Below are 114,574 nucleotides of genomic sequence, written 5' to 3' on the forward strand. Positions count from 1 at the left end.
ATCCGGCCACCCCCTCGGGAGCGGCGAGCAGCCGGCCGATCGGCGTGCCCAGGATGTCGAGGTGCCCGGCGTCGGCGACGGCCAGGCCCAGGAGCAGGCCCAACAACGTGGTCTTGCCTGCGCCGTTCGGTCCGACCAGCCCGTGGATCCGCCCCTGCGCGACGTCCAGATCCACGCCGTCGAGGGCGACGACGTCACCGAAGCACTTGGTGATCCCACGAGCCCGGACAGCAAGGAGAGTGTCCATGAGTCCCTTCTTTCACAGCCCTCAGGGACCCTAGGGACAGCACAATGCGCCGTCATGGACTACGAGTTGAACGCTGGAAGAACGACAGGAGACCCGCTCGCGGTGCACGCGTGCCCCGCCCCGAGCCGCCGCACGCCGCCGCGCCGACGACCGCGACGGCGCCTTCCGCGACTACATCGCGGACTCGGCCAACAACGTGATCCGCCGGGTCGACGCGCGGACCGGGACCATCACGACCGTGGCGGGCGACCATACTGCCGACAAGGCGGACGACGGCCTCGGCGCGTTCTCCGGCGACGGCGGCGCGGCGACCTCCGATCGACCGGTCCTCGGACCTGCTGTACCTCGCCGACACACGCAACAGCGCGGTCGCCCAGGTGCTCGGTGTCGCCCGGTCCGGTGACGCGGCGGGGCCGACGGCTCCGCGCGGTCGCGGCGCCGCCCCGCCCGGTCCCGCCCCGCAGAAGTCCTGACCGGGTCCCACGAGACGGAGAGAAGACAGACGATGAGCAACACCGCTTCAGGCCGCTCGGGGATCTCCCGGCGCCGCTTCGTCGCCAGCGCCGCCGCGCTGGCGGGTGCCGCCGGGGTGGCGGGCGTGCTGCCCGAGAACCTCGCGCGGGCCGCGACCGCGGGGCCGGCCAAGGGGGACCTGTCCCAGATCAAGCACGTCGTGTACGTGATGATGGAGAACCGGTCGTTCGACCATTACTTCGGCACCTTTCCCGGTGCCCGCGGCTTCAACGACAAGACGGCGATCAAGCTGCCCAACGGCGACTCGGTCTTCCGGCAGCCCGATCCGGCCAACCCCGACGGGTATCTCGAACCGTTCCACATGTCCACGCTCAGCACCGGCGCCGCCGCGATCCCGTCGCTCTCCCACGACTGGCGCGACCAGCACGCCTCGTGGAACCAGGGCGCGATGGACGGCTGGCTGTCCGCGCACATCGCCTCGGACGGCGAGGTCAACGGCGCGTACACGATGGGCTACTTCACCCGCGAGGACATCCCGTTCCACTGGGCGCTCGCGGAGTCCTTCACGCTGCTGGACAACTACCACTGCTCCGTCCTGGGCCCGACCGACCCGAACCGGCTGGTGTGGATGTCCGGCACCAACGACCCGGAGGGCAAATTCGGCGGCCCCGTGCTGGAGACGGTCACGCCGAACCCGATGACCCACCCGTCGGCGGCGGAGATCCTCTACGACGCGGGGTACAGCGTCAAGACGTACTTCTCCGGCGCGACCAGCGGGTTCAACGTCTTCGCCTGGTTCGCCAGCTTCAAGAACAAGGCGACCCTGCCCGTCGCCCTCCACAACGCCGTCATGACCGGCGGCACGCTCTACGGCGACGGCACACCGGGACGGGTCGGCGATCCCACCCGCCCGTCCCCGGCGTCCGACCCGGCGCTCGGTTTCGAGGAGGACTGCGCCAACGGCGTCCTCGCGGACGTGTCCTGGCTCTACATGCCGAGCGAGGCCGACGAGCACCCGCCGAATCTCCCGGCGGCCGGCGCGCAGTACCTGGCGTCCAAGCTGGAGGCGCTGGCCTCCAACGAGGAGCTGTGGAACTCGACCGTCTTCGTCCTGAACTACGACGAGAACGACGGCTTCTTCGACCACGTCCCGCCGCCCGTCCCCAATCCCCGTACGTACCCGGAGGAGTTCGTCCACCTGACGTCGCCGAAGGGCACTCCGGGCGGGGGGCTGCCGGTCGGCGCGGGCTTCCGCGTGCCGTGCGTCATCGTCTCCCCCTGGACCGTGGGCGGCCGGATCTTCTCCGAGGTCTCCGACCACACCTCGGCGCTTCGGTTCATCGAGACCATCACCGCGGCGGGCGGCCTGTCCGGCCACGGTCCGGTGACCTTCACCCCGATCAGCAAGTGGCGTCGCCGCACCTTCGGCGACCTCACCGGCGCCCTCCGCCTCCAGGACCGCAAACCCGCTCCGACCAGCCCGGAATTCGCCCCCGCCACGACGGCCGCCCACCTCGCCGCCCAGACCGCGGCCTCCACCCAGCCCATGCCCGCGCGACCGGGCGCCACCCAGTCCTTCCCTCCCCCGCGCTGACCCGCCGGGTGCGGCGGGTCCATCTCGGGCTGTGAACGGGCCGCGTCGCCCGCGCAGGCCGTCAGCGCCCAGGCCGGCGGCAGGGCGCCCGCTATTGCCAGGAGGCCGGGGAGGGGGCCGGGCGGCGCGGTCGAACACACCGGGAGAACATCCGCGCGCCGGGAGGCGGGAAAGGCTCAATACCGGGGCACACGGAGTCGATAGGGCCCGGAGGCCGACCTCACGGGGGAGCACGAGCCGGGCCCCGACCAGGGCCTATTGGTCATACCTTAATCAGCTACTATGGGGTCGTCCGCGTCTAGGGAAGGAACCCTTATGGCCGCTCGCCGTCCGACAGCGAGGACCGAGGACGGTCAGTCCGGCCGGCTCCTCAGCCCCGTGAACGACCGACGGATCTCCGCGCTGATCGTCGACCAGGTGCGCTCGCTCATCCATGAGGGCAAGTTGACGCCGGGCGACCGGCTCCCTCCGGAACGCGAGATGTGCGAGCGGTTCGGGGTCAGCCGGGTGACGGTGCGCGAGGCGCTGCGGGTGCTCGAGGCGGGCGGACTGGTCGAGATCCGGGTGGGCGCGCACGGCGGGGCGTTCGTCACCACGCCGACCAGCGACCGGATCGGGGCGAGCATCACCGATCTGCTCACGCTCTCCTCGGTGTCGGCGGCCGATGTGACTCAGGTCCGGCTGGTCCTGGAGGTCGGCATCATGCCGCTGCTGTGCGCGACCGCGGACGACGAGGACATCGCCGCGCTCCAGGCGATCTGCGACCGGCAGGAGGAGGCGGTCGAGGGCGGCGACTACGACGTGTCGCTGTCCGCCGAATTCCATACGCGGCTGGCGGCGAGCACGCACAACACCGCGTTCGAGATGCTGATCCACTCCTTCCACGGGCCGCAGTTGATATCGCCGGCGACCGCGCAGCGGACGGCGCCCGAGAGGGGCAAGCGCGGCATGGAGGAGCACCGGGCGATCATCGCGGCCATCCGGGCGGACGACGTGGAGACCGGGCAGCGGATCATGCGCGAGCACCTGAGCAGGACCGCGGAGCGGCTCTGTCTGGACGAACCCAAGGCGGCGAGGCGGCGCAAGAAGCAGTAGGCGGCCGGCTTCCGGCACGCGTGGCCGAGCCCCCTTCGACGCGGATCTCCGCGCCGAAGGGGGCTCCGGCGTTCCCGGCCCCCCCGCCCGCCCAGGTCGGCGGCATCGGAGCGCGGGCGGCGGGCACAGCAGTACGTCGGCGGGCGGGACCGGCGGGCCGGCGGGTTGCCGGTTGGAAAGACGATCAGCGTCGAGGAAGCGACTCTCCCGGGATGCTGTCGGGCCGACCCCGCCCGACACCATGCTGCTGCACCTGTGCCGCTATTGCAACTCTGTCGCAATAAGGTCATAGGGTGGGTCGCGGCACGTATTCTCACTCTGTCGAAAGGGGCCGTGCCTGATGGGCACCTACGCGCTTCCTGACATGCCGTACGACTACTCCGCTCTGGAACCGGCCATCACCGGCGAAATCCTGGAGCTGCACCACGCCAAGCACCACGCCGCCTACGTCAAGGGCGCCAACGACACGCTGGAGCAGATCGCCGAGGCCCGCGAGAAGGATCAGCTCGCCCCGGCCCGGCTCGTGGGCCTGGAGAAGACCTTCGCCTTCAACCTCTCCGGCCACGTCCTGCACTCGATCTTCTGGGAGAATCTGTCCCCCGACGGCGGCGACCGCCCCGACGGCGCGCTGGCCACCGCCATCGAGGAGCACCTCGGCGGATTCGAGGCGTTCAAGAAGCACCTCACCGCCGCCACCGCGTCCGTCCAGGGCTCCGGCTGGGGCGTCCTGGCCTGGGAGCCGCTCGGCAAGCGGCTGATCGTGGAACAGGTCTACGACCACCACGGCAACGTCGGCCACGGCGCCACCCCGCTGCTGGTCTTCGACGCCTGGGAGCACGCCTACTACCTCCAGTACAAGAACGTCCGCCCCGACTACGTCACCAAGCTCTGGGACCTCGTCAACTGGACCGACGTCAGCGCCCGTTACGCCAAGGCCACCGGCGCCTGACCCTCGTAGCACGCCGCACGCCGCACACCGGACGCCGTACGCCGCAGGGGCACCGCCGACCACGGCGGTGCCCCCGGCCGCTTCCCTGTCACTCCCCCACCGTTCCCGCGCGGACAGGAACTGCCGCGCGCGGTCCCGTCGTCTCCCCTGACGCGTGGCGACGGACGCGGCCGAGGGGCGGCAACAGGGGGGTGGCACGGTGGAGTTCACCAGGAGCGGGCGGCTTCGCCAGAGCGGCAGACGCTGGGTGGGGTGGGGGGCGCTGGCGGCGGTCGGCGCCGCCGCATGGGCGGCGCTCGCGCGCGGCGATTCCCGGCAGACGGCGTAGCCCGAGCTCTTCGTCCACCCGGCGGCCGGCGTCACCCTTCCCGGGGCGCGGATCCGCTCCTTCCCCGAGGGCCGCCGGGGCTACCCGCTGATCGACGGCGGCGAGGTCGACCAGGGGCTGAGCGTGCTGATCGACACGCTGAAGCGGTACGCGGGGACCCGCTTCGAAGGCGCGCCGTATCAGTACCGCCCGACCGTGGCACCGGGTGCGGCGGCGCCGCTCGTACCCGGCTTCGGCCCGATCTCGGACGCGCCGGGAATCGGCGCCTTCGGTCCGGCAGACGAGGGACCGGAGAAGGAGGGGCGCACGTTCGCGCCCCGATGGACGGCGGCCGGTCCATTCGCGCTGGCGCTCGTCCTCACCGTCGTGGGCGCGTTGGCCACGTTCCGCATGGTCACCGGCGGACCCGTCGGGGGCGCCCAACAGGCCGTCGCCCTCGGGCCGTTGGTCGGGCTCAGCGGTCTGTACGGCAGCGGTTGGCTCTTCTTGCGGTGGCTGCGGCCGTTGCGCCTGCGGATCGGCCCCGAGGGCATCGCGATGCGGGACTTCGGCGCCACCGACCTCGTCTTTCGCTGGGACCAGATCGCCGCGGTCACCGTCGACCCGCGGCCGTACACCTCGGAAAGGCACCTGTGGCTGCTGGTCTGGCCGGTTCCCGGGGAGAGGTTCGCCCTGCCGCGCACCCACGTGGTCGACGGCCATGAGACGTACGCCCTGGTGGCGGTGCGTCGCCTGCGCGAGCCCGGCGAGGTCGAGCCGGTCGTCAGGCACTTCGCCTGCCGCCGCTACGCCGAACCGGCCTGACCGCGCCTGACCACGTCCGACCCGCTCGACCGGTGCGCCGGGACCCGCTCACAGGGTCCCGGCGCACCGGCGTGTCCGGGATCGCGCCCGTCCACGCAACTCTAATTGAAAACGATATCCATCTCCATATAGTGTGGTGGCTCGCCCGTCCGCCCACCTCACGAAGGACCGTCATGGCCGTTCCCAAACGCAAGATGTCTCGCGGCAACACCCGGCACCGCCGCGCCCAATGGAAGGCCGCCGCACCGCGGTTGGTCGCCGTCACCATCGACGGCGTCGCGTACGCGGTCCCCCGGCGGCTCGTCAGGGCCTACGAGCGCGGCCTGCTCGACCCCGCGCGCTGACCCGACACCGCGGCCGGAGAAACCGGACCCCGCAGCCGACGACTCACGACGAGGACACCTCCATGAAGCCCGACATCCATCCCCCGTACGGCCCGGTCGTCTTCCGCGACAAGGCCGCCGACTTCGCCTTCCTCACTCGCTCGACCGCCACCAGCGACACGACGGTGGTGTGGGAGGACGGCAGGACCTACCCCGTCATCGACGTGGAGATCTCCTCGCGGAGCCACCCCTTCTACACCGGCACCGCCCGCGTCCTGGACACCGCGGGCCGCGTCGAGCGCTTCGAGCGCCGGTACGCGCGGCGGGGTCCGCGATGACGCGGGGGTACGACCGGCTGCCGGTCGTCGTGGTGGCCGGTATGCACGGCGACGCGCGCCGCACGGTCGTCGGGCAGTTGCTGTCGATGGTCCCCGACAGCGTCGCCCTGCACCACGACCTGTCGCGGGCCGCGGAGCGCGGTGTCGTGCGCCGTACGGTGCGCGACGCGGACGGCCTCGTGTCCGAGGGCGAGACGCCGCTGGTCAACGACTGCGCGTGCTGCGCTCTGCGCGAGGACCTGGTGCCGGAGCTGGAGCGGCTGGCCGCGAGCGGTCTGACCCGGCTCGCGGTGGTGGAGCTGTGGGACTCCGTCGAGCCGCAGGGGATGGCCGAAATCATCGCCGAACTTGGCTCCGGCTTCCTGGAGTTGGCCGGTGTCATGACGGCGGTCGACCCCGCTCTCGTCCTGCCCTGCCTGGCCAACGGCGACGACCTCGGCGACGCGGGCCTCGCGGTGGCGCAGCAGGACCGGCGCACCGTCGGCGACACCTGGGCCCGCCAGTTGGAGTACCCGCCGGTGCTGGTGGTCGTCCAGGACGAGGAGCCGACCGACGAGGAGCGCGCCCTGCTGCGTCAACTCCACCCGACAGCGCGGCAGGTGGCGGCGGGCACCACCGAGCTGGCCAGGATGGCCTTCGCCGGTTTCGATGTCGCAGGCGCCGCCGCCGCGCAGCACCCCGCCTGCTCACGGCTGCCGCAGGAAGCGGAGGAGGCCGGGGTAGGCACCCTGGTCTGGCGCAGGCGCCGCCCTTTCCACCCCGGCCGGTTGTACGCGGCACTGGAGGATCTGGCCTGCGCCGCCGCCCGCAGCCGTGGCCGCTTCTGGCTCGCGGACCGGCCCGACACGCTCCTGGCGTGGGACGCGGCCGGTGGCGCCCTGTGCGTGGAGAGCGTCGGCCCGTGGCTGGCGTCGCTGCCGGACGCGGCCTGGGAGCTGGAGTCCCCGGTCCGTACGGCCGCCGCGTCCCTCGACTGGGACCCGGAGCACGGCGACCGCTGCCAGCATCTGGTCTTCACCTCCCCCGGCCTCGACCGGTCGGGACTCGAAGACCTTCTGGACTCCTGCCTGTTGACGGACGCCGAGTACGCGGCGGGCCGCGCCGGATGGCGGACCCTCCCGGCCGCCTTCGACGAACTGCTCTCCCCGCTGTCCTGATCCGCCCTTTCCCCCGGCCGGAGCGGCCGGGACCCGAACCGACCGGGGCAAGATCCGCAGCCGCCGCGTCACCCGGATCAGCGCGCGGCAGCAGCGCCAGATCACCAAGGCCGTCAAGAACGCCCGTGAGATGGCGCTGCTCCCCTACGCCTCGACTCCGCCGAAGGGGAGCGCTTCCCCGCGCCAGACCGCCACACGAGCCGCTCGCGCGACGGTCGTTCGGAGCGTGGGCGTGGTTCCAGAGCATGGCGCTGGTCCAGAGCGTGACGGCGGCTCAGAGCGTGAGGGCGGCTCAGAGCGTGGCGGACGCGTCGCCGATCGCCTGGTCGAGGACGGCCAGGCCCAGGGAGAGTTCGTCCTCGGTGGCGGTCAGGGGCGGGGCGATGCGGAAGACCCCGCCCATGCCGGGGAGTTGGACGATGTTCATGTGCAGGCCGAGTTCGAGGCAGCGGCGGGTGACGCGTGCGCCCAGCTCGTCGGAGCTCTGCTTCGTGTCGCGGTCGACGACGAGTTCGAGTCCGGTCAGCAGGCCGCGGCCCCTGATGTCGCCGACCACAGCGTGGTGTTCGGCGATCTCCGCCAGGCCCTCGCGGAGGAACGCGCCGAGCGCGCGGGCGCGTTCGTCGAGCCTGTCGGCGATCAGGACGTCGAGGACGGTGTTGCCGACGGCCGCCACGAGCGGGTCGGCGGCGTGCGTGGTGAAGAACAGGAACCCGCGGTCGTACGCCTCCTGTTCGATCGCGGCGCTGGTCACGACGGCCGCCAACGGCAGTCCCGCGCCGAGCGTCTTGGACAGGGTGAGGATGTCGGGGACGATGCCGTCGCGCTCGAACGCGTACCAGGTCCCGGTGCGGCACAGACCGGTCTGGGCCTCGTCCAGGATCAACAGCATCCCGCGCTCACGGCACTTGTCGCGCAGGGCCGCGAAGTAGCCGGGCGGCGGCTCGATGACACCGCCCGAGCTGAGGATCGGCTCGACCAGGCACGCGGCCAGGCTGCCGGTGGACTGCGCGTCGATCAGGTCGAAGGCGAAGTCGAGTTGGCGGCGCCAGTCGAGCGCGCCGTCGGGCGTGGTGAAGTCGGGCCGGTACGCGTTCGGTACGGGGATGGCGAAGTTGCCGGGCGCGGCCGGCCCGTACCCCTTGCGGCCCGCGCTGTACGTGGCGGACGCCGCCGCCTGCGTCATGCCGTGCCAGGAGCGGGCGAAGGAGACGATCTCGTGCTTGCCGGTGACGAGTTTCGCCATCCGGATCGCGGCCTCGTTGGACTCGGCGCCGGTCGTCAGCAGCAGCACCTTGTCCAGGGGCGCGGGCAGGGTGTCGGACAGCCGCCGGGCGAGGTCGACGACCGGTCGGCTGAGCATGCCGCTGTAGAGGTGGTCGAGGTCCGCGATCTGCCGCCGGACGGTGGCGACGATCGCCGGGTGCGAGTGCCCGAGGATCGCGCTCATCTGGCCGGAGGTGAAGTCCAGGATCTTCCGGCCGTCGGCGGTGTACACGAAGCTTCCGGCGGCGCGTTCGATGATCTCGGGGGTGAACTCGGGTCCGTAGCGCACGAGATGCCGTTCGGCGTCGGCCCAGAAGCTCTCGGCGGACGGCGGGGCGGACGGGACGGTCGCGGGGCCGGTGATCACGCCGGGGGTCGTGCCCGCGGTCGTACCGGTGGAAGCGCCCGTGGAGGTGCCGGTTGAGGTGCCGGTAGTGGACGTGGGGGTGCCAGTGCGGGAAGCAGCCATGTCCTCGACGGTAGGCGGCCCGCGAGCGACACGTCCATCGCACATTTCCGGCTGTCCTGTTCGGTAGATCCGCACAAGAATGGACCCGTGATGAATCCCTGGCGGCTGCGGCTGCTCACCCAGCTCGATACGCTCGGCACCATCCGGGCCGTGGCCCAGGCCGCCAGCCTGAGCCCGTCGAGCGTGTCGCAACAGCTCGCCGTGCTGGAGACCGAGACCCGTACGCAGCTTCTGGAACGCACCGGGCGCCGGGTGCGGCTGACCTCGGCCGGGCTGATCCTCGCCCGGCGGGCGCGCGCCGTCCTCGACCACATGGACAGCGTCGAGGCGGAGCTGCACGGCTTCGGCGAGGAGCCGGCCGGACTCGTACGCCTGGGCGCGTTCCAGAGCGCGATCCACACCATGGCCGTGCCGGTCGTGACCCGACTGGCCCGTGAACACCCGCGCCTCGACATCGAGTTGCTGCAACTGGAGCCGCACGAGAGCATGCCGGCGCTGCGCAGCGGCGACGCGGACGTCATCATCACGACCACCGACTTCGACGAGCTGCCCCTGGGCCCCGACCTCGACCTCGTCCCGCTGGCCAGGGACCCGATCCTGCTGGTCGTACCGCCGGAGCACCCCGCGGCGGGACGCGGCGCCGCGGACCTCGCGGCGTACGCGGACGAGCCGTGGTCCTTGGACATGCCGCAGTCGTACATGGCCGGGCTGGCCCTGCGGCTGTGCCGCCAGGCCCAGTTCGAACCGCGCGTGGTCTGCCGCTTCAGCAACTACATGATGACCCTCCAGCACGTCGAGGCCGGGCTCTCCATCACCCTCCTCCCCGGCCTGACCGTGGCCCACAGCCGCTACCGCGTCGCCACCCGCGAGCTCGCGACCCCCGTATCCCGTACCATCACCGCCGCGATCCGCCGCGGCTCCCCGCCCCGCGCGGCCGTCCACGTCGTCCTCGACGCCCTGCGCCAGATCACGGACCTCCCCCTGCCCCTCCCCGGCTCCGTGGCCGGGCCGCCGGGCGGGGCCCGCCCCGAGCCTCCCCGGCACCGCGACCGGTAGTTCCACCGGACACGCCCTAGCATCGTCCCGACCGCAGGGACCGTCGACCGCCGCCAACCCGAGGTGTCCTCCATGACGCAGCTCGTCCGTCACGTCGTACGCGACCAGGTCGCGACGATCACTCTCGACTCGCCGCACAACCGCAACGCGCTCTCCTCCCGACTGGTCGCGGAGCTGACCGAGGCCCTGGAGTCCTCGGGCGCCGACGCCGATGTGCGCGCGGTCGTCCTGACCCACACCGGGCGTACGTTCTGCGCGGGCGCCGACCTGTCGGAGGCGGGCGGCGGCTCGATGACGGCGGCGACGCAGGCGATCGTCTCGCTGCTCGGCCTGATCGTGGAGCTGCCCAAGCCGGTGATCGCGCGGGTCACCGGGCATGTACGGGCCGGTGGGATGGGCATCGTCGGCGCGTGCGACATCGCGGTGGCCGACGAGGGCGCGTCCTTCGCCTTCACCGAGGCGCGGATCGGCGTCACGCCCGCGATCATCTCGCTGTGCACGCTGGACGTCATGGAACCGCGCGCGGGCGCGCACTACTACCTGACCGGCGAGACCTTCGACGCGGCGCGCGCCGCGCAGATCGGCCTGATCACGTCGGCGGCCCCGGCCGACGGGATCGACGCCGTCGTCGCCCGCTTCACCGCCGCCGTCCGCGAGACCTCACCGCAGGGTTCCGCCGAGACGAAGAAGCTGCTGACGGCGGACCGGCGGCGGCGGATCGCCGCGGACGCGAGCGGCCTCACCGCCCTGTCGGCGCGGCTGTTCGCCAGCGAGGAGGCGCAGGAGGGCATCCGCGCGTTCATGGAGCGCCGTCCGCCCCGGTGGCGCGCCGCCGGGTGACTCCACGCGGTACGGCCACGGACCGCCTGGGCGTGGCCGGTGGCCCGGTGCCGACCTCCGCTTCCGCCGCCGACCACCGTGGACCGCCGCTACGCCGACGGGTCACCGATCGGCGCGGGCGGCGATCGAGCGGGCGCGCAGGTGGACGGGGCGGTCGACCATGTGGCCGTCCACGAGCTTCACTTCGTCCTCCGTGGTGAGTTCGAGGACCCGCAGGGCCCAGGCGAGTTCGTCCGGGTCGGGGGCGAGGGCCTCGTGGACGGCGGGCACTTGGGCGGGGTGAATGCACAACTTGCCGGTGAAGCCGCTGTCGAGGGACGCACGGGCTTGCGCCAACACCGTTTCCCGGTCGCGGACTTCGGTGCAGACGCCGTCCACGGGAGCGGGCAGTCCCGCGGCGGCCGAGGCGGCGACCAGGGCGAATCTGGCGGGGACGAGCCGCGCGGTGTCGTCGGGCCGCAGCCCCAACTGGGCACAGAGGTCCAGGTGTCCGAAGACCAGCCGGACGACGCCGGGCGCCGCCGCGATCAGCCGGGCGTCGAGGACGCCGACCGCCGTCTCGATCAGCGGGAGCACGGCTGAGCCGGGCGGCAGGGCGGCCAGGACCGCCGCGACCGTGGCCGCGTCCTCGGCTTTGGGGACGACGACCGCGACGGGCGCGCCCGCCGCGCCGAGCGCCGCCAGATCCGCCGAACCACGGTGCGTGCGGGGGTCGTTGACGCGGATCACCACGCCGGTCGCCCGGCCCAGCAGCGCCGTCGCGTTGGCCAGCGCGGCCTCCTTCGCGTCGGGCGGCACCGCGTCCTCCAGATCGACCACGACCGCGTCCGCACCGCCGGCGAGCGCCCGGTCGAACCGTTCGGGCCGGTCGCCCGGCACGAACAGGAAGGACCGGGCGCGGCCCAGCGCGTCCGCGACACCCGTACGGTCGCCTCCTCCGTACGGGCCCGCGCTGTCGTTGTCCTCGGAAGGTGCCATGGCTGATCCGCTCTCCTTCGATGGTGCCCGGCGGCGACGGCTCGGCTGGTTCAGTCGGCGGCGGGTGCGGCGTCCCGCGCGGTCATCCGTACGCAGCAACGCCCTTGTGACCATGCTTCGATGGACAGGGCGCCGTCCTCCCGCCCGGCCGAGCCGACGGTGACCTCCTGGCCGACGTAGGCGGTCGAGGTCAGCCGGTAGGTGAGGTGCGTCGGCGCGGCGCCGAGGCGGTACCGGGCGTGTTCGGCGCACCAGAGGGCGAGCAGCGGGCCGTGGACGACGAGGCCGGGGTGGTGCTCGACCTCGCGGACGTACGGGGCGTCGTAGTGGATGCGGTGCAGGTTGTAGGTGAGCGCGCTGTACGCGAACAGGTAGCGCTCGTCGGGGACATGGGTGGCCGACGGGGTGACCGGGGACACCGCGCCTCCGGTGGTGGCGGTGGGCGGTCCGATGTCGGCCGCGCGGCGGTAGACGATGTCGCGCCGCTCCCTGATCCGGTCCTCGCCCGCGACCGACCACACGTGGTCCTCGGTGACCAGCAGCAGCACGCCGGAGCGGCCCTCGCGCACCCGGACGTCGGCGACGCGGCTCATGCGGTCGACGCGGTCGCCGACCCGCAGCGGCGCGACGACCTCCACCGTGCCGCCGCCGAACATCCGCCGCCGGTCGGCCAGCGGGGGCAGCAGCGCCCCGCCCTTGGGGTGTCCGTCGGCGCCGATCCGCTCGATCCCGACGGCGTCGCGCAGCAGCACCTCGTGCCAGAGCGGCGGCAGTTCGGCGCCGTCCTCGGGGGCGGGTACGTCCAACAGCGCGGCGAGCTTGTCGGTGGTCCCCCGCTCCACCGCGCCGCTGGCCTGCGCGGGCTCCGGTCGCCAGGTGGCGGCGATCTTCTCGAATTCGGGGGCGGTCAACGGCCTCTCCTGCCCACGACCGGGCCGCGCACCCGCACGCTCGACGCCATGGCCACCGGCCTTTCATATACGATTTCTCCAAATCGTACATGATGTAGGGTAAACGCCGTCCCAGCAGGGGAAACCGGCGGAGAACCCGGCAGAGGATCAGCGGAGAGAGTGGGTGCGGCCGGTGACGGACGGGCGCCGGAGGTCCGACGACGTCGCCTCGTACGTACGCGATCTGATCGTCTCGGGCGGGGTCGCGCCGGGTGAGTTCCTGCGGCTCGAACCGCTCGCCCAGCGGCTGGGGCTGAGCGTCACGCCGGTACGCGAGGCGATGGGTCTGCTGCGTGGCGAGGGATTCGTGGAACTGGAGCCGAACCGCGGCTTCGTCGTGCTGCCGCTGTCCCGCTCGGACATCGAGGACATCTACCGGGTGCACGCGTTCGTCTCGGGTGAACTGGCCGCGCTCGCCAGCCGTCGCCTCACCGCGGAGGCGCTGGACGGGCTCATGGCGCTCCAGGAAGAGCTCGTCGCGGCACACCGGGCAGGTGACGCCGCGCGGGTGGAACGGCTCAACCACTTCTTCCACCGCGAGATCAACCGCGCCGCGGGCTCCCCGCGCCTGCTGTGGTTCCTGCGGACCGCGTCGCGTTACGCGCCCCGGATGTTCTTCTCCGGCGTCGACGGCTGGGCGGAGGCGTCCGCGCACGACCACGAGGCGATCCTGACCGCACTGGCGGACCACGATCCGGACGCGGCCCGTACGGCGATGGCCGACCACGTCCGGCACGCGGGCGAACTGCTGGCCCGACACCACGAGAGCCGCTGACGCGAGCCCGACTCCGGTACGGGGAGCCGGTGTTGACCTCCTCCCCGCCGACAGAGCAGGGACGTCGGGCCGTAACATTCGCGCACGTCGACCCGGTTGAGCGCGGCGGCCAGGTCGGGCGATCTCGATCAGGGCGACGGCGGCGCCGCGTCGGCGCGGGCCGTGGTCGTTCAGCAGCCGTCGAAGGATGCCGACCCGGCGGCGATCCGCTCCGCGCGGCCGGACCCCGAATTCAGCCGCGCACCCTCGCCCGCGATCTTCCCGGTGGACCATTCGCCGAGGTGCCCCGGACACCGTCGAAGGTGTGGTCCATGCCGACGACCACGGCGGCGAGGGGTTGACCGCCAGCCGTTCGAGGACCCGCCCGTCGAGTCCGTCGGGGCACGCCGCGCCGGACTCGACGCCCGGACACGGGCCATCAGACCGCTGACGATCGTGGCGGCCGTCGTCCGGGACACGCCCGCGTGGCGGGCCGACCCGGCGCGGTGCGGCGGCCCGCGGGCGAGCAGCAGGGCCGTGATCCGCTCCTGGTTCGTCTGCCGCAGGGCCCGCCGCGAGCCGCCGCTCTTCTGACGCGTGGCAGGGAGATCACCCGCACAGGCACTCTTCCTGCCGGAGGGCACGCCCCTCGCTTCGGCCGCTCAGCCGCACCCGAGACGGCGGCATCTGCGACCGCTGCGGCGCCAAGCACCTGATCGGCATCGGCGGAAGGCTCGCCCCGCGTCCGCGCCGCGTGGCGTCGTACGGGCCCGAACCCTCCGCTCTGGGCGTCGCCCGGCCGGTAATCTCCGGGCCATGGGAGAGCATCGCGAGCGCTCGGCGCGTCTGGTGCCGGGGATCCTGGCTGTCCTTCAGGCGCTCTGGTGGGCTGTGGCCGCGCTGGGGCGGGACGCGTCGCCCGGTCCGGCCCGTACGGCGCTGGCCGCGGCGGCCGTCGCGGTCGCCTTCGGTGCGATGGCGGTCCGGCGTGCCGCCCCGGCGGCGGCCCTGGCCGCCGCGGTCGCCGCCGTGGTGGGCGCGGATGTCTCGCGGGTCCTGGCCTGGGCGCCGGTGACCGTGGCGGCGGTGCTCGTCGCGCTGTACTCACTGGCCCTGCGCCGTACCGCGGGCGCGTCGGCGCTCGGGGCGCTCCTCGCCGCCCTGACCGTCGGCTGCCTCGTGCTGTGGCACGGCGCGCAGCCGCGGATCGTGGCGGCAGGCGCCCTGCTGGCCTGTGCGGGCGCGGCGGCCGTATGGGTACGGGGCCGGTCCCGCCGATGGCGCCGGGCTCTCGGTTCCGCGCGGGAGGAGTACGCCCGGCGGGCACCCGACCTGCTCCGGCACACCGCGCGCGGTGAACGCCAGGGTTTCTCGGCCGAGTTGCACGACGTGGTGGCGCACCGGCTGACGGGTGTCACGGTGTCGGCCGCCGCCGCGCTGCGGCTCGGACATGAGGACCTGATGGCTGAGGCCACCCGGCACGCGAGCCACGAGGGGCGGCTGGCGCTCCTCGAACTCGACGCGCTGGCCGACGCGCTCGCGGTGCCCCGCCGTCTGGAGGAGGTCGACGCCCTGGTGGCGGCCTTCCCCGGCGTCCGCTACACCCGCACGGTCGCCGCCCTGGAGCCCGCGGTGGAGCCCGCCACGGCCTCGCTGGCCTTCCGTGTCGTCCGTGAGGCGCTGACGAACACCGTCCGGTACGCGGCCGGAGCGACGGTGGAGGTGCGGCTGGCCGTCGAACGCGGCGACCTCGTCGTCCATGTGCGGGACAGCGGCGGCGCGCCCGCGGTCGACGACCTCGGCAGCGGCAGCGGCCTGACCGCGCTGGCCGAGGCGGTCGCGGCCGACGGCGGGCGGCTGACGGCGGGCCCGGTGGGCACGGGGTGGCGGGTCAGCGCGCGGCTGCCGCTGGCGACCGGGCCGACCGCCGTACGCGAAAGCGCCCGTTTCAGGTCCGGTCGGCGCGGCCCCGCGGCACTGGACGCGGCCCTCGCCCTGCTCGGCCTGGCGGTTCCGCTGGGCGCCGGTCTGCTGCCCGGCGGCGGCCCCGACGTCTTCCCCGGCGGCGCCGGGGCCACCGGCCACATCGTGCTCCTCGCCCTGCTCGTCCTGCACGCGCTGCCGCTCGCCCGGCGGCGTACGGCTCCGCGAAGCGGCCTGCTGGCGGCCTCGGCCGCGGTGCTGCTGTGGCTCGGTTGCGACCGGCTGGGCGTCACCGCGCCGCACACCACGGACTTGCTGCTGTGGTGCTGGTGGGGCGATCTGGTGCTGCTGTACTCGGTCGCGGCCCGCGCGCCGACCGCCCCGGGCGCGCGGCGGACCTGGCCCGCGGTGCTCGGCGTCGCCGCGGTGGCGGGGCTGGCCATGGTCAGCGAGGACGTGCGGCGGGTCGCGCTGGGCTGGGCGGTGTTCGGCGCGCTGGCAGCGGTGCCCGCGGCGGCCGTCTGGGCGTGCGGGGTCCGGTCCTGCGGGCGCCGCCGCACCGGAGCCGACAGCGAGAGCGCCCGGCGAGCGGCGCTGAACCGGGCGGCGGCCGAGGCGGCGCGGGCCGAACGGCTGCGGCTGTCCGCCGAACTGCGCGCCACGGCGCGCCGCCCGGTGGCGGCCATGGTGGCCGCGGCCGACGCCGCCGACCTGCCGCAGGTGCTGGCCGAGGCGCGCGGCGGCCTGCGGGCGCTGCGTGAGCTGCTGACCGAGGTCCGCGAACCGCTCGACGCCGACGACGACGTACCGCCGCCCACGGTGGCGGGCATCGCCGCCCTGGCCGCCAGGCACCGCGCGACGGCCCGGCTGACCGGGCGCGTGCGGTCGCTTCCGGCCGCGATGGAGGTCGCCGCCTACCGGTCGGCGGAGGCGCTGATGTCCGACGAGGCGCGGGTCACCGTGCACTACGCGGCCGACGGGGTCGAGATCGTCGTCCACCGCCGACCCCCGGCCGGACCGTCGCTGCGGCGGCTGCACGCGATGGCCGACGCCGTCGGCGGTACGCTCGCGACGACCGGCGACGGCACGGTCCGCGTATGGCTTCCCGAGGTGGTGCCGGCATGATCCGGGTGACGGTCGCGGACGACCAGGCCGTGGTGCGGGCCGGTATCGCCGCGGTGCTCGACGCCGAGGCCGATCTGAGCGTCGTGGGCCAGTGCGCCGACGGGGAGGCCGCCGTGGCCCTCGCCGCCGAACTGCGCCCCGACGTGGCGGTGGTGGACATCCGTATGCCGAGACTCGACGGCATCGCCGCCGCCGCGCGCATCACCGCCCACGTGCCGCAGACCCGCGTCCTGGTGCTGACGACCTTCGGCCTGGACGAGTACGTGTTCGCCGCGCTGCGGGCCGGGGCCGCGGGGTTCCTGCTCAAGGACGCCGAACCCGAACGCGTCATCGACGCGGTCCGGGTCGTCGCCGCGGGGGACGCCCTGCTGGACCCCGGCATCACCCGCCGTCTGATCGACCGTTTCACGTCCGCGCCGGGTCCCGACGACGCGGCGCCGCTGGCCGCGCTCACGCCCCGGGAGACCGAGGTGCTCGTCCAGGTGGCGCGCGGCGGGACGAACGCGGAGATCGCCGAGGCGCTCGGCATCAGCGCGGCCACCGTCAAGGACCATGTCGCCGTCGTCCTGGGCAAGTTGGGCGTACGCGACCGCGTCCACGCCACCATCGCCGCGTACGAGTCGGGGCTGATCCGACCGGGCGTACGCCGACCCCGCCGGACGGCGGGGTCGGTCCCCGCCGTCCGGCCGTCGCGCCCCCCTGTCCATCCGGCCCCTGAGCAGGAGGAACGCGGCCAGGGGCGCTCATAGCGTTTCCGACATGGCACAGACACTCCTACGCCGCACCGCTGGCGTCCTGCTCCTTCTGGTGGCCGCGGTTCTCGGGCTCGCCGCGGCCGTGGCCGGTTTCATCGGCGCGGGCGCGGCCACCGCTTCCGTCCCGCTCCTGGTGGCGGCGGCCCTCGCCGTCCTGTTCGGCGTCACCTTCCTCGTGGCGTGGCCCGGCTTCGTACTGTTCGGCGTCGCCCGTCGGCGCCGGGCCGCGGTGATCTCCGCCACCGTGCTCGCCGTGGTGGCCGCGGCGCTGTCGGGGGCGACCGTCCTGCGGCCGATGCCGCGGCCCGCGGACGGGAAGGTACCGCCGGACGTGCGTTTCTGGGCGCTGCCGACCGGCTCCCGGATCGCGTACCGCGAGGCGGCGGCCACGGGCACGGCCAGGCCCGCACCGGTGATCTTCCTGCACGGCGGTCCGGGCACCGCCAATGACGACATCTCGCAGGCGGGCCGCGCGCTGGCCGCCGACGGCTTCGACGTCTACGCGTACGACCAGGTCGGCTCGGGACGCTCCAGCAGGCTGCGCGACGTGACGCAGTACACCGTCGCCCGGCAGGTGGCGGATCTGGACGCCATCCGCCGGACGATAGGCGCGGAGAAGATCATCCTGGTCGGCCAGTCCTGGGGCGGCTCGCTCGCCGCCCACTACATGGCCGCGCATCCCGACCGGGTGGCCAAGGCCGTCCTCAGCTCGCCGGGCGTGCTCTGGTACGGGGCCTTCCCCGACGGCGAGACCGGTGAGCTGTGGGACCGGCTGACGCCGGAGGCCAGGAAGCGGGTCGACGAGCTGACCAACACTCCCCGGATGATCGCCATGGCCCTGCTCCAGTCGGTCAACCCCGACGCGGCGCACCACCTGGTCGGCGACCGGGAGGCCGACCAGCGCTTCCGGGAGATCCTCACCACGTCACTGCCCGCCGCCCAGTGCCCCGGCCGGCCCCCGGCGCGGCTCCCGGACAACCGCACGGGCTTCTACGTCAACCAGTTCACCATCGACGACGCCAAGCACCTGCCGGACCCGCGTCCCCGGCTGCGCACGGCGCGCATACCGACGCTCATCATGCGCGGCGAGTGCGACTACAAGAAGTGGGAGGTCACCTACGACTACAAGCGCACACTTCCCGACGCGACCCTGGTGTACGTGCCCGGCGCCGGGCACGCCATCGCGATCGACCGGCCCGCGGTCTACGAGTCGGCGCTCATGGCCTTCCTGCTGGACCGGCCGCTTCCGTTGCGGCCCTACACCGGGACGGCTCCGCCGTCGTGAGGCGCCCGTGAGATGCCGTGAGATGCCCGTGAGATGCCCGTGACATGCCGGCGTGAGATGCCCGTGCGGTGACAAACCCCCCGGGGGGCATTTCCCGCTCCCACGGAATTCACGCGCCCACGAGAAAAGGCCGCCCCGGCGAGTGCCGGGGCGGCCCCAAATTTCCCTGCCGCTCGCTGTGTCAGCGGTTACGGTGGCTGCCGTAGTACTCGCCCACCTGCTGGTGGTATCCGGCGTCGCCGACGTGCTTGTCCTTGTCGAACTCAGGGGAGTTCTTGATCTGCTCCTTCGTCAGCTCGACGAAGATCTTCTGGTCCGCCGCGTCGATCGACCTCACGGTGCCGGCCGGGAGCAGTACGTGCTTGCCGAAAATCCACACACCCGTGTCGACCACCAGATATGCGGAGTCGACGTCATCGGAGTGCTTGTCGACCTTTCCGATGTGGCCGTCGGTCGCCTCGACCTTGTATCCGATCAGGTCGGTTCCCGCCGTGTGGCCGGAGGTCTGCTCGTAGCCCCAGATATTGTCACTCATGTCGCGGCTCCTTTATCGCAATTTCCGTCCCGATTCGCGGTAGTGACGTTGTGTCATCCGATAGTCAGTGACGCTTGCTCACACCGTCGCGTGCCCGCCCGTCCCGCACGCACACCTCATATGCCGAAGATTATTGCCGTGCGGCAAATATTCGTCTGAGCAGCGGAAACGGCGCGGTGCTCCGGCCGGACGCCTGGCGTCGAGGTGTGATCGGGGTCACGACAAAAGCCCGCCGGGCCGGAGAATCGCTCTCCGCCAGCGGGCTTCGCGCGGCCCTCGGGCCCTCGGTCAGAGGCGCAGCAGGCGCTCGGTGAGTTCACGGTAGTCGCGCAGCAGGCCCACGGCGCCGTCCGGGACGGCGTCTGCGTCCTGCCAGCGGGCGCGCAGGACGCGCAGCCGCTCGGCCAGCACCTCGGCGAGGTGGCCGCTGGCCGCGTCGAGGGCCTGGTCGGCCTCGTCCAGCGCCTGGCGCGGACTCTCGCCGAAGGAGCCCGCGGCCCGCTGGAGGAGCGCGGCGGAGTCGTCGCGCTCCTTCTGCGGCAGCAGCGGCTCGGGCCGGGACTCGCGCTTGGCCCACCGTTCGGTGAACGCCGGATTCTCCGCCCCGGTCGCGGGCTGCCGTGCGCGTTCGGCGTCATACATCATGTGAAGTGCCACTTCTCTCTGCCGTGCGGGGTCGTGATCCGGGCCGTGGTGTCGTGCCGACGCCCACCCGAACACCATGAGATCGGTGGAAGCTGAAGGCTGTGGCGTGCCGAAGGCGCGCCGCGTACCGCCCTACGCCGTACTGGCCAGTGAACTCCGGGCGTCACCGCATGTCAACGCGTCATCGGCCGACCGGGGCGCGCCCGGGCGGTTCCGCCTCACAAGAGCTCCGCCGCGTGGCGCGGCTCCTGGGGGCGGGGTAGGAGATGACGGTGCCGGGTCCTTCGAGTGCCCGGGCCAGGAGCCGGTCGACGGGGACACCCCGGATCGAGGCGTCGAGCACCTGCACGGTGTGGGCGACGGGTAGCCGCTCGCCCATGCGGGCCAACGTGGTGGCGACCTGCATCCAGCAGCCGGGGTTCGCGGTGACCATGATGTCCGCGCCGGTCGCCAGGACCGCCTTGGCCTTGCGTTCGCCGAGTTCGCGTGCGGGTTCCGCGTGCAGCAGGTTGTACGTGCCCGCGCTGCCGCAGCAGATCTCGGCCTCCGCCAACTCCCTTGTCTCCAGGCCGGGAACGGCCCGCAGCAGTCGGCGTGGCTGGTCGCGTACGGCCTGCGCGTGCGCCAGGTGGCAGGCGTCCTGGTAGGCGACGGTCATGGGGAGCGGGTGCCTGGGGGCCACGGGGCCCAATTCGTCCAGGAGTTCGGTGATGTCCATGACCTTGGCGGCCAGCGCCTCCGCGCGCCGCGCCCAGTCGGGCTCGTCGCGCAACTGGTGGCCGTACTCCTTGAGGTTGGACCCGCAGCCCGCGGCGTTCACCACGACGGTCTCCACCCCGGCCGCCTCGAACGTCTCGATGACGGACTTCGCGAAGCGCTCCGCCTCGGGGGCCCGGCCCGCGTGCGCGGACAGCGCGCCGCAGCAGCTCTGACGTCGCGGTACGACCACGTCGCAGCCCTCGGCGGCCAGGACGCGTACGGTCGCGGCGTTCACATCGGGGAAGAAGGTCCCCTGGACGCAGCCGGTGAGCAGGCCGACGGTACGGCGGCGGGCGCCGGCGGCGGGGGTGTGTTCCGGCAGCTTGTCGACGTGGCCGAGCCTGGGGGCCAGCGACTCCATGGCCTGGAGGGGGCGCGGCAGCCGTCGCAGCACTCCGCCGCGGGCGAGCAGCCGCCCGAGACCGCTCGCCTGGTAGACGCGCAGCGGTCCGCGCAGGGCGCGCAGACGGCGGGGGTAGGGAAACAGGCCGTAGATCAGGGCGCGCAACAGCCGTTCGGCGCGCGGCCGTTGGACCCGGCGTTCGAGCTGGGCGCGGGTGCTCTCGATGAGCTTGTCGTACTGCACGCCGGACGGGCAGGCCGTCACGCACGCCATGCAGCCGAGGCACTGGTCGAGGTGACGCACGCTGCCCGCGTCGAAAGCGTCGCCTTCGAGTCCGGCCTTCATGATGTCGATGCGTCCGCGCGGGCTGTCCATCTCCTCGCCCCACAGCACATACGTCGGGCAGGTGGGCAGGCAGAAGCCGCAGTGCACGCAGTCCCCGACGAGCGCCGCGTCCGGCGGGTGGTGGGCGTCGAAGGCGCTGCCCGGCGGCGGCGCGCTGCCCGGCATGCCGAGGGCGACGGTGGCGGCGCCCGCGCTGGGCGCGACGGACACACCGAGTACGGGCGGCACCGGGACCGGGGGCTCCCCCGAACCCCGTGGCGGGAGCGACTCGTTGGAGGAGCCCGTTGAACCCCCGTCCGGGAGCGACCCGTTGGAGGAGCCCTTGGAGGCGTCCTTGGAGGCGTCCGCCGAATTCCCGTGCGGAAGGGGCCCGTTGGGGGTGTCCGCGGCCATCTAGAGTCCTCCGAGCAGTCGGCCGGGCGACAGGCGCCGCTCCGGGTCGAAGCGGTCCTTGACCCGCGTCATCAGGTCGAACGAGTCGGCGACCGGCCCCCAGTGGTCGAGCGCGTCGCGCGCGTCGTCGGCGGCGATCACCACCGCGGAGCCGTCGTACGGGGCGATCGACGCCCGCAGCGCCGCGAGGTCGGTGTCGGTGGGCACCGCCATGTACGCCACTCCCGTGCAGGCCGACGCGGTGCCCGAAGCGCCGTCCGGGAGGGCGTCGAGCACGCGGGGCAGCGCGAAGGGTTCGTGGGCAAGCCGCAGGACGAGGCCGCCGGTCGGCCGCGCTCCGAACCAGTCGGGGACCTCGTCCGCGTGCGCCCCCACCCCCAGCAACGCGATCGCGGCGCGCGACTGGGCGCGTACGGAAGCGGCGCTGCTCTCGAAGAGCACGGTCAACTCCCCCGCCCGCGAAGACCAGTTGAGTTCGACGGCGGTGGGGGTGAGCGTGGAGCGGGCGAGCAGCGCGGCGTACCTGCCCGCTTCGGCGCTGTCCTGTACGGGCACGGTGACCGCGCCGGTGACCGGGGGCAGCGGGTGGAGGCGCCAGGTCGTGGAGACCAGGACGCCGAGGCCGCCGTGCGCTCCGGTGTAGAGCTTGCCGAGGTCGTATCCGGCCACGTTCTTGACGACCTTGCCGCCCGATCGCGCGAGCGTGCCGTCGGCCAGGGCGACGGTGACGCCGATGAGCAGGTCGCGGGCGGTGCCGTAGCGCAGTCGGCGCGGCCCCGAGGCGTTGGCGCTGACGATCCCGCCGAGCGTGGCGCCCGCTTCCGGCGGGTCGAGGGCGAGCGTCTGGCCGTGTTCCGCGAGCTGTCGTTGCAGGTCGGCCAGTGGCACCCCGGCCTCGGCGACGACCACGAGGTCGCCGGGCGCGTACTCCACGACCCGGCCCAGTCCCGCGGTGCGCAGCAGCAGGTCGCAGGAGGTGGCAGAGGCGGCCCAGCCGGTCTTCGTACCGCCGCCGACCGGGACGACGGTGCCGGTGGTGCTCCGCAGGATCTCGGCGACCTCGGCGGCGGTCGCGGGTTCGACGACCTCGGCGGCGGCCACGGGTTCGACGGTCTCGGACCGTACGGCCCCCGCCTGCGCGGTGTCCGGACGCGCGCGGTGCGGTGCGGTCATGTCAGAACACCTCGCCCAGCGCCGGGTCGTGCGTGTCGGCGGCGGTGCGGACGCCGGGGCGCTCCCCGCACAGCCGCGGGGTCGGGAACTGCTTGCCGGGGTTGGCGATGTTGTCGGGGTCGAAGGCGCAGCGGACGAGTTGCATGGTGTCCAGGTCCTCGTCCGTGAACTGCCGGGCCATCCGCGACTTCTTCTCCAGGCCGACGCCGTGTTCCCCGGTGATGGAGCCGCCCGCGTCGACGCACAGGTCGAGGATGGCGAAGCCCAGCTCCTCCGCGGCGTGCGCGGCGCCGGGGACGGTGTCGTCGAAGAGGATGAGGGGGTGCAGATTGCCGTCGCCCGCGTGGAAGACGTTGGCGACGCGGATCCCGGCGCGCTCGGCGAGGCGGCCGACCTCGGTGAGGATCTCGGGCAGCCGGGTGCGCGGGATGACGCCGTCCTGGACGTAGTAGGCGGGACTGATCCGGCCGACGGCCGCGAAGGCGGACTTGCGGCCCTTCCACATCAGGGCGCGCTCGGCGGCGTCGCGGGCGATGCGGGTCTCGAACGCGTGGCGCGCGGCGGCCAGTTGCTCGACCTGGACGAATTGTTCGTCCACCTCGACGTGGGGGCCGTCGAGTTCGATGACGAGAACGGCGACCGCGCCCCGCGGGTAACCGCAGTTGACCGCGGCCTCGGCCGCCTCGATGGCGAGGGCGTCCATCATCTCGATGGCCGCGGGCAGGATGCCCGCCGCGATGATGTCGCTGACGGCTCCCGCCGCGTCCTCCACGGTGCGGAAGCCGACGAGCATGGTCTGCACGGATTCGGGCGCCTGGATGGTGCGGACGGTGACCTCGGTGGCGACGCCGAGCGTGCCCTCGCTGCCCACGAACGCGCCGAGCAGGTCGAGGCCCGGGTGTTCGGGCGCGGTGCCCCCGAGGTGCACCACCTCGCCGTCGGGCAGGACGACTTCCGCGCCCATGACGTGGTTGACGGTGAAGCCGTACTTGAGGCAGTGCGCGCCGCCCGCGTTCTCCGCGACATTGCCGCCGATGGAACAGACCTGCTGCGATGACGGGTCGGGCGCGTACGCCTGGCCGTAGGGGGTGGCCTCGCGGGTGACCGACAGGTTGATCACGCCGGGCTCGACGACGACGCGGGCGTTGTCGGGGTCGACGGAGACGATCCGGCGGAGCCTGGACAGCACGATGAGGACGCCGTCGGCGACGGGGACGGCGCCGCCGGACAGCCCGGTACCGGAGCCGCGGGCGACGAACGGGACTCCGGCCTCGGCGCACAGCCGCACCGCCGCCACGACGTCGTCGCGGTGCTCGGCGAGGACGACGACGGCGGGCCGTACCCGGAAGTTGGTCAGGCCGTCGCATTCGTAGGTGCGCAGTTGGGCGGGGTCGGTGAGGACCTTCTCCGCGCCGATGGAGGCGCGCAGCCGGGCCGCGAGCCCTGGCGCCTTGGGCGTGGGCCGGTCCGCGTCGGCCGGGACGGCGGTCATCGCGCACTCCTCCGCTTGATTCCACTCCTCGGTAACTGAATACCGAATGATGGAAGAATGCCGTCGCCTTCCGAGCACGTCAAGGGTGGCGGGTGGCATTCGTCACCCCCGCACGGACCGCCCCTCCCGCCCCAGGCGGCCACAGGCCGCGACCGTCGCCTTCCGTCCGGGCTTGGAACAATGGGGCTCGATTCAGCAGCTAGAGTGCTGAATCATGGAACTGCGCCAGCTCGAATACTTCGTGGCGGTCGCCGAGGAGCGGCACTTCACCCGGGCCGCCCAGCGCATGCTGGTCTCCCAGTCCGGGCTGTCCGCCTCGGTGCGCGCGCTGGAGCGCGAGCTGGGCTCGCCGTTGTTCGTCCGTACCACACGCAGCGTCGAACTCACCGGCGCCGGGCGGGCGTTGCTCGTGGAGGCGACCCGTACGCTGGCCGGCGCCCGCGCCGCGCGGGAGGCCGTGGCCGCGGTGCAGGGGCTGCTGCGCGGCACTCTCTCGGTCGGCATCGAGCAGTGCGTGACCATCGACATCGGCGACCTGCTGGCCCGCTTCCGCGCCCGGCACCCCAATGTCGAGGTCCGGCTGCGCCAGGCGGGCTCGACCGTGCTCGCTGGCGACGTGGCCGACGGCCATCTCGACGTCGCCTTCGTGACCCTGCCGGGAGCGCCGCCCGAGGGCGTACGCCTGCTGCCGCTGACCACCGAGCCGATGGTGCTGCTCTGCGACCCCGGCCACCGGCTGGCGGGCGAGCCGCAGGTGAAGTGGGCGGACCTCGACGGCGAGACCTTCGTGGACTTCCACGCCGACTGGGGCGCCCGGCAGCTCACCGACCGGGCCTTCGCCGCCTGCGGCGCCTCCCGCCAGGTCGCCCTCGAGGTGTACGACGTGCACACGGTGATCGACCTGGTCCGCTACGGGCTCGGCATCGCGGTCGTCCCGCGCCCCATCGCCCGCAAGGAGTCGGCCGCGTCGCTGTGCGCCGTGCCGATCACCGGCGCCGAGGACCCGGGCTGGCCGGTCTCCGTCGCCCTGCCCGACGACGACCGGCCAGGACCGGCCGCGCGGGAACTCCTGTCGTACCTGGACCGCTGACCGGATCACGCCCGTCCCCCGTCCGCGCGCCGTGCCCCCGCCATAGGGTGGCCCCAACGCGACGAGGGGGGCGGCGTGATCACCGAGCCCGAGCTGACGGACGGGTCGGGCGACGACCGGCCCGTCGATGTCATCGGCGACGACGACCGGCCGCGGGAGCCGCGCGGCGGACGGCTGTCCGGTGTGCACCGGCGGCGCGGGCCCTGGGTCTGGGCGCTCGCCGGGGCCGTCGTCGCGTCGGCGGCCTGGGCCGGTGCGCTGCGGGGTGCCGACTACGGCCGTACGGCCCCGCCCGACCTGCACGGATACCGCCTCGCGGATCCGTGCACCGTGGCGGCGCTCCAGCCCCTCGTGGACATGATCGGCCTGTCCTCGATGAGCGAGATCCCCGGACCGATGAACGTCGGCAGGACGCTCGACCACATCGCGTGCCGCCTGGTCGGCAACACGTCGGAGAACGACGGCTGGATCACCTCGTACACCATCTCGGTCAGCGTCGACCTGCACAAGAAGACCGACCCCCGGACGGAATTCGAGGACGGACTGAAGGCGCGGGACGCCGACCCGGCCGAGCCGGCCGCCGACAGCGGCGTGGTCATGGTCCACGACCCGCGGACGAGCAGGCCGGTCACCGGCCTCGGCGACCGCGCCTTTCTCACCGGTGACTCCACGAGCCAGACCCTGGACGTCCTGCACGGCGGCGCCGTGTTCTCGATCGAGGTCGGCGCCACCGAGGAGTGGATCGGCGCGGGCGAGCGCCCGACGGACGCGGACGGCTCACCCGAACCCCCGCCCCATGTCGACACGAAGCGGTTCGGCGCCCAACTGCCCCGCGCCGTACGTCACTTGATGAGCGTGCTGTCGGCGCGCTGACGAACCCCGCGGCTCAGCCCCAGAACGCCTGCGCCAGCGCCGTACCGGCGAAGGCCGCGCCGAGCCCGGCCGCCACGCTCGCCACCGCGTTGGCCGCGGCGAAGAAGCGGGCGCCGCTCTCGGCCAGCCGCAGCGTCTCGTAGGAGAAGGTCGAGTAGGTCGTGAGGGCGCCGCACAGGCCGGTGCCCAGCAGCACCTGGACCTGGGACGAGGCGGCGCCCTCGGTGACCGCGCCGGTCACGACGCCGAGGACGAGACAGCCGACGACGTTGACGGTGAAGGTGCCCCAGGGGAAGAGGCTGTCGTGCCGGCTCTGGACCGAGCGGTCGGCGAGGTAGCGCATCGGAGCGCCGACCATGGCCCCGACGATGACCAGCAGCCAGTTCATCGCGCCTCCGCCTCGTCGGCCCGCTCGGCCCGGTCCGCGAGCCGCCCGAGCACCACGTGCCGGGTCGCGGCCGCCGCCAGCCACACCGCGGCGAGAGCGGCGAGCAGCGTGAGCGCCAGATACGCGAGCGCGGTAAGGGCCTGCCCGCCGTCGATCAGGGCCCGGATGTCGGTGGCGTAGGTGGAGAAGGTGGTGAAGCCGCCGAGCACGCCGGTGCCGAAGAAGGGCCGCACCAGACGGTGCGTGTTCCAGACGTCGGTGATCAGCACCATGAAGACACCGATGACCGCGCAGCCGACGACGTTGACGGTCAGCGTCGTCCACGGGAAGGTGCCGGAGGCCGTCGGCCAGAGCAGCGCGGCCCCGTAGCGGGCGCACGCGCCGACCGCGCCGCCGACCGCGACCACGGCGACGACCGGGGCCTGGCCCTCGCGCGACGCTTCGCGCTGTGCCGGGTCGTGCAGATCGATGTCGGGGTCCACGGGTTCGTCGGGCGTCACGGGCCGGACTTCTGCCACTTTCGTCTCCTACTCACCGGGCACGCCCAAGCTTGGCGTGCGCGCGTCGCAAGTAGGGACCGTTGACGGCTGTGTCGCCGTGGTTCGGGTACGGCGGGCCCCACCGCCGCGCGGTGCTCCGGGGAGCGCCGCAGACCGCCATGCTACCCGGCGCGGTACGAGGGGCGCGTGGGAGTCTGTCTCCTGCCGGAGCCACGCGACCGCGAGGGAGAGTCCCTGTGCCGACCTACCAGACCTCGATCACCGTCAACGCTCCCGTCGCACGCGTCTGGGAGGTGCTCGTCGCCGTCGAGGACTGGCCCGCTCTCACGGCGTCCATGACCTCCGTCCGCCCGCTCGACGCGGACGGCGCGAGCCGGAGCGGGAGCGCGGACCACGTCGTCGCCGTCGGGCGCCGATTCGCGGTCGAGCAGCCCAAGTTGCGCAAGGCGGTGTGGACGGTCACGGCGCTGGACGAGGGTTCCCGGTTCTCATGGCGGTCCGCGGGTCCCGGAGTGACCACGAGCGGCGACCACCTGGTCGAGCCGGAGGGCGACGGCACCCGCCTCACCCTGGTGCTCACCCAGCGCGGCGCGCTGTCCGGCCTGGTCGGCCTGGTGGCGGGCGGCCTGACCCGCAGGTACCTGGAGATGGAGGCCCGCGGCCTCAAGGAACGCGCCGAGTCGCCCGCCGCGGAGTAGCGGCCACGGCGCGCCGCCACCTCATGTGGCGGCCGTCACAGCAGATTCTCTCCCGTGGATGTCGACCGGACGTCCGGCCCCAGGCGTATGCGTGATGAGGCCGAAGAGAACTGGGAGCTTTTGTTGACCGCTGAGGAGTTCGAAGAGTTCTACGCCCACGCGGTCAGACGGCTCACCGGTCAGCTCTATGTGATGCTCGGCGATCTGCCGGAGGCGCAGGACGTGGTGCAGGAAGCGTTCGTCAGGGGCTGGAGCCGACGGCGGCAGCTCGCGAGGGACGGCAACCCGGAGGGCTGGATCCGTACGGTCGCCTGGCGGCTCGCGGTCAGCCGCTGGCGCGGCCGTCGGCGCTCGGAGGAGGCGTGGCAGCGGTACGGCGGCCCGCCGTCCGTCGAGGAACCGGGCCCCGGCACGGTCGCCCTGGTCTCCGCGCTGCGCGAACTGCCGCCAGGACAGCGGCGGAGCGTCACCCTGCACTACGTGTGCGACCTGTCCGTCGACCAGATCGCCGCGGAGACCGGTGTGTCCAGCAGCACCGTCAAGACGCACCTGGTCAGGGGCCGGGCCACGCTCGCCCAGCATCTGCCGGAACCGCACGCAGAGGAGCCCCCTGGTGCCTGATACCCACGAGGAGCGCTTGAGGTCCGCGTTCAAGAACGCCGCGGCGGACGGTCACCGCGCGGCGACGCCCGCGCCCCCGACCGTCGTCCGCGCCCGCGGCGACCGCAAGCGGAGGCAGCGGCTCGCGACGGTCGCCGCGGTGGCCTGCGTCCTGATCGGCGGTACGACCGCGTCGCTGGTCACGCTGCTGCCCGGTGACGGCGGCGCCGTCCCGCCCGCCACGAGCCCGGGGCCCGCCACCACCGGCCCGAACGGCCTCCCGTCGTCGACCGCGACCTCCGACTACCCGGTCCGCACCTACCCGCCGACCGGCACGGTCCACATGACGACAGCCCGCTAAACACTCCCCCCCGTCGCACCCCGCCCCGGCCGCACCGGTCGGCCGGGCAGTCCGGCATGCCCGGAACCGTCACCCGTACGTCGTCGCCCGCGCCGTCGCCCGAGCGGTCCGTGGCAGCCCCCTCAGGAGCACGACCATGCCCAAGAGCGCCTTCTCCCCGCCCGCGACCGCGCCCCGCCCCGTACCGTCCGAGCCGCCGGACCGGACCGTCCCGCTCCGCCACCGGCTCCCCGGACATCTGCCGCTCCCCCGCCTCGGCCCCACCGACCGCGCCGTGCTCTGGCTGTACGCGCTCACGCGGGTCGGCGTCTGGACGACCGCGTACTGCACGGGGCGGCTGTTCACCGGCGACGGCAAGGCACAGCGGGCACCCTCGATGATGTCCCGCTGGGAGCAGTGGGACTGGGGCTACTACCTGCACATCGCGCGCGACGGCTACTTCCCGGCGCCGGTGCCGGGAGCCGTTCTCGGCAGCGGCGCGGCCACACCCGACAACCGCGAGGCGTTCTTCCCCGGCTTCCCGCTGCTGCTGCGCGCCGTGCACCTGCTGATACGCGACTGGACCGCCGCGGGGCTGCTGATCTCGTTCGTGGCGGGGGCCGTCGCCGTGCTGTCGCTGGCCCGGATCGCCGCGCTGGACGGCCGGTCCGCGCGTACGTCCGTAGCCGGGCGCGGCGCGGACCGGCTCCCGGACGACGGGAACGGCACCGGATCGCGCGCCGTGCTCTTCCTGCTGCTCTCCCCCTGCGCGGTCTTCCTCGCCGCCGGGTACACCGAGGCGCTGTTCCTCGCCTTCGCGCTGCCCTGCTGGCTGGCCGCCAAGCGCGGGAACTGGCCGCTCGCCGCCGCGCTGGCCGCCGCCGCGACCACCGTCCGGATCAGCGGCCTGTTCCTCGGCGCCGCGCTCGTCGTCCAGCTCCTGACCTCGGGGCCGCTGACCAAACGGCTGCGCCTGCTGCACTGGCCGGCGCTCTCCGCGCTGCCCGCGCTCGTCTACGCCTGGTATCTGCACGCGCGCACCGGCGACTGGATGGCCTGGAAGCACGCGGAGGAACGCGGCTGGTACCGGACGTTCCACTCGCCGTGGCAGGCGTGGCGGCACACCTGGGACGGCGCCTTCGACCACACGCAGGCCACGCCGTACGCGCTGCTGTTCCAGTTCGAACTCGTCGCCATGGCGGTCGGTCTGGCGCTGCTCTGCCTGCTGCTCAAGCGGCGCCGCTGGCCGGAGGCCGTCTACCTCGGGCTCAGCCTGTGGGCGCTGGGCACCTCGTACTGGTACATGTCCGTGCCGCGCGCCTCACTGCTGTGGTGGCCGCTGTGGACGGGGCTGGCCGCCTGGAGCGTACGGCGCCCCTGGCTGACCACGGCGTACGTGTGCGTCGCCGCGCCGCTGGCCACCGTCCTCACGGTCGCCTTCACCTCGGGACGGTGGGCGGGCTGACATCAGCGGGCGCGACGACACGCTGAGGCGCGACGGTGGCGCGGACGAAGGCGCGGCGGATCAGACCCGGTCGATGTGCACGTTCGTGGACTTCACGCGGGCGGTGGCCTGCATCCCGACCTCCAGGCCCAGTTCCTCGACGGCCTCGCGGGTCAGCAGGGACACCAGCCGGTGCGGCCCGGCCTGGATCTCCACCTGGGCAGCGACGTCGCCGAGCTTCACGGCGGTGACGATGCCGGGGAAGGCGTTGCGGACCGAGGTGTACGAGGCGTCCTCGTCCGCGCTGTCGGACTGCGCGATCTCGACGGAGAACGCGGCCAGGTCGCGGCCGTCGATGAGCCTGCGGCCGTTGTCGTCGCGGTGGGTGGCGACCCGGCCGCCGTCCGCCCAGCGGCGGACCGTGTCGGGGCTGACGCCCAGGAGCCGCGCGGCCTGGCCGATCGTGTAGGACTGCATGGGGAAGACAATAAGCGCAGCCCGCCACCCGGCTCCGCACACCACGGGCGGCGACACGGCGGCCCCTCAATGGACTCCGACGGACTCCGGCGGACGCCAGAGGCGGGCGGCACGGGGGCGGGCGCAGGCGGCGGCGACTCGGCGGACGCGCCGTGCCGGTTCGCGCCCCGGCGCGCGTACGGCGCCCGGTTAGAGTGCCAGAGCCGCACCCGGCAAATCCGACATTCCATACGGCGATCGAGGCGTATCCCCATGAGCCTGAGCATCCGCAACCAACTTCCCGGCACCGTCGCGTCCGTGACCCCCGGCGAGGTGATGGCGACCGTCAAGGTACGGCTGGACGGCGGCCAGGACATCACCGCCGCGATCACCCTGGAGGCGGCGGACGAACTCGGCCTCGCCGAGGGCACGGCGGTCCGCGCCCTGGTGAAGTCCACCGAGGTCTCCCTTGCCACGGGCCCGGTCTCGGGGCTCAGCATCCGCAATCAACTGCCGGGCACCGTCACGGACATCGCCACGGGCGGCGCGATGGCCGCGGTGAAGATCTCCGTCGAGGGCGGCGAGTTGACCTCCGCGATCACCAAGGACGCGGCCGTCGACCTCCGACTCGCCCAGGGCACCGCCGTCACCGCCCTGATCAAGTCGACGGAGATCTCGCTCGCGACTGTCTGACGACCCGTCCGCCGGTGGTCTTGGCGGCACTCCTGAGGCCAGTGGTGTGCTGGTGAACCCGGTGGAGTCACCAGCCGATTCGCTGCGAGAGAGCGCTCTCTTCGTGCTTGACACCCAGTCGCGCGGCCCGCGAGGGTACGTCTCCAAGAGAGCGCTCTCAATTCCCCCCTCGCCGTCAGAAGGTGGTCGTAGCTCATGTCTTCGTTCAGGGCCGCAGACAGTGCACTTCCCAACTCGCAGCAGCCGCAGGCGCCATCGCAGTCGCAGCACATATCCGGGGAGCGCGGCGGTCTGAGCCGCCGTTCGCTGATCGCCACGGCCGCTTTCGCCGGTGTGGTGCCGTTGGCGGGTGCCGCGACCCCCGCCGCGGCGCGGTCGGCCGGCACGCACTCCCCCGGCTCCCACTCCCCCGGCGGCCACTCGCCGTCCACGGAACCCGACTTCGGCCCGAACGTCACCGTCTTCGACCCGAGCATGCCCGCCGCCGACATCCAGGCCGCGCTGGACGCGGCCACCGCCGTACAGGTCGCCAACGAATTCGGCACGCAGCGCTACGCCTTCCTCTTCAAGCCGGGCACGTACGACGTCGACGCGCAACTCGGCTACTACACCTCGGTCGCGGGCCTCGGGCTGTCGCCCGACGACGTGACCATCAACGGCGCGGTGCGCGTCGAGGGGCAGGCGCAGCCGGGCGGCGGCGACAGCGCCCTCACCAACTTCTGGCGCTCGGCGGAGAATCTGGCGGTCAACCCGACCGACGGCATCAACTGGTGGGCGGTGTCGCAGGCCGCGCCGCTGCGCCGGGTGCACATCCGCGGCCAGCTCTTCCTCTTCCCCCGGCAGGGCGGTTACTCCAGCGGCGGCTTCATCGCCGACTCGGTGGTGGACGGGCAGGTGATCAACGCCTCGCAGCAGCAGTGGCTGACGCGGGACAGCTCGGTCGGCTCCTGGTCCAACGGCGTGTGGAACCAGGTCTTCGCGGGTGTCGTCGGCGCCCCCGAGCAGTCCTTCCCCGACCCGCCGTACACGACGCTGGCCACCAGCCCGCTCAGCCGCGAGAAGCCCTTCCTGTACGTCGACTCGGCGGGCCGTTACCGGGTGTTCCTGCCGTCGCTGCGGCACGACGCGGTCGGCGCGTCCTGGTCCGGCGGTACGACCGAGGGCACCTCGGTGCCCATCGACCGGTTCTTCATCGCCAAGCCCACGGACTCGGTGCGCGCCATCAACCGCGCGCTGGCGCAGGGCAAGCACCTGCTCCTGACGCCGGGCGTCTACCGGCTGGCGGAGTCCATCAAGGTCAAGTGGTCGGGCACGGTGGTGCTCGGCCTGGGCTTCCCCACCCTCACGCCGGTCGGCGGAGCGGTGCCGATGACGGTCGCGGACGTCAAGGGCGTCCGCGTCGCGGGGCTGCTCTTCGACGCGGGCAAGACCAACTCCCCCGCCCTGCTGGAGGTCGGCAGCAGGCGCGGCGGCCGTACGGACCCGCGCGACCCGACCTCGCTCCAGGACGTGTTCTTCCGGATCGGCGGCGCGGGCGCGGGCAAGGCCACCACGAGCCTGGTCGTCAACAGCGACAATGTGCTGCTCGACCACATCTGGGCCTGGCGCGCGGATCACGGTACGGGCGTCGGCTGGACGGTGAACACGGCGGAGACCGGCGTGGTCGTCAACGGTGACCACGTCCTGGCCACCGGCCTGTTCGTGGAGCACTACCAGAAGTACAACGTCATCTGGAACGGCGACCACGGCCGGACGGTCATGTTCCAGAACGAGTTGCCGTACGACCCGCCGAATCAGGCCGCCTACGGGCATCACGGCGTCGCGGGCTGGGCCGCGTACAAGGTGGCGGATTCGGTCCGGCACCACGAGGGCTGGGGTCTTGGCAGCTACTGCTTCTTCAACGTGGACCCGACGATCCACAACGCCCACAGCTTCGAGGTGCCCGACCGCCCGGGCGTACGGTTCCACGACCTGCTGACCGTCTCGCTCAACGGAGACGGCGTGATCGACCACGTCATCAACGACTACGGCGCGGCGGCGCAGGGCTCGGCGACGGTCCCGGTGGACGTGGTGAGCTACCCGCCGACGCACTGACGTCGCGCGCACGCCCGGGCGGCGGGCGGTGACGCGTAGTGACGGGACCCGGTGACGCGCCGCGTCACCGGGGCGGCGCGTGCGGCGGGTGCGGCGGGTGCGGCGGGTGCGGCGGGCGATCGGCGGCCGATACGGGCGGGACGTATGTGATGCCGTCCGGCGGGTAGCCGAGGGGTACGCAGCTCACCATCGGAGGTGACCGCAATGCTGATCCTGGGATTGCTGCTCCTGGCCGGTGCCGGTGCTTTCACCGGCCTCGCCATCGCCGACAACACGTCGGGAGGTCCCGAGTACAACGTGTCGGTGCTCGGGCACTCCATCGCGACCATGAACACCCTTCAGATCTTCTGCGCCGGTCTGGCGCTCGCCCTGATCTTCTGCCTCGGCGCCGCGATGGCGATGGGCGGCGGAGTGAGCCACCGGCGCAAGTCCCGCAAGCTCACCGAGGCCCGCAGGGCCGCGAAGGACAACGCCAGGGAACGTGACGCGCTGGCGGCCCGGTTGGAGACGGCGGACACCACGGCCGCACCGGCCGGGGACACCGGGACCGACTACGCGTACGGCGGTTCCACGGCGGCCGACAGCGCCGACGGTTCCGAGACGGCGGCCGCACCGCGGCACCGTCACGCGCGGCACCTGTTCGGCCACTGACCGACCGCGGTCCTCGGATGCTGTGAGGGCGACGCCCCCCGTGACACGGGGGCGCCGCCCTCCGTCGCGTCCTGGGAGCCGTACGAGGCGCACGAGCGGTACGAGCGGTACGAGCGGCCCGTGCCGTTCTGTTGCCGACCGGACTCGAACGCGGTGCGGACTGCCGCGAACAGCCTTCCTGCGGGCGAGGTGTCCGATTATGATGCGGATCACGCCGCCTCCCCTACGAGGTGGCACCCGGCAGTGCCCGGACATCCATGTCGACGACGAAGACGACACAGAAGTCGGGAAGGCCATGGCAGAGCAGGGTGCGCTCCAGCACCGCAGGACCGTACTGGAAAACGAATGGGCCCGCCGCGTACCGCAGTTGAGGTCGGCGGGGGGCTATCCGGCGGGCCCGGCTCCGCTGCGCCGTGAGGTCACCGACTCCTGGGTGCGCAGCGTCGGCACGGTGGATCCCGCGCGGGACAGCGCGCCGGTCTCCGAGGACGGCGCGGTCCATCCGCGGTGGAAGGGTTCGCCGCTGCGCGCACCGGTCGCCGACCTGTCGGGGGAACTGCACAGCATCGCCGAGGACGCGGGTTTCGTCGCGGCGGTGACCGACGAGTCCGGCACGATCCTGTGGACGTGCGGCGGCAGGCTGATGCGGCGCAGGGCGGAGCGGGTCAATTTCGCGCCGGGCGGGCGGTGGGACGAGCGCGCGATGGGCACCAACGCGCTGTCCCTGGCGCTGCGCACCGGCCGCCCGAGCACGGTCTTCTCCGCCGAGCACCTGGTCGCCGCCCTGCACGGCTGGGTCTGTTACTGCGCGCCCATCCACGCCCCCGACGGCCGGGTGCTGGGCGTCCTCGACCTCTCCACCACCTGGGACCGCTCGCACCCGCTGGCCCTGCCGACCGTACGCACCCTGGCCTCCGCCATCGAGGCCCGGCTGCTGGACGGCGCTCCGGAGCCGCAGCGCCCCGCCGGTCTCGAACTGCGCTGCCTCGGCACGGCGCAGGCCAGCAGCGACGGTGAGCCGCTGCATCTGCCGCCGCGCCAACTGGAGATCCTGACGCTGCTCGCCCTGGAGCCCGAGGGCTTCGCGCCCGACCGGCTGCGGGCGTCGCTGTACGGCGACCGCTGCGTGACCGCGTCCACGTTCAAGGCCGAGCTGTCGCATCTGCGGCGCGCGCTGAACGGCGGGGTGGCGACCAGGCGGTACGCGCTGACGGTGCCGGTGAGCTGTGACGCGGCCGAGGTGCTGCGGGCGCTGGAGTGCGGTGACATCGCGGCGGCCGTCGGCCACTACCGCGGGCCGTTGCTGCCGATGTCGGAGGCGCCGGGCATCGTGGCCTGGCGCGAGCATCTGGAAGTGGTGGTCCGCGAGGCGGTGCTCGCCGACACCCGCCCCGAGCACGCGCTGCGGTACGGGGAGCGGGCGCCGTACGACGCCGCCGTGCACGAGCACGCGCTGCGGCTGCTCGGTCCCGGCGACGCGCGGCGCGGGATCGCGGCGAGTCGGCTGAACGCGGCGCTGCGGAGCTGACGCGACGGTCTCCGGCCGTGCCGTGCGGGAAGCGGCGTCCGCGCGCCCCGGCGTCCGCACAGGCCCCGCCCCGCCAACCTTGCGCGCCCCGGCGTCAGCACAGGCCCCGCCCCGCCAACCTTGCGCGCCCCGGCGTCCGCACAGGCCCCGCGCCGCCAACCTTTTGCCAACCTCGGGCCACCACAGTGAGTGCTGACACCGTAACCCGCACACCGGTACACCGAGGAGCGCCGCCATGGTCTACGCGCAGCCAGGCACCGAGGGCAGCATTGTCAGCTTCGCCCAGCGGTACGACAACTTCATCGGGGGCGACTGGGTCGCACCGGCCGAGGGACAGTATTTCGACAACCCGTCCCCGGTGACCGGTGAGACCTTCTGCCAGGTCGCGCGGTCCACCGCGCCGGACATCGAGCTGGCCCTGGACGCCGCGCACGCGGCCGCCGGTCCGTGGGGCCGCACCTCGGCCACGGAGCGGGCGAACATCCTCAACAAGATCGCCGACCGGATCGAGGAGAACCTCGAACGGCTGGCGGTGGCCGAGACGTGGGAGAACGGCAAGCCGGTCCGCGAGACGCTGGCCGCCGACCTGCCGCTGGCGGTGGACCACTTCCGCTACTTCGCGGGAGCGCTGCGCGCCCAGGAGGGCAGCATCTCGGAGATCGACGCCGACACCGTCGCGTACCACTACCACGAGCCGTTGGGCGTGGTCGGCCAGATCATCCCGTGGAACTTCCCGATCCTGATGGCCACATGGAAGCTCGCGCCGGCGCTGGCCGCGGGCAACTGCGTGGTCATCAAGCCCGCCGAGCAGACTCCGGTCAGCCTGTTGGTCGTCATCGAGCTGATCGCCGACCTGCTGCCCGCCGGTGTGCTCAACGTCGTCAACGGATTCGGCGTGGAGGCGGGCAAGCCGCTCGCGTCGAGCCCGCGGGTGGCGAAGGTGGCCTTCACCGGTGAGACCACGACCGGGCGGCTGATCATGCAGTACGCCAGCGAGAACATCATCCCGGTGACGCTGGAGCTGGGCGGCAAGAGCCCGAACATCTTCCTGCCGGACGTGATGGCCGCGGACGACGACTACCTCGACAAGGCGATCGAGGGCTTCGTGATGTTCGCCCTCAACCAGGGCGAGGTCTGCACCTGCCCGTCCCGCGCGCTGATCCACTCCTCGATCTACGACGAGTTCATGGCCCGGTGTCTGGAGCGGACCCGCGCCATCGTCGGCGGCGACCCGCTGGACCCGGCGACCATGCTCGGCGCCCAGGCCAGCAACGACCAGTACGAGAAGATCCTGTCGTACTTCGACATCGGCAAGCAGGAGGGCGCCGAGGTCCTGACCGGCGGCACCAGCCGTACCGTCCCCGGCCTGGAGGGCGGCTTCTACATCGAACCGACGATCTTCCGCGGCACCAACAACATGCGGATCTTCCAGGAGGAGATCTTCGGCCCGGTCGTCTCGGTCACCACCTTCGACTCCACCGACGAGGCCCTCAAGCTCGCCAACGACACCCTGTACGGCCTCGGCGCGGGCGTCTGGACCCGCGACGGCAATACCGCCTACCGGCTCGGCCGCGAGATCAAGGCGGGCCGCGTCTGGACCAACTGCTACCACGCCTACCCGGCCCACGCGGCCTTCGGCGGCTACAAGAATTCCGGCATCGGCCGCGAGAACCACAAGATGATGCTCGAGCACTACCAGCAGACCAAGAACCTCTTGGTCTCGTACTCCCCGAAGAAGCTCGGCTTCTTCTAGACTCCTCAAATATGTCGCCTGACCTGGCCTTTCGCCAGGTCGGGCGCCGCCTCGGGGACCTCAGCGCCGTCGGTGTACGGCGCCCGGTGTTCTCCCGACATCTCCCCCTGGTCTCCCCCCTCTGACCAGCTGTCCCGGTCTATTTCCGGACCGGGCCGCCCAAGGCCCGCCGCCGACGGTCTCCGCCATCTGCCCCCAGAGCCGCACCGATTCCTCGATGCGACCGTCGGCGTAGTCCTGCGCTCCAGCGAGATACTTGGCGCAGCAGCTGAACATGACCTGAATGCCCGGCCCTTCGGGCCCACTCGGCAGGATCAACACCGGAGGCCAGCCAGAAAGAGATGCCCGCGTACCGAAGGTCATACGGCCGCTTCCCGAGTATCAAGACCTACGTTGTTCGCCCCCGAGCCAGCCATAGCGAACGGCGGCAGGGGTATATTGCGAGTTTCCATCCACGGCATTGACGGCGATCTGGACGTCATCACGGGTTCTTCCGGGTACGCCTCTACGATCCGGCATCTGGACGATTCCTGCAAAATGATCCGGTCGCCGACGTCTCGCCGAATCGCTACGGATATTCTGCCGATCCGCTGACGTATGATCTCAACGGTCAGTCCTGTCTGGGCAAAATGCGCAAAGCTTGGAGAATCCTCAAGTGCGCCAGCGCCATGGCCTTGTCTTAGCATCACGGTGGCTGCCCGCCGCCAAGATCCTGAAAATCAAGCGCGCGATTCGGGGACTGTGGGGTGTAAAAAATGCCGCTCGCCTCATCGTCGGAGCAACAAGCGTTCGATCGCGAAAATCGGAATCACATTCGGGGTCAGCATCCCGGATGTCGATTCAATTCTGAGCAACTGCAATTAGCGGCACTTGCGGGGCGGACACAGAAGAGACTGCACCCGCCCCACCATCGGAATTCACCAAACGAGGTGGGAATACCATTCGCAACAATAGAAATTGCGATCGGTTGCAGCCTCGACGTAGTGCGTGCGTGTGCGCGCAGCCCGACAGGCGGTAGGCGTCGCCCGCGCGCAGGGCGCGGGCGGGCCCGCCGAAGACGTCGAAATGGCGGCGCTGGGGCCAGGAGGTCCCGACGAGTCCGTCGCGAAGGTGTCCTGTGACCGGGTTCGTCTGGCCTTTGACGGTCCACAGGTGGGTGTCGCCGTGGCAGGGTTCCGATTCGGGCAGGTCCAGCTCAGGTACCCGCTGCCGGAAGCGGTCGAGGGACTCGACCAAGCGAAGGCAGTTGGCGCACATACGGGAAGCCGATGAGGGGCGCGCAGCAAGCGCCTTGCCGCAATAGCCCATCAGGTGGCCGGGAATCGGCCGGTGGGCGGCGCGCAAGGGTCAGCTGTCAGTCGCCACGGACGACCGTGAGGTGGCCTTCGGGGTCTGCTGCACGTTTGGCTGACAGGTCAGGTCAAGATGTCACCCAATCGTGCGGCAGACCCAACTGCCAGAGCTCGGCATCACCACCGCCAGAGCAAGCTTCCTGGCCCAATGAGCCCGGCACACCCACAACCGTGTCAGCTCCATCGCACCCGAAGGACCACGTCGTGCAGTTCCGTCTGTTCCGTATCGGGTTACCGCCCGGAGCAGGCTCCGACATTGGCCCCCCAACTACCGGCAGCGTCAAACCGGTCCGGGGATAGCCACCCCCACTAGCCGGCGGCGTCACGTCGGCCGGTAACCGATGGCCGCGCCGCCCACGCGGCGCGGCCATCCCCACCCAAACGACTACGGGAGGATCGCCTCGATGCCTGCACGCTGCCACGGCGCCACCAGCCGTCTCCTCACCACTGCCGCCGGTTCACCATGACGGGGACACTCACCACCGCTGCGGGTCTGCGCCCTGGGCATGAGCCATCGGTCGCCGCCGCCGTGATCCTTCATGACGGGTGCGTGCTCCTGGTGCGCCGCACGGTTCCAGAGGGCACGTTGCTGTGGCAGTTCCCCGCCGGACGCATCGAGCCCGGCGAAAACCCGCAGCATGCGGCGGTCCGCGAGACCGGCGAAGAAACGGGATTATGCGCGACCGCGATTCGGTCCCTGGGCTATTGAACCTGAACGGGTGTTGTCGGGGAGCGGTGTGCATCGCGTTGCCCACGCTGGCTCCCGGGTAGGCGTCGCGGCAGGATGAGTGCATGACCGAGAACAACGCGGATCTGCTGGTGTTGCTACGTGAGCTGGATGATCCTGAGTGGCTGGAGTGGCCGCGGGACTTCGACCGTCGCGAGATCGCCGTGCGCTTCGGTCAGCTGGTAGACCGACTCGAAGGTGACTTCGCAGCTCACTGCACGACCGTGGCCGGGCAGGAGAATCAGGACTCCAGCGAGTACGGACGTATTTACGTGCCCGGGGACGCGACTGTGTGCGGGACCCGGATCGTCGTCTGTGTGAGCCAGTTCGGCTCACTGGCGCTGGTGTGCGCGGACAATCCTGGTGCCTTCCTCGGGACGGACGACGCGCAGGCTGAGGGTGAGCTGGACGGTGCTGACCTCGCCAGGGTCAACCGGGCGCTGGAAGAGCTCGGCTACGTCGTGGTTCCCGAGGAACTGCTGGAGAGCGACTACGACGGGCCGAGCCGACTGCACCCGCACATCCAGCGGCCCACCTGGTGGAATCGCTTCTTCGGCTACTTCTGACGATTACCCCGACAAGTTCAGGCCGGTGCCCGTCAGGCAGCCATCGATGACCTCCGGTCGGTACTGCAGCATCTTGAGCTTGCGTTTCACCGCGCGGGTGATCTGGCTGAGGTCGGCGGCGTCGAGGTTGCCGATGTCGCGTGTGACCAGTGACCAGACGCCCTCCTGCGGGTTGAGGTCCGGAAGCGTATGTCGGTAGCTGGAACACGGAGAGCCAGGCGGTGTCGGCTTCGAAGAACGCCCGCAGGGGTGCGACCAGGTGCATGCGCAAGTTGTCCCAGACCAGGACGATCGGGCCGCCGAGCTGGGTGTGGGCGCGGATGACCAGGTCGCGGTAGTCCTTCCAGCCGAAGCCCTTCGGTTCGTCCTTGCGGCCCCGGTACTCGCGGATCGCGTAGATCAGCCTGGACTGCTCACCGGGCTTGTAGCAGGTCATCCTGGACAAGGTCGTCATCCCGGCCAAGGGCGAGTTCGAGTTCAGGCCCCACGAGCACTTCCTGCTGCTGGGCCACTCATCCCGGCACTGCGGCGAGAACGAACGTCTGCGGTTCGTCCTGTCCACCAACGAGCTCTTCGAGGTCGACGTTCCCGTCGGGGACACGTTCTTCCCCGAAGGTATGTTCGTGACGGACTGACAGGGTTGGGTCGTGGGTGGACCAACCGCAGACACCTTCTGGGAACCATCCCGCGTACCGGGCCTCGACCTTGATCCGCCGCCTACACCTTCACCGTGAAGGCGGCCGACACCGGCGGCACTGTCTCGGCCGCGTCCGTACCGTTGACGGTCGCCGCCAATTCCTCGGCCAGCACGGACTGCACGACCGCCTACACCGTCACCAGTGACTGGGGCGCGACCTGGGTCTTCGGCGGTCACCAGCGGATCGGCAACGCGTGGAACGGCGTACTGCCCCAATGTGGCCAGACCGTCACGGCACGGGACGCGGATACAACGCCACCCTGGCACCCGGCGGCGCCGTTGACATCGGATTCACCGCCACCTATCGCACAAGCAACGTCGTGCCGTACGGCTTCCGTGTCAACAGAACGGTGTGCGCGGCCGCCTGACCTTGTCAGCCGGTGCCGGCAGGGCCGGCCCCAGTCAGACTCAAAGGCGCGATCATTACCGCTTTCCCCCGCGTGGGGGCTCGTCCAATCAATCGCCCGTGCCGGGCGTACCGCGGCGGCCGCGCCCGGGAAGATTCCGGGCCGGCCACCGCCGTAGAGCGGATGGTGCGTCAGGATACGGTGCAGGCAGAGCCGTTGAGCGTAAACGCGGTGGGCGAGGTGGTGCCGGAGCCTGTTCCCTGGAAACCAAAGCTGGTGGAGCCGCCCGCGGGGACGGCGCCGTTGTAGCCCAGGTCGGTGGCGGTCACGGTGGCGCCGGACTGGGTGGTCGTGGCGTTCCATGCGCTGGTGATCTTCTGGTCGGCAGGGAAAGTCCACTTGAGCGACCAGCCGTTGACTGCGCTGCCGCCGGTGTTGCGCAGGGTCACGTCCGTGGTGAAGCCGCCCGTCCAGGCGCTGACGATCTTGTAGCTGACGGAGCAGGCCGCACCTGTCGGCGGCGGGGTCGTGGGCGGGGCCGTGGTCGGCGGGGTCGTCGGCGGGGCGGTAGTTGGCGGAACGGTGGTCGGCGGAACGGTAGTCGGCGGGGTCGTCGGCGGAACGGGGTCCGAGGTTCCGGCCGATGCCAGCGCGTATGCCACGTCCGGCAGGAAGGTACCTGCGGCGCCGGCGCAGCCATCCGCCTCGCCTGGCGGCTTCACCCAGAGGAACGCGTCGATCGCCGCGTCGCCGGTGTTGGTCGTGGGATAGGCGCCGATCGCCCGGCCAGACGGGTCGCACCATGCCCCGCCGCCCGCTGGACCGTTGCCGTTGCGGCTGGTGTCCACCACGGCGTGCAGATTGGCCGGGTTGCCGAGGGCGGCCAGCACGTTCTTGGCGAAGTTGACCTCATTGGCCGTGGTATTGAAGTTGGAGACGTTGGTGAAGAGGCCGTCGGCATTCGTCAGGATGCCGGCGCTGCGCAGCCGATTGGCCTGCTCCGAGGCACTGTTCCAGGCCGAGTGGCCGCCGTCCAGGTAGACCTTTGCGTTGGGTGCGGCGGCGTGGATGGCGGCTCCCGCCCGGGAGAGCGAGGCGAACCGGTCGGCCTGCTGCTGTGCGGTCAGACAGGTGGTCAGGGCGATGGAGTCGGGCTCCAGGATGATGATCGACCGGCCACTGCCCAGCCCGGCGGCGAAGTTGCGCACCCAGGCGTCGTACGAGGCCAGGTCCGGTGCGCCGCCTGCGGACGCGCCGCCGCAGTCACGGTTGGGGATCTCGTACACGGCCAGCACCGGCACCTGTCCGGCGGTGGCCGCGGCCGTGGTGACAGCCCGGACGTCGCCGGTGACGGTGGAGGGGCGGTAGTTGGAGAACCAGATCGCCTGCGGCTGGCTTGCGATCCGCCGGGCGATGACCGGCTGGCGGGAGTCACCGGGATTGGCGGCAACCCAGCGGACGACCTGGGAGTTGGGGTCCGCGTAGAGCTGGGTCCCGGTCGGGAGGCTGCCCTGCGCCGCGGCGCCCGCGGTGATCTCGGTGCTCAGGACGATGCCGGTGGCGGCGAGACCTGCGGCTACGCCGAGCGCCATGGCCTTGCGCAGCCGCGACCCGCGCGCGGGAGCCTTGACCGCCTCGGCCGGGCGTGGGGTACCGATGGGGGGTGTCACAGTTTTCCTCCGTGCTCTCGTGGGGGGAGAGGGCCCTCAGGGAGCGAGGGCCAGATGCGACGGGGTATGTGGGAGCGCTCCCACTGCTGGATTGAGCCTAGCGAGTACGACGAGGGCCCGTCATCCCCTGCGCGGGACGCACTTTCGGGTCGGCTCACTCTGCCGCGGTCCATCTGGCCTCATCGGCAGGTCGATTCCCTGGCCACCGGAGTGAAGCGGCTGACGATCCCTTCCTGGTCCTTGACCGACGACGCGACCGCCGGGCCAGGAGGCCGACCGCGGACTGTGCCCTCGCGTCGTCGTCCGGGTCGATCGTGGACAGCGAGGGGGCGCGGTATGCGCTCGTCTCGACGTTGTCGAGGCCGATCAGCTTGACCTCACCGGGCACCCGCACCCCTGAGTCGGCGAGGCCGCGCGGCACGCCCATCGCCACCGTGCCGGTCGCGCAGAAGACACCGTCGAAGTCGAGGCCGTCGTGCACCATGTCCCTGGCGGGCGGCTGGCATCGGAGCTCGGGGTAGGAGTGACCTCATCGCAGCGTATGGCCGCACGCCGGGCCGTCTTCCACTTCGACGCCCACCTCAAGCGCAAGTCGACGGTGGACCAGACCTCCGGCGACCTCGTGGTGCACACCAAGGGCGCACTCGAAACCCGTCGCCCGGCGCGTCGTACCCGGGGCTCTGGACAACAGGCAGGAAGCCGAAGCCGGGCTGCCCCTGGTCGGTCTGGTGGCGATGGCCAACACGCCCCGCGAAGGTGTCGCACAGGCGGTGCAGGCCGCGACCGGGCAGGCATGCGGATCCATGTCGTCACCGGTGACTACGGACTCACCGGCGCTGAAATCGCCCGCCAGGTCGGCATCGGCGGCAAGGGCAGCCCGGTCGTGGCCGGCACGGCGCTGGACGCGATGAGTGACGACGGCCTCGACGCCCTCATCTCGGGCGACGAGGAGATCGTGTTCGCCAGGACGTCGCCCGAGGCGAAACTGCGCATCTGCGAGGCCCTGTGTCAGAGGAACAAAGAAGACTCCCCGCTGGCGGTCAGTTGGGCTCCCTGCTGGTGGACATGAAATCTCCCCGGTGATGGACAGCTGATCTCCCCGCAGACCCATTCAGCCCATGACTCAGAGTGGGCGGGGTGAAGAGCGATGAGGAGATCATGGAGATTCTTGAGGCCCACGACCTCACGGGGAGTTACCGGAAGGCGGCCGAGCTGGCTGGCTGCGACCACCACACCGTGCGCCGTTATGTGCAGCTGCGCGGGCAGGGTGTCGATCCGACCGAGCAGGTGGTGCGATCGAAGCTGATCGACGACTTCCTGCCGAAGGTGGAGGAGCTCGTCGAGCGGTCCCGAGGCCGGGTCGGCGCCGACGCTGTTCACAAGAAGATCGCTGCGATGGGCTTCACCGGCACCGACCGCACGACCCGGCGGGCCGTCGCAGCGGCTAAGGAGTCCTATCGGGCCGGGAACCGCAGGGTCTTCCGGCCGTGGATACCCGAGCCGGCGATATGGCTGCAGTGGGACTGGGGCGAAGGCCCGCGGATCGACGGCGGACGCACGAGTCTGTGGTGCGCGTGGCTGGCCTGGTCCCGGTTCCGGGTGGTCATCCCGGTACTCGACAAGACTTTGCCCACGGTCACGGCCTGCCTGGACGCGACGTTCCGCACGCTGGGCGGGGTCCCGACCTACTGCCTGACCGACAACGAGAAGACCGTCACGGTCGAGCAGGTGGCCAGGATCGCGGTCCGCAATCCTGAGCTGGTGCCGATCGCCCGCTACTACGGTACGGTCGTCTGCTCGTGCATGTCGGCCGATCCGGCTTCGAAGGGTGGCACGGAGGCGACGGTGAGGATCGCGAAGCGGGACCTGATCCCCACAGCGGTCAATCTCCGCCCCGACTACAGCGATTTCACCGAACTCCAGCAGGCATGCGTTGACTTCATGACGGAGGTGAACGGCCGGATTCACCGCGATAGCTGCTGGCCGAGGAACGGCTGCGGCTGCACCCGGTGCCCGAGCAGCCGTTCACCACCGGGTTCGGCGAGACCCGCCGGGTCGGCAAGGACTCCACGATCTCGGTCGAGTCGGTCCGCTACTCGGTCCCGCACCAGTTCGTCGACGAGCGGGTCTGGGTACGCTTCCACTCCGACGAGCTGATCGTCACCGCGATGAGCAGAGGCAGCGCGGTCGAGGTCGCCCGCCACCTTCGCTCGGCGCCGGCAAGCCCACGGATCGCCGACGAGCACTACCCCAACGCCCCGCGGGGCGAGCGCACGCCGAAGCCGAAGAACCCGGCCGAGGCCCAGTTCCTGGCCATCGGGCCAGGGGCGGCGACCTGGCTGATGGAGGCCGCCGCCACTGGCATCCGCAGGATCAGGGCGAAGATGGCCGACGCGGTCGAGCTCGCCAAGTTCTACGGAGCGGCCGACGTCGACCGTGCGCTCGGCGCCGCGGCGACGGTCGGACGGTTCGCCGAGGGTGACCTGCTGTCGATCCTGGGCCACCAGGACGAGCACGACCGCGCAGAGCCGGTCCGCCGAAGCGAGACCCACAGCCTGCAGCCGGGCGCCTCCGCCTGGTCGGGCTTCGGCTCAGTCTGAGTGCTCGGGCTCGTCGATCAGCCCGAGTGCGACGGGGAATTTCTCCAAGAACTCCCGCCGGCTCGGGGTCTCCTCGGCCTCAGCCAGGTCCACCAGAACCTGCAGCATCCGGTCGCGCTGGTCCTGGGGCAGCCGCCCCAGGACCCAGGCGACGCTCTCCATCATCTTCACCGCGGAGTCGGGGTCGACCTCGTCGTCCTCGCAGCTGTCGAGGAACCAGACGATGTCGACCACGAGTCCGGCGAGGACGGGCACCAGCGGGTCCGTGTCAGTCATCCGGGCAACCTATCTGACCCCCATGACAGCAACTCCACTATCTTGGCCGACGGGCATCCGCGTCGGCCCCTGACCTGGAAAGAGCACCTGTTTCTTGAAGGACAGTCCCGCCCAACCGGCCGCGACGCGACCCCGCATGCAGGCACCGGCCTCGGCGGTCGCCGCGACGTCCGGCGCCGCGTTCGACGAGGCGATCGCGCTGACCCGCAGGTTGAAGCTGCCCCACATTCGCCGGGCGACGACCGAGATCGTCCCCACCGCGCTGGCCCAGCGCTGGGATCCCGCCGAGATCGTCCGGGCCCTTCTGGCCGAGGATGCGGCCGGCCGCGATGCGGCCAACCTCCGCACCCGCTGCACGCGCGCGGCCTTTCCGACCGGCAAGACCTTCCACATCTGGAACGAGGAGGCGTCTTCGATCCCCATCCCGACGCAGTCCGCGCTGCGGACCCTGGAATGGGTCGGCCGGCGCGAGAACCTCTGCGCCGTCGGCCCGTCAGGGACCGGGAAGTCGCACTTCAGCGAAGCGCTCGGCCGGTACGCGGTCGACGCCGGGATGACGGTCGCCTGGTTCACCATCGAGGACCTCGGGGCCCTGATCCGCCGTCACCGCGTCGACGACTCCGTCTCGAAGGCCATAAACCGGATCACCCGTACCGATCTGATTATTGTTGATGACATCGGGCTACTACCGGTCTCGCCGGAAGCCGCCGAAGGCTTCTACCGGCTGGTCGATGCCGCCTACGAACGGCGAAGTCTGGCCGTCAGCAGCAACCTGCATCCCTCAGGATTCGACGAGACCATGCCCAAGACCCTCGCAACCGCGACCGTCGACCGGCTCCTGCACCACGCTCACGTCGTCGTAACGCAGGGCGACAGCCATCGTCTCGCCGAGGCGACCACCGGCCGCGGCGTCGCCCCGCTCGGCTGACCAACCAGCGGCGAGATCAGCAATCCACCGGGGATTTCCAGCGTCCGTCAGTGGGGAGATCAATTGTCCGCGAGTGGGGAACTCCTGCTGTCCCTTGACACCCTGCGCGCCCGCGGCGAAGTGGTCGCGCTGTCCGGTGGCGCGGTGCCGCTGCCGCTGCCGCTGACGGTCCTGCAGATCCTCACCATCGACCTCCGAACGGAAACGCTGCCCGCGCCGGCGTTGGGACGCGAGCCCGCCGAACCCGGAGTGATGGACCGGCCGCCGCGACCCCGCACCGCCGGAGTCATCGACCGGGCGCTGCTCATCCGCGCCTGGGCGTTCCTGGGAAGCATCTCGGCGGTCCTGGTCATGGGCGGCTTCTTCTTCACCCTCTGACGGGCCGGCTGGCACCCCGGCGACCCCACCGGCGGCGGTACGGCCCTTCACCACGCCTATCTGTAGGCCACGACCATCACCTTCGCCGGCATCGTCGCCTGCCAGATCAGCACGGCGTTCGCCGCCCGGACCGACGACGCCTCGCTGTTCACCATCGGCCTGCGGTCCAGCCCGCGCCTGCTGTGGGGCATCGCCTTCGAACTGGCCTTCACGGCAGCCGTCGTCTATACGTCCCCGCTCCAGGACCTCTTCGGCACCGCGTCGCTCGGCCCGTCACAGCTGGCCGTGATCGCGCCGTTCCCCTTCATCGTCCGGGGAGCCGACGAACTGCTCCGGTGGCTCCGCCGCCGGAACACACCAGGCCAGAGGGCCGGGCCGCCGTAGTCATCGATTCAGGGTCAGTACACGCCTACACCCGGGCCGTGCCGCCTGCTGGACGCTTCAGCGAGCTGAAGCGTGCGGCCCGCCGTCGCAGCAGGCGCCGGTGACCCGCGTGTGGCAAGGGAACAGTGTCCGGCGACGGCAAGGTGCGGTAGAAGAGCCACTTGCCCGCTTCGATCAGGCCGAGATAGCAGACGGTCAGGGCCGCCAGCGCCGCGAAGAACCCTGCCGGCAAAGGCTGGAATCCGAGGGTGTGGGCCAGCGGAGTCGACGGTAGTACGGCGCCGACCGCAGCCGCGCCGAACGCCGCCAGCACCAGGGGAAGGCTGGGGTGGCTGCGCCAGAACGGAATGCGGCGGGTACGGATGGCGAAGATCACCAGCGTCTGGGTGGCGAGTGACTCGACGAACCAGCCGGTCCTGAACTGCGTCGCACCGGAGTGGAAGACCCACAGCATGACGCCGAAGGTCGCGAAGTCGAAGACCGAACTGATCGGCCCGAAGCAGATCATGAAGCGACGGATGAACCCGATGTCCCAGTGCGAGGGGCGGCGCAGTTGCGCCTCATCGACGTTGTCGGTGGGGATGGCGAGCTGACTGGAGTCGTACAGCAGGTTGTTGAGCAGGATCTGCGACGGCAGCATCGGGAGGAAGCTGAGGAAGAGCGAGGCACCGGCCGCACTGAACATGTTGCCGAAGTTGCTGGACGTGCCCATGAGGACGTACTTGATGGTGTTGGCGAAGATCCGGCGTCCCTCCGTGACCCCGTCGGCGAGGACGTCGAGGTCCTTCTCCAGCAGGATCACGTCGGCGGCGTCCTTGGCCACGTCCGTGGCGGAGTCGACGGATATCCCGACGTCCGCGGCGTGCAGGGCGAGGGCGTCGTTGACGCCGTCACCGAGGAACGCCACGTCGTTTCCGGTGGTGCGCTGGACACGGACGATGCGTGCCTTGTCCTCCGGGCTCACGCGGGCGAACACCGTGGTGCGCTCGATCGCCTCGATGAGCTGGTTGTCGTCGAGCGTGTTCAGGTCTGTCCCGGTCAGGGCGGTGGCAGCGGGCAGACCCAGGTCGTGGCAGACCCGGACCGCCACCGCGGGGTTGTCGCCGGTGACGATCTTGACGTCGATCCCCAGGCCGGCGAGCCGGAGCAGCGCCGCTGCCGCATCGGGCTTGGGCGGGTCGAGGAATACCAGCAGGCCGCTGAGGTGCAGGGTGTTCTCGTCCGGGGCGGTGGGCTTCCGCAAGCCGGGAGCCGGCCGGGTGGCGACGGCCACGACGCGGTTGCCCGCGGCGAACTCGGTCTCCAGCGCCTTCCTGGCGGTGTCCGGTACGTCGACGCAGCGCTCCAGCACGCTCTCCGGGGCGCCCTTGGTGACCAGGATCGCCGTGCCGGAGCCGTCGCGGACCACGGTGGAGACCATGCGCCGCTGGTGGTCGAACGGCAGTACCGCCACCTGCGTCCAGGCGGCGAGAGCCGTGTGCTGGGTCTGGGCCGCGGGTGAGTCCCACAAGGCGGCGTCCAGTGGATTGCCGCCCACCGCCGAGCCGTCGGCGGCATTGCTCTCGGTACTCAACAGGCCCCAGCGCAGTACCTGTTCGGGAGAGTCGTCGCCTGCGGGCACGGCGCGCATGAAGTCGATGCGCCCCAGGGTCAGGGTGCCGGTCTTGTCGGTGAACAGCATGTTGACGTCACCGAGGTCCTCGATGCAGACCAGGCGTTTGACCAGTACCTTGCGGCGGCTCATGCGCCGCGACCCGGCGGCCAGGCTGGTGGAGACGACAGCCGGGAGCAGTTGGGGGGTGATGCCGACCGCGATGGCGAGCGAGAAGAGCAGCGAGTCGATGAGCGGCTTGTGGAGCGCCACGTTGATCACGAGGATCGACGCGGTGAGGGAGCCCGCGACGTAGACGAGCAGCATGGAGAATCGGCGCAGCCCGCGCTGGAACTCCGTCTCCAGTTGGTGGCCGCTCAGCCCGACCGCGATCTTCCCGAACTCGGCATCGGCGCCGGTGGAGACCACCAGAGCGCGGCCGCTGCCGGAGTGGACGACCGTGCCCATCAGGGCGCAGCAGGTCAGGTCTGCCAGCGCCGTCCCGGCCGGAACCGGGTCCGTCGCCTTGGACACCGGCAGCGACTCACCGGTGAGGACGGACTCGTCGCATTCCAGGTCGGTCGCCTCCAGCAGCCGCACGTCGGCGGGCACGATGTCACCCAGCCGGAGGCTGACCACGTCTCCCGGTACCAGGTCGGTCACCGGAACGCTCACCGCTTTGCCGTCGCGGAAGACGATCGCCTGGTGGCGGATCTGGCTGTGCAGCGCCTCGGCGGCCTTCTCGGCCCGGAACTCGTTGACGAAGCCGAGGCCCACCGAGAGGGCGACGATCACCGCGATGATCACGGCGGCGCTGCGCTCTCCGACGCCGAAGGAGACGGCCGCGGCTGCCAGCAGCAGTCCCAGCAGCGGAGACCGCAGTTGCCGCCACAGCACGGGAAGCGCCCGCGCACGGTGTGACGACACGGCGTTAGGCCCCCATCGCAGCAGCCGCTCCGCCGCCGCCTTCGCGGGAAGACCGTCCCTGCTGGAGGCCAGTTCGCCGACGACACGGTCGGCCGGAAGACTGGCCGCCGCAGTGACCGTGTGCGGCGTCCGGGCGTCGATGCCCCCGGGCGCCGCTGTTGCGCGCCCACGCGCCCTTGGGTTTCCGTGAAATACATGCACCCGATGCGCCTCTTCCAGACAGATCAAAAACCCGCTGCCGGGGACCGGGGCATCGTGCCAACCGTACGCGTGTCACCGGTGAGTGGCCACGCGCGCCAACGTGCGGGCAGGTTCGCGGGCGTTGACATGCGACCGAAGCGGGCGTTGACACCTGAGAACTCGTAACACGATCATGAGGATGCGTTGTTGAGGCGTCGCCAGCAGATGAGTGCGCAGGCGAGTGAGACGAAGGCGTTGTGGAGGTCGAGGCGTCGTTCCCGGCGGACGGCAGGTCGCTTGAACTGGTGGAGTTGGGCGAAGGTCTGCTCGACGACGTGGCGGAGCCTGCCGAGGCCGATGATGTCCCGTGATCCCTTGCGGGAGATGACCGGCAGGATCCGGCGCTGGCGCAGTTGTCGCCGGTTGGGGTTGCTGTCGTAGCCCTTGTCCCCGAGCAGGGGTGTCGGGGCGTTTGCGGGGGTGCCCGACTCGGCCGGCGACGGGCGGGATCCCGTCGACCAGGTCGAGGGTCTGGGTGACGTCGTTGACGTTGGCGGCGGTGGTGATCACGTGGAACGGAATGTCGCCGCCGTCACTGATCAGGTGGTGTTTGCTGCCGGTCGTGCGGCGGTCAACCGGCGAGGGGCCTGTCGCCTCGCCCCCTTTTTCGCGCGTACGTGGGAGGCGTCCACGCAGCGTGTCCAGTCGATCAGGCCGGCCGTGTTCAACTCGGCCAGGAGTGTGCGGTGCAGGTCCTCGAAGACTCCGGCCGCCTGCCAGCGACCCAGGCGCCGCCAGGAGGTCTGCCCGGAGCCGAAGCCGAGCTCCAGCGGCAACTGCTGCCAGGTGATGCCGGTGTACAGCACGAACAGGATGCCCTGCAGGCAGCGCCGATTATCCACAGGCCGCGGGCCCGGCGACAGGTTCGGCCATGCCGGAAGCAGCGGCTCGATCCGAGCCCACAACCCGTCATCCACGATCCACGGCTTCTTGCTCACGCCATCACGAACGGACGAATCCGTCGACAAGGCTGGCGAGGTGACGAAGTACCTCAACGAACACGCTGAGGCTGCTAGGACTATTCGCGGTGCAATTAATCGGGTTGCGAATTCGCCAGCGCTTGAATCGATCACAGGTTCGCAGTTCCAGGAGAGGCCATACAAGCCCCCGCTCCGGACTAGCGGCCCGCGCCTGAGAACAGCGGGCATGCTGAGTACACTAGGTGGCATTACCGATAGCCTCCTCATAGTCGACGTCGTTGTACAGTATCTGAGGGGCGGGATTAGCTATTGTGAGATTTCTGGTGGGGACTGCGGGCCTCCCCCTGTGGCGTAGCCCCCAAAACATCGATGATGCAGCGAGGTGACTGTGCCCGTGTCTAAAAAAGTATCTTCCGATGCGGAGTACGTGCGCGCAGCTCTGCTCCACTGGCTGCCCGAGTGCCTTCCCTTGGTTGAGGAGCTGGAGGCCGCTGAGGTCGAGTCGGCGCGCGACCTAGGTCTAGTTCCGCAAGAAATAGGGATTTATTCGCTCCTGTCCGAGGCGTTTGTCTGGCCTGTGCTCGTCCCTGCGCTAGAGAGGCAGCTACCAGGTGACCCCGTGGTGGTGAGATGTGCTCGCCTCATTGAAGAGCTCGTCACTTCCCCCAGTTCGGAGGTTCGTCAAGCAGTGAAGATTCGAGTAATCGAAATCCTTGCCGGATCAGGCCTTCCGATGGAAGAAATCAAGAAGAGTATCGGACCTGTAACTGCTGGCCTGGTAGCCGCTAGTAGGAATTGAGCGATGTTCACAATACCTGCTGAAAAGCCTGACCGAGGGATCTTCCGCATCACGCGCGCAATGCACTTGTGGTTGACGTACTCGTCCGCCTTCCGGAACTCGGCGGTGATCCTGGGGACGCCGTGGGTGCCGTCCGATTCGCGGTGCACTTCCCGTATCCGGGCGGCGAGGTGAGCGTCTGCCGCTTGCCGGGCTGCCCGGGCACCGGCTGTTGCGTGCTAGCAGTAGAAGTTGGAGCGGGCGATGCCGAGGATGGCGCACAGCCGCTTGACGCCGTAGCGGCGCTGGTGGTCGGCGACGAACTGGAAGCGGTTCACCAGCGCGTCTCCCCGGCGAAATACTTGGCCGCCTTCCGCAGGATCTCCCGTTCCTCTTCCAGTTCGCGGACCTTCTTGCGCAGGGCGGTGTTCTCCGTTTCCAACGGCGTCGGCGGTTCCGCGGGTGCCGCTGCCCGGCGTCCCCGTGGCCGGCTGACTCCGGCCGCCCGGACCCAGTTCCGCAACTCGCCGGGTTGATCCCCGAATCAGCGGCAAGCTGCCTGATCGCTGCCTCGGGCCGCGACTCGTACAGCGTGACCGCGTCCGCCTTGAACTGCGGCGGATAGCTCTTCATGACCACGAGATGTCCGTCCTCAGGTCCTCAGGATCCGGTGTCTCGTGTGTCCAAGATCAGGGGTCACGGCCCGTACGCGCTTGCCCCGTCACCCCGTCACCCCCGGCGCAGACCAGCGACCTCTGCCTGCGCGGGGGCACCTGGGCGTCCGCAGGGCCGGTCGGCCACGGCGCGATCCGGTGGCCTGCCGGCGTCTCAGCGGCGGGGGGTGAGGCATACCGTGCCGCTCAGGTGGATCCTGGCCTGGTCGACGTAGCCCGAGAGTTCGCGTCCGACGACGGAGCCGTAGTAGCGGTGGGCGTAGTGGCTGTGCGGCTGTTCCGGGGCCAGGTCGAAGTAGTCGCCGCGGTGGATGCCGTCGCCCACCGGGGCGCCGTGGGCGTCGAGGACGTTACCGTCGCTGGTGACGACGTACTGCCGGGTGGCGCGGCAGGGGAAGTCGCCCGGCTGGGACCGCCCCGGCGTGCGGCCGGGACCGGACGGGACGGCGCCGTTCCGGTGTCCGGTGGGGTGGAACGCGACGGCCGCGTAGCCGAGCGCCGCGATCACGACCGCGGTCACTGAGGCGGTGAGCAGGACCCGCCGCTGCCGTGACCGCGGCGCAGGGGTGGCTCCGGGCGGCGCCGGCTGTGCGGTCGGCCCGGCGGCAGGGGTCGCGGGCCCGTCGGCGGACGCCGGGCGCGGGCCAGGGGTGGCGGGCACCCCCGGGGGAGCCTCGGCCGGGGGCGTCGGCGGGACTTCGGCCGGCCCGCGGGGCGCGGCTGCTCCCGGCACTCCCGGCGGGGTGACGGCCGGGGGGACGAGCGGGCCGGCGTCGGCGTTCTCGCCGGTGTCCGCGGACATCCCCAGGGCCTGGCGAGCGGCACGCCAGGCGGGTAATCGGGCCTCGGCACCGTCCCCGAGGGCGGTGATGATCGCCTCGGCCACCGGCCACGGCGGGACGCGCGTGCCGTTGGTCGCCTCGTTGCAGTAGGTGCTGCTGTAGCCCGCCCTGGCGGCGAGCTGGCGCACGCTCAGCCCGGATCGCCGCACGAGTGCCGCCATCAGGTCGTGCCATGCCGCGACCGGGTCCGGTGCCTGTGTCATCCCGTTCCTCGTCCCCTCGAAAGCTCTGCCCGCGTCAGGTGTCCGCCGGTGTCCGCGGACGTCCGCGGACACCGGAGAGCTGGGCGGACACCCCCCTGGACACCTAGACCTGTCAGTGGCGCCGCTGTCCGGCGGACGCCCGGCCGCCCCGGCCCCCGGGCTCGTAGCCCGTCCGGCCCGGAACCCGGCCGGACGCCCCGGCTCGCCCCGGCGCGACGACATGACGACACCTCGACGACACGACATCAGGAGATCCCCCATGCGTCTGTGGAAGCCTTTCGCACTCGCCGCCGCCACAGTAGCGGCGTCCGCCTCCGTCCTGGCGGCCCCCGCCTTCGCCGCCAACGGGCAGGGCGACAAGTACACCCACTCCACCACTCTTTCGCAGCCGAGTTGCTTCATCCATGCCAACTACCCCAAGACCGGCGTCGCTGACTGGGGATGGACGAAGCCGCAGCGCTCACCGAAGGGCGGCTCCTACCACGTGGGAGTCCGGTACACCTACCGCGGCTACGCGCTGGTGAAGGACTACGGAGCAGCCGGGGAGCCCAGTTGGGGTTTCGTCGCCACATCCTGCCTGACGGATCCGCACGCCTACGACACGCACCACCGCCAGCTCCCCGACCGTCGTGCCGTGGGCGGCAGCGGGGCGGTCAAGTCGGTGGCGATGAGCGCCCCGCACGCCGGCAAGTCCAAGCGGGGGCTCGTCCACGTGGGCACCGGGCAGGTCGGCACCCTGCGCGACGCCGGGAAGTCCTTCGCCATCGGCAACGTCCGGGCCGGCGATGCCTTCTACCTCACCACCGAGCACTGCGGTAAGCACGACACCCGTGCCTGGATCCTGGGTTACGCCCCCGCGTCCGGCCGCTGGGGCTTCGTCCAGGCCGCCCACCTGCCGGCCTGCCACTGACCTGGAGCGCGGGCCGAGGGCTCGTCCTGAGCGCCTGTCCCGGTGCCGGGCGCCGTCTGGGCGGCGCCCGGCCGCGGCACTGCGCCGGGTCACGGCTTCAGGACGACCTTCGTCCATCCCCGGTCGCGGTCGTCGAAGTGCTGGTAGGCGTCGGCGTACAGGGGCAGCTCGTGCGAGACGATGAACGACGACTCGGCGCCCGGTAACCCCGTCCGGACAACCGGCTCACCAAAGCGGACACCCCCACCGCTATCCACGACTGCCTGGACGCGGCGGGCAACATGACCGGCGTCGACGCCCTCTTCACGTGCCCCGACGCCAGGACCACCTACGCCTTCAACCAGCTCACCCGCCTCAGCGCCGCATACTCCGGCACCGACAACGGCGAACGCACCCGCCTCGGCGCGACCACCTTCCACAACGGCCCCGAAGGACTCGCCGCCTCCACCACCGCAGGAACCGACACCGGATACACCCGCGATCCCCAGGGCACACTCAACTCCATGAATACCGGGGGCACTTCGTACTACTACCCCACCGACATCGACGGCTCCGTCCTCGGCCTGGCCAACGCCGCCCGCACCCACAACCACAACCCCTACGGCCAGGACGCCTCTACCCCACCGGCCCGTACAGAACGGGCGCCCGTTACTACGACCCCACCCCCGGCCGCTTCACCCAAACCGACCCCTCCGGCCAGAAAACCAACCCCCTACCTCGCCCTCGCCGGTGACCCCATCAACCACACCGACCCCAACGGAAGATCATTCTTCGGCAAAGCCTAAAGTTCGGATATTTCGCCAGTTTGATGAAGAAAGTAATAACCGAAGACGACAGCGGAGCGTTCGCTGCTAAAGTCGGATTTTTGGTGGGAATCGGAACAGAAGCGATTTGCGATGCAGCCGCCGCTGCCGGAGCCGCGCCTACTCTGGGAGCGAGTATCGGCCTAGGCATCACGGGCTGCACCGTGCTGGCATCCGGCCTCGCTGCGGCGGCCACCGCTGGCACAGAAGCCGCTCAGTAATAAACCGTGGCGAGGGTGGGTGTCACGCGGCACCCACCCTCGTGAGGAGATACATATGGTCAAACCGCTTCTGACGATCGCGGGTTTCGCTGCGGTCATTCTTATCGTTCTGGGTGTCAGCGCGGCGATAAAAGGCAACGGGGCGCTGGCCGTCATCCCCCTCGTCTTCGGTATAGCCATGATCGGGGCTATAGCGTGGATCAGCCACCGCGCCTCCGCCGGTGGCAATAAATGAGTCCTCGCATCCCTGATCCCACACAGGCATTCGGTCAGCTCAGCCTCGTTTCAACGACGGAGCCCGGTGCCGGACAGGCGGTTGCCGTAGTGTTCCTCGCCTCGTTGGCAATCGTCGTCGGGTACTACATCATCATCCGACGTCGAAATAGCCCGTACCGTGCGGGCCGCCACCAACACCCGGAACGCTCACGCTTCCCCGATTACCGAGCGTTCCGTCGCCCGGGCCACATGATGGGTGGATGCAGATCGCTCCGCGCGCCTTCGCCCATATCCGCCTCACGGTCACCGGCGTCGACCGCTCCCGCGCCTTCTACGAGGACCTCTTCGGACTGCCCGTGGCCTTCGAGCTGCCCGCGGACGCGGACGACAAGACGCGCGAGGAACTGTCGTTCCTCTACGGCGACGTCAGCTGCCGACTCGGTGACTCCCTGCTCGGGCTGCGCCCGGTCGCCTCGGACCGCTTCAGCGAGGACCGGGTGGGCCTGGACCACGCGGCAGCGAAACAGGCCCGCAGAGCCCCGCCGCGCCGCTGACGCAACTGGGCGAGGCCGTCGTGGCCCAGGACGCCGTGAACCTCAGTGAATGGGTCACCGAGCAACTGCCGACAACGCTGCGGCCCGCGTCCTGGGCTGCATCCTCCACCTCGCCGACGCCGCCTACGACGCCCGCCGGTGGTGGCAGTACGCCGCCGGTGAGGACCGCGCAGCCTCCCACTGCCTGTACCTGTCACCTGGCACGCGGAGAACCCACAGCCGCGTCATGGCTCGGCCAGTACAAGCCGCATCCCGGCCCGGCACCCCGAATCGAGCGGGCGGTATCCCGCACGGCGGGCAAACTGCTCGCCGAAGACGCCGACATGAGCCTCCATACCCTGCTCCGGGTCCTGCCCAGTCTGCGCTCTGCGACGCGCTTGGCTGCGGCTACGAACAGACCGCCGCCGTACTTGAGTTCGTACCCACCACCCTCGGAACCGGCCACCGGAGACCTGCCGAAGACGTCGGCCTGCCCGTGCCCAGCCCCTACTTCGCCGACCAGTTCATCTCACTGCTCGCCGCAGTCGGCGAAACCCGCCCCGGGACCCCGACCGCCTCTATGCCCTCCGCGCGCCGGCACCCAGGCGCCCACCTGGATTCCACACTGGAATCGGAGGGAATCGAGACCCGGGCGTTACCCGGTGGCGTGGACGGCCGGGGCTGCGAGACGGTACGCCGTCAGCTTCACAGCTGGTCGTCGCGCTCTGCTCGTTCGGCGGGCAGACTCGTGCGGCCACCGCTGCACGGTCGGTGCGTCACACGTAGACGAGTTGATACAACGGCTAACACAATGAGGTGGATCGGTTTTGGTGGCCGGGTCCGGCTTATGAGTTGAGCGTTGGGCTGGTCGTTGGTGCCTCGCCGTGGATTGTGTCGGATGAGCTGTAGGAGCGGATCGAGCCGCTGCTGCCGAGGAGGGAGCGGCGGTTCTGGTTTCCGGGACGTCGGCCGGTATCTGACCCGGAGGCGCTGTCACCCGGCTCCAGTCCCTGCCAACACGAAGGAGCACCGACGAAATGGCGTGTGCGGGGTGACGGAATGAGGCCGCGTTCTCAGAGTGGGGTTGCTGCGCCGAGGTGGGTCCTTCGCTTGGCCAGCGGCCGGGGGGAGTCGGCGGATAGCGTGTTCAGTCCGCGCGAGGGGTGAGGGGGGCGTGTGCTGGTGGGGAACGAACAGTTAGGTGTTGTACTGGTCCACGGAATCGCAACACGCAGCCGTCTCACTCAATCAAGTCCACACAGGTCAACTCCATGCGATCAACTTAGTTCGGTTAGACGGGTCATCCACGGTGACAGCGGGCCCGGGGAATTTCGAAGCGGGATCCGTCCGGGCCCGGGGCCTGTGACGGCGCAGAGGGCACCGGAGAGTCGGTGGGGCGGACGCGCCTGCTGACAGGCAGGTGCTTGTCGGTGCGTATCGGAGTAGATGCCAAATGAGCGTCTGACAGGCAATAACGGCGAACAGGGCTCATAAGGACACATCGGCCGCTAACATCGCCTGATTCCGCTTGGCCCGGGTGATCCGCCCGGCGGTCCGCGGAGTGAGCTGAGGGGTGGGACTTATGCCGGGGACACGACGTGCGCTGGTCGCAGCGGTGACAGGAATGCTATTAGCGGCGGGGCTCATGGCACCCGCGGCACGTGCCGAACTCCCGCAGGACATGCCGCAGCCGTCGGCTGCGGCATGGCAGCAGCCCGTTGAGAGTTCAGGGCTGCTCCATACGGACTTGCAGGGGAACTCCAGCGTCCAGGGATGCACGGGCAACGACAGCACAGGGTCGATAGTGCAGCGGTTCACTGCCGGTGGGTCTCCGCTTCCCGGCGCGCCCGCAGGAGCGCTGGCGTCTTGTGTCAGCATGGTGAGCGCCAGTGGTCTGACGGTAGGCATCCGCCCACGCCCGCACGGCAACGGCACCGATCCTTCGGTCGTGGCGGCGTACCAGGGCGCGGCGTTGAAGTGGACCCGCCCCATCAGCGTGACGTGCGGCCAGTCTCCTGTCGCTATCGGATACGGACAGCTCGTCCCGGGCGCGGACGGCAACATCTACGGCGCCGGCACCGCTTACACCAACTGCGGCTGGCAAGCCGTGATCTTCGGCATATCCGCGACGACCGGGGCATTGCTGTTCGCCAACCGGTCCGCGGACGCTTCCGGCATCGTCGGGGCCTACCGGCGGGGCCTGGTAGTGGAGAACTACGCCGGAGACGGCGTGCGGTACATCGACTACCACGGCAACGACATCGGCCGCGTTCGCGTGGTGTCCGCCGCTGCCGAGATGCCGCAGCGGCTCGCTGTGAACCCCGACGGCTACGTGTTCGCGTACCTCACCAACCGCAGCGGCCCCACCTCCAAACCCGACTGCTGGCGGTACGACCCGGTCAACCGCCTCGATGTGTTCAACATCAGTGGCCGCACCGGCCGTTACACCCTGCCATACTGCGCCGACCCACTCATCAACGCTTGGACCGCTGCCTCGTGGGGGGTGCCGGTCCTGCTGACTGTCACTCAGGCTGGAAGCAGCACCGACCGCCTGATCGCTGTCGATCCCAGGGGCCATCTACTGTTCACCCGTACCGTCCCCGAAAGAGACGACGCCCGCGACCGCGCCTACGCACCGGTCGCCGTCCAAGCCGACAGCCGCGGCCACATCGTGCTGCTGCGCAATGTCACCTATAACGCGTACACCTCCACCAGCTTTCAGGTAGACACCTACAGCCACACCACCGGCGCGCCGGTGGACTCCTTCGACACCTCCGCGCTCGACTCCGGCGCAGGCGGAAACAGCAGCCAGTACGCCCTAGCCGAAGGCCGTCTCTACGTCGAACAAGTCCAGTGCACCGCCCCGGACGGGCTATGTGGCACTTGGCAGACCGTGCTGGTGTCCATGCCGCGCCCGGGGCTGGGGATGGACGAACCTCGCGCCACGCTCCTGAAATCCAGTGCGCCGCTTCCGGCGCCGGTCTCGACTGTCGCGCTGGGCGACTCCTACTCCTCTGGCGAGGGCAATCCGCCGTTCGACGCCGCTTCCCACGCCTGCGATCGTAGCCCGCAGGCGTGGCCCCGGCTGCTGGCGGTAGACGACGCGGCCGTGCATCTCGTAGCGCACCTGGCGTGTTCAGGGGCGGAAATCTCGGCGCTCAGCTCGACGTTCAAGGGGGAACCCGCACAGGTGACGACCCGTCTGCGTTCCCTTCGGCCCGCACCGAGCCTGGTCACGCTCACTATCGGTGGAAACGATGTCGGCTTCTCCCGCATCCTGACCCACTGCTTCCTCAGCGACTGCGTCCTGGATCGCACCCTCGCCCACGCGAGGAGCTACATCAGCCAGACGCTCCCGGGGAAGCTGCTGAGCGCCTACCAGCTGGTCAAAACGACAGCTCCGCATGCCCGGGTAGTCGTGGTCGGCTATCCGCGGTTGTTCCCCGCGCAGCAGTCGGCCACCAGGCGGTGCGGCTGGCTCACACCTTCTGAGCGCTCCAATCTCAACGACCTGGCCGCGCAGATGGATGCCGCCACCCGGGCCGCGGCCACCCGCGCTCACGTTACCTACCTCTCGGTCCTGAACAGCTTCGACGGTCACGAACTGTGCAGCGCCTCACCATGGGTCTACGACGTCGGCCGGAACGGCGGCGACAACCGCGGCCACCCCCTACCCGCCGGACAACGCGCCATCGAATCCGCAGTACGGCGGGTGATCGACGCCGTCTGACCACCACCAGGCCACACCGCCGGTGAGTGTCGCGAGGCTGGAGTGGCCTTGAAGGGTTCGCCCGGCCGTCCTCGCCTCAGTGACGCGCAGATCGCCCGGCTGGAGCAAGAGTTGCAGCGCGGTCCGCTAGTCCACGGATGGGCGGACCAGCGGTGGACGCCGACGCGGGTGAAGACGCTGATCGGGCCGCTGTGCCACGTCTCCTACACCGTTGAAGGCACCTGGTGGTTACTGAGACGGCACAGCTGGTCCTGGCGCAGCCAGCCCGGTGGGTGTTCGAGCGGAACGATGCGCCGAACGTCGGAGACGCCGACCTTGGCCTCATTACGCGTCTCGTAGTCCTCGGCCGCCGCCAGCCCGTAGGCCACGCCGGGCTCCGGCGCTGCGGGAAGCTTCGTGCGTCACCGCTGCGGCGCTCGTGCTGTCGGTCGCCGTGGCACTCGGCACGGCACCGGACTGGGCACCTACCGCTGGGTCGTCGAGCGAACCTTCGCCTGGCTCCACGGTTTCAAACGACTCCGCATCCACTGGGAACGACGAGCTGACATCCTCGAGGCCATCCTCAAACTCGCCTGCTGCTTGATCACCCTGCGACAGGTCAACTCATTGTGTTGGCCGTTGTTAGTACTCCAGTCGTAGATCGTGACCTTGCTGGTCGGGGCTGGTGCGGAGATGGCTGCGGCCCCCGTTGATCACCGTGAGTTGTGTGGACAAACGAAAATCAGGCGGTGGCCGCGGGGCACAGCGGAGTGCCTGCCCGGTGGCGGGCGATGTTCGACCAGCTGATGAGTCGCGTGACGGGCCGGTTCGCTCGGGTCGAACCGGCCGCTGCCGGTCTCCTGCCGACCCCTTCGCTCACCCACGCCGTGCTGTCCGCGCTCACCCGCCTCGATCCTGGCACGGGCGTCGACCAACTGGCGTTCGCTGCCCGGCTCGCGGCCGCCGATCCGGAGGCCGCCGCCCTCGCCGCTTTCCTCACCCGCGCCGCCAGCGGGCAGCCGTGAGCGCCGACCGCAGCGTCGTGGTGTGGGTGACGGTGTCAGAAGCTGTTTTCGATCCTTCTCCTCGAACGGCAGCCGGGCGTGGCGCGGCGGGGGTCGGGTTGAGCGAGCGCGCGGGCAACGAACTCGTCGGTTCTGAGGGCCTGCTTGCAGTTCCATGACGGATGCTGTGCTGGGTGGGGCGAGCGATGACGCTGGGTGTCACCGGCTCCGAGGTGGGCGTGAACGCAGGCCCAAGGCGGCGTAGACCAGGGTGTTCGGTGTAGCAGCGGTGCGGGCTGCGAGGTCCTCAAAGTAGATCCAGAAGTGGTTGTCGTGGACGCGTCTCTGTTGGTAGACGTATGGGGCCAGGGCGTCCCACATGCGGACGATTCCCGTACCGAAGGAGCCGACAACCAGTTCCTGATCAATTATGCCGTGGGCGACAAGCCTGCCGAGGTCATCGAAGAACATCCCTATCTTCAATGCATGGGGGCGAGCTTCGTCGGGAAGTTCGGTAACGCCGCAGTCGACGGAGTGCCGGGCTAGATCGTTCAAGACATACTTCTCATCTTCGAGGTAGGTGGACTCCGGGCCGTGGACTAACTTGAAGGCTTCGAGGATCACCGGCAGGTGGTTCCCTCCGTTGCTGAGGCGGTTCTGCCGCAGGGCCAGCAGCAATGCCAGAGAGGCGATCACTATGGTGGCGAGGTTCAGGACTATGGTCACGTCCACGGACTCTATGAAAAAGTGGCCTCGGGGCCCAGGGTCAGGGTCGCTTCGTGCCAGGGTGACCGTGGTGCCGTTGAGAACGATCAGTCGCGTTCGGCTTCGCGGGAGGCCGGTTGCCCGCTGCGGCGGGAGGACCGGCGGGTGATGCACCGGGACAAGTCTCAGCCATCAACTTGTGGGCAACCGCCGCCGGCGCGAGCGCCTCGACAGCCACAGCCGTGGCGCAGTACCGCTACGACTCCGTCGGGCGGCAGGGCCGTCCGGTCAAGCAAGGCGAACTCATCGCCGTATCATTCGCTGTCCTGAGCCTCTGGGCGTGCCAGTACTTCCTGGACGGTCATGTATCGGCACACTCCAGTAGAGAGAGATCTACCAGGACCGGTAGATTTCCCAGCAGCCGCTCCCTTTTTCGGCCTTCGTCCAAAAAGGCTCGGGAGTTGTAGGGAATGACTGCGTGCCCGTCCTCGACGTAGGCGTGCTCCGGCTCAAGCCTCATCGTCTCCGGGTCCCGGCCTGCACCGCCCTGCACCAACAAAGTAGAGGTAGCGCCCAGCACTTCAGTCATTGACAGCTCGTCAGTTCATCCTCATGAGTTAGCACTCCCCCAGCCTACCGGCTGGACCGTTCCTAACTGGTAGTCGAGGAAGACGATATTACCGTCCACGTTGACCACATTGAAGACATGACCAATTCTGGATCCCGTGCCTCCGGTAACCGCAATGAGAACGCGACCACCTGGGCCCCAGAGGAGTACGTCCTCCATGACGCCACTCAAGCGCGCCCCCTCAAATCCAAGAGGCCGACGGTCGTCAGCAGGGCCGATCCTCTCCTGCCGCCCTTGGCCCCGCCAAGAACAGTTACGACAATCTGCTGAACCAGTTGGTCTGCGGCGGCGTACTCGTCGGCGAGTTGGTCACAGCTTTGCTGACAGAGCATTTGGGGCAGCGCGGTAGAGGCCAGGTCATATTCCCCCCCTGATACACAGCGGAGAATTCCACAATCTCGCCACGGAGTTCGCCAGGCTCAGCCACAGCCGATCGCCTGGGACGCTCACTTCTACGGCACTCCGGGAGACCCGAACTCCGGCGAGGCCACTGCGTCATCGAGCGGACCCGCTGAGACGCCAAGCGCCGTTTACGAACCGATACGGCCGGTACCAAGAATATCGGGCCTGCCCGCGGTTGGCCGCGCTGCTTCCACACCTTCGCTTCGGCAGCACAAGCACGACCACCTCGGCCTCGGCTGGAAGCGTTGTTCCGACGCGGCATCCCCAGCGCGTGGCGTGATGCCGGTGGCACCAGCCCATAAGGATCATGGCATGCAACGATTAGCCGGTGCGGCGGCGCCGCGGGGGCCTGGTTGGTGCGGCCATCGCCCAACTCACCAAAGCCCACTCTCGCAGATGTGTTGGCAACACTCGCGCCGAGGACTCTGCCGTAGCACAGGCACAAAGCCCCTTCGTAGCCGACGCGCTGGTCTGCGCCTATTGGGCGGTATGGCATATCAGCCCATACGACCACCCCGGCCCCCGCGGACGGACGGCGTTCTCCGCAATCAGAATGGGGTTGCTGGGACGGCATGGAGCATGTGCCCGCAGCCGAGACAGACGTTCACAGGGACCCCGACGACCCGGCGGCTCCTGGACAGTTCGCACGGCCTCGGCTGTTCGACGGTGACCGCGATACCGCACGGCCGCTTCTGTCTCGCACCTGTCCGACGGTGCGCTTCCACGGGCAGGACCGCGCTGGCAACCGGGCGCCGCGAGGACAAGTAAAGGTGCGGGCACTGCTCGGCATCTGGCGGGAGTCCGTCACCAAGATCCGGGCCATGTGCGGGCCAACTCCGTAACCCTTTCGACAGGCCGGGCGCCACCTTGGGGACCTCAGCGCCGTCGGGCTACGGCGGTGAGAGTCGATTCGTTCACACGTCGAGTGAAGCAAGTGCCCTGCGAGTGACGTCGGCTGGGGCCGCAGCGATGACGTTGTTGAGCGCGTCCATGGAAGCCTGAAGGTCGCTGATGGCCTGAGCGATGCGGTCGCGTTCCTGGTGGAGGTCGGCGAGCAGGTCCGAGCAGGTGGGGACGAGACGGTCGCCGGTATCCCGCAGGCACGGCAGGACCGCGGTGATGGTGGAGGTGCCCAAGCCGGCGGCCAGCAGGCTGCGGATGCGGCGGACCACGGCGACGTCCTCCTCGACGTATTCCCGGTAACCGCTGGGACGACGCTGCGGATGGAGGAGACCCTGCTCCTCGTAGTAGCGCAACAAGTACACGGCCACATCGGTCCGCCGGGACAACTCACCGATACGCACAGGGACCTCCTGACAGTCGCGCGGACATTGCCCGTTCGGGCTTGACTCTCATACCCATGTGAGACTTTAGCGTCTGCGGCATGAAGGTGAACAAGGGTTTCGCGACGCTCGCCGCACTGTGCGTAAGCGTCTTCGTCGTGGGTACCTCGGAGTACCTGATCGCCGGGTTGCTGCCCCAGGTCGGCGAGGATCTGGACGTCTCCGTGGGAACCGCCGGACAAGCAGTGACCGCATACGCGCTCGGAGTCGTGGTCGGAGGGCCGCTCATGGCCCTGCTGACCTCGCGTCTGCCGCGCAAGGGCCTCGCCATCGGGCTGATGCTGCTGTTCGCGGCGGGCAGTGCGACGAGCGCGGTGGCGCCGTCCTTCGGCCTGCTCCTGGTGGGCCGCGTGGTGTCCTCGCTGAGTCACGCCGCTTTCCTGGCGCTGGCGCTGGTGACGGCGGTTCGGGTGGTCCCGGCCGAGAAGACGGGCTCGGCCATCGCCACCGTGGCCTCCGGCTTCACCGTGGCCACGCTCCTCGGAGTGCCCCTGGGGGCACTGCTCGGGCAAAGCGCCGGATGGCGGGCTCCATTCGCCGCGCTGACCGTTCTGTCCCTGGTGGGCACCGTGCTCCTGGCCGCCGTACTGCCCCGTCAGGAAGCCCCGTCCACGCGGTTACGTGACGAGATACGCGTGGTGACCCGTCGGCCGGTCATGCTCGCCATCGCCACCACCGCGGTGGGCTTTTCCGGGGTCGCCACACTGTTCACCTACATCGCGCCGCTGCTGACCCGGGTCTCCGGTTTCTCCGCCGACGCGGTCTCCGGCCTGCTGCTCGCCTACGGCGCGGGTAGTTTTCTCGGCAACCTCACCGCCGGAAAGCTGACCGACAAGTCGATGAGCGCCACCGTACGCGGGGTCTTCGGCGGGCTCGCGGCGACGCTCTCGCTCATCCCGTTCGCCGTGGTGTGGCAGCCCACCGCCGTGGCGGCAGTCCTGGTACTCGGTCTGTTCGCCACCGCGACCATCGCCCCGCTACAGGGACTGATCCTGCACCACGCGGGCGCCGCGCCGAGCCTGGCGGTCTCCGTCAACGTGGGCGCCTTCAACCTCGGTGCGGCAGCCGGCTCGGTCATCGGCGGCGCGATCGTCGCCGCCGGTGCTCTGCGGTGGACCGGCCTGGCGGGCGCGGTCCTGAGCCTGATCGGACTGGCCCTGACCTATCTCGTCCTGCCGCGGACACGGACATCGGCGAAGGACGCCGGACACGAAGCCTCGATCAACGCCTGATTCCCCGTCCCAGCTGCGGTACCCGGGCCGAGCGGGTCTCCCTGCCCGCCCGGCCGCTGGCGGCCGCACCCACCAGTCAACGTTCTGATCACCGGTGCGGCGGGTGGCGTGGGCGGCGTCGCCGTCCAACTCCCCCGCCGCATCGTCGCCATCGCCCCCGCCTACGCCGCACCGATCGGCGAATGGCTTTCCGGCAGCGCCTCTGCCCGGGAACGCGTCATGCGCGGTCTCGACCCCGCCGACCGCGCCACGGTCATTGCCGCGCTGTACGCCTACGCGGCCGCCCTGGAGCAGGCAGGCGGCAAGTAATGGAGCGCGCAGCAGCGGGGTTGGCGGAGGCGGCATAGCGCGGCCACCCGGACGCTGACCCCCTTGGCTGACGCTGTCCGGAGCAGGATCAACTGGCGGCGGAGTCGCGGGCGGTGGCCGTCGTGGCGTCCGGGTGGATGGTGAAAACCTGGTCCAGGCCGATGATGCCCAGGATGCGGGCGGTGTTCGCGGGAACCGCGGCGAGGGTCATGTCGCCGCCGTGTTCGATAGCCAGACTCCGAACCGACAGCAGAGCGCTGATCCCGCTGGAGTCGCAGAAGTCCAGGCCGGCCAGGTCAAGGACCAGCAGTTGCCCCGCGGCGACCGCCAGGCCGTCTACGGCCCTGCGCAGTTCGGGTGCCGTCGCGTAGTCGAGGTCACCGGTGATCTCCAGGACGGGACCGGTGGCGGTGGCTCGGGCGGTGATCGTCAGAGGGTTCATGTCAGCTCGTCACTCGCGGTGGTGGGAAGCGGGGCGGGCATGCCGAGGGCGAGCAGGGCGGTGTCGTCGTCGAGCCCGTCGCCGAAGGAGGCGAGCAGCCCGCTCAGGGCGGTGATGAGAGCCTGCGGGCCCGTCGGCGGCTGGGCGGCGATGAAAGCACACAGAGCGTCCTCGCCGTACAGTTCACGGTCCGGCCCGGTGCGGGCCTCGGTCAGGCCGTCGGTGTACAGGAGCAGGGTGTCGCCGGGCAGCAGATCGGCGCGGGCGGCCGTGAACGGGGCCTGCGGCAGGACGCCGACGAGCAGGCCGCCCGGAGTGGGAACCCAGTCGGTGCTGCCGTCCGCGCGCTGGATCACCGCGGAGGGGTGTCCGCCGGAAGCCAGGTGCACGCCGACGTGGCCCTCATCGGTTTCCAGGACTCCGAAGACGGCGGTGCAGTAGCGGCCCTCGCCGCTGGCGTACCGCTCGTGCAGCACCGTGTTCAGGGTGGTGAGGACGGTGACCGGGTCGGCATCGTGCAGGGCGGCGGCGCGCAGGGTGTAGCGGGCCAGTGAGGTGACCGCGGCGGCTTGGGGCCCCTTGCCGCACACGTCCCCGAGGAAGAACGCCCACCGGCCGCAGTCCAGGGGGAACAGGTCGTAGAAGTCTCCGCCCAGCAGATCCGGGGATGCCGTGTGGTAATAGGAACCGGCCTCCAGGCCCGGGATCGTGGGCAGCTGCGAGGGCAGCAGGCTCTGCTGGAGAACGGCGAGCGCCTCCTGGAGCCGGACGCGATCAGCCTCCGCGCGCCGGCGGTCCGCTTCGGCCTGCCGGTGGGCTTCCTCAGCCTCCTCGCGGCCGCGCAGCAACTCCGCCTCGTAGGCGCGGCGGTCGCGGGCGTCGAAAACGGTGGTGCGGATCAGCAGGGGCTCACCGTCCTCGCTGGTCTTCACCTTCGAGGTGACCAATACCGGCATCCGCGCCTTTCCGGCGGCCCTGATGTCCAGGGCGATGCCGCTGACCTCGCCCTTCATCTGCAACAGCGGCGCGAAGTGCGTCTCGTGATAGAGCTTGCCCCCCACAGTGAGCAGATCGGTGAACCGCATCCGCCCCACCACCTGCGCACGGTCCATGCCCAGCCAGTCCAGCAGGGTGGTGTTGATCCTCGCGATGGTGCCGTCCATCAGCGTCGACAGATATCCGCACGGGGCCTGCTCGTACAGCTCTTCCGCGCTGTCCTCCAGCAGTGAGGTGAACACCGCGTCCGTGGTGTCCACGTCCTGCTCCTCGCCCGGCTCGGGCGCCTGGTCGGTCCTGCACATCACCGGCTTGTCCCGACGAACTCGATGATCGCGCCCGCGGTGGCCTGCGGCGCGCTCAGCTGCGGGCAGTGACCCGTCGCCTCCAGCGTGACCAGGCGGCTGCCGGGGATCGCCGCGTGGACGTAGGCGCCGACCTCCCGGGGCGCGATCACGTCCTGCCTGCATTCAAGGACCAGCGTCGGCGCCGTGACCGTCTTCAGGTCCTCGCGGCTGTCGGACAGGAACGTCGTGCGGGCGAAGACGCGAGCCATGTCCGGGTCGGTCGCGCAGAACGAGGCGGTCAGCTCCTGGCCGAGTTCCGGGCGGTCCGCGTTGCCCATGATGACCGGGGCCATCGCCGCCGACCAGCCCAGATAGTTCGACTCCAGCGACTCCAGCAGCTCGTCGATGTCCTCGGCGCTGAACCCGCCCCGGTAACCGTCGTCGTCGATGTAGCAGGGCGACGGCGCGACCATCACCAGCCGGGACAGACGCCGCGGGGCCTTCGCCGCGGCGAGCACCCCGACCATCGCGCTGACCGAGTGCCCCACGAACGTCGCGTCCCGCAGGTCCAGCTCCTCGCAGACTTCCAGTACGTCCCGCGCGTAGCCCTCCAGGGAGCTGTAACGCCGCTCGTCCCAGGCCGACGGGTCCGCCCGGCCGGAACCCACGTAGTCGAAGAGCACCACCCGGTAGCTCTCAGCCAATGCGGGAACCACCGTGCGCCACATGTTCTGGTCACAGCCGAACCCGTGCGCCAGCAGGAGCACCGGCCCGTCTGCACAGCCGGTGACGGTGACGTTGTTCCTGCGACGGATATCCATACCCGCCAGTTTCCCATCCCCCCGCCCCACCCCGGGCAGCGGCCCGAGGCCGTGGCGGACTGCGGGCCGCGGCTTCCATCACCGCCGTCCGGCGGAGCGCCGTGCGAAGGGGGGCTCCGATCCCGTTCCGCCCGGATCGGCCGCTCTGCTGTTCCCTGGCCGTCAGGGGCGAGAGCAGCCATTGGTCCGCGTGAACGCCTGAGGGCACCGCAGGAGCCGAGACGTCGACACAGGGTCGCGGCTCGTGCCGTGCCGTCAGCGGAGGCTTGCCCCCCTGCGGCTCAGACAGGGGCTCCGTCGGCGACGCTCGGTGTGGCGTCATGGGCGAGGTCGACCGGCGGCAGGTCGCGTACCTCGTCCTTGGTCAAGCTGAGCCGGACGTCGCCGGTGACGCTGACGACCGCGTCGATGGGGATCGCGACGCGTCGCTTTCCCCACAAGTGGCCCTCGTCCAGCAGCACATGGCTGACGTGGTAGTCACCGGTGTCCACGGCCAGGCCCTGGACCCGGCCGATCTCACCGTCGGTCGCGTGCACGGCGTCACCCCGGCGGATCTCCACCTCGCCGGTGGGAATACGGTCCCGCGTGATGAGGCGCGGCCCCGGAACCGGGAGAACCGGCCTCATGGCGACCGCGCCTGTCCCCATACCGAGTCCGTAGTAGGGGAGAGCGAAAATCTCGCCGCCCGCATAGCCCCACTCATTGTCCGGTGCGGGCACAAAATGCTTCTCGTCGGCGCTCGACAGAGCCTCGAACTCGGCCGTGGTGCAGTGCAGTGCGATCCGTGCGGCGGACTGGTCGATCAGACCGACAGGTACGAGGCGGCCGGCCGCGTGGTGGTACTTGGGCTCGATCACCAGGTGAGTGAGGGTTCTGGCGACCGGGTCGACGACCACCCGGCGCAGGACCCCGAAGGCGCCGTCCTCGTCGGAGACTTCTGCGCCGATGGTGAAGGGCCTCGTCGTGAGTGTCATGGCTTTTCCTCGTTCCGCATCGTGTGCGGACGCCCAGTGACATCAGTGCGGGCGCCGGGGCGGTCGGTTGCGTACGTCGTACGTCCGGCCCCGCTGCGCAGTCTGTCCCGCGCTCCCGCGGTCCGCGCAGATGCCGAACGGCCCTTCCGGGGGCCGAAGGGTCCTGCTCGGCAGTTCCCGTCGATCCACCGTCGCGGATGGATGCGTCCGATGGGATTATCACCTCGGGCCATGGTCGACGTGGTCGAACGCCGCTACAGTTGCCGTGACGTCCGTGACCCCAGCGGCATACCGCACAGTCGATACGGACGTACCTGAGGCGAGTGAGACGATGATCCATCGCCCGACCATCCGAGTGCTTCCGAGCGAGCTTCCGGACCGGCCCTGTCGCCTCCGGACTGCGCTGTTGGCGTGGTTGCCTCCACTCGCGTAACCGGGCCGCATGCCTCGCCACAGGCTCCGCACCAGTGCCCGGGCACCGCGTGACCGGAGCGCGGCACCGCGCGGCATTCCTTCCGCAGGTTCGCTCAACTCGTGCTCAATTCAGCGCCCGCGCCCGGTGACCGGGACCCGCGCTTCGAAAAGAGGTCCGCAGTGACTCTGCGCAGAACGAAGCCGGCCGCCGCTTCCACCCGGAACCGCGAAACCGAGCGACTCCTCGCCCGCCGACGCTCGATCATCATCTGGTGCGACCGCCACCTGATCGCCATCCACGCCCTGTCAGCCCTGATGACGGACGATCCGGTCGTGGTCGAAGCCGCCATGGCCGAAGTGCTCGCCGCACCGGACTCCGTCATCACAACGCATCGGACGCGCTCTTCACCTGTCCCACCTCACGTCCCCCACATAAGGGACCGGTGCCCCGAAACGGCGTCAGTCGCGCTCGACCGGGTGGAGCTGGCGCTGGTGCTGATCGGTGACCAGAGCTGCGCCGACGCCTCGCAGCGGCTCGGAGTCTCCGAACGCTCCGTCAGCGTCCGCCTGAACGCGGGGTTGTCGGCCCTGTTCGCCCCGTGCGACGGCGACTCGGTCCGCTCCGTACTCCATGGTCTCCCGACCGTCCCCGTCCGCCGCGATTGACCCTGTCCGGCGTTGAGGTCGCAAGCGGACGAACCGGTCCCCCGACGGCGCGTCTCACCGCGGTTTTCCTGACGACCCCGCCGCGGCGGGATTCTGCCGCACGGCGATCCTGCGACCGGTGACCCGCCTGGGCACGATGGTGATCCGCCTCGAATGCGGTATCCGTGCCCGCCGCCTGTGCGGGCAGCGCGTCCGGTGCGGTTCTGAACGACACATTGCCCTGCGCAACCAGCTCCGCGACCCTCGTCTCCAGCGCGTTCGCCAACCGCGGCAGGAACGTGACGCCGGGCACAGCGGCCTCCTCCTCCACAAACTGGAGGTAGCCACCCGCGGAACCAGCCCGTCCGGCGACCTCCTCGCGACTCAGCCCGAACTGCTCGCGCCGCGGTCGCAGGAGGTCAGCCGGCCAAGGCCGTCGCCACGGGGGCCACGGGCGGGAGTTCGCTGTGCCGGGCTGTGGTGCGGAGCTCCGGAACCGTAACGACGGGGCAATGGGATTCCCTGACGCACGCGCGGGTCACCGGCCCGAGTTCGGTCGGCGAGCCGTCCCTGTACAGGCTCTGCCCGAGCGTCAGAAGCAGAGCGTCGTCGCTGTAGCGCAGGAGTACCGCGACCGGCGGCCCCTCGGCCAGCACCGCCCGCACGTCGGCGCCCGGATGGGCCATCCGGACTGCGGCCACCGCGACTTGGACCAGCCTCTGCCCGGACTCCCGGTCCTCGGCCGGTGTACGGCGCTCCGCCACGGTGGCATACGGCGCACGCCGACGTACCGACGGCTCCCAGGCGTGCACCGTCACCAGGGGCACCTTGCGTGCCTCCGCTTCCGCCACGGCCCATCGCAAGGCGGCAAGGGACGCACGGGAACCGTTCACCCCGACGACGATCGGCCGCGCTCCGGAAAATTCCCTCAGGTTGGTCTCTTGGATTCTCATAACTCCACGATGGTGCGGCGCCAGTACGGCGGCCAAGGGCCGACCGGCTCTCCGAAATGGATTTGCGGCCAGTCCTCAGGAGAATCCGGTGGACGCAGGGGGCCGCTGAGCCGGAGAGGAGGGACCACCCGGCCCTACCGACGACGATCTGGCGCGGCGACGATGCGGATATGAACTACAGGACGGCACAGACGAGTTGGACGAACGGGAGCGTCTGAGGGCTGCTGATACGACCTCCACCGGTCACATCCTCTCCGCCCGTCACGCACTGCCCGCGGTCCTGCCGGTCGATATGTCCTGGACCAGGAATCCGCCATCCTTTCTGAGGAGCAACGCAATGGCACTTCTGATTTTCCTTCTCGTCATCGTGGTCATCCTGGCCATCGTGGCCATCGCCATGGCGGTCAAGGTGATCAAGCAGTACGAGCAGGGAGTTCTGTTCCGGTTCGGGCGGCTGGTCGGTGCTCGTCCGCCGGGGCTGCGGTTCATCGTTCCGTTCGTCGATGTCCTGCACCGGGTGTCGCTGCGGACGGTCACCATGCCCATCCAGTCCCAGGGCATCATCACCCGGGACAATGTGAGCGTCGATGTGTCGGCCGTCGCCTATTTCCGAGTGGCGGACGCCGTGAAATCGGTGATCGCGATAGAGAACGTGAACACGGCGATCAATCAGATAGCGCAGACGACCCTGCGCAAGGTCGTCGGCCAGAACACCCTCGACCAGACGCTGTCGGAAACTGACCGGATCAATCTGGACATCCGCGAAATCCTCGATGTGACGACCACCGAATGGGGCGTCGAGGTCACCCTGGTCGAACTCAAGGACATCCAACTGCCCGACAGCATGAAGCGCGCGATGGCCCGCCAGGCGGAAGCCGAGCGGGAGAAGCGAGCGAAGATCATCAACGCCGAAGGCGAGTCGATGGCCGCCGCCGCGCTCGGCGACGCCTCGGACATCATGATGGACCACCCGCTGGCGCTCCAGCTCCGCAACTTGCAGAGCCTGGTCGAGATAGGCGTCGACAAGAACACGACCGTGGTCTTCCCCGCCCCCCTCATGAGCACCATCGGCGAGCTCGGATCCTTCCTCGCCCGTGAGAAGGCAGCCGCCGCGGCCCCCGTACCGCCGACCGGCATGGTGAAGACCGTCCCCGTCCCCGTACTGAACGGCTCCAACGCCAACGCATCGGTGTGATCGACCGGTAGCGGCAGCCCGACGTGGACCGCCGGACTGCCGCTGCCGAGCCCCCAGCGTGGGCCGTCGTGAACAGAGGCGAGGAGGAACTCAGTTGAGTACGCAGGTGCACGATGAGGCGTCCGGAGAAACCTCGCACCCGACGAGTACGCAGAAGACAGCGAAGAAGCGGCAGTTCGGACTGCCGACGGCCACCGCACTGGTCATCGGATCGGTGATCGGCACGGGAGTCTTCGCGCTGCCGAGTGCCTTGGCGCCGTACGGCCCGATCAGTCTGGTCGCGTTCGTCCTGGTCACCGTAGGCGCTCTGGCGCTGGCGTTCACCTTCGGGTCGCTGTCGAAGAGAGTGCCGGGTTCCGGCGGCCCGTATGTCTACGCCAGAGACGCCTTCGGGGACTTCGGCGGCTTCCTCAACGCGTGGTCCTACTGGATCACCGCCTGGGCCGGCAACGCCGCGATCGTCGTCGCGTGGGTCGGATACGTCGAGGTCTTCTGGAACACCGGGCACGCCAAGCTCTGGTCCGTCGTGATCGCCATGGCGGGTCTGTGGATACCCGCGGTCATCAATCTCTCCGGGGTGCGGAACATCGCCATCACGCAGAACGTCACGACCGTGCTCAAATTCATTCCCCTGCTGTTCATGGCCACCGTCGGGCTGCTGTTCATCAAGGCCCACAACTTCGGGCCGCTCAACCCGACCGGCACCTCGGCGACCGCAGCGATCTCGGCCGCCGCGGCCATCGCGCTGTTCAGCTACATCGGCATCGAGACCGCCTCGGTGGTGGCCGGCCGCGTACGTGACCCTCGGCGCAATGTCGGACGGGCCACGGTGCTGGGCACCATCGGCTGCGCCGTGGTGTACATCCTGGGCACGGTCACCGTGTTCGGCACGGTCTCCAACGCCGCCCTGCAGAAGTCCACAGCGCCGTTCACCGACTCGGCCGACGCCATCTTCGGCGGCCGTTGGGCCGGCCAGACCGTCGCCGTCGCGGCGATCATCTCCGGCCTGGGCGCTCTGATCGGCTGGACCCTGGTCGTCGGCGAAATGCCCATGGCAGCCGCGAAGGACCGCCTGTTCCCGGCGGTGTTCGCCCGCGGCCGACGCGGCATACCCGCGTTCGGCATCATCAGCTCGACCCTCCTCGCCTCGGTCCTGACCGTGGTCAGCTACACGCGCTTCGAGAAGGTCTTCACCACGCTCGTCCTGCTCTCCGTGGTCACCGCCGTCATCCCCTATCTGTTCAGCGCGGCCGCGCAGTTGTACTGGCTCCTCACGCGCGGCCGGCAGACCCACTGGCAGCACCTGGTCCGCGACTGCGGAGTCTCCGCGGTCGCCCTCGTCTTCTCCTTCTGGTCGCTGGCCGGCAGCGGGTACCAGGCCGTCTACTACGGCCTGTTCTGCGTCCTGCTGGGTCTGCCCGTCTACATCTGGCTGAAGTCGGGGCGGGGCGAGTACGGCGAGAGCCTCGTCGTGCCCTTCGACAGCGCCGCCCTTCCCGAGGTCCCTGAGACCCCGGTGGGCAGTCGGCTCACCCCGGCACCCGCCACCCGCACCACCGACACCGGGGAGATCCCGTCATGACGCGACCGACACAAGCTGTTCCCGCCGCCGAGCGCCCCGCCGACCGAGCCGCCGGGCAGACCAGGTCGACCCGCACGCCGGGAGTCCACTCCGAAGTCGGCCAACTGCGTGAAGCCGTTGTCCACCGTCCCGGGCTGGAACTCAGCCGCCTGACTCCCGGCAACTGCGACCAACTGCTCTTCGACGACGTGCTGTGGGCTGCCAGAGCCCGCGAAGAACACGACGCGTTCACCCAGGCCCTCCGCGACCGCTTCGTCACCGTGCACCATTTCGACGTACTGCTCGCCGAAACACTGGCCCTCCCCGAGGCCCGGGCGTTCGTGCTGGACCGCGTCTGCACGGCCGAGCAGGTCGGACCCACCCTGGCAGCCCCGTTGCGGGCGCTCGCCGACGACACCGACGCCGCGACACTGGCCGAGCTGCTCATCGGGGGCGTCACTCGCACGGACCTGTCACCGCTGCGGGTACGCAGCCTGCGCTGGCAGACCCTGGACCCCGACGACTTCGTACTGGCGCCCTTGCCCAACACGCTCTTCCAACGCGACAACTCCGCCTGGATATACGGCGGCGTCACCATCAACCCGATGGCCAAGTCCGCCCGGCAGCGCGAATCGCTGCACAGCAGGGCTGTGTACGACTTCCATCCGCTCTTCGCCGACCGCACGTTTCCCCGCTACTACGGAGACGACGACAGCAATCACCAGCCGGCCACCTTGGAAGGCGGTGACATCCACGTCCTGGGGCGAGGCGCCGTCCTGATCGGAATGGGAGAGCGCTCCACCCCCATGGGCGTGGAAATCCTGGCCCGAGAGCTCTTCCGGACCGGTCAGGCCACCACCGTCATCGCCGTGCAGCTCCCGAAGTCCCACGCGTTCATGCACCTGGACACCGTCCTGACCATGATCGACACGGACACCTTCGTCCGCTACCCCAACCTCGACCCGAAGGACATGCGCACCTGGGTGATCGAGCCGGCCGACCCGCACGAGGTCGTCGAGCACGACACCGCGGCGCTGCACGTGGAGCAGCGCGACGACCTCTTCGCCACCATCGCCGACGCCTTGGGCATCGAGAAACTACGCGTCCTGTCCGCCGAGGAGGACGCGCGAGCCGCCGAGCGCGAGCAGTGGGACGACGCCAACAATTTCCTCACCATCGCCCCCGGCATCGTCGTCGGCTACGAACGCAACACCGTCACCAACAGCATGCTGCGCGACAACGGCATCGAGGTCATCAGCATCCCCGGCAGCGAGCTGGGCCGAGGCCGCGGCGGAGCCCGGTGCATGACCTGTCCCACTCAGCGCGACGGCATCTGAACCGCCTCCGCCCCGCCCGCACGCCGCCGTACCGCTCAGAAACGAGGTCCGCCCCATGACGACGACCACCGCCCCGACCACCGCCTTTCGGCATCCCGGTTCGCTCCTGAAGGAGACCGACCTCGACAAGCAGCAGTTCCTCGCGCTGATCACGCGCGCGGCGCAGCTCAAGCGCGACAGGGCCGGCGGCACCGAACGGCCCGCGCTGGCAGGCCGGAACATCGCGCTGGTCTTTGAGAAGAGCTCCACCCGCACCCGCTGCGCATTCGAGGTCGCCGCACACCAGCAAGGCGCCCATGTCACCTACCTCGGGCCCGAGGGCTCCCACATCGGTCGTGAGGAGTCGGTACGCGACACGGCGCGGGTGCTGGGCCGGATGTTCGACGGCATAGAGTTCCGCGGTTTCGCCCAGGACACCGTGGAGCAGCTCGCCGACCATGCCGGCGTCCCCGTATGGAACGGGCTCACCGACTCCTGGCACCCGACCCAGACGCTGGCCGACGTGCTCACCATGACCGAGCACCACCCCGGCCCCATGTGGCAGATCGCGTACTGCTTCCTCGGGGACGGCCGCAACAACGTCGCCCGTTCGCTTCTCGTCACCGGCGCCCTGCTGGGCATGGATGTGCGGATCGCGGCGCCGCGCGAACTGTGGCCCCCCGACGACGTCATCGCCACCGCCCGGAACCTCGCCACGAACAGTGGCGCGCGCGTCCTGGTGACCGAGGACGTCGAGCAGGCCACAGCGGGCGCCGACTTCGTCTACACCGATGTGTGGGTCAGCATGGGCGAGTCCGACGAGCAGTGGAAGACGCGCATTCCGCTGCTCCTGCCGTACCGCGTCACCGAGAAGGTCGTGCTCGGCTCCGGCAAGCCCGACACCAAGTTCCTGCACTGCCTGCCCTCGGTCCACGACAGCAGCACACCACTCGGTCAGCGCCTCAACGACCAGTACGGGCTCACCGGCGCCGAGGTCACCGACGAGGTCTTCGAATCCGCTCGATCGATCGTCTTCGACCAGGCGGAGAACCGCCTGCACACCATCAAGGCCGTCCTCGTCGCCGCGCTGGGTGACTGAGGTGCGCATCGTCGTCGCCCTCGGCGGCAACGCGCTCCTGCGTCGTGGCGAGAAGCCCGATGCCGCGCTCCAGATCGGTCACATCCGCGCCGCGGCTGAGGCCCTCGCCCCGCTCGCCGCCGAGAACGAACTGGTCATCTGCCACGGAAACGGACCGCAGGTCGGCATGCTCGCGCTCGAAAGCGAGAGCGACACCTCGTTGACGCGCCCCTACCCGCTGGACGTACTCGTCGCCCAGACCCAGGGAATGATCGGCTACTGGCTGGTCCAGGAACTGCGCAACGCCGGGGTGACCAAGCCGATCCTCAGCATCGTGACCCAAACGGTCGTGGACGCGGAGGACCCGGCCTTCGCCAGACCGACGAAGTTCGTCGGACCGGTCTACGACCAGCCGCAGGCCCGCCTGCTCGCCGAACTCCACGGCTGGGACATCGCCCCCGACGGCGGACGCTGGCGACGCGTCGTGTCCTCGCCCCACCCGCAGCGCGTCCTCGAACAGGGCACCATCACCCACTTGCTCAGGCAGCAGTCCGTGATCATCTGCGGTGGCGGCGGCGGAGTACCGGTCACCGAAGACGACGCCGGACGGATCCACGGCGTGGAGGCCGTCGTCGACAAGGACTTCACCGCGGCGCTGATCGCCATCAAGGTGAACGCCGACCGGCTGCTCGTCCTCACGGACGTGCCGGGCGTGATGGAACACTTCGGCACACCCCAGGCGATGCTGCGCAGGCGGATCAATGTGGACGACATGAGCCGGATATCCGTCCCTGACGGCTCCATGGGCCCCAAACTCACCGCCTGCGCCCGATTCGTCACCGCGACCGGCCGGAAAACGGCCATCGGCTCGCTGTCCCAGGCCGCCGCGGTCCTGAACGGCAGCGCCGGGACCACCATCGCCGAACACCGGCTCGGACAAGTGGACGCGCATTCCCGAAACGGTGGCCGCCGCGCCTCGGTGGACGGGTGACTCGAAGGAAGAGCGGACGGTCGGCTGAGACCGAACAAAGGGCATGACCCGCACAATTCGAGCTTGAGGTCCGAGCTTGAGACCCGAGCTTGAGATCCGAACGCAAACGATCAGCAGGAGTTCCGATGAAAGATCTGCCCGTGGACCAGACCGACCGGATCGTCGTGGGAGTGGACGCCTCCCCCGGGTCCGAGGCCGCGCTGCACTGGGCGATGGAGTACGCCCGACAGGTGGGGGCGTCGCTCTCGGCGGTCGCCGCATGGCAATACCCCAGCATGTACGGATACTCCTGGGGCTACCTGCCGTCCATGCCCGACGGCGGAAACTTCGCCATTTCGGCCGAGAAATGCCTGGAAGAAACCGTCGCGCGCGTCGTGAAGAACCAGAACGGCAGCATGGTCCAGGTGGCAACCCACTCGGTGGAGGGGCACCCGGCACAAATCCTCACTGACGCCGCACGCGACGCCCGGCTGCTGGTGGTGGGAACCCGGGGACACGGCACCCTCGCCGGCGTCCTGCTCGGTTCCGTCAGCCAGCACTGCGTCCAACACGCGTCCTGCCCCGTCGTAGTCGTTCCGCAGCCGGTCGCGACCAGCGACCCGGCCGACGAATGACCTCGCAGGAAGCAGGTGATCCCACCTCGATCAACCGCGCCCGCACGCCGCAGAACCGGCACCAGCTTCCCGAACTGGCGCGGGCTCAGCCCCGGTGACCGGGACTATCCAGGACGGCTCGCCGATCTGCGTTGGTTCGCCCGAACAGGGCGGGGCCTGCAGATGTCAGACCCGCGGGCGTACGAGGCGCAGCTCGCCTCGATCGCGAAAGCCAGGGCTCGGGAGAACGACGTTGCTGAAGCCCAGGCCCGGAGGATGCCCGAGCCCCAACTCCATTCTGCCGGGGCGCGGGGGCGGCAGCGCCGCAGGAGCTTCACCGGCCTCGACGTGTACGGGCTGCCGCCTGCGGTGCGGCTACTCGTTGCCGTGCGCACCCGGCCCGGTGGGACCGGAACATCTGGCGCGGCTGCGCGAGCGCGGCGAGGTGACCCATGGGATCGAAACTTTCGGTGCCTCGGACGTGCTCAGAAGTCGTGCAGCCATTACCTCGACCAGCAATAGTTTCCGAAACTTCTCCGAAAGTGTTGACACGTTTCGCGGGCGTTTCCACACTGAGTCCCCGAGGCGACGGCCCTGCCGACTCGGTGGAGCCGGAACGGTCGACGCCTACGAATCCGCGGGCGTGTCCCGCGTGTCCCCCCACGTTCTGTGAATCGGTTACGGAGGCTCTGCGATGAGCACAAAGGCCATACCCCCACCCCCGCCCGGGACCCGACGACGGCTCAGCCGTGTCCACCGGGCCGTCGTCGCCGTCGCGACCGGCTCGGTCGTGGCGGCCACGGCGGTCCTGATGGCGGCGGCTCCCTCGGGCGCCGCCGCGACGTCCCTCGGCGCGGCAGCCGCGCAGAGCGGGCGGTACTTCGGCACCGCCATCTCCTCGGGCAAGCTCGGCGACTCGGCCTACACGACGATCGCCGACCGCGAGTTCAACATGGTGACGGCCGAGAACGAGATGAAGATCGACGCCACCGAGCCCCAGCAGGGCCAGTTCAACTTCAACGGCGGCGATCAGGTCTACAACTGGGCCGTACAACACGGCAAGCAGGTACGCGGCCACACCTTGGCCTGGCACAGCCAGCAGCCGGGCTGGATGCAGTCCCTCAGCGGCAGCGCGCTGCGCCAGGCGATGATCAACCACATCAACGGCGTGGTAGGTCACTACAAGGGCAAGCTCGCGCAGTGGGACGTGGTGAACGAGGCGTTCGCCGACGGCGGTTCCGGTGGACGACGCGACTCCAACCTCCAGCGCACCGGCAACGACTGGATCGAGGTCGCCTTCCGGACGGCGCGGGCGGCCGATCCGAACGTGAAGCTCTGTTACAACGACTACAACATCGAGAACTGGAACGACGCCAAGACACAGGGCGTCTACAACATGGTCAAGGACTTCAAGGCCCGCGGCGTTCCGATCGACTGCGTCGGCTTCCAGTCCCACTTCAACAGCGGCAGCCCGTACAACAGCAACTTCCGTACCACGCTCCAGAGCTTCGCCGCTCTCGGCGTCGACGTGGCCATCACCGAGCTGGACGTCCAGGGCGCGTCGCCGACCACGTACGCCAACATCACCAACGACTGCCTGGCGGTCTCGCGTTGCCTCGGCATGACGGTATGGGGCGTCCGGGACAGCGACTCGTGGCGCAGCCAGGACACGCCGTTGCTGTTCGACAGCAGCGGCAACAAGAAGGCCGCGTACACAGCCGTCCTGAACGCTCTCAACGCGGCCGGAGGTGGCACGACCACGCCTCCCACCACGCCTCCCACCACACCTCCGACCACTCCTCCCACGACCCCGCCGGGCGGCGGAAGCAACGGTCAGATCAAGGGGACGGGTTCGGGGCGGTGCCTGGACGTGCCCAACTCCACGACGACCGACGGCACGCAGGTCCAGTTGTGGGACTGCTCCGGCGGCAGCAACCAGAAATGGACCTTGACGTCGGACGGCGAACTCAAATCCCTCGGCAAGTGCCTGGACGCGGCCGGCACCAGCAACGGCGTCAAGGCGCAGATCTACTCCTGCTGGGGCGGCGCCAACCAGAAGTGGCGCCTGAACTCCGACGGCTCCATCGCCAGCACCCAGTCGGGACTCTGCCTGGACGCGGTCGGCACCGGGACCGCCAACGGCACCCAGATCCAGATGTACTCCTGCTCCGGCGGCAGCAACCAGAAATGGACATGGGCCGGCAACTGATCGCGCCCCGCTTCATCCGATGAGGTGAGGGACGTCTTCCGGCGCCATGGGGCCGCGCCGGAAGACGTCCCGTCGCGTGGACGGACGGGGGCCCGCGCGGCGCCCGGAGCGCGGTCGCCGAAGGGGCCATTCGTGATCCGCCGGACAGAACCTAGGCCCGGTGGCGGCGCCTGTCGCGCGGATGCGGGCGCGATCGGGTAGTCAGGAACAGTGGACAAGGACGCGACCGACCCCTTCGTGCATGTCCGGGGCGCCAGTGAGAACAATCTGCGGAACATCGATGTCGACGTTCCGCGGGACGCGATGGTCGCCTTCACCGGCGTCTCCGGTTCGGGCAAGTCCTCGCTCGCGTTCGGCACCCTCTACGCGGAGGCCCAGCGGCGCTACTTCGAGTCCGTGGCACCGTACGCCCGAAGGCTGTTGCAACAGGTCGGCGCTCCGCATGTGCGGGAAATCACCGGACTGCCACCGGCCGTCGCCCTGCAGCAGCGACGCGGCTCCCCCAGCTCGCGCTCGACGGTCGGCACCATCACGACGCTGTCCAATCTGCTGCGCATGCTGTACTCCCGCGCCGGCACCTACCCCCCGGGGGCCGTGCGGCTGGAGGCCGAGTCGTTCTCACCCAACACCGCGGCAGGCGCCTGCCCGCAGTGCCACGGGCTGGGCGTCGTGCACGACGTCGCCGAGGACCTGCTGGTCCCGGACCCCTCGCTGAGCATCCGCGAGGGGGCGATCGCCGCCTGGCCGGGCGCCTGGCAGGGCGCCAACCTGCGCAGTGTCGTGAGCGGCCTGGGGATCGACATCGACCGGCCGTGGCGCAGGCTCAGGAAGAAGGACCGGGACTGGCTGCTGTACACGGACGAGCAGCCCTCCGTGTACATCCAGCCGCAGGAGGACCGCGTCGACTACGGCTATCAGGGCACGTTCTGGAGCGCGCGCAAGCACGTCATGCACGTCCTCGCCGACTCCAAGAGCGACAAGATGCGCGAACGGGCGCTCCGGTTCGTCAGGAGTGTGCCCTGCCCCGAGTGCCACGGCAGCGGACTGCGGCCCGAGGCAATCGCGGTGACCTTCGCCGGACGTTCCATCGCAGAGATCAACGCGATGCCGCTCACCGAGGTCGTGGCGCTGCTGCGGCCCGTCGTGGGGCGGTCCGAGGCCGACGCCACCACGTCGACCGCCCGGTCCGGGGAGACGACCGAGGCCGCGGTCCGGATCTGCGGCGATCTCGTCGCGCGGATCGACGTACTGCTCGACCTGGGCCTGGGATATCTCAGCCTCGGGCGCCGCTCGACGACCCTGTCGCCCGGCGAGGCGCAGCGCCTGCGGATCGCCACCCAACTGCGCTCGGGGCTGTTCGGCGTCGTCTACGTCCTCGACGAGCCCTCCGCCGGGCTGCACCCGGCCGACGCGGAACCGCTGCTGGACGTGCTGGACCGCCTCAAGGCGGCGGGCAATTCGCTGTTCGTCGTGGAGCACGACATGGACGTCGTGCGGCGGGCGGACTGGGTGGTGGACATCGGCCCCGGCGCGGGTGAGGGCGGCGGACGCGTGCTGTACAGCGGCCCGGTCGCCGGTCTTGAGCGGGTCGCGGAGTCGGCCACGAGCCAGTACCTGTTCGGGCGCGCCCAGCCGCTCGAACACCGCCCGCGCACACCGCACGGCTGGCTGCGTCTGAGCGGCGTCTCACGCCACAATCTGCGCGATGTGTCCGTCGACGTGCCGCTGTGCGTGCTGACGGCGGTGACGGGTGTGTCCGGTTCCGGGAAGTCGACGCTGGTGACGCAGGTGCTCGCCGAGGTCGTCCGCGGCCACCTCGGGCTCGTACCCGAGGAGCCCGACGAGGCGGAGCTGGAGGTCGACGTCCAGGACGCGTCGGGGGTCGAGTCGTTCGACCGGCTGGTCCGGGTCGACCAGCGGCCCATCGGCCGGACTCCCCGGTCCAACCTGGCCACGTACACGGGGATGTTCGACGCGGTGCGCAGGCTGTACGCGGGGACGGAGGAGGCCAGGGCGCGCGGCTACTCGGCCGGGCGCTTCTCCTTCAACGTGCCCGAAGGGCGGTGCGAGACCTGCCAGGGCGAGGGATTCGTCGCGGTGGAGCTGCTGTTCCTGCCCGGCACCTACGCGCCGTGCCCGACCTGCCGGGGCGCCCGCTACAACGCCGAGACGCTGGAAGTCACCTACCGCGGCAAGAACATCGCGCAAGTGCTGGGAATGTCCGTCGACGACGCCGCCGGGTTCCTGTCCGCCGTCCCGGCCGCCTCCCGCAGTCTGGAGACGTTGCGCGAGGTGGGACTCGGGTACCTGCGGCTGGGGCAGCCCGCGACGGAACTCAGCGGCGGCGAGGCGCAACGCATCAAACTGGCCACCGAATTGCAGCGGGCCCGCCGCGGGCACGCGCTCTACCTGCTCGACGAGCCGACGGCGGGGCTGCACCCCTCGGACATCGCGCTGCTGCTACGACAGCTGCACCGGCTCGTGGACGCCGGCAACACGGTCGTCCTCGTCGAGCACGACCTCGACACGATCGCCACCGCCGACTGGGTCATCGACCTCGGACCGGGCGGCGGCGACGCGGGCGGGCGGGTGGTCGCGGCGGGCCCGCCGGACAAGGTGGCGAAGGCCCGCGGCAGCGCCACCGCGCCCTACCTCGCGGCCCGCCTCGCGCGCTCCTGACGACGGCGCGAAGCGCTGACCACCGGCGCTTCAGCCGCGTCGGTGCTCGGGGCGGGCGAGCCGGGTCAGGGAGGCGACGACCAAGGCTTGCACGCCGGTGTCCAAGGTGGGCTGAAGGACCGGGGCGAAGCGGGCGCTGTGGTTGACGGGGATGTCCTGGGCGACGGTGCCGCGCCGCTCGGCCGCACGGTAGGCGTCGGGGTCGGTGCAGCCGATGCCCCAGTAGGTGTACGGGGTGCCGAAGGCGTCAGGGACGCGGCTGAAGTCCTCGCTGGCGCTCTGCAACGCGCTGGTACGGGCCCGCCCGCCGAAGTAGGCGGTGAACGCGGCGGAGACGTCGGCGGTGACGGCCTCGTCGTTGACGGTCGGCGGGAAACGGCCGCCCTCTTCGTACTGCGGGTCCCGGGTCGCGCGGGAGGCGTCGCACTCGGCTGTGACGATGCGCCGCACGGCGGCCAGGACGGCTTCACGGGTGCCTTCGTCGTAGGTGCGCATATTGAGCTGGATCTCGGCCGTGTCCGGGATCACGTTGCCGGTCGTACCGGCGTGGACGGAACCCACGGTCAGTACGGCGGGCTCGGTCGCGGCCAGCTCTCGGGAGACGATCGTCTGAAGGCGGACCACGATCATCGATGCCATGACCACCGGGTCGATCGCGGCCTGGGGAGCGGAGCCGTGGGCACCCCGGCCGTGGACGGTGATCTTCAGATTGTCCGCCGCCGAGAGGAACGACCCGGAGCGGGTGCCCAGGGTCCCGGCGGGATAGGGCAGTACGTGCTGGGCGAACGCCACGTCCGGGCGGGGGACGCGGTCGGCGAGACCGTCGGCGAGCATGCGGTCGGCGCCGTCCCCGGGTTCTTCCGCGGGCTGGAACAGGGCGACGAGCGTGCCCTGCCACGACGTCGGGGAGGCCGCCATCAGCCTGGCCGCGCCCAGCAGACAGGTGACGTGCATGTCGTGGCCGCAGGCGTGGGCCACGGGGACGTCCCGGCCGGACTCGTCCGTGGCGGTGGCCGTGCTGGCGTACGGGAGACCGGTGTCCTCGCGGACCGGCAGCGCGTCCATGTCGGCCCGCAGCAGGACGACCGGCCCGTCGCCGTTGGCGAGTACGCCGACCACGCCGGTGCCGCCGACACCCGCGTGCACCCTGTAGCCCCACTCCGTCAGGCGCTCGGCCACCCGGGTCGCGGTCCTGTGCTCCTGGTGGCCCAGCTCGGGATGGGCGTGCAGGTCCCGGTAGACGTCCTCCAGCTCGGAACGGATTTCCGGCAGTCCGGCCAGGACGACGTCCGCGGGAGCCGCCGTACCGGTGGAATCGTCGATCGCCACAGCCGCCAGCTCCTCGCCGATGGGGGTTGCCCGGATGGTCGACCTGCTGGTCGACCAGCTCGATGACCCGACGGTAACCCGGCCCCTGCCGTGCTGCCTGACCTGGCATTCGTGATCACCGCTGCCGGGCGACCCGGGGCCGCCCGCCGCCCGCGTACCCGCACCGGCCGCCTTCCGCCTTCCACGGGCGCGCCACGACGCGCGGACGGCCGTGTACGCACGCGTCGGCTCGGCGTCGATCAGACCGTGATCGGGCGGGAAGGGCCGTGACCGAGCGGGCAGGGCCGTGACCCGCGTGCGAAAATGGCCCTACGATCGCGCCACGGTCCGCAAGGCCCACGCGATCCACGACGCATCCCTTCTGCCGACCCGATCGACGCACTGGGAGGCTCTCGGTGAGCGAACGTCGCAATGGATGGCCGACGCTGGTCCACGAGGACATGGCGGCCATGGTCGGATACGTCAACCGGGTGGTGCAGGTCGCGGGCAAGTACACCCTCGACGAGCCCTTCGAGGTCGGCTGGGGAAACGTCGTCCTCGACGTCACTCCCCGCGGGCTCAGGACGCCGACGTTCCGGCGGCGAGGGGTGACCTTCGCGGTGCACTACCGCCTGCTCGACGGTGACGTGGTCGTCGAGGCCGACGCGGGCTCGCGGACGGTGCCCTTGTCGGACGGATCAGTCGCCGCGTTCTACGCGGCGTTCCGCGACGCGGCGGCCGAGCTGGGCATAACCCGGCCGCGTACTTCGCTGATCTGCGAGATTCCGGATTGCGAGCCGACCTTCGAGGACGATCACGTCGAACGCGCCTGGGATCCCGGCGTCGCCCGGCTGATGTGGCAAGCGCTGAACCTCGCCGCCGGCGGACTCGAAACGTGGCAGGCGCCCTTCCTCGGGCACCGCCCCCGGGTCGGGGTGATGTGGGGCGGCTTCGACCTGTCCGCGACGCGGCACCGGGCGCGGCCCACCGATCCGCCGCCCGATCGTCCGGCGTTCATGCAGAACGCCCAGCTCCGGGAGTACGTGGCGGTGGGATTCTCCTTCGGGGACGCCACAGCGCCCGGCGCCGGTATGTACGCCTACATCTGGCCTCAGCCGGACGGCCTCGACGGCCGTTCCTGGGGTGTCGACGGGGCGGTCTGGAATCCCGACGCCGGTCTGGTTCTCCTGCCGTGGGACAGGCTCAGGGAGACCGCCGACCCGCACCAGGCCATCGTGACGTTCGGTGACGCCGTCTACGACGCCGCCGTCGGGCTGTCGGGCTGGCCGTCCGACCTCATCGGGCCCCGCGTCGACGGCTGGTACATGAGCCGGACGCGGCCGGACGCCGTCCGGGTCCAGCGCCCCTGAACCGAGCTGGTTCGGCCGACCACGACGCGGGCGCCCGGGCAGCCCTTCGCGGCGGACACGATGGGGACACCTCAGGATTCGGGAATGATCTTGATCGCGCTGGACCACTTCAGTCCGAGCCGGTCCTGGAGCGTCATGTGCAGGAACTGGAACGCCTCCAGTTCCAGGGCGCGGCGCAGCGGTCCGGCGTCGAGGGGGCGCAGGCCGCCGCTCGTGACGAATTCGGTGACGGTCGCCCGTGCGTCGTCGTCATCCGTGGCGATGAACACGTCCAGAGGCTGACCGGCCACTTCGCCGGCCACGAGCGTGGTCGCGAACGTCGTGTTGAACGCCTTGACGAAGCGGGCCTGCGGAGCCTCGGCCGCGACGAGGCTGACTGCGGCCACGCCGGGCGGGGTGACGAGCGAGTCGAAGGTGGAGAAGTCGACGGGGTTGCAGATGTCCACGACGACCTTGCCCGCGAGGGCCCGGGCGTGTTCACGGGCCACCGTCTTCGCCGCTTCGAACGGCAGGGCGAGCACGGTGATGTCCGCGCCGTCCAGCGCGTCGAAGTCCGCGCCGCTCGCGTCCGCGCCGAGGTCGGCGGCGAGGGCGTCCGCCTTGGCCCGGTTGCTGTCCACGAGACGGACCCGGTGGCCGCCCGCGAGGGCGCGGGTGGCGATGCCGCGGGCCATGTTGCCCGCACCGACGATCGTGATCTGCATGGCTGACTCCTTCTTCCGTCAAGGCCGACGAGGGCCGCGACCGAGCGCCCGGAGAGGGGTATACGGCTGGCACCGTCCGGCTCCGTGCTCGGGGCGCGCGGCGACCGGCTCATCACGGTCGAGTGCGGCCAGAGCACACCGGGCCGTACGCACCCCGCGGCACCGGTCGCGGCCGAGGCGACGCTGCTCCGGTCCCGCCATGGTGCGGCGCCCTCTGAAAAGCCCAGCTCAGGACGGTCCCGAGAACGTCGGCGACTCTGTCATCCTGCGGGAAGCGGCGGACGCCCGCATCCGGAGCGGTGACCCGAGACAAGCCCCCGCGGCGTGACGCCAGGGTGCCCGATGTGTCAGTGGTGACCGTGGGCGGTGTCGGACGCTCCGCCGAACAGGCGGCCCACGGCCCGGAACGGCAGGGACACCACCGTGGCGACAGCGCTGCCGATCTTTCCGAGTACATCTGCGATGGCCTTGAACATGGCTCACCCTCCTTCGGTACGCGGTGCCGTTGTCCGGCACCGCGTGTGGAGCCTCACCTGGTCCCCTACCCGGATAGTGGCCACCCATGGGCTCTCCCGCTCATTCTCATGGGAACTGTCCACGCGACGGTGTAGGACGGCCCCCGCGGGGCATCCGGATGCGTACGCCACTGTCCCGGGTGAGGCTGTGAATGCGTACGAGTCGTCACCGAGGGAGGCCACCACACATGCGGAGCACCACGCGGCAGGACGGGCCCGCCACCGCTCCACCGGCGACCGCTCCTGATCCGGCGGCACACGACGCGGCGACGGGTCTTCCCGTCGCGGCGGCGGCCCGGGAGTCGGCGGAGCGTTTCGCGGAGCTGGTGGCCGCTCTGACGTCGGGAGCGCTGGACTGCCCGTTGCCGGGCTCGGGTCGTACGGCGGAGCGCTTCGCCGTCCTCACCTCGGTGGCCGAGCGGGATCTGTGCGCGGCCCGGCTCTTCGAAGGACACGTGGACGCGGCGGCGATCCTGGCGGAACTGGACGCGCCGCCGCCCCGGCCGGGAGAGCGGTGGGGCGTGTGGGCGGCCGAACCGCCGGGCGAAGGACTGCACGCCACCCGTGACCGCGAAGGCTGGGTGCTGACCGGGCTCAAGCAGTACTGCTCGGGAGCCCACAGCTGCACCCACGCGCTGGTCACCGCGGCGACGGAGCGGGGAAAGCGGCTGTTCGCGGTACGGACGGGGGTGGCCGACGGCTGCCGCCCGGTGCCGGGCACCTGGCAGGCCGTCGGGATGGCCGGGAGCGACACCCCTGACGTGCGCTTCGACCATGTGCCCGGTGTGCCGGTCGGCGACGTCGGCGGCTATCTGAAGCGGCCGGGGTTCCAGCACGGCGGTATCGGCGTGGCCGCCTGCTGGTACGGCGGGGCCCGCGCCGTCGCCGACGTTCTGCTGCGCGCCGCCGCCGATCGCGGCCCCGATCCGCACACCGACGCGCACATGGGCGCGGTCGACATGCTGCTCCATGCCGCGGCGGCCGTGCTGAAGCAGGCCGCAGCGGAGATCGACGGCGATCCTTCCGACACCGGCGGCACCGCGCGGATGCGGAGCCTGCGCACCCGCGCGTTCGTCGAGTCCGTGTGCGCCGACGTCCTCACGCACGTGGGACGGGCCACCGGCGCCGGTCCGCTGTGCCACGACGAACGCCACGCCCGGAACACCGCTGACCTGACCGTGTACATCCGCCAACACCACGCCGAGCGCAACCTCGCCGAACTGGGCGGCCTCGCCGCCCGCAAGGAGCCGTCGTGAGCGAGCAACCAGGCCCGTCGCCCGCATACGCCAACCCCATCCAGGCGCCGGGCACCGACGAGGCGCTCTGGCGGGACTGGGACGGCTGGCGCGCGCTTCCCGAGCTGCGGCTGCCCGAGGCGGGAAGGGTGGTCGTGGTGGCCGCGCATCCCGATGACGAAGTGCTGGGCGCCGGCGGGACGATGGCGATGCTGGCGGACGCGGGGACCGCCCTCACCGTGGTCTCCGTCACCGACGGGGAGCAGTCGCACGCCGACAGCAAAGCCGTCACGCCCGGGCGGCTGACACAGCTGCGCGCCGAAGAACTCCGCCAGGCCCTCGCGGCGTTGGGCACGGGCGCGGCCCACGTCGTCCGGCTGCAAGTGCCGGACACCCGGGTGGCCTTCCACGAGGACGAGATCGTCAAGGCACTCGTCCCGGTGCTGGAGGGCGCCTCGTTGTGCCTCGCGCCGTGGATCGGCGACGTCCACGGTGACCACGAAGCCGCAGGACGGGCCGCGCTCGCCGCCGCCGCGCAGGCGTCCGTGCCCTGCCTGATGTATCCCGTGTGGATGTGGCACTGGGCGCGCCCCGGCGACCCGCGTGTCCCGTGGCCTTCCGCGCACCGGGTCACCCTGCCCGCGGACGTCCAGGCCCGCAAGCGCGCCGCGGTCGCCCGTTTCGCCACCCAGGTCGAGCCCATCGGCCCCGCGCCGGAGGACGCCGCGGTCCTGCCGCCTGACGAGGTGGCCCACCACCTCCGCGCGCACGAGGTGATGTTCCAGTGAGCCGGACGAACGCGGCGAGTACGCCCGCCGCCTACTTCGAGACGATGTACGGCGGGGGCGAGGACCCCTGGCACCTCGCCGAACGCTGGTACGAGCGGCGCAAGTACGACATCACCGTGGCCGCGCTCCCCCTGCCGCGCTACCGCCGGGCCTTCGAACCCGCGTGCTCGGTCGGTGAGTTGACTCGCCGACTGGCGACCCGTTGCGACGAGGTACTCGCCTGCGACCGGGTCGCGTCCGCCGTGGCGACCACTCGGCAACGTACCGCCGCAGCAGAGAATGTGACGGTGCGTCAGCTCACACTGCCCGACGAGTGGCCGGACGGCTCCTTCGATCTGGTCGTGCTGTCCGAAGTGCTCTATTACTTCGCCGCTCCCGATCTCGACATGCTTCTGGACCGGGCCCGGACGGCGTTGGAGCCCGGCGGGCATCTCGTCACCGTGCATTGGAACCACCCGGTGCCCGAACACCTGTGGACGGGCACCGAGATCGCGGACCGCGTGACCGGCCTGCCCGGGCTGTCACTGCTCGCCGATCACCGCGAGGCCGACTTCGTCCTCCAGGTCCACGGCCGTGACCTGGCCGACGGGAGCAGCCCGCCCGGTCCCGCCGAGCGCGAGGGTCTGGTGTGAGGGTCGAGGCCATCGCCGTCGTCATCCCGGCGCACAACGAGGAGGCGCTCCTGCCCGCCGCGCTGGAGGCGGTCGCGGCTGCCGCGCGCCACCCCGCACTCGCCGCCGTGCGGATTCGCACGGTCGTCGTCGCGGACTCCTGCCGTGACGGCACGGCCCGGATCGCGCACCGGGCCGGAGCCCTCGTGGTGCCGGTCGGCTTCCGCAGTCCGGGCCGGGCGCGCGCCGAGGGCGCCGAGCACGCGCTGGCGGAGATCGCCGTCCCGCACGAGCGGGTGTGGCTCGCCACCACCGACGCCGACAGCGCCGTACCCCCGCACTGGCTGGCACACCACAGCGCTCTCGCCCGTGACGGGTGGGACGCGGTGGTCGGCACCGTGACCGTGCCGACGGCGACCGCCCTCACCGTCCGGCACCAGCTCAGCTACGAAGCCACCCGTCCGACCGACGGCGCCCACTGGCACCACCCCCATGTCCACGGCGCCAACCTGGGCCTGAGTGCCAGCGCCTACCGCGATGTGGGCGGGTTCCCGCCGCTCGACGTCGGCGAGGACCACGCACTGGTCGCCGCGCTGGTCGGCCGCGGTCATCGCGTCCTGCGCACCTCGGCCGCCCCTGTCATGACCTCGCCCCGTCTGCACGGCCGCGCCCGCGGCGGCTTCGCGGACTTCCTCGCCGCGCAGGCCGAACACACCGCCCGCAGCGAACCGGCGAGCTGACCGGCGCGGCGTATCGGCCAAGGGGTCCGTGGGACCACCGACGAGCGGCACCGCTGGCACCCGCGACAGCGCGGGGACCTCTCACCGCCACGCCATCGGGTGACGCGGCTCAGCCAGCCGGGTGACAGCGGCCACCGCGGGCTGCCGCCGGGCGGGCCGGTGCTCCAGGATCGGTGCCGCCGCCGTCTCCGGCGGGCCGCGCGTCGACCGCGCGCCCGTGACGCGCGATCAGATCGACCACGGCTGTTCGAGGAGTCCCACCCCATGCGTTCACGCGTCATCGCCATCATGGCCGCCGCTGCCGCCGCCACGGCGGCACTCGCGCAACCCGCCCACGCCGCCCCGCTCGTCGACGGGGTCTACCGTTTCGCGGCCCTCAAGGACGGCATGTGCCTGACCTGGCCCAAAACGAAGGCGCGTATCGGCATGGTGGCGCTGGGCGCCTGCACGGACACCGCCTCCACGTCGGCGAACTGGCAGGTACGGCAACGCCCCAACGGAACCATGGAGGTCTCCACACCGGACTCCGACCCGCGCACCTGCCTGGGCCTGACGACGGACTACCACGTGAAGGTCACCGACGCCTGCTCCGACAAGTACGCCGAGTGGACCGTCTCCTACGGCTCCGCAGGACCCGGCAGCGTCGTCTGGGCCGACATCGAGCACACCCCCAGCGACCACTCCAACTCGTGGGGGAAACTCGTCGACAGCCCCGACGTCACCGGCCGCATCGTGGTGCGGCAAGCCCCCATCGACCCGCACTACTGGGCTTTGCAGCCGGCCGGATGAGACCTGTCCCGCACCGGCCGTCCACCGGGGCCCGGCCGGCAAGGCGCTGCCGCCTTCCTCCGACGGACGCTGCGCCGCGTCGCTGGCCGAGCTCCTCCGGGCCGGTCACGAGGTCGTCATCGTCCACGGCGCGCTCCCGCCGAGACCCAGGCCGTCACCGGATCGCGCTTGGTACGCGCGCTGGAATCCGTGCTCGTCGGCCGTACCGTGGTCGCGCTCGTGACCCACGCCCAGGTCGGCGCCCACGACCCGCAGGTGAGCCTGCCGGACCGGCCCCGCGTACGCCCGCAGGCCGTTCCCGAGGCTCAGGTCGTCCGGGAACTGCTGGCCGACGGCACTGTGGTGGTCTGCGGCGGCGGCATCCCCGTCATGCGGGAACGCGGCACCGCGCGCCTGCGGACCGTACCGGTGACGGTGGACCCGGATCGGACGGCCGCGCTGCTGGCCGTCGAACTGGACGCGGACATCCTGCTGTTCCTCACCGGCGCCACGCACCTGTTCGCCGCGGGAGGACACGGCCGCCCCAGGCCGCTGCTGCGGCTGACCCCCGACGAACTGTCCGGCGTACGACGGGAGGACGCGCCGCGGGCCCATGGGCCCGCCGAAGCGCACCGGGCCGAAGAACCACCGGTACGGCCGCACGGCGGCTCACCGTGCCCGAGACGAGGTTCGGATCTGTACCGGACAGCCCTCAGCCGTGGGAGATCTCGGCCACCTCGACCACTTCGGAGCCCTCGCGACGCATCCGTTCGCTCCCCCAGACGCCGAGCGGCCCGAGCGCCTGATTGAGCGTGCGCCCGTGCTCGGTCAGGGAGTACTCCACCCGCGGCGGCACCTCGGCGAAGACCTTCCGGTGCACCAGTCCGTCCTCCTCCATCTCGCGCAGGTGCTGCGTCAGCATCTTCTCGCTCACTCCGGGCAGTCCGCGACGGAGCTCGGCGAAGCGGCGCACACGATGGGCGTCAAGTTCCCAGAGGATGAGTCCCTTCCACTTGCCGCTCACCACGTCGAGCGCGGCGTCGATGCCGCAGATGTAAGGCCCGCACCTCGGCGCCCTCGCCATCGCTGATCCCCTTACTAAAAGGTAAGTACCGCAGAAAATAGTGGGTACTTCCCAGATTAGTGGCCCTCTCCGAGCATGAAGAGGTGAACGAACAACAGCACGGCACCACCAGGCAACACAGCACTGTCACCGTGATCGGACTCGGCCCGATGGGCCAGGCGATGACCCGTACCCTCCTCGCCGCCGGCCACCCGGTCACCGTCTGGAACCGCACCGCCGGCCGGGCCGACGGCGTCGTCGCCGACGGAGCGGTCCTCGTACCGACACCCCGCGAGGCGGTCGAGGCAAGTGACCTCGTGATCCTCAGCCTCACCGACTACCAGGCGATGTACGACATCCTCGACAGCGCCACCGCGTCGCTCGCCGGCCGGACACTGGTCAACCTGAGCTCCGACACCCCTGACCGCTCACGCGAAGCGGCATCCTGGGCGTCGGCCCACGGCGCCACCTTCCTCACCGGTGGTGTCATGGTCCCGGCACCGATGGTCGGCACGGACGCGGCCCACGTCTACTACAGCGGCCCCACCGAGGCGATGGAGAGCCACCGGCCGACACTGGCGCTGCTCGGCGCGCCGAAGTATCTGGGCGTGGATCCGGGTCTCGCCCAGATGATGTACCAAGCCCAGCTCACGGTATTCCTCACCACCTTGTCCGCACTGATGCACGCCACCGCGATGCTGGGCACCGCGGGAATGACGGCGAAGGAAGCACTGCCGGAGTTGCTCTCCTCCGCCGACTCGATCGGCGCCATCCTCAGGGCCGGCGAAGCGACCCCCGGCACCGCGCTGGACGCCGGAGAACACCCCGGCGGCCTCAGCACGGTCACCATGATGGGCGCGACATCCGACCACATCGTCGAAACCAGCACGTCACTCGGCCTCGACCCCGCGCTCCCCCTGGCCGTCCAGGCCCACTACCGCCGCGCCATCGACAACGGCCACGGCAGCGACAACTGGACCCGCATCATCGACAGCATCCGAAAGCCGCACTGACCCCACACGGCACCGTCGTAGAGGGGTATTTGAGGGAGCATCAGTTCGTCAGCACGACCACCAGCATCGCCAGCCAGCCCAGTGAGACGAAGACGGGAAGCAGCACCATCACGAGACCGGTCGGGGACGCCTGGAGCCACCCTGATCCCGGCTCTGTCAGCCGGCGTCCCACTATCCGCTGCCCGCCGTGCCACGCCATGTGCTCTTCCAGCTCCACGACCGTGCTCTTGCGGGTCTGCAAATAGCGGCGTCCATAGCGCAGCATGACGGCGAACGCCAGCCCGGAAACGAACCCGATCACCGTGATGACCGCTCCGACGCCGCGGGCCACTTCCCTTGACTGAGCGCCCTCTTTACCGAGGGTAAACGCCAAGGTGGCCGCGAGGCCCGCGGTGATGTAGAGGAAGTTATTGAGCTTGTTCCAGTTGAGGAGGTCCTCATGCTTGTATAAGTCGACCGCGATCTCGTATTGGGTCTGCAACATCGACTCACGCGGCTTGCGCGAGACCCACACCACGCGCAGACGGCCGTCCGGCGGTCGTAACCGTGTCAGTTCCTCGAAGCCCAGCTTCCGGTGGAATTGGCTCGACGCCTCATTGAGCGGCTCGTTGACCACCGCGGCGATCACCGGGTTGGCCGTCCAGCGCTCCAGCACATGGTGGTACAGGCGTGACGCGACGCCCTGCCGCGACGCGTCACGGGCCACGCACACCTGCTTGATCACCAGGAAGCTGCCGAGCGTGGTCTTGATCCGGTGGTTCAGCCACTCGTCAGGTTCGATCTGGGCGTCGCTGTAGGCCAGGAGGAATCCCAGGACGTCGGTTCCCTTGACGGCCACGTAGAAGTGCTCGGCGCTCACCAGTCGCCTTTGGTACATCTCGTCGGTGTACTCCGACACCAGGAATCCGTCTCGGCTGGCCTCCACCGGGTCGATTCCGTCCAGATTCCTGGACTGTGCCAACGCGAAGATCATCGGGACATGCGCCGAAGTCGCCCGCACGATCTCGATCCCCGCTTGGTCAGGCGCGGTCACGCGCTCACCTCCCACTGAACAGGCGTTCACAGGGCTCCGCGGAAAGCCTGTCCTGACAGCCCGTCGGATGCAAGAGCGCATGAAGTGGCGTCATGGCGAAGCGAATTCGGCCGGTCCCGGCTCAGGACCCGGCGCAGTCGCATCCGAGGCGTCGGCTGCTGCTCCGCCGGGCACCTGTGACCGGCCCGAGGCGTTTGCGGTGCGAGACGAACACGCCGGTGGTGATGTGCGAGGTCGATGTGAAGAACCCCTCAGCGGGGCAGGTCGATCCCGGCTTCGCGCAGGAGCCGGGCGAAGGTGGTCGCGTGCTCGGGGGTGAGGGGGAGGGCCGGGAGTCGGGGGGGTCCGCTGGGGACGCCGACCAGGTCGAGGCCGGTCTTGATCGCGCTTGCGTACGGGTGCGCCTCGAGGAATTCGCAGATCGGAAAGATCTTCGTCCACTGCTTCCGCGCCTCGGCGATGTCGCCGCGGACCGCGAGGGTCTCGTAGAAGTCCGCGCACAGTTGAGGGATGACGCTCGCCGCTCCCCAGACTCCCGCCCGCGCGCCGGCGGCGATGGCGGAGAACGTGAGGGTGTCGTAGCCGTTGAGCGGCTGGATGACGTCCGCGTAGTGGTGAAGGACCGTGGCGAACTTCACCGCGTCACCCCCGGTGTCCTTGAACGACGTCACGCGGGTGCTCCGGGCGAGCTCGGCCAACCGCCCGGCCGAGATGTCCAGTCCCGTGGCGTCCGGCAGGTTGTAGAACATGATGTCGATGTCCACCGCGTCGGAGACGGCCCCGTAGTGCGCCACGACCTCCTTCCAGCCGAGAGCGCCGTAGTAGGGGGGCACGATCATGACCGCCGTCGCACCGGCGTCAGCCGCGTGCCGGGTGAGGTCGATCGTCTCGCCGGTGGTCAACGCTCCGGTGCCCACGACGACGGGCACCCGACCGTCCACAGCCTTCAGGTAGAGGTCGGCGACCTCCTTCCGCTCCGCGTTGCTGAGCGTCGTGAATTCGCCGGTGCTGCCCAAGGGCACCACGCCGTGCACGCCCGCACCGACGATGTGCTCGACCTGGCGACGGACTCCCCCGGCGTCGACGGTCGAACCGTCAGCGCGAAAGGGGGTCACCACTGCCGCGAGTATGCCGCTGAACGGCGTTGTCATCGCTCTCCTTCGTCGTTCGTCGACGGGTTCACCGGGCTCGGAAGCCGCTCGTCGTCGGCCGGGTCCCGCGTCGTAGCGCGCGCCCGCCGAGCTCGTCGGTCGGCTTTCCCCCGCGGAACGCGACGACGCCGTTGATGATCACGTGCCGCATCCCGTCGGCGTACTGGTGCGGGTGGGAGTAGGTGGCGAGGTCCCGGACCCTGTCGGGCTCGAAGATCGCGAGATCCGCGAAGGCGCCCTCGCGGATGACGCCGCGGTCGGTGAGACGCAGCGTCCGCGCGGGCAGGCTGGTCATCCGTCGGACGGCGTCCTCGATCCGCAGGACGCCGTCCCTGACGTACGGACCGAGGACGCGGGCGAAGGACCCGTAGGCCCGCGGATGCGTCGGGGTGTCGGTGTACGGCGGAGAGGCCGTCCACGCTTCGGCGTCGGAACAGACCGAGACCCATGGGCTCCGCAGGGCGAGACGGACGTTCTCCTCCGTCATCTCGAACAGCGCGATGATCATCTGCGAGTCCGCCACGACGATGTCCAGAAGCGTGTCGAGCGGATCCGCGTCACCGCGCCGCGTCGCTACCTGCGCGAGTGTCATGCCGTTCCACTCGGAGGTGTTGCCGCCCAGGAGCAGGATTCCGTCAGCGCCGCCCGCGCTCTTGTAGCAGTTGTCCCAGTCGGCGCCCGGGGCCCGGATGGCCTCCTTGACCGTTTCCCGGAAGTCCTCATGCGCGAGCTTGCCGCGCAAAGCGTCCGGGCCGCCGTCGTGGAATCGTGGGGGGACGCACGCGTCCAGGCCGGTAGCGCCCGCCTCGTACGGATAGACGTTGGCCGTGACGGCGAGGCCGCCGGCCCTGGCTTCCTCGATGCGCTGGATCGCGGAGGCCATCAGGGGCCAGTTGTCCCGGCCTGCCGCCTTCAGGTGGTAGACCTCGGCCCGCGCTCCCGACCTCTCGGCGATCCCGATGAGCTCGTCCAGGCTTTCGAGCAGGGAGTCGGACTCGTTGCGGATGTGCGAGATGTAGAGCGCGTCGTGCTCGGCGAGCACTTCCGCGAAGGCGGTCAGCTCGTCGGTCGAGGCGTACATGCCCGGGGCGTAGATGAGAGCGGAGCCCAGACCCAGCGCGCCGTCCGCCAGTTCTTCGTCGAGGAGCCGGCGGGCGGCGGCCAGCTCGTCAGGCGTCAGCGGACGGTCTTGCTGACCGGCGAAGGCCATGCGGAGGTTGTCCGCCCCGACGAAGCTCGCGACATTCGGTCCGACGCCCGCGTCGGCCATGTGGTTCAGGAAGTCGTTGATCCGCGGCCATTCATGCCGGACGTGGGTCCGCTCGGCGTAGTCCTTGGCGATGGCGCGCATCCGGCCCTCCACGGGGCCGAGCGAGTAGCCTTCGCCGAACACCTCGGTCGTGACGCCCTGGTAGAGGTCGGAGAGACCTCGGGGGTCACGCTGGAGCGACTCGTAGGCCTGGCTGAGCACGTTGATGAAGCCGGGCGCGACCAACGCGCCGGCGGCGTCCACCTCGGGCACGTCGGTGTCGGGGACCTCGCCGACGAGAACGATCCGGTCACCCCGGACCAGTACGTCCGCGCGTCTGAGCGGTGCGCCGGTGCCGTCGGCGACAAGGCCGCCGCGCACCACCAGATCACTACGCATCCCGACTCCCCTCCTGGGCCCTCATCGTCTTGCGCGTCTTCCCGCGGGCGAACCGCTGCGCCGAGAACGGCCCGGTACGACCGTCGTCCCCCGAGGCGATCGCCTCTGCGAGGTGCACTCCGGCGGCCGGTGAGATCGTCATGCCGAGCATCTGGTACCCGGTGGCGGCGAACACGTTCGAGTCCGGCGCGAGCCTGCCGATCATGGGGAGGCCGTCAGGAGCCACGGGGCGCAGGCCCGACCAGGCGGCCGACTCGTCGGTCCACGGCCCGAGGAGGGCCTGAGCCGAGCGCCGCATCGCCCTGACGCGCCGTGGGGGGATGCGGGTCGGTGAGTTGGTGAAGTCCATCGCCCCGGCGACGCGAAGCGTGCCGCCCATCGGCGAGATCGCCAGGTGCGTGTCGAGGGTCTGGATCGCCTGCCTCGGCATCCGCCCCGGCCGGACGTCGAAGCTGTAGCCCTTGCCGCCGATCACCGGAAGGGGATGGCCGATCGAGCGTGCCAGCGCGGTGGTGTTCACTCCCGCCGCGAGAACCACGTGGTCGGCCTCGTACGTACCGCGGTCCGTGCGCACCGCTCGCACCCGTCCGCCTTGCGCGTGGAGGTGCTCGACGGGCTCGTGCTCGCGGATCTCGACACCTGCGGCGACCACCTTCTCGATCAGCGCCGCCATGTAGGCGTGGGGAACGATCTGCCAGTGGTTGCCGATCAACGCTGCCGCCTGGCCTCGTGGCACCGTGGGGTCCAGGTCCTGGACCGCGCCGCCCGTCAGGACCTCTGTCGTGGCTCCCTGCCCGAACTTGGCCAGCGGCGCGATCTTCTCGATGAAGTGCTCGATGTCCGCGGGGTTCTTGGAGACGGTCAGGAGACCGGTCTTGTCGAAGTGCTCGTCGAGGCCGAGCCGTTCGATGAGTTTGAAGGACGGGTACCCGAGCGTGGACAACGCCGCCAGCCCGTCGGAGTACGACCGGTCGTTGCAGTAGCGCGCGAACGTCGCGATCCAGGGTCCGAGGCGCAGGAGGGCCGCGGGCGAGAAGTGGAGCGCGGAATCACGCCGGGTCAGGTCCTTGAGGCCGTGCATGATGATGCCGGGCTCGGGCACCGGCCCGGCCTGGGCGGGGCATATCCAGCCCGCGTTGCCCCAGGACGCGCCGGCCGCCGCGGCACCGGCGTCGAGCACCGTCACGCGCATTCCGACCTCGGTCAGCGCCCAAGCCGTCCACAAGCCGGCGGCGCCGGCGCCAACGACCACGCAATGCTCGCCATTCACCACTATCGGCAGCCCTTCCACTCGTGTGCGTCAGTTGCTCAAGGAGGGACTTTGCCAAGGCTTCCGGACGCGTTGTTCGTTCATTCGGACCAGAAAGCCGGATGATCATGTCGGCCCGGACAGACGGGCCGGGCGCGGCGCGCCGCGGCGAACCGGCGGATTTCGCCGCGGATCGCGCGCGTATCGGTCGGTCAGACCTCGGTCGACACGGGTGCGTCGATCCAGTCGGCGTCCGACCGGGGGATCGACCGCAGCAGTTTGATCGTGTACGGATCGGTCGGATGGTCCAGGATCTGGTCCACCGGACCGGATTCGACGAGCCGTCCGCGGTACATGATGCAGACGCGCTCGGTGATCTGCCGCAGCATCGAGAGGTCGTGCGTGATGAAGACGAAACCGACTCCGCGTTCGCGCTGGAGCGTCGCGAAGAGGTTGATGATCTGGGCTCGCACCGAGACGTCCAGGGCGGAGACGGGTTCGTCGCAGACCAGGAGCCGTGGGTTGACGGCTAGGGCCCTGGCGATCGCGACGCGCTGACGCTCTCCGCCGGAGAGGGCCGACGGCCTGCGTTGCGCGTACGAGGCCGGAAGACCGACCGTCTTCAACAGGTCGGCCACCGCGCCCGGAGCGTGCTTGGTGGCGCTCTCGTGCGACCTGATCGCCTCGGACAGTGCCGAGCCGATGCTCCGCATCGGGTTGAGGCTCGCGTAGGGGTCCTGGAAGACCATCTGCACGGTTCCGCGAAGGCGACGGAGATCCGCCGCGCTCAGCCGCGACCAGTCGTGCGCGGGAATGCCGTCGATCATGATGTCGCCGCTGGTGCACCGCTCGAGTCCCAGCAGCGTGCGAGCGAGGGTGGTCTTGCCGGAACCGGACTCCCCGACGACGGCGACGCTCTCCCCCTGGTTCACCTGTAGCGACACCCCGGCGAGCGCGTGGACGGTGCGCTGCCCGACGCGGAACTCCTTGCGCAGGTCCCGGATGTCGATCAGCGGCCGCTCCGCCCGTACGTCTCGCACCGGAGCTTCCACGACGTCGATCCTGGCCCGCTTCGCCGCCATGTCGGGACTGATCTCCGGCAGGCGGACACAGGCCGAATACCGCAGGTCGGCGACCTCGATCAGTGGCGGCGGTCCCTGGCGGCACTGGTCCGTGACCCACTCGCACCGGGTGGCGAAGGCACAGCAGCCCGTGGTCTCCCGGGCCTTGGGGACCGACCCCGGGATGGAGGGGAGTTCGGCGACCCGACGGTCGACAGACGGTTCGGCCAGCAACAGGCCCTGGGTATAGGGGTGCAGCGGCTTGGCCTCCAGGTCGGAGCCGGGCGCGACCTCGATGAGCGATCCGCCGTACATCACGTAGACGCGGTCGCACATCGCGAAGGCCACCCGCAGATCGTGCGTGATCAGTACGACGCTCATTCCGCGCGACTTCTGGACACCGCGCAGGAGGGTGAGCATCTCCTTCTGGGTCGTGACGTCCAGAGCCGTCGTCGGTTCGTCCGCGATCAGGATCTTCGGGTCGCGGGCGAGCGACGCGGCCACAGCGACGCGCTGACGCATGCCTCCGGAGAGCTGGAACGGGTACCGATCCGCTACCGAGGGGTCGGTGAGTCCGACCTCGGCGAGCCGGCGGTTGACCTCCGCCCTGCGTTCGGACCGCGGCGGGCGCCGACGGCCCTCCCAGATCAGCGACTCCTCGATGATGCGCCCGCAGCGGAACACGGGGTTGAGCATCGTGAACGGGTCCTGGAGTACGAGCCCGATTTCCCGTCCTCTGACGTGACTCCACTCGCGTTCCGACAGCTCCAGCAGATTGCGGCCGTCGTACTCGACCTCGCCGCGCGCGACGAGCGATCCGGGCAGGAGACCCATGATGGCGCGGGCGGTCATGGTCTTGCCGCTTCCGGACTCGCCCACGATCCCGATCGTCTCTCCCGCGGACAGGTCGAGTCCGAACGACGTCACGATCGGGTGGGTACCGTCGGGACCGACCGCGTCAACGCCGAGGGCGCGCACTTTCAGGACCGTGTCCGAGGTCATCCCTCGCGTCACGCGGTCCGACTGTTCGGGGGCCATTACTTGCTTCCTCCACGACTCGAGAGCGCCTCGTACATCCAGTCGCCGATGATGTTCATCGAGATCGCCGTCGCCACGATCATGACGCCGGGCCCGAGCGCCGCCGCGGGGTTCTCGAACAGCAGGCTGGTTCCGTCCTTGAGCATGAGGCCCCAGTCCGGCGAACCGGCGTCGACCCCGAATCCGAGGAACGACAGTCCTGAGAGCGTCACGATGGCGCCGGCGAAGGTCAGGAACGCGTTGGCGACGGCGGTCGCGGAGACGTTGGGCCAGATGTGGAAGAGCATGATCCGTCGGTTCGACAGGCCCAGCGCACGCGCGGCTTCCACGTAGGGCAGGAGCGCCTGCTCCAGTGTCGCGCCTCGGATGACGCGTGTGTCGAAGGGGATCGTCAGCACGAGAAGGAGCGCCACCGCCATCCAATAGCCGCCGCCGAACGCACCGGCGACAACCACGATGACGAGAAGTCCGGGGAGCGCCCACATGAAGTCGACCCAGCGCATGACGACCGCGTCGACGGCACCTCTCTTGTAACCGCTCCACAGACCCAGCAGGTTGCCGATCAGCATGGAGCCGACGGTGATGACCAGCGGGCCGATGAACGCGGTGCGTGTTCCGGCGATGAGTCTGGAGAAGACGTCCCGGCCGAGTTCGTCCGTGCCGAGCCAGTGCCCGGCGCTGGGCGAGGCGAGGACGTCCGAGACGTTCTGGGCGCCGGGGTCCTGGGGGGCCAGGACCGATCCGAGGACGGTCATGACGACGACCCCGACCACGATCACCAGGCAGGCCAGTACGGTCCAGGACGGGCGCGCCGAGCGGCGTGTGGGCCTGGCGGGATCTTCGAGCTGCGGGACTGCGGCACTCATGCGGTCGGCCTTCCGTGCCTGATGCGTGGATCCGCGGCCAGGTAGAGCATGTCTGCCGCCAGGTTCGCGAACATGATCAGCGCGGCCACCAGCAGCGCGATGGCCTGGAGTGTGGGGAGGTCCTGGCTCGACGCGGACCGCACGAGCAGGTCGCCGATCCCCGGGATCGAGAAGGTGACCTCGACGAGGACCGCTCCGGTGGCCAAGGACGCGAGCAGGGGCACGCTGACGGTGATCACGGGGATCATGCCGTTGCGCAGCGCGTAGAACAGGAACACCCGGCGGGACGACATCCCGCGTGCCCGGGCGAAGGTCACGTAGTCCTGGTCGAGCACCTTGATCATCACGGCCCGCGTGTGTTTGACGATGAGCGCGACGCCGGAGATCGCGAGCGCGAGCGCCGGAAGGGTCAGGTGCCACAGTTTGTCGACGAAACCGCTGCCGGCCCCGAAGACCGGGAACCATCCGAAAAGGACCCCGAACACGTAGAGCAGGGCCACGGCGCCCACGAAGACCGGTGTGCTGAATCCGACGATCACCGACGCCACGATCCCGCGGTCGACGAACGTCGACTTCTTCACCGCCGCGGCCAGCCCCAGGGGGATTCCGATGAGCATGGTCAGCAGATAGGCCACGCCCGCGAGGAGCAGGGAATTCGGCAGCCGCGCCTTGATCTCGTCCGTGACCGGAAGCGTCGAGACCGACGAGTTTCCGAAATCGAACCGGACGGCGTCCTTCAACCAGATCCAGTACTGGGTGAGGAACGGGTCGTTCAGGTGGTACTGCTGCCGGAGCAGCTCCTCTGTCTCAGGAGTCCGCCTCCGGGTGCCGAGCAGATTGCTCACGGCGTCGCCGGGCGTGATGTACAGCAGAGAGAAGATGACGAACGAGATCAGGACCAGCATCGCGGCGCACACCAGGACCCGACTCAGCACTAGGAAGAAAATTGCTCGTGTTTGCATCGTTGCCTTTTTCTCGTTGGGGCTCGCGGCCCACGCGGCCGGCGTCACCGCGGCCGCGTGGCACCGTCACGACGCGGGCTTGACCTGCGCCACCCACGCGGCCGGACCGTAGGCCGAGGAGAACGGGTTCAGCTCGGGCCACGTGAAGCTGTCCGACAGCGCCAGGACGTTCTCACCGAGGTAGAGCGGGATGTAGGGAACGTCCTGCGCGGCGAGCTTGTCCAGGGCGGAGTACGCCTGGAACCGTCCCGCCCGGTCGGCCGTGGAGATCCCCGCGTTGACCAGCTTGTCGGCCTCCGGATTGCTGTACGCGGCGTAGTTCGCGTAGGCGATGTCCGCCTGCGAGCTGTCGAGGAGATAGCTGGCCGTGGTGTTCGGCTCCTCCGAGCAGTCAAGTCGCTGGATCGTGAGCTGGATCTTCTTCTTGGCCGCTCCTTCGCCGACGCGCTGGGTGTACTGGGCCTCGGAGAGGACCTTGACGTCCAGCTCGATGCCGGCCTTCGCCACCATTCCGGCGATGGCCTGAGCGATCTTGGGGCGGATTCCGTCGTCGGGAACCTCGAAGGTTCCCTTGACGCTGCCCGGGTGGCTCGACTTCGCGATCTCTTCCTTCGCCTTGGACACATCGAACGCGTAGGGCGGGAGCGAGCCGATCATGGTGTCGATGTCCGCTTTGTCGGCCACCTTGGCCAGGACCTGGGCCGGGAACAGGCTGTCGTAGGTGACGGCGCCGTCGCCTTCGGCGGCGGCGAGGCCCTTGCGGTCCAACGCGTAGGCGAAGGCGCGCCGGACGTGCACGTCGTCCCACGGGGCGACCTGGGTGTTCAGTGACATGAACGTCTGCTTGCACCCGGGGACCTTCACCAGTTTCGCCTTGGAGCTGGCGGCGAAGGCTCGCGGGTCCGCGAGCGGGTACGCGGCGTCGAGCTGGCCGGACCGGTAGGCGAGCGCGGCGCTCGTCACGGTCTTGAAGGGCTTGACCGACACCCTCTGGATCGCCGGCTTGCCTCCCCACCAGTCCGGGTTGGCGGTGAGGTCCGCGCCTTCGGTCGGGTTCAGCCGGTCGAGCCGGTACGGCCCGGTCGCCATGGTCAGCGTGCCCGGCTTGCCGAAGTCGGCCTTGTGCTCGTCGTAGAACTTCTTCTGGAAGATGCTCGCTCCCACGCTGGCGAGGAGCGACAGGACGCTGGAATCAGCCTGCTTGAGCGTGACGACGACGGTGTTCGCGTCCCTGGCGGTCACGTCCTTCACGTTCACGAACAGCGACTCGTACGGGGACGGCGCCAGGCGCTCGTAGTCCAGCGAGGCGACCACGTCAGCGGACGTCATCCCGGTGCCGTCCCAGAACGTGACGCCCTTGCGCAGGTGGAAGATGTACGTGCGCGGGTCCGGGGTGTCCCACGACTCCGCGAGCCCCGGGGCCAGCTGGCCCTTCGGGTCGGCGGTGAGCAGGGCGTCGTAGACCGTGGCGAGAAGGTTGTTGCCCGAGGTCAGCGTGAGCGGGTCGATGCTGTCGAGGCTGTCCGCGACGATGCCCCACCGCAGGAGGTCCGCCCTGCCGCCGGTCGCTCCCGGCTTCTCGGCGCCGTTGCAGGCAGCCAGTAGCGCTGCCAAGCAGACAACGGTGGCGCTGACCGCCACGAGTCTGATGGACCGTTTACGCTTCATGACCCGTCCTCCTCGGGCCAGAGGTCCAGCCCCCAGCCGGTTGTGTGCCGCCCGTGTGATCAGGCTCACGGGTTTGGATGAGGCTATGGCCGTCGAACGGCGCGGACCTGGTGACGATCCGCCCAATTTTCCGCCTGGAATCGTTCAATGTAACGAAGGCGCACAACGGCCCGGCCACGCCTCGGTTTCAGTCAACGAACGGAGGCCGCGCGTTCGTTCGTTCTTCCCAAGACGCGCGGCGGAGCGTCCCGTAGACTCAGGCGGATATGAGCGAGACGTCCAAACCGCAGCGTGCGAGCTTGTCGAGGATCCTCAATGACCTCGGCGGTACGTTCCTCGACGTGGTCGTCGCCGACGTGAGTGCCCACGAGCAGGTCGGGGCCGTCGTCGTCCACGACCACGGACAGAACCACACGCTCCTGCCCAAGGCGCTGGTCCTCGGCATCGGGGTGTACGGCGCGTCCGACATCGCGGAGCTGCTGCGCGTTCTCGGGACACAGAGCGCCGCGGCCCTGATCGTGCGGGCGCCCGTGGACCGCGAGCCAGAGGTGCTCAACGCCGCCCGCGACGCGGGCGTCGCCCTGCTCGCGCTGGCGGAGAACGCGGACTGGCTTCAGCTCGCGGACATGCTCCGGACCATCGTGGCCCAGGACGATGTCGGGGACGAGGTGACGAGCACCCTGGGCGGTGTCGCCGCGGGCGACCTCTTCGCCCTCGCCAACGCCGTGGCGGCACTGATCGACGCGCCGGTCACCATCGAGGACCGCCGGTACCGCGTGCTGGCGTTCTCGGGACGGCAGGACGAGGCCGACGCCGCTCGCATCCGGACCATCCTCGACCGCCAGGTGCCCGAGGTCTACCTCCGCGAGGACGAGGACCGGGGGGTGTTCAAGGCCCTCTACCAAACGGAGGAGCCGCTGTACATCGAGGCATCCAAGATCAGCGAGAACGAGATCCCGCGCCTGGCCATCGCGGTGCGTGCCGGTGACGAGATCCTGGGATCGATCTGGGCGGCGGTCACCGGACCGCCGTCCACCGAGCGGTCGCAGGCCCTGGCCGACGCCGCGAAGCTCGTCGCCCTCCACCTGCTGCGCCGACGAGCCGGAGCCGACGTCGACCACCGCCTGCGCTCCGACCTGGTGGCCACCGCCCTCGAAGGCGGGCCCAAAGCCGCGCACGCGCTCGGCCGCCTCGGGCTGCTCGGGAAGACCGTCAATGTCGTCGCCATGGACATCGTCGACCACGGCGACAGACAGACCGATCCCTCCCGGCAGGCGAGGGAACGCCAGCAGTTGGCGGACGCGTTCGCGATGCACCTCACCTCGGTCGCGCCGCGGTCGGCGACGGCCCTGCTCGGCGACGTGTCGTACGGGCTGGTCTCGCTCACCGGGGACGCCGACCAGAACGAGCAGCGCGCCAAGCGGCTCGCGGCCGACTTCCTGAAGCGGACGGGGACGCGGGTGCCGGCCGTCATCGGCATCGGCACCGCGATCAGCGACCCGATGCGCTTGAACGAGTCGCGGGCGCGGGCCGACCGTGCGCTGCGCGTACTGCGTACGCGAGGGACGGCGGGCACCGCGGCCACGATGTCAGAGGTGCACATAGACGCGCTGGTGCTGGAGCTCCAGGACTTGTCCTTGGCACGCCATGACCCGGTGACCGGCCCCTTGAGCCTGATCCTCGAGTACGACGAGCGGCGCAACGGCAGCCTCCTGGCAACTCTCAAGTGCTGGCTGAACGCCTTCGGCGACATCCACGCCGCCGCGGCCTCGGCCGGTGTGCACCACAACACGTTCCGCTACCGGCTCAAGCGGCTCAGCGAGGTCGGGAAGATCGACCTGGAGAACCCGGACGAGAGATTCGCGTTGATGCTCCAGATGCGTCTGATGAACCCCGCCGTCGAGTGATTCGCCGCGTCACGGCGAAGCGGTCGCCTGAGTGGCGACCACGTGCGCGGCCAGTGCTCCGGCGACGCTGACGAAGTCGTAGATCTCATCCACGGTGGCGCACCGGATCCGCACGGTGTACTCCGACGAGCGCTCGGCCGTCGGAATCATGGCGACGAGATCAGCGCTCGTCGACAGCTTCAGGTCGATCTCCACCACCAGGTCGTGAGGGACGACCGGCGGCCGGATCGACGAATCCGCCACGGCTCGCGCCGCGCCTTCCCGGATGTGCGCCCTGGCGGTGGCCGGGGAGAGGGCGTCGGCCGAGTTGTAGGAGAGGTAGCGCTTGACCTCGACGCGGTGGACCGCCTCGACTCCGGCGAGACCGGCCGAACAGGTCCGGTCGTCTCCGGTGATGAGCTTCACCGGGACTCCGAACCGGCCAGCGTAGAGGGCGTTGACGTCTGCCTCGGACGCGGCCCGACCGTTGAGCCGGAGTTCCGACCAGAATCCGGTGAACGTGTGTGAGAGCACTCCGGGTGTTCCCGCGGCCGCGTGGTAGCCGATGAAGAGGGCCGCGTCGAAGTCGCCGTGCAGGCCGTGCACCATGCCGCAGGTACGGGGGCTGCCGTTGACGAGACGTGCACGCGGGTCCAGCAGGGCGGGCAGGATGTTGTCCATCGGCCCGTGGCTGTCCGCCACCACCACGTGAGTGGCTCCCGCGTCGAACGCCCCCGCCACAGCGGCGTTGGCCTCCTCGGTCATGAGCTCCTGGCCGCGTGCGTAGGTCCGGTGCCCGGGGACGGTGTTGTGCAGCCGCGAAACACCCGCGACTCCCTCCATGTCCACGCTGATGTAGACAGAACCGGCCATGGGACCGTCCCTTCTTCCTTGGTCTGATCCGGCCGTTCACCGGGTGGTTGCCAGCCGAACCGGGGGCGGCTTGCCTCAGGTCGCCGATGAGAAGGCCGCGAGGAGTGCGTCCGGCTCGAGCCCGTACGCCGTGAAACCGCGCACACCGGTCATCGTGGGAGCGGCGAGCATCGCGTTGATGATCGACTCCTCGGTGGCCTCGACGACGGCGCGGAACAGGTCGTCCAAGGCTTGGTGCGGAACCGCGGAATGGGGCGCCACCAGCGGGTGACCGCCCGCGTAGCCCTCGGTGGGCACGTTCTGCGGCGCCGTGGAGAAGGCGAGCATGATGTCACCGCTCGAGTCCTGGATGCCGCCGCCGACCCGGCCGATGCCGATGCTCGCCCTGGTGGCCAGCCGACGGCACTGGCCGGGCAGCAGCGGAGCGTCCGTCGCCACGATCACGATGATCGATCCGGAGCCGGGCGGCATGGGCGGGTCTCCGCCCGGCTGGGTCCGGGCCGGCAGCGGGACGTGTGCCAGGCGCGCGTCACGGCCCACGGGCCGGCCGTCGACCCTGAAGTCGGGGCGGGTCCCGTGGTTCGCCTGGACGAGCACGCCCACGGTCCAGCCGCCCGCGGACGCGTCGAGACGACGCGACGCCGTTCCGATCCCGCCCTTGAATCCGTGGCAGACCATGCCGGTTCCCCCTCCGACACTCCCCTCCTCGACGTCGGCGGACGCCGACTCGTAGGCCGCTCGGACGTGTTCGCCGGTGACGAACTGGGCGTTCCCGCTGTTGAAGGCGAGGTCCGCGGTCTCGCCCACCACCGGCAGGGAGAAGGCGTTGCGGAAGGTGTCGTGCGCCGTCTCGATCGCGACCAGGCTGTCCCTGACGACGCCGACGCTGTGGGTGCCCGTGAGGGCCAGGTCGGTCGTGAGCAGACCGCTCTCGCGAACCCACTCGAGACCTGTCATCTCACCGTTGCCGTTGAGCGTGGCGCAGCCCGCGAACAACGGATGTGTCCTGACGTGTCCCGGCCGTGGACGGATCACGGTCACGCCGGTACGGGCGATGACGTCGTCGTCGCGGATGACGGTGGCGTGACCGACGGTGACGCCGGAGACGTCGCTGATGGCGTTGCGGGGTCCTGAGGGAAGAATCCCGATCTCGATGCCGAGGTCACGGAGCCTGGTCATGGTTCTCCATTCGGTGGAGGGGGAGCTCGATCCTGCTGGGCAGGCGGGGCCCGTGGAAGACGGAGTGCGTACCGCGTTCGGCCTCCGTCGCACCGAGGTAGTCGGCGGAGCCGAGGTTGATCGCGTAGAGCGGGAAGAGACTGGAGGTCACCACGAGGCGCAGGGCGTGCCCCGGCTGGAGCTCGTGCGCCACGTCCGTCATCGCGATCCTGTAGCCGACCGGCACACCTGTCCGGAACGCGGGCACCGATCCCGCGCGCACGACCCCGTGTGCCAGGTGAACCGTTCTCGTCTCGCCCGGGAACACGTCCTCGAGGGACACCATCCAGTCCGCGTCATCGCGATCGGTCCCGGCGAACAGATGGACCACCGGCGTGCCCCGGACGAGTGTGGGAACGTCGACGGTCGCCGCCGTGTACGTGAGCGTGTCGTCGCGGCTGGTCGCGAACGATGTCTCAAGGGTGAATCCCGCTGGGCCGGTCCGTGAGAAGGACCCGTGATCCGGCTGCCACGGAACGGGATTCCCGGGATCGTGGACGAAGTGATCGGCCGCCTCGCGGGGTGTCGCGTCGCGCGTCAGTCGTCCGTCCCCGATCCGGGTGTTCGCCCGCCCTTCGGAGGTCAGCCACAAGGTCTCGACCTCGTCGGCCACCGGCCACCGGTCGAGGTCTTCCCAGGCGTTGCGGCCCGTGACGAAGACGCGCACGGGGGCGGGAGCCCAGGACGACGGGTCGTCCCGCAGGTGGTGGTCGAACCACTCGAGGAGCAATTCGTCGGGGTCGACGACGGAACGGGGCCCCCATTCGACCCCGCCGACGACGCTCACCGGTCTCCGGGTTCCGGCTGAGTCCCACGGGCCGATGACCAGCGAGTGCTCCCCTCCGGCGGAGGAGACGGTCTCCCAGTGCGCCATCGTGGCGCCCAGCCCGTTGTCCCACCGGCCGGAGACCAGGAGGGTCGGCGCGCTCGCATTCGTCCCGCCGCCCACAGCCAGGCTGCTCCAGTACGGGTCCTGGGGGTCGAGGTGGGCGAGCCAGTCGGGCCACGGCGCGTCCGGTCTGCCCAGCGCTTCGTGCATACCGGCCAGCGGCCTGCTGCTGAAGACCGACTTCCAGGGCGGCGCGTCGACGGGCCCTCGCACCCGGCCACCGACGAGGTGCATCCAGAACAGCCAGTCCAGTCGCACGGCACCGCCCCGCGACGGCAGGCCCTCGGCCGCCGCGAACGGGGACCACACGGCGAGCGCGTCCACCGGAGCGGCCGACGCGGCGGCGAGCGCCGCGAACCCGGCGTAGCCCGCGCCGAAGCAGCCGAGGCGGCCGTTGGACCCGGGAAGGTCACGGGCCCACGTGACGATGTCCGCGCCGTCTGCGGCCTCGTGGAGGAACGGCTCGAAATCCCCGTCCGAGTCACCCCGGCCGCGCACGTCACCCGCGACCACGATGTATCCGCGCGCGGCCAGGAGCTTGAAGCGGTCCGAGGGGACCTGCGGCGCCGTGCTCGCAGGAGGCTTCTGGTCCGCGCGGTTGTTGTCGTAGGGCGTGCGGGTGACGAGGACCGAGTGATCACCGGGGGCAGGCGGCATGTAGACGTCGACGGACAGGTCGACCCCGTCCCTCGCCCCGACCCGTACGTCGAAGCGGGAGCGCACACGGGAGACATCGGTGAACCTCATACCGCTCCCCCGCTGTTCTCGACGGGCAGGACGAGCCGCGAGGGGTGCTCGGGGCCGTGGTGAACGGTCACGCTCACCACGCGTGAATCCACGGCGTCGGCCCAGGGCTCCCCGGTGCCGAGGTTGCGGGAGAAGGCGGGGAACGCGCCTGCGGTCACCGCGAGCGCGATGCGGTGCCCCGGCAGGAAGGTGTGGTGGAGCCAGACCAGCGGGATGCGCAGCCCGACGATCTCCCCGGGGCTGACGGGCGGTGAGCCGGGCCCGGACCGCATCGAGATCCGCTGTAGCCCGCACGACCCGAGTTCGCTGCCGACGAGCATCATCCGGCCGTCGGGATGGACGTCGAGCAGCAGGACGCTCAGGTCCGCGTCGGGCGCGTCCAGCGAGACGAAGACGTCCAGCTCGGCCTGGCCGCTCACGTGGACGGGCTCGTCCAGGGCCGGACCCGGGTAGACGAGGACGTCGGGGCGGCGCAGCAGGTAGCGATGGTCGTGGGGCGGGTCGCTCCAGGCGAACAGGTCGAGGTTGGTGAAGTCCCTGGCCGGGTTCTCCGGGTCGAAGACGTACGTGTCGCGGGCGGCTTTCTCCGGAGTCCGCGTGAGTCGGCCGTTTCCGCTCAGTGTGCGGGCGTCGCCGCCGCTGGCCAGGTACCAACTCGTCGGCTCGACCGCGCTGGACGGCCACTCGTCCAGGTCTTCCCACCGCATCGTCCCGGTCCGGAAGACCCGGCACGGGTGGGCATCAGCGGGTTCGTCGTCGTCCCTGAGGTGCCGTGCGAGGAAGCGCTCGACGTGTCCGACGGTATCCATGACCGACCGGGAGACATCCAGTCCTCCCAGCACCGGGCTCGGCGACCGGTTCCCTCCGTGGTCCCAGGCTCCGATCAGGAGCTGGGCCCTGGCACCCGCGGGCGACCGCGCCAGCCGGGCCCACGTCGCCATCGTGGTCTGGTCGTCCCACCAGCCGACGGTGACGAGCACGGGCAGGTCGAGGTTCGCCCAGTCGTCGTCGCTGAGCACGAACGCCTCGCCGAGGTAGTCGATCTGCCCGTCCACGTACTTCGGCCACCACCGTCCACCGGTGCCGACCTGCTCGTGGAGGGTGCGCAGCGGCAGGTGCCTGATGTTGTGCCCCCACGAGGGAGCGCCGTAGTGCTGTTGGGTACGTCCGGTCACCTGGTGGAACCACCAGCTCCAGTAGAGGTGCGGGACACCGGTGTTGAAGCTCGGCCGCGGGCCGAGGCCGGCGACTCCAATGGCCATCGGCGCGATGCACCGCAGGTGCGGCGGCCGGGCCCGAGCGGTCCACCACTGGGTGAGACCTTCGTAGCTGAGCCCGACCATGCCGACCCGGCCCGTGCACCAGGTCTGGTCGGCGACCCACTCGATGCTGTCGTAGCCGTCGTCGCTGTCCTGGACGAAGGGCTGGAAGTCACCGCCGGAGTCGCCGCGTCCGCGCATGTCGATCATGACGTAGGCGTAACCGGCGGCGACGAGCCGCCGCATCCAGATTCCCGGCTTGCGGTTGTACGGGGTTCGTGTCACCACGGCCGGGAACGGGCCGTCACCGGCCGGGACCATGATGTCGGCGGCCAGCTCGACGCCGTCGCGCATCGGGATCCGGCAGTTCCACAGGGCTCGGACCTCTCTCGTGCTCCCCCTCAGCGCGGGCATCAGAACGCCTTGGCGTACGCGTTCAGTGCCTGCTGGCCGCCGAGATGCGCGTACAGCACGTTCGAGTCCTTCGGGATGTCGCCGTCGCGGATCAGGTCGATGAGGCCCGCCATCGACTTGCCTTCGTAGACGGGGTCGATGATGATCCCCTCCGTCTTGCCGGTGAGGCGGATCGCGTCGAGGGTCGACCGCACCGGGACCCCGTACTCGTCTCCGGCCCAGCCGGGGAGCACGGTGATCTCGTCGTCCCGCAGGTCACGCCTCAGCCCGATGAGATCCGCGGTGTTCCGGGCGATCCGACCGACCTGGTCGACCGTCTTGTCGAGGGTGGCCGAGGCGTCGATGCCGATGACCCGGCGGGGTCGGCCGCCCGCGTCTTCGAGTGCCGCGAAGCCCGCGATCATGCCCGCGTGGGTCGAACCGGTGACGGTGCAGACCACGACGGTGTCGAAGAAGGTGTCGAGCTCCTGCTCCTGCCGGGCCACCTCGTACGCCCAGTTGGCGAAGCCGAGACCGCCGAGGCGGTGGTCGGACGCGCCGGCGGGGATGCCGTAGGGCTTGCCGCCGCGCTTCTCCACGTCGTCGAGGGCCTGCCGCCACGAGTCACGGAAGCCGATGTCGAAACCGGCGGGGTCGAGTCGTACCTCTGCTCCCATCACCCGGCTGAGCAGGATGTTGCCGACTTCGGTGCTCAACGGATCGGTCCAGGAAGGCACCCAGTTCTCCTGGACCAGGACGCACTCCAGCCCGAGGTGGGCGGCGACCGCGGCGACCTGCCGGGTGTGGTTGGACTGGTGGCCCCCGATCGACACCAGCGTGTCGGCCCCTTGGGCCAGCACGTCGGGAATGAGGTACTCCAGTTTGCGGGTCTTGTTACCGCCGTAGGCCAGCCCGGAGTTGCAGTCCTCCCGCTTCATCCAGATCGAGGCACCGCCGAGGTGGGCGCTCAGACGTGGGAGCGGGTGCACCGGACTGGGGCCGAAGGTGAGCGGGTGGCGGGCGAAGTCCTCGATGGACACAGCGCGTTCTCCTTCGCGGATTGGCGATCGACGACGAGGCCGTCAAGGTGCCTCGAGCGATCAAACTGTCACTCCCCCGGCGGCCTCGTTTCGTGAATGAGACCGAACCTCGGGCGGGGATTGGTGCGGGTTCACCACACAAGGACCCGCGGCGCGGGAAGTCTGCTAGCTGTTGCGCCCTCGCGCGGCGACGGCCCAGGGGCGCAGGCCGCCTTCCTCGTCGATCCATAGCCGCTCGGCCAGGTTGACGGCCGCGCAGCAGTGGTTGGGCACCACCGCGACCTGGCTCCCCAGCGGGGGCAACGGGGCGCCGCCCATGTCCACGACGGCGTGGTGCTCGGAGACGAGAACGATCCGGGCGTCCGGGTGGTCGAGCAGACGTCCTCCTCCGGTGTTGAAGGCAGCCTTGTCGGCGGCGAGCACCTTGCTGCCGGAGTCCAGGACCGCACGGCCTCCGGCGTGGCTGACGACCGTCGCACGACAGGTCAGCGCGACGTCATCGGGATGCGTCGTCCCCAGCTCCCACTGCTGCGCGTCCCCGAAGACGTAGACCCCGGGGCGCACCTCGGTGACCGCCTCGGGCCGGGTGTCGGCCAGGCTCGGCGTCGATCCGCCGCTGACCACCGCGACCTCGATCCCGGCGTCCTCCACGGCCGCGCGCGCGACCGAGAGCGCTCGTGCCTCGTCTGCGGCGGCCGTCGCCCCGGCGTTCGTGGCGTAGCTGTGTCCCGGAAACGTGAAGACCCCCGCGACCTTCGCGCCAGAGAGCGCGGCGGCGGTCGCGACCAGGCCCGCGTCCGAGGGGCGGCAACCACTGCGGTGGTGACCGCAGTCCACTTCGATGACCACCTCCACGCCGAGGCGGCCGACCAGGTGACCCGCCCGGGCGGCGCCCTCGGCCGAGTCCACGCCGATCGCGATGCGGGCCCTGTCCGCCAGAGCGCCGAGCCGGCCGGCCGCCTGGCCGTCGATGTGCAGGGGGTAGGCGATGAAGAAGTCGGTCACGCCGCTGTCCGCGAAGACTTCCGCCTCACCGATCGTCGCCACCGTCAGTCCGACGGCGCCGGCCGCGATCTGGCGCCGGGCGATCCGGGGCGACTTGTGGGACTTGGCGTGCGGGCGGAGCGCGAGGTCGTTCGTCGCGGCCCACTGTGCGACTCGCCGGATGTTCCGGTCGAGCCGATCCAGGTCGACGTGCAGGTAGGGGGTGTTGGGCATGGCCGAAATCCTCCTCGCCGCTCCGACGGCGTGATTGGTGAGTGGCTCCGAAGACAAGCGGCGCTCTTCGTACGGCCGGACAACGAATCCAGGGCAGCGGCCCGGCACACTGTCCGATATGACGACACCAAGGGTGGACCGACGGGAGTTCCAACAGCGCCTGGACGATCTCGCGAATCGGTACGGCGTCCCGGGGGCGGCGGCCGGCGTGCTGGTCGACGGGAGGACCACGGTCGTCGCCACCGGGATCGCGAAGCTGGGTACGACCGTTCCGGTGACGACGGACTCGGTGTTCCTGCTCGCCTCCATCACCAAGGTGTGGACCGCGACGCTCGTCCTCCAGCTCGTGGACGAGGGGCTGGTCGACCTGTCCTCGCCGGTGAATCACTACCTGACGCCGCCGCTGCGGCTGGAGGACGAGGAGGTGGCGCGCACCGTCACCGTCGGACAGCTGCTCTCGCACTGCGGCGGGTTCTTCGGCGATGCCGCCGAGCCGGACGTCCGGAGCGACGACGCCGTCGAGAAGATCGTTGAAAGCTACAGCGGCCTGGCTCAGCTGCACCGGCCGGGAGCGGTGTTCTCCTACTCCAACTCCGGGTACAACGTGCTGGGCCGGCTCATCGAGTGCGTGACCGGATCGACCTGGGACGAGGCGTTGCGGACGCGTCTCATCGAACCGTTGGGGCTCGGCAGCACCTCGACGCTTCCCGAGGAGACCATGACGAGACCGCTCGTGGTCGGTCACGTACCGGCGGCGCCGGGGTCGTACGATCTCACGCCGGTCTCGACCTGGCTCGACCCCAGGACGTCGGGGCCGTGCGGGGGGACGCTGGCGGCAACCCCGGCCGACCTCCTGGCGTTCGCCCGGCACCACCTCGAGGACGGTCTGGCGCCTTCGGGCGCGCGACTCATGAGTACGCGGACCGCGCGGACCATGCGGGAGCCCCACATCGCCCAGCCGGATCCGAGCCGGGGTCCCGCGTGGGGCTGGGGATGGTCGATCGAGCGTCTCGAGCCGCGGATCGTCGGCCACATCGGGAGCACCTGCGGTCAGCAGTCCCGGCTGGTTCTGGCGCCCGACCACGGCGTCGCCGTCTGCGTCATGGCGAGCGGTGACATCCAGGGCATGGGTGACGAGCTGGTGTCCGAGCTCTTGCGGGAGCTGGTCGGCGTCGGCCTGCCGACCACGCCGGGCCCGGTCGAGGCGGACATCGACGTCACGCCGTACGTCGGGCGGTTCCGGATGAGCGACGAGGCGACGATCGACGTACGGGCGGAGGCATCGGGTCTCATCGCGTCCTTCACGACGAGCGGCCGGTGGGCAGACTTCCACGGGGACTTCTCGACGCCGATGACCTACGCGGGCGGAACGACGTTCCTCATGTCGATGCCGCCCGTGACCGAGCCGGTGGCGGCCACCTTCCTCTGGGCGGACGGGCCCGGCGGACCCGCGACCCACCTCGCGTCGCAGATGCGGGTCGCTCCCCG

101 protein-coding genes and 8 pseudogenes (2 of these 109 only partly in view) are annotated in these 114,574 nt (G+C 70.3%); 61 read left to right on the top strand and 48 right to left on the bottom strand.

Annotation, left to right across the window (positions count from 1 at the left end; all coding sequences use genetic code 11):
• Positions 1–247 carry the start of an ABC transporter ATP-binding protein gene (locus ACIOC1_RS14855; protein WP_401854428.1) on the bottom strand. It extends 692 nt beyond the left edge of the window, so the window shows 247 of its 939 coding nt (coding positions 1–247); it begins with the start codon at positions 245–247; the stop codon falls past the left edge of the window.
• A 505-nt stretch (positions 248–752) separates the two neighbouring features.
• Here ACIOC1_RS14855 and ACIOC1_RS14860 point away from each other — a divergent pair.
• The 8 genes and pseudogenes from ACIOC1_RS14860 to rpsR all read left to right on the top strand — a co-directional run.
• A complete protein-coding gene (locus ACIOC1_RS14860) occupies positions 753–2,315 on the top strand; it encodes a phospholipase C (protein ID WP_401854429.1) in 1,563 nt (520 codons plus the stop codon).
• Positions 2,316–2,693: 378 nt separating this feature from the next.
• Positions 2,694–3,410: a FadR/GntR family transcriptional regulator gene (locus tag ACIOC1_RS14865; protein ID WP_401854431.1), complete on the top strand. Its 717-nt coding sequence runs from the start codon at positions 2,694–2,696 to the stop codon at positions 3,408–3,410.
• 340 nt (positions 3,411–3,750) lie between these two features.
• Positions 3,751–4,359, top strand: coding sequence for a superoxide dismutase (locus tag ACIOC1_RS14870; RefSeq protein ID WP_401854433.1), 609 nt, complete (start codon positions 3,751–3,753; stop codon positions 4,357–4,359).
• Between the two features lie 451 nt (positions 4,360–4,810).
• Complete coding sequence (locus tag ACIOC1_RS14875; RefSeq protein ID WP_401854435.1) at positions 4,811–5,491, top strand: hypothetical protein; 681 nt, start codon at positions 4,811–4,813, stop codon at positions 5,489–5,491.
• Positions 5,492–5,664: 173 nt separating this feature from the next.
• On the top strand, positions 5,665–5,835 hold the full coding sequence (gene rpmF, locus ACIOC1_RS14880; RefSeq protein WP_401854437.1) for a 50S ribosomal protein L32: 171 nt from the start codon (positions 5,665–5,667) through the stop codon (positions 5,833–5,835).
• 62 nt (positions 5,836–5,897) lie between these two features.
• Positions 5,898–6,152 (top strand): type B 50S ribosomal protein L31, encoded by a 255-nt coding sequence (locus ACIOC1_RS14885; protein WP_355335009.1) that lies wholly within the window; start codon positions 5,898–5,900, stop codon positions 6,150–6,152.
• Entirely contained in the window at positions 6,149–7,309 is a 1,161-nt protein-coding gene (locus tag ACIOC1_RS14890) for a CobW family GTP-binding protein (RefSeq protein ID WP_401854439.1), read from the top strand. The genes ACIOC1_RS14885 and ACIOC1_RS14890 overlap by 4 nt, the downstream gene beginning before the upstream one ends.
• 37 nt (positions 7,310–7,346) lie before the next feature.
• Positions 7,347–7,463, top strand: a pseudogene (gene rpsR, locus ACIOC1_RS14895) (30S ribosomal protein S18); the annotation flags it as partial.
• 138 nt (positions 7,464–7,601) lie between these two features.
• On the opposite strand, the gene ACIOC1_RS14900 reads toward rpsR, so the two are convergent.
• Positions 7,602–9,044, bottom strand: coding sequence for an aspartate aminotransferase family protein (locus ACIOC1_RS14900; protein ID WP_401854442.1), 1,443 nt, complete (start codon positions 9,042–9,044; stop codon positions 7,602–7,604).
• A 90-nt stretch (positions 9,045–9,134) separates the two neighbouring features.
• Here ACIOC1_RS14900 and ACIOC1_RS14905 point away from each other — a divergent pair, with 90 nt between their 5' ends.
• Complete coding sequence (locus tag ACIOC1_RS14905; RefSeq protein WP_401854890.1) at positions 9,135–10,100, top strand: LysR substrate-binding domain-containing protein; 966 nt, start codon at positions 9,135–9,137, stop codon at positions 10,098–10,100.
• Between the two features lie 72 nt (positions 10,101–10,172).
• Complete coding sequence (locus tag ACIOC1_RS14910) at positions 10,173–10,940, top strand: enoyl-CoA hydratase family protein (protein ID WP_401854444.1); 768 nt, start codon at positions 10,173–10,175, stop codon at positions 10,938–10,940.
• 102 nt (positions 10,941–11,042) lie between these two features.
• Here the strand turns inward: ACIOC1_RS14910 and ACIOC1_RS14915 are convergent, their stop codons facing one another.
• Together ACIOC1_RS14915 and ACIOC1_RS14920 are read right to left on the bottom strand one after the other, a co-directional pair.
• Positions 11,043–11,918, bottom strand: a complete 876-nt coding sequence (locus ACIOC1_RS14915) for an HpcH/HpaI aldolase/citrate lyase family protein (protein WP_401854446.1) — start codon at positions 11,916–11,918, stop codon at positions 11,043–11,045.
• 50 nt (positions 11,919–11,968) lie between these two features.
• Entirely contained in the window at positions 11,969–12,829 is an 861-nt protein-coding gene (locus ACIOC1_RS14920; protein ID WP_401854448.1) for a MaoC family dehydratase N-terminal domain-containing protein, read from the bottom strand.
• Between the two features lie 172 nt (positions 12,830–13,001).
• Here ACIOC1_RS14920 and ACIOC1_RS14925 point away from each other — a divergent pair, with 172 nt between their 5' ends.
• The 5 genes from ACIOC1_RS14925 (at position 13,002) to ACIOC1_RS14945 (ending at position 18,710) form a co-directional block, all read left to right on the top strand.
• Complete coding sequence (locus ACIOC1_RS14925; RefSeq protein WP_401854451.1) at positions 13,002–13,643, top strand: GntR family transcriptional regulator; 642 nt, start codon at positions 13,002–13,004, stop codon at positions 13,641–13,643.
• A gap of 435 nt (positions 13,644–14,078) precedes the next feature.
• Positions 14,079–14,216, top strand: a complete 138-nt coding sequence (locus ACIOC1_RS14930) for a hypothetical protein (RefSeq protein WP_401854453.1) — start codon at positions 14,079–14,081, stop codon at positions 14,214–14,216.
• 222 nt (positions 14,217–14,438) lie between these two features.
• Complete coding sequence (locus tag ACIOC1_RS14935) at positions 14,439–16,670, top strand: hypothetical protein (protein ID WP_401854456.1); 2,232 nt, start codon at positions 14,439–14,441, stop codon at positions 16,668–16,670.
• Positions 16,667–17,419: a response regulator gene (locus ACIOC1_RS14940; protein ID WP_401854458.1), complete on the top strand. Its 753-nt coding sequence runs from the start codon at positions 16,667–16,669 to the stop codon at positions 17,417–17,419. The genes ACIOC1_RS14935 and ACIOC1_RS14940 overlap by 4 nt, the downstream gene beginning before the upstream one ends.
• A gap of 10 nt (positions 17,420–17,429) precedes the next feature.
• Positions 17,430–18,710: an alpha/beta hydrolase gene (locus ACIOC1_RS14945; RefSeq protein ID WP_401854460.1), complete on the top strand. Its 1,281-nt coding sequence runs from the start codon at positions 17,430–17,432 to the stop codon at positions 18,708–18,710.
• A 181-nt stretch (positions 18,711–18,891) separates the two neighbouring features.
• Here the strand turns inward: ACIOC1_RS14945 and ACIOC1_RS14950 are convergent, their stop codons facing one another.
• The 5 genes from ACIOC1_RS14950 to ACIOC1_RS14970 all read right to left on the bottom strand — a co-directional run bounded on the left by ACIOC1_RS14950 (position 18,892) and on the right by ACIOC1_RS14970 (position 24,395).
• Positions 18,892–19,245: a PRC-barrel domain-containing protein gene (locus tag ACIOC1_RS14950; RefSeq protein ID WP_355335039.1), complete on the bottom strand. Its 354-nt coding sequence runs from the start codon at positions 19,243–19,245 to the stop codon at positions 18,892–18,894.
• 288 nt (positions 19,246–19,533) lie between these two features.
• On the bottom strand, positions 19,534–19,890 hold the full coding sequence (locus ACIOC1_RS14955; protein WP_401854463.1) for a hypothetical protein: 357 nt from the start codon (positions 19,888–19,890) through the stop codon (positions 19,534–19,536).
• A gap of 181 nt (positions 19,891–20,071) precedes the next feature.
• A complete protein-coding gene (locus ACIOC1_RS14960) occupies positions 20,072–21,730 on the bottom strand; it encodes a (Fe-S)-binding protein (RefSeq protein WP_401854465.1) in 1,659 nt (552 codons plus the stop codon).
• Complete coding sequence (locus ACIOC1_RS14965) at positions 21,731–22,903, bottom strand: FAD-binding oxidoreductase (protein ID WP_401854467.1); 1,173 nt, start codon at positions 22,901–22,903, stop codon at positions 21,731–21,733.
• 1 nt (position 22,904) lies between these two features.
• Positions 22,905–24,395, bottom strand: coding sequence for an FAD-linked oxidase C-terminal domain-containing protein (locus tag ACIOC1_RS14970; protein WP_401854469.1), 1,491 nt, complete (start codon positions 24,393–24,395; stop codon positions 22,905–22,907).
• Positions 24,396–24,609: 214 nt separating this feature from the next.
• Here ACIOC1_RS14970 and ACIOC1_RS14975 point away from each other — a divergent pair, with 214 nt between their 5' ends.
• Positions 24,610–25,485 (top strand): LysR family transcriptional regulator, encoded by an 876-nt coding sequence (locus tag ACIOC1_RS14975; RefSeq protein WP_355335053.1) that lies wholly within the window; start codon positions 24,610–24,612, stop codon positions 25,483–25,485.
• 75 nt (positions 25,486–25,560) lie between these two features.
• Entirely contained in the window at positions 25,561–26,358 is a 798-nt protein-coding gene (locus ACIOC1_RS14980; RefSeq protein ID WP_401854471.1) for a hypothetical protein, read from the top strand.
• 13 nt (positions 26,359–26,371) lie between these two features.
• Here the strand turns inward: ACIOC1_RS14980 and crcB (ACIOC1_RS14985) are convergent, their stop codons facing one another.
• The gene (crcB, locus tag ACIOC1_RS14985; RefSeq protein WP_401854474.1) at positions 26,372–26,746 is read right to left on the bottom strand and encodes a fluoride efflux transporter CrcB; all 375 of its coding nucleotides are present in this window, start codon (positions 26,744–26,746) and stop codon (positions 26,372–26,374) included.
• Positions 26,743–27,264 carry a fluoride efflux transporter CrcB gene (gene crcB, locus ACIOC1_RS14990; RefSeq protein WP_355335060.1) on the bottom strand — a complete coding sequence of 174 codons (522 nt, stop codon included), beginning with the start codon at positions 27,262–27,264 and terminating at the stop codon, positions 26,743–26,745. Before crcB (ACIOC1_RS14990) ends, crcB (ACIOC1_RS14985) begins: the two co-directional genes overlap by 4 nt.
• Positions 27,265–27,482: 218 nt before the next feature.
• Between crcB (ACIOC1_RS14990) and ACIOC1_RS14995 the strand changes: the two genes are divergently transcribed.
• From ACIOC1_RS14995 to ACIOC1_RS15010, 4 genes are all read left to right on the top strand, one after another.
• Positions 27,483–27,944: an SRPBCC family protein gene (locus ACIOC1_RS14995; protein ID WP_401854476.1), complete on the top strand. Its 462-nt coding sequence runs from the start codon at positions 27,483–27,485 to the stop codon at positions 27,942–27,944.
• An 87-nt stretch (positions 27,945–28,031) separates the two neighbouring features.
• Positions 28,032–28,565 (top strand): SigE family RNA polymerase sigma factor, encoded by a 534-nt coding sequence (locus ACIOC1_RS15000; RefSeq protein ID WP_355335065.1) that lies wholly within the window; start codon positions 28,032–28,034, stop codon positions 28,563–28,565.
• A complete protein-coding gene (locus tag ACIOC1_RS15005) occupies positions 28,558–28,905 on the top strand; it encodes a hypothetical protein (RefSeq protein ID WP_401307539.1) in 348 nt (115 codons plus the stop codon). The genes ACIOC1_RS15000 and ACIOC1_RS15005 overlap by 8 nt, the downstream gene beginning before the upstream one ends.
• Before the next feature lie 136 nt (positions 28,906–29,041).
• Positions 29,042–30,349 (top strand): hypothetical protein, encoded by a 1,308-nt coding sequence (locus ACIOC1_RS15010; RefSeq protein WP_401854478.1) that lies wholly within the window; start codon positions 29,042–29,044, stop codon positions 30,347–30,349.
• A gap of 60 nt (positions 30,350–30,409) precedes the next feature.
• Here ACIOC1_RS15010 and ACIOC1_RS15015 read toward each other — a convergent pair whose 3' ends face one another.
• Entirely contained in the window at positions 30,410–30,805 is a 396-nt protein-coding gene (locus ACIOC1_RS15015; protein WP_188283203.1) for a molybdopterin-binding protein, read from the bottom strand.
• A gap of 252 nt (positions 30,806–31,057) precedes the next feature.
• Between ACIOC1_RS15015 and ACIOC1_RS15020 the strand changes: the two genes are divergently transcribed.
• The 8 genes and pseudogenes from ACIOC1_RS15020 (at position 31,058) to ACIOC1_RS15055 (ending at position 40,148) form a co-directional block, all read left to right on the top strand.
• The gene (locus tag ACIOC1_RS15020; protein WP_355335071.1) at positions 31,058–31,477 is read left to right on the top strand and encodes a TOBE domain-containing protein; all 420 of its coding nucleotides are present in this window, start codon (positions 31,058–31,060) and stop codon (positions 31,475–31,477) included.
• 195 nt (positions 31,478–31,672) lie between these two features.
• Positions 31,673–33,571 carry a coagulation factor 5/8 type domain-containing protein gene (locus tag ACIOC1_RS15025; protein WP_401854480.1) on the top strand — a complete coding sequence of 633 codons (1,899 nt, stop codon included), beginning with the start codon at positions 31,673–31,675 and terminating at the stop codon, positions 33,569–33,571.
• Between the two features lie 204 nt (positions 33,572–33,775).
• Positions 33,776–34,222, top strand: coding sequence for a hypothetical protein (locus ACIOC1_RS15030; RefSeq protein WP_391047891.1), 447 nt, complete (start codon positions 33,776–33,778; stop codon positions 34,220–34,222).
• Between the two features lie 295 nt (positions 34,223–34,517).
• Positions 34,518–35,750 carry a GAF domain-containing protein gene (locus ACIOC1_RS15035; RefSeq protein WP_355335078.1) on the top strand — a complete coding sequence of 411 codons (1,233 nt, stop codon included), beginning with the start codon at positions 34,518–34,520 and terminating at the stop codon, positions 35,748–35,750.
• Positions 35,751–35,985: 235 nt separating this feature from the next.
• The gene (gene adh / locus ACIOC1_RS15040) at positions 35,986–37,503 is read left to right on the top strand and encodes an aldehyde dehydrogenase (RefSeq protein ID WP_188283206.1); all 1,518 of its coding nucleotides are present in this window, start codon (positions 35,986–35,988) and stop codon (positions 37,501–37,503) included.
• Positions 37,504–38,006: 503 nt separating this feature from the next.
• Positions 38,007–38,186: pseudogene (locus ACIOC1_RS15045) on the top strand (hypothetical protein); the annotation flags it as partial.
• A 1,132-nt stretch (positions 38,187–39,318) separates the two neighbouring features.
• Complete coding sequence (locus ACIOC1_RS15050; RefSeq protein WP_401854487.1) at positions 39,319–39,564, top strand: NUDIX hydrolase; 246 nt, start codon at positions 39,319–39,321, stop codon at positions 39,562–39,564.
• Positions 39,565–39,647: 83 nt separating this feature from the next.
• Positions 39,648–40,148 (top strand): hypothetical protein, encoded by a 501-nt coding sequence (locus tag ACIOC1_RS15055; protein WP_391047897.1) that lies wholly within the window; start codon positions 39,648–39,650, stop codon positions 40,146–40,148.
• A 1,235-nt stretch (positions 40,149–41,383) separates the two neighbouring features.
• Here the strand turns inward: ACIOC1_RS15055 and ACIOC1_RS15060 are convergent.
• Positions 41,384–42,862, bottom strand: coding sequence for a glycoside hydrolase family 6 protein (locus ACIOC1_RS15060; RefSeq protein WP_401854489.1), 1,479 nt, complete (start codon positions 42,860–42,862; stop codon positions 41,384–41,386).
• A gap of 154 nt (positions 42,863–43,016) precedes the next feature.
• The gene (locus ACIOC1_RS15065) at positions 43,017–43,346 is read right to left on the bottom strand and encodes a substrate-binding domain-containing protein (protein ID WP_391162708.1); all 330 of its coding nucleotides are present in this window, start codon (positions 43,344–43,346) and stop codon (positions 43,017–43,019) included.
• Positions 43,347–43,655: 309 nt separating this feature from the next.
• Between ACIOC1_RS15065 and ACIOC1_RS15070 the strand changes: the two genes are divergently transcribed.
• Together ACIOC1_RS15070 and ACIOC1_RS15075 are read left to right on the top strand one after the other, a co-directional pair.
• Positions 43,656–43,931, top strand: a complete 276-nt coding sequence (locus tag ACIOC1_RS15070; RefSeq protein WP_401854492.1) for a hypothetical protein — start codon at positions 43,656–43,658, stop codon at positions 43,929–43,931.
• Positions 43,932–43,999: 68 nt separating this feature from the next.
• Positions 44,000–45,462: pseudogene (locus tag ACIOC1_RS15075) on the top strand (transposase).
• Here ACIOC1_RS15075 and ACIOC1_RS15080 read toward each other — a convergent pair.
• Positions 45,454–45,738, bottom strand: a complete 285-nt coding sequence (locus tag ACIOC1_RS15080) for a hypothetical protein (protein ID WP_401720330.1) — start codon at positions 45,736–45,738, stop codon at positions 45,454–45,456. The pseudogene ACIOC1_RS15075 and the gene ACIOC1_RS15080 sit on opposite strands and share 9 nt — an antisense overlap.
• A 136-nt stretch (positions 45,739–45,874) precedes the next feature.
• On the opposite strand from ACIOC1_RS15080, the gene istB reads away from it, so the two are divergent.
• Both istB and ACIOC1_RS15090 read left to right on the top strand, forming a co-directional pair.
• Positions 45,875–46,666, top strand: a complete 792-nt coding sequence (istB, locus tag ACIOC1_RS15085) for an IS21-like element helper ATPase IstB (protein WP_401854892.1) — start codon at positions 45,875–45,877, stop codon at positions 46,664–46,666.
• 144 nt (positions 46,667–46,810) lie between these two features.
• A pseudogene (locus tag ACIOC1_RS15090) lies at positions 46,811–47,428 on the top strand (cation transporting ATPase C-terminal domain-containing protein).
• Positions 47,429–47,453: 25 nt separating this feature from the next.
• Here the strand turns inward: ACIOC1_RS15090 and mgtA are convergent.
• From mgtA to ACIOC1_RS15110, 4 genes and pseudogenes are all read right to left on the bottom strand, one after another.
• Positions 47,454–50,147: a magnesium-translocating P-type ATPase gene (mgtA, locus tag ACIOC1_RS15095; protein ID WP_401854495.1), complete on the bottom strand. Its 2,694-nt coding sequence runs from the start codon at positions 50,145–50,147 to the stop codon at positions 47,454–47,456.
• Positions 50,148–50,317: 170 nt separating this feature from the next.
• Positions 50,318–51,124 (bottom strand): annotated as a pseudogene (locus ACIOC1_RS15100) (IS5 family transposase).
• Between the two features lie 663 nt (positions 51,125–51,787).
• A pseudogene (locus tag ACIOC1_RS15105) lies at positions 51,788–52,069 on the bottom strand (transposase); the annotation flags it as partial.
• A 643-nt stretch (positions 52,070–52,712) separates the two neighbouring features.
• Positions 52,713–53,603 (bottom strand): helix-turn-helix domain-containing protein, encoded by an 891-nt coding sequence (locus tag ACIOC1_RS15110; RefSeq protein WP_401854498.1) that lies wholly within the window; start codon positions 53,601–53,603, stop codon positions 52,713–52,715.
• A gap of 259 nt (positions 53,604–53,862) precedes the next feature.
• On the opposite strand from ACIOC1_RS15110, the gene ACIOC1_RS15115 reads away from it, so the two are divergent.
• On the top strand, positions 53,863–54,513 hold the full coding sequence (locus ACIOC1_RS15115) for a hypothetical protein (RefSeq protein ID WP_401854500.1): 651 nt from the start codon (positions 53,863–53,865) through the stop codon (positions 54,511–54,513).
• A gap of 89 nt (positions 54,514–54,602) precedes the next feature.
• Here ACIOC1_RS15115 and ACIOC1_RS15120 read toward each other — a convergent pair.
• Positions 54,603–54,710: pseudogene (locus tag ACIOC1_RS15120) on the bottom strand (aldehyde dehydrogenase); the annotation flags it as partial.
• Positions 54,711–54,794: 84 nt separating this feature from the next.
• Here ACIOC1_RS15120 and ACIOC1_RS15125 point away from each other — a divergent pair.
• From ACIOC1_RS15125 to ACIOC1_RS15140, 4 genes are all read left to right on the top strand, one after another.
• A complete protein-coding gene (locus tag ACIOC1_RS15125) occupies positions 54,795–55,298 on the top strand; it encodes a hypothetical protein (RefSeq protein ID WP_401854502.1) in 504 nt (167 codons plus the stop codon).
• A 294-nt stretch (positions 55,299–55,592) separates the two neighbouring features.
• Positions 55,593–55,772 carry a hypothetical protein gene (locus ACIOC1_RS15130; RefSeq protein WP_401854505.1) on the top strand — a complete coding sequence of 60 codons (180 nt, stop codon included), beginning with the start codon at positions 55,593–55,595 and terminating at the stop codon, positions 55,770–55,772.
• 241 nt (positions 55,773–56,013) lie between these two features.
• The gene (locus tag ACIOC1_RS15135; RefSeq protein WP_401854508.1) at positions 56,014–56,307 is read left to right on the top strand and encodes a VOC family protein; all 294 of its coding nucleotides are present in this window, start codon (positions 56,014–56,016) and stop codon (positions 56,305–56,307) included.
• Positions 56,308–58,162: 1,855 nt separating this feature from the next.
• Complete coding sequence (locus ACIOC1_RS15140; RefSeq protein ID WP_401854510.1) at positions 58,163–60,016, top strand: SGNH/GDSL hydrolase family protein; 1,854 nt, start codon at positions 58,163–58,165, stop codon at positions 60,014–60,016.
• A gap of 203 nt (positions 60,017–60,219) precedes the next feature.
• On the opposite strand, the gene ACIOC1_RS15145 is transcribed toward ACIOC1_RS15140, so the two are convergent.
• Positions 60,220–60,384 carry a hypothetical protein gene (locus ACIOC1_RS15145; protein WP_401854912.1) on the bottom strand — a complete coding sequence of 55 codons (165 nt, stop codon included), beginning with the start codon at positions 60,382–60,384 and terminating at the stop codon, positions 60,220–60,222.
• A gap of 52 nt (positions 60,385–60,436) precedes the next feature.
• On the opposite strand from ACIOC1_RS15145, the pseudogene ACIOC1_RS15150 reads away from it, so the two are divergent.
• A pseudogene (locus ACIOC1_RS15150) lies at positions 60,437–60,655 on the top strand (transposase); the annotation flags it as partial.
• A 146-nt stretch (positions 60,656–60,801) separates the two neighbouring features.
• The gene (locus ACIOC1_RS15155) at positions 60,802–61,020 is read left to right on the top strand and encodes a hypothetical protein (protein ID WP_401720305.1); all 219 of its coding nucleotides are present in this window, start codon (positions 60,802–60,804) and stop codon (positions 61,018–61,020) included.
• A gap of 198 nt (positions 61,021–61,218) precedes the next feature.
• Here the strand turns inward: ACIOC1_RS15155 and ACIOC1_RS15160 are convergent, their stop codons facing one another.
• From ACIOC1_RS15160 to ACIOC1_RS15170, 3 genes are all read right to left on the bottom strand, one after another.
• A complete protein-coding gene (locus tag ACIOC1_RS15160) occupies positions 61,219–61,731 on the bottom strand; it encodes a hypothetical protein (protein ID WP_401854512.1) in 513 nt (170 codons plus the stop codon).
• 583 nt (positions 61,732–62,314) lie between these two features.
• Complete coding sequence (locus tag ACIOC1_RS15165) at positions 62,315–62,551, bottom strand: toxin glutamine deamidase domain-containing protein (protein ID WP_401854895.1); 237 nt, start codon at positions 62,549–62,551, stop codon at positions 62,315–62,317.
• Between the two features lie 1,097 nt (positions 62,552–63,648).
• Entirely contained in the window at positions 63,649–64,038 is a 390-nt protein-coding gene (locus tag ACIOC1_RS15170) for a MerR family transcriptional regulator (RefSeq protein WP_266608394.1), read from the bottom strand.
• Positions 64,039–64,118: 80 nt separating this feature from the next.
• On the opposite strand from ACIOC1_RS15170, the gene ACIOC1_RS15175 reads away from it, so the two are divergent.
• Positions 64,119–65,309, top strand: coding sequence for an MFS transporter (locus tag ACIOC1_RS15175; protein ID WP_401854516.1), 1,191 nt, complete (start codon positions 64,119–64,121; stop codon positions 65,307–65,309).
• A 108-nt stretch (positions 65,310–65,417) separates the two neighbouring features.
• Entirely contained in the window at positions 65,418–65,618 is a 201-nt protein-coding gene (locus ACIOC1_RS15180) for a hypothetical protein (protein ID WP_401854518.1), read from the top strand.
• Positions 65,619–65,706: 88 nt separating this feature from the next.
• Here ACIOC1_RS15180 and ACIOC1_RS15185 read toward each other — a convergent pair whose 3' ends face one another.
• From ACIOC1_RS15185 to ACIOC1_RS15200, 4 genes are all read right to left on the bottom strand, one after another.
• Complete coding sequence (locus tag ACIOC1_RS15185) at positions 65,707–66,060, bottom strand: anti-sigma factor antagonist (RefSeq protein ID WP_391047940.1); 354 nt, start codon at positions 66,058–66,060, stop codon at positions 65,707–65,709.
• Entirely contained in the window at positions 66,057–67,361 is a 1,305-nt protein-coding gene (locus ACIOC1_RS15190; protein ID WP_401854521.1) for a PP2C family protein-serine/threonine phosphatase, read from the bottom strand. Before ACIOC1_RS15190 ends, ACIOC1_RS15185 begins: the two co-directional genes overlap by 4 nt.
• Positions 67,361–68,164 carry an alpha/beta fold hydrolase gene (locus ACIOC1_RS15195; protein ID WP_401854522.1) on the bottom strand — a complete coding sequence of 268 codons (804 nt, stop codon included), beginning with the start codon at positions 68,162–68,164 and terminating at the stop codon, positions 67,361–67,363. Before ACIOC1_RS15195 ends, ACIOC1_RS15190 begins: the two co-directional genes overlap by 1 nt.
• Positions 68,165–68,445: 281 nt before the next feature.
• A complete protein-coding gene (locus tag ACIOC1_RS15200; protein ID WP_401854523.1) occupies positions 68,446–69,138 on the bottom strand; it encodes a PRC-barrel domain-containing protein in 693 nt (230 codons plus the stop codon).
• 594 nt (positions 69,139–69,732) lie between these two features.
• Here ACIOC1_RS15200 and ACIOC1_RS15205 point away from each other — a divergent pair.
• A complete protein-coding gene (locus ACIOC1_RS15205; protein WP_401854525.1) occupies positions 69,733–70,218 on the top strand; it encodes a hypothetical protein in 486 nt (161 codons plus the stop codon).
• Here the strand turns inward: ACIOC1_RS15205 and ACIOC1_RS15210 are convergent.
• Both ACIOC1_RS15210 and ACIOC1_RS15215 read right to left on the bottom strand, forming a co-directional pair.
• The gene (locus ACIOC1_RS15210; RefSeq protein ID WP_401854897.1) at positions 70,109–70,711 is read right to left on the bottom strand and encodes a helix-turn-helix domain-containing protein; all 603 of its coding nucleotides are present in this window, start codon (positions 70,709–70,711) and stop codon (positions 70,109–70,111) included. The two genes, ACIOC1_RS15205 and ACIOC1_RS15210, sit on opposite strands and share 110 nt — an antisense overlap.
• Positions 70,617–71,150, bottom strand: a complete 534-nt coding sequence (locus ACIOC1_RS15215) for a universal stress protein (RefSeq protein WP_401854527.1) — start codon at positions 71,148–71,150, stop codon at positions 70,617–70,619. Before ACIOC1_RS15215 ends, ACIOC1_RS15210 begins: the two co-directional genes overlap by 95 nt.
• Before the next feature lie 337 nt (positions 71,151–71,487).
• Between ACIOC1_RS15215 and ACIOC1_RS15220 the strand changes: the two genes are divergently transcribed.
• The 8 genes from ACIOC1_RS15220 (at position 71,488) to uvrA (ending at position 82,772) form a co-directional block, all read left to right on the top strand.
• On the top strand, positions 71,488–72,345 hold the full coding sequence (locus ACIOC1_RS15220) for an SPFH domain-containing protein (protein ID WP_391047955.1): 858 nt from the start codon (positions 71,488–71,490) through the stop codon (positions 72,343–72,345).
• Positions 72,346–72,439: 94 nt separating this feature from the next.
• A complete protein-coding gene (locus ACIOC1_RS15225; RefSeq protein ID WP_401854529.1) occupies positions 72,440–73,927 on the top strand; it encodes an APC family permease in 1,488 nt (495 codons plus the stop codon).
• Positions 73,924–75,243: an arginine deiminase gene (locus ACIOC1_RS15230; RefSeq protein ID WP_391047958.1), complete on the top strand. Its 1,320-nt coding sequence runs from the start codon at positions 73,924–73,926 to the stop codon at positions 75,241–75,243. Before ACIOC1_RS15225 ends, ACIOC1_RS15230 begins: the two co-directional genes overlap by 4 nt.
• A 55-nt stretch (positions 75,244–75,298) precedes the next feature.
• Complete coding sequence (gene argF, locus ACIOC1_RS15235; RefSeq protein ID WP_391047961.1) at positions 75,299–76,321, top strand: ornithine carbamoyltransferase; 1,023 nt, start codon at positions 75,299–75,301, stop codon at positions 76,319–76,321.
• A complete protein-coding gene (locus tag ACIOC1_RS15240; protein ID WP_401854531.1) occupies positions 76,314–77,291 on the top strand; it encodes a carbamate kinase in 978 nt (325 codons plus the stop codon). Before argF ends, ACIOC1_RS15240 begins: the two co-directional genes overlap by 8 nt.
• A gap of 125 nt (positions 77,292–77,416) precedes the next feature.
• Complete coding sequence (locus ACIOC1_RS15245) at positions 77,417–77,905, top strand: universal stress protein (protein WP_401854533.1); 489 nt, start codon at positions 77,417–77,419, stop codon at positions 77,903–77,905.
• A gap of 673 nt (positions 77,906–78,578) precedes the next feature.
• Positions 78,579–80,093, top strand: a complete 1,515-nt coding sequence (locus tag ACIOC1_RS15250) for an endo-1,4-beta-xylanase (RefSeq protein ID WP_401854535.1) — start codon at positions 78,579–78,581, stop codon at positions 80,091–80,093.
• A 210-nt stretch (positions 80,094–80,303) separates the two neighbouring features.
• Complete coding sequence (gene uvrA, locus ACIOC1_RS15255; protein ID WP_401854537.1) at positions 80,304–82,772, top strand: excinuclease ABC subunit UvrA; 2,469 nt, start codon at positions 80,304–80,306, stop codon at positions 82,770–82,772.
• A gap of 30 nt (positions 82,773–82,802) precedes the next feature.
• Here uvrA and ACIOC1_RS15260 read toward each other — a convergent pair whose 3' ends face one another.
• Positions 82,803–84,101 (bottom strand): amidohydrolase, encoded by a 1,299-nt coding sequence (locus ACIOC1_RS15260; protein WP_401854539.1) that lies wholly within the window; start codon positions 84,099–84,101, stop codon positions 82,803–82,805.
• Between the two features lie 395 nt (positions 84,102–84,496).
• Here ACIOC1_RS15260 and ACIOC1_RS15265 point away from each other — a divergent pair, with 395 nt between their 5' ends.
• On the top strand, positions 84,497–85,450 hold the full coding sequence (locus ACIOC1_RS15265) for a DUF5996 family protein (protein WP_401854541.1): 954 nt from the start codon (positions 84,497–84,499) through the stop codon (positions 85,448–85,450).
• Positions 85,451–85,521: 71 nt separating this feature from the next.
• Here the strand turns inward: ACIOC1_RS15265 and ACIOC1_RS15270 are convergent, their stop codons facing one another.
• Positions 85,522–86,154, bottom strand: a complete 633-nt coding sequence (locus tag ACIOC1_RS15270; RefSeq protein WP_391047979.1) for an NAD(P)-binding domain-containing protein — start codon at positions 86,152–86,154, stop codon at positions 85,522–85,524.
• Positions 86,155–86,501: 347 nt separating this feature from the next.
• Positions 86,502–86,630 carry an LPFR motif small protein gene (locus tag ACIOC1_RS15275; protein ID WP_355335140.1) on the bottom strand — a complete coding sequence of 43 codons (129 nt, stop codon included), beginning with the start codon at positions 86,628–86,630 and terminating at the stop codon, positions 86,502–86,504.
• Positions 86,631–86,857: 227 nt separating this feature from the next.
• On the opposite strand from ACIOC1_RS15275, the gene ACIOC1_RS15280 reads away from it, so the two are divergent.
• The 6 genes from ACIOC1_RS15280 (at position 86,858) to ACIOC1_RS15305 (ending at position 91,621) form a co-directional block, all read left to right on the top strand.
• Positions 86,858–87,925, top strand: coding sequence for an acyl-CoA dehydrogenase (locus ACIOC1_RS15280; protein ID WP_401854543.1), 1,068 nt, complete (start codon positions 86,858–86,860; stop codon positions 87,923–87,925).
• Positions 87,922–88,692, top strand: coding sequence for a PIG-L deacetylase family protein (locus ACIOC1_RS15285; protein WP_401854545.1), 771 nt, complete (start codon positions 87,922–87,924; stop codon positions 88,690–88,692). Before ACIOC1_RS15280 ends, ACIOC1_RS15285 begins: the two co-directional genes overlap by 4 nt.
• Before the next feature lie 44 nt (positions 88,693–88,736).
• Positions 88,737–89,324 carry a class I SAM-dependent methyltransferase gene (locus ACIOC1_RS15290; RefSeq protein ID WP_401308156.1) on the top strand — a complete coding sequence of 196 codons (588 nt, stop codon included), beginning with the start codon at positions 88,737–88,739 and terminating at the stop codon, positions 89,322–89,324.
• Positions 89,321–90,043 carry a glycosyltransferase gene (locus ACIOC1_RS15295; RefSeq protein ID WP_401854547.1) on the top strand — a complete coding sequence of 241 codons (723 nt, stop codon included), beginning with the start codon at positions 89,321–89,323 and terminating at the stop codon, positions 90,041–90,043. The genes ACIOC1_RS15290 and ACIOC1_RS15295 overlap by 4 nt, the downstream gene beginning before the upstream one ends.
• 264 nt (positions 90,044–90,307) lie before the next feature.
• Entirely contained in the window at positions 90,308–90,832 is a 525-nt protein-coding gene (locus ACIOC1_RS15300) for a hypothetical protein (protein WP_355335148.1), read from the top strand.
• Between the two features lie 69 nt (positions 90,833–90,901).
• The gene (locus ACIOC1_RS15305; protein ID WP_401854900.1) at positions 90,902–91,621 is read left to right on the top strand and encodes a hypothetical protein; all 720 of its coding nucleotides are present in this window, start codon (positions 90,902–90,904) and stop codon (positions 91,619–91,621) included.
• Here the strand turns inward: ACIOC1_RS15305 and ACIOC1_RS15310 are convergent.
• Entirely contained in the window at positions 91,524–91,895 is a 372-nt protein-coding gene (locus ACIOC1_RS15310; RefSeq protein WP_355335155.1) for a helix-turn-helix domain-containing protein, read from the bottom strand. The two genes, ACIOC1_RS15305 and ACIOC1_RS15310, sit on opposite strands and share 98 nt — an antisense overlap.
• A gap of 83 nt (positions 91,896–91,978) precedes the next feature.
• Between ACIOC1_RS15310 and ACIOC1_RS15315 the strand changes: the two genes are divergently transcribed.
• Positions 91,979–92,887 carry an NAD(P)-binding domain-containing protein gene (locus ACIOC1_RS15315; protein ID WP_355335156.1) on the top strand — a complete coding sequence of 303 codons (909 nt, stop codon included), beginning with the start codon at positions 91,979–91,981 and terminating at the stop codon, positions 92,885–92,887.
• A gap of 40 nt (positions 92,888–92,927) precedes the next feature.
• On the opposite strand, the gene ACIOC1_RS15320 is transcribed toward ACIOC1_RS15315, so the two are convergent.
• From ACIOC1_RS15320 to ACIOC1_RS15355, 8 genes are all read right to left on the bottom strand, one after another.
• Positions 92,928–93,920, bottom strand: a complete 993-nt coding sequence (locus ACIOC1_RS15320; protein ID WP_401854550.1) for a GNAT family N-acetyltransferase — start codon at positions 93,918–93,920, stop codon at positions 92,928–92,930.
• 251 nt (positions 93,921–94,171) lie between these two features.
• On the bottom strand, positions 94,172–95,071 hold the full coding sequence (locus tag ACIOC1_RS15325) for a dihydrodipicolinate synthase family protein (RefSeq protein WP_401854552.1): 900 nt from the start codon (positions 95,069–95,071) through the stop codon (positions 94,172–94,174).
• Positions 95,072–95,099: 28 nt separating this feature from the next.
• Positions 95,100–96,719: an amidohydrolase family protein gene (locus ACIOC1_RS15330; protein ID WP_401854554.1), complete on the bottom strand. Its 1,620-nt coding sequence runs from the start codon at positions 96,717–96,719 to the stop codon at positions 95,100–95,102.
• A complete protein-coding gene (locus ACIOC1_RS15335) occupies positions 96,712–98,010 on the bottom strand; it encodes an NAD(P)/FAD-dependent oxidoreductase (RefSeq protein ID WP_401854556.1) in 1,299 nt (432 codons plus the stop codon). Before ACIOC1_RS15335 ends, ACIOC1_RS15330 begins: the two co-directional genes overlap by 8 nt.
• A 170-nt stretch (positions 98,011–98,180) precedes the next feature.
• On the bottom strand, positions 98,181–99,956 hold the full coding sequence (locus ACIOC1_RS15340) for a dipeptide ABC transporter ATP-binding protein (RefSeq protein ID WP_401854558.1): 1,776 nt from the start codon (positions 99,954–99,956) through the stop codon (positions 98,181–98,183).
• Between the two features lie 110 nt (positions 99,957–100,066).
• Positions 100,067–100,933, bottom strand: a complete 867-nt coding sequence (locus tag ACIOC1_RS15345) for an ABC transporter permease (protein WP_355335169.1) — start codon at positions 100,931–100,933, stop codon at positions 100,067–100,069.
• Positions 100,930–101,943 (bottom strand): ABC transporter permease subunit, encoded by a 1,014-nt coding sequence (locus tag ACIOC1_RS15350; RefSeq protein WP_391048013.1) that lies wholly within the window; start codon positions 101,941–101,943, stop codon positions 100,930–100,932. The genes ACIOC1_RS15345 and ACIOC1_RS15350 overlap by 4 nt, the downstream gene beginning before the upstream one ends.
• Positions 101,944–101,961: 18 nt before the next feature.
• A complete protein-coding gene (locus ACIOC1_RS15355; RefSeq protein WP_401854560.1) occupies positions 101,962–103,509 on the bottom strand; it encodes an ABC transporter substrate-binding protein in 1,548 nt (515 codons plus the stop codon).
• 320 nt (positions 103,510–103,829) lie between these two features.
• Between ACIOC1_RS15355 and ACIOC1_RS15360 the strand changes: the two genes are divergently transcribed.
• Positions 103,830–105,470 (top strand): PucR family transcriptional regulator, encoded by a 1,641-nt coding sequence (locus tag ACIOC1_RS15360; protein WP_401854562.1) that lies wholly within the window; start codon positions 103,830–103,832, stop codon positions 105,468–105,470.
• 9 nt (positions 105,471–105,479) lie between these two features.
• Here the strand turns inward: ACIOC1_RS15360 and ACIOC1_RS15365 are convergent, their stop codons facing one another.
• From ACIOC1_RS15365 to ACIOC1_RS15390, 6 genes are all read right to left on the bottom strand, one after another.
• Entirely contained in the window at positions 105,480–106,322 is an 843-nt protein-coding gene (locus ACIOC1_RS15365) for a M55 family metallopeptidase (RefSeq protein ID WP_391048018.1), read from the bottom strand.
• Positions 106,323–106,397: 75 nt separating this feature from the next.
• Positions 106,398–107,501: a P1 family peptidase gene (locus ACIOC1_RS15370; protein WP_401854564.1), complete on the bottom strand. Its 1,104-nt coding sequence runs from the start codon at positions 107,499–107,501 to the stop codon at positions 106,398–106,400.
• On the bottom strand, positions 107,485–109,176 hold the full coding sequence (locus ACIOC1_RS15375) for a CocE/NonD family hydrolase (protein ID WP_401854566.1): 1,692 nt from the start codon (positions 109,174–109,176) through the stop codon (positions 107,485–107,487). The genes ACIOC1_RS15370 and ACIOC1_RS15375 overlap by 17 nt, the downstream gene beginning before the upstream one ends.
• Positions 109,173–110,849, bottom strand: a complete 1,677-nt coding sequence (locus ACIOC1_RS15380; protein ID WP_401854567.1) for a CocE/NonD family hydrolase — start codon at positions 110,847–110,849, stop codon at positions 109,173–109,175. The genes ACIOC1_RS15375 and ACIOC1_RS15380 overlap by 4 nt, the downstream gene beginning before the upstream one ends.
• Positions 110,849–111,868 (bottom strand): 1-aminocyclopropane-1-carboxylate deaminase, encoded by a 1,020-nt coding sequence (locus tag ACIOC1_RS15385; RefSeq protein WP_355335188.1) that lies wholly within the window; start codon positions 111,866–111,868, stop codon positions 110,849–110,851. The genes ACIOC1_RS15380 and ACIOC1_RS15385 overlap by 1 nt, the downstream gene beginning before the upstream one ends.
• Positions 111,869–112,033: 165 nt before the next feature.
• Complete coding sequence (locus ACIOC1_RS15390; protein ID WP_401854569.1) at positions 112,034–113,086, bottom strand: alanine racemase; 1,053 nt, start codon at positions 113,084–113,086, stop codon at positions 112,034–112,036.
• Positions 113,087–113,204: 118 nt separating this feature from the next.
• On the opposite strand from ACIOC1_RS15390, the gene ACIOC1_RS15395 reads away from it, so the two are divergent.
• On the top strand, positions 113,205–114,574 hold the 5' portion of the coding sequence (locus tag ACIOC1_RS15395; protein WP_401854572.1) for a serine hydrolase domain-containing protein. It continues 22 nt past the right edge of the window; 1,370 of the gene's 1,392 nt are visible here — the first part of the coding sequence; its start codon is at positions 113,205–113,207; its stop codon lies beyond the right edge, outside the window.

The organism is Streptomyces sp. NPDC088197 (assembly GCF_044741185.1).
Lineage (GTDB): Bacteria > Actinomycetota > Actinomycetes > Streptomycetales > Streptomycetaceae > Actinacidiphila.

Bases quoted from the DNA above. Each gene is read 5' to 3' on its own strand.
- ACIOC1_RS15055 (WP_391047897.1), top strand. From the start codon at position 39,648: ATGACCGAGAACAACGCGGATCTGCTGGTGTTGCTACGTGAGCTGGAT.
- adh (WP_188283206.1), top strand. From the start codon at position 35,986: ATGGTCTACGCGCAGCCAGGCACCGAGGGCAGCATTGTCAGCTTCGCC.
- crcB (WP_401854474.1), bottom strand. From the start codon at position 26,746: ATGAACTGGCTGCTGGTCATCGTCGGGGCCATGGTCGGCGCTCCGATG.
- ACIOC1_RS15035 (WP_355335078.1), top strand. From the start codon at position 34,518: ATGGCAGAGCAGGGTGCGCTCCAGCACCGCAGGACCGTACTGGAAAAC.
- ACIOC1_RS14945 (WP_401854460.1), top strand. From the start codon at position 17,430: ATGGCACAGACACTCCTACGCCGCACCGCTGGCGTCCTGCTCCTTCTG.
- ACIOC1_RS15140 (WP_401854510.1), top strand. From the start codon at position 58,163: ATGGTGAGCGCCAGTGGTCTGACGGTAGGCATCCGCCCACGCCCGCAC.
- rpmF (WP_401854437.1), top strand. From the start codon at position 5,665: ATGGCCGTTCCCAAACGCAAGATGTCTCGCGGCAACACCCGGCACCGC.
- ACIOC1_RS15215 (WP_401854527.1), bottom strand. From the start codon at position 71,150: ATGAGAATCCAAGAGACCAACCTGAGGGAATTTTCCGGAGCGCGGCCG.
- argF (WP_391047961.1), top strand. From the start codon at position 75,299: ATGACGACGACCACCGCCCCGACCACCGCCTTTCGGCATCCCGGTTCG.
- ACIOC1_RS14955 (WP_401854463.1), bottom strand. From the start codon at position 19,890: ATGATGTATGACGCCGAACGCGCACGGCAGCCCGCGACCGGGGCGGAG.
- ACIOC1_RS14905 (WP_401854890.1), top strand. From the start codon at position 9,135: ATGAATCCCTGGCGGCTGCGGCTGCTCACCCAGCTCGATACGCTCGGC.
- ACIOC1_RS15250 (WP_401854535.1), top strand. From the start codon at position 78,579: ATGAGCACAAAGGCCATACCCCCACCCCCGCCCGGGACCCGACGACGG.
- ACIOC1_RS15280 (WP_401854543.1), top strand. From the start codon at position 86,858: ATGCGGAGCACCACGCGGCAGGACGGGCCCGCCACCGCTCCACCGGCG.
- ACIOC1_RS14975 (WP_355335053.1), top strand. From the start codon at position 24,610: ATGGAACTGCGCCAGCTCGAATACTTCGTGGCGGTCGCCGAGGAGCGG.
- ACIOC1_RS15015 (WP_188283203.1), bottom strand. From the start codon at position 30,805: ATGCAGTCCTACACGATCGGCCAGGCCGCGCGGCTCCTGGGCGTCAGC.
- ACIOC1_RS15220 (WP_391047955.1), top strand. From the start codon at position 71,488: ATGGCACTTCTGATTTTCCTTCTCGTCATCGTGGTCATCCTGGCCATC.
- ACIOC1_RS15110 (WP_401854498.1), bottom strand. From the start codon at position 53,603: ATGACACAGGCACCGGACCCGGTCGCGGCATGGCACGACCTGATGGCG.
- ACIOC1_RS15125 (WP_401854502.1), top strand. From the start codon at position 54,795: ATGACCGGCGTCGACGCCCTCTTCACGTGCCCCGACGCCAGGACCACC.
- ACIOC1_RS14870 (WP_401854433.1), top strand. From the start codon at position 3,751: ATGGGCACCTACGCGCTTCCTGACATGCCGTACGACTACTCCGCTCTG.
- ACIOC1_RS15375 (WP_401854566.1), bottom strand. From the start codon at position 109,176: ATGAGGTTCACCGATGTCTCCCGTGTGCGCTCCCGCTTCGACGTACGG.
- ACIOC1_RS15070 (WP_401854492.1), top strand. From the start codon at position 43,656: ATGCGGATCCATGTCGTCACCGGTGACTACGGACTCACCGGCGCTGAA.
- ACIOC1_RS14900 (WP_401854442.1), bottom strand. From the start codon at position 9,044: ATGGCTGCTTCCCGCACTGGCACCCCCACGTCCACTACCGGCACCTCA.
- ACIOC1_RS15290 (WP_401308156.1), top strand. From the start codon at position 88,737: ATGTACGGCGGGGGCGAGGACCCCTGGCACCTCGCCGAACGCTGGTAC.
- ACIOC1_RS15195 (WP_401854522.1), bottom strand. From the start codon at position 68,164: ATGGATATCCGTCGCAGGAACAACGTCACCGTCACCGGCTGTGCAGAC.
- ACIOC1_RS14890 (WP_401854439.1), top strand. From the start codon at position 6,149: ATGACGCGGGGGTACGACCGGCTGCCGGTCGTCGTGGTGGCCGGTATG.
- ACIOC1_RS15135 (WP_401854508.1), top strand. From the start codon at position 56,014: ATGCAGATCGCTCCGCGCGCCTTCGCCCATATCCGCCTCACGGTCACC.
- ACIOC1_RS15000 (WP_355335065.1), top strand. From the start codon at position 28,032: ATGCGTGATGAGGCCGAAGAGAACTGGGAGCTTTTGTTGACCGCTGAG.
- ACIOC1_RS14910 (WP_401854444.1), top strand. From the start codon at position 10,173: ATGACGCAGCTCGTCCGTCACGTCGTACGCGACCAGGTCGCGACGATC.
- istB (WP_401854892.1), top strand. From the start codon at position 45,875: ATGCAGGCACCGGCCTCGGCGGTCGCCGCGACGTCCGGCGCCGCGTTC.
- ACIOC1_RS15300 (WP_355335148.1), top strand. From the start codon at position 90,308: ATGCGTTCACGCGTCATCGCCATCATGGCCGCCGCTGCCGCCGCCACG.
- ACIOC1_RS14860 (WP_401854429.1), top strand. From the start codon at position 753: ATGAGCAACACCGCTTCAGGCCGCTCGGGGATCTCCCGGCGCCGCTTC.
- ACIOC1_RS15270 (WP_391047979.1), bottom strand. From the start codon at position 86,154: ATGCAGATCACGATCGTCGGTGCGGGCAACATGGCCCGCGGCATCGCC.
- ACIOC1_RS15200 (WP_401854523.1), bottom strand. From the start codon at position 69,138: ATGACACTCACGACGAGGCCCTTCACCATCGGCGCAGAAGTCTCCGAC.
- ACIOC1_RS15185 (WP_391047940.1), bottom strand. From the start codon at position 66,060: ATGAACCCTCTGACGATCACCGCCCGAGCCACCGCCACCGGTCCCGTC.
- ACIOC1_RS15175 (WP_401854516.1), top strand. From the start codon at position 64,119: ATGAAGGTGAACAAGGGTTTCGCGACGCTCGCCGCACTGTGCGTAAGC.
- ACIOC1_RS14950 (WP_355335039.1), bottom strand. From the start codon at position 19,245: ATGAGTGACAATATCTGGGGCTACGAGCAGACCTCCGGCCACACGGCG.
- ACIOC1_RS15365 (WP_391048018.1), bottom strand. From the start codon at position 106,322: ATGGCCGGTTCTGTCTACATCAGCGTGGACATGGAGGGAGTCGCGGGT.
- ACIOC1_RS15010 (WP_401854478.1), top strand. From the start codon at position 29,042: ATGCCCAAGAGCGCCTTCTCCCCGCCCGCGACCGCGCCCCGCCCCGTA.
- ACIOC1_RS14970 (WP_401854469.1), bottom strand. From the start codon at position 24,395: ATGACCGCCGTCCCGGCCGACGCGGACCGGCCCACGCCCAAGGCGCCA.
- ACIOC1_RS15155 (WP_401720305.1), top strand. From the start codon at position 60,802: ATGAGTCGCGTGACGGGCCGGTTCGCTCGGGTCGAACCGGCCGCTGCC.
- ACIOC1_RS15020 (WP_355335071.1), top strand. From the start codon at position 31,058: ATGAGCCTGAGCATCCGCAACCAACTTCCCGGCACCGTCGCGTCCGTG.
- ACIOC1_RS15325 (WP_401854552.1), bottom strand. From the start codon at position 95,071: ATGACAACGCCGTTCAGCGGCATACTCGCGGCAGTGGTGACCCCCTTT.
- ACIOC1_RS14885 (WP_355335009.1), top strand. From the start codon at position 5,898: ATGAAGCCCGACATCCATCCCCCGTACGGCCCGGTCGTCTTCCGCGAC.
- ACIOC1_RS15050 (WP_401854487.1), top strand. From the start codon at position 39,319: ATGACGGGGACACTCACCACCGCTGCGGGTCTGCGCCCTGGGCATGAG.
- ACIOC1_RS15360 (WP_401854562.1), top strand. From the start codon at position 103,830: ATGAGCGAGACGTCCAAACCGCAGCGTGCGAGCTTGTCGAGGATCCTC.
- ACIOC1_RS15190 (WP_401854521.1), bottom strand. From the start codon at position 67,361: ATGTGCAGGACCGACCAGGCGCCCGAGCCGGGCGAGGAGCAGGACGTG.
- ACIOC1_RS15345 (WP_355335169.1), bottom strand. From the start codon at position 100,933: ATGAGTGCCGCAGTCCCGCAGCTCGAAGATCCCGCCAGGCCCACACGC.
- ACIOC1_RS15065 (WP_391162708.1), bottom strand. From the start codon at position 43,346: ATGGTGCACGACGGCCTCGACTTCGACGGTGTCTTCTGCGCGACCGGC.
- ACIOC1_RS15390 (WP_401854569.1), bottom strand. From the start codon at position 113,086: ATGCCCAACACCCCCTACCTGCACGTCGACCTGGATCGGCTCGACCGG.
- ACIOC1_RS15230 (WP_391047958.1), top strand. From the start codon at position 73,924: ATGACGCGACCGACACAAGCTGTTCCCGCCGCCGAGCGCCCCGCCGAC.
- ACIOC1_RS14935 (WP_401854456.1), top strand. From the start codon at position 14,439: ATGGGAGAGCATCGCGAGCGCTCGGCGCGTCTGGTGCCGGGGATCCTG.
- ACIOC1_RS15245 (WP_401854533.1), top strand. From the start codon at position 77,417: ATGAAAGATCTGCCCGTGGACCAGACCGACCGGATCGTCGTGGGAGTG.
- ACIOC1_RS14960 (WP_401854465.1), bottom strand. From the start codon at position 21,730: ATGGCCGCGGACACCCCCAACGGGCCCCTTCCGCACGGGAATTCGGCG.
- ACIOC1_RS15130 (WP_401854505.1), top strand. From the start codon at position 55,593: ATGGTCAAACCGCTTCTGACGATCGCGGGTTTCGCTGCGGTCATTCTT.
- ACIOC1_RS15380 (WP_401854567.1), bottom strand. From the start codon at position 110,849: ATGCCCGCGCTGAGGGGGAGCACGAGAGAGGTCCGAGCCCTGTGGAAC.
- ACIOC1_RS15370 (WP_401854564.1), bottom strand. From the start codon at position 107,501: ATGACCAGGCTCCGTGACCTCGGCATCGAGATCGGGATTCTTCCCTCA.
- ACIOC1_RS15275 (WP_355335140.1), bottom strand. From the start codon at position 86,630: ATGTTCAAGGCCATCGCAGATGTACTCGGAAAGATCGGCAGCGCTGTC.
- ACIOC1_RS15330 (WP_401854554.1), bottom strand. From the start codon at position 96,719: ATGCGTAGTGATCTGGTGGTGCGCGGCGGCCTTGTCGCCGACGGCACC.
- ACIOC1_RS15025 (WP_401854480.1), top strand. From the start codon at position 31,673: ATGTCTTCGTTCAGGGCCGCAGACAGTGCACTTCCCAACTCGCAGCAG.
- ACIOC1_RS14915 (WP_401854446.1), bottom strand. From the start codon at position 11,918: ATGGCACCTTCCGAGGACAACGACAGCGCGGGCCCGTACGGAGGAGGC.
- ACIOC1_RS15030 (WP_391047891.1), top strand. From the start codon at position 33,776: ATGCTGATCCTGGGATTGCTGCTCCTGGCCGGTGCCGGTGCTTTCACC.
- ACIOC1_RS15080 (WP_401720330.1), bottom strand. From the start codon at position 45,738: ATGACTGACACGGACCCGCTGGTGCCCGTCCTCGCCGGACTCGTGGTC.
- ACIOC1_RS14940 (WP_401854458.1), top strand. From the start codon at position 16,667: ATGATCCGGGTGACGGTCGCGGACGACCAGGCCGTGGTGCGGGCCGGT.
- ACIOC1_RS15310 (WP_355335155.1), bottom strand. From the start codon at position 91,895: ATGGCGAGGGCGCCGAGGTGCGGGCCTTACATCTGCGGCATCGACGCC.
- ACIOC1_RS14965 (WP_401854467.1), bottom strand. From the start codon at position 22,903: ATGACCGCACCGCACCGCGCGCGTCCGGACACCGCGCAGGCGGGGGCC.
- ACIOC1_RS15115 (WP_401854500.1), top strand. From the start codon at position 53,863: ATGCGTCTGTGGAAGCCTTTCGCACTCGCCGCCGCCACAGTAGCGGCG.